The 115343-nt window shown below is 58.7% G+C and carries 105 protein-coding genes and 2 pseudogenes (2 of these 107 running past the window's edge); 43 read left to right on the plus strand and 64 right to left on the minus strand.

The features are described 5' to 3' along the window. The 7 genes from ASTEX_RS06975 to ASTEX_RS07005 all read right to left on the minus strand — a co-directional run. Window positions 1-146, minus strand: partial view of a polyprenyl synthetase family protein gene (locus ASTEX_RS06975; protein WP_041658576.1) — the 5' portion only. 763 nt of this gene lie to the left of the window's left edge; the window shows 146 of its 909 coding nt (coding positions 1-146); the start codon lies at window positions 144-146; its stop codon lies beyond the left edge, outside the window. Window positions 147-150: 4 nt separating this feature from the next. After that, the gene (locus ASTEX_RS06980; RefSeq protein WP_013478903.1) at window positions 151-390 is read right to left on the minus strand and encodes an exodeoxyribonuclease VII small subunit; all 240 of its coding nucleotides are present in this window, start codon (window positions 388-390) and stop codon (window positions 151-153) included. Window positions 391-449: 59 nt separating this feature from the next. Next, window positions 450-1052, minus strand: coding sequence for a histidine phosphatase family protein (locus ASTEX_RS06985; RefSeq protein WP_013478904.1), 603 nt, complete (start codon window positions 1050-1052; stop codon window positions 450-452). Between the two features lie 149 nt (window positions 1053-1201). Further along, window positions 1202-2434 carry an SAM-dependent methyltransferase gene (locus ASTEX_RS06990; RefSeq protein WP_013478905.1) on the minus strand — a complete coding sequence of 411 codons (1233 nt, stop codon included), beginning with the start codon at window positions 2432-2434 and terminating at the stop codon, window positions 1202-1204. Between the two features lie 55 nt (window positions 2435-2489). Further along, complete coding sequence (locus ASTEX_RS06995; RefSeq protein ID WP_041658580.1) at window positions 2490-2915, minus strand: DUF2177 family protein; 426 nt, start codon at window positions 2913-2915, stop codon at window positions 2490-2492. A 27-nt stretch (window positions 2916-2942) separates the two neighbouring features. Further along, window positions 2943-3596, minus strand: a complete 654-nt coding sequence (locus ASTEX_RS07000) for a ChrR family anti-sigma-E factor (RefSeq protein ID WP_013478907.1) — start codon at window positions 3594-3596, stop codon at window positions 2943-2945. Next, window positions 3593-4231, minus strand: coding sequence for a sigma-70 family RNA polymerase sigma factor (locus tag ASTEX_RS07005; protein ID WP_013478908.1), 639 nt, complete (start codon window positions 4229-4231; stop codon window positions 3593-3595). The genes ASTEX_RS07000 and ASTEX_RS07005 overlap by 4 nt, the downstream gene beginning before the upstream one ends. A 167-nt stretch (window positions 4232-4398) precedes the next feature. On the opposite strand from ASTEX_RS07005, the gene ASTEX_RS07010 reads away from it, so the two are divergent. Both ASTEX_RS07010 and ASTEX_RS07015 read left to right on the plus strand, forming a co-directional pair. Next, a complete protein-coding gene (locus tag ASTEX_RS07010) occupies window positions 4399-5778 on the plus strand; it encodes an NAD(P)/FAD-dependent oxidoreductase (protein ID WP_013478909.1) in 1380 nt (459 codons plus the stop codon). Next, window positions 5775-6617: a DUF1365 domain-containing protein gene (locus ASTEX_RS07015; RefSeq protein ID WP_013478910.1), complete on the plus strand. Its 843-nt coding sequence runs from the start codon at window positions 5775-5777 to the stop codon at window positions 6615-6617. Before ASTEX_RS07010 ends, ASTEX_RS07015 begins: the two co-directional genes overlap by 4 nt. Window positions 6618-6741: 124 nt before the next feature. Here the strand turns inward: ASTEX_RS07015 and ASTEX_RS07020 are convergent, their stop codons facing one another. After that, window positions 6742-9615 carry a glycoside hydrolase family 31 protein gene (locus ASTEX_RS07020; protein ID WP_013478911.1) on the minus strand — a complete coding sequence of 958 codons (2874 nt, stop codon included), beginning with the start codon at window positions 9613-9615 and terminating at the stop codon, window positions 6742-6744. A gap of 137 nt (window positions 9616-9752) precedes the next feature. Further along, complete coding sequence (locus ASTEX_RS07025) at window positions 9753-11414, minus strand: GH35 family beta-galactosidase (RefSeq protein ID WP_013478912.1); 1662 nt, start codon at window positions 11412-11414, stop codon at window positions 9753-9755. Between the two features lie 375 nt (window positions 11415-11789). On the opposite strand from ASTEX_RS07025, the gene ASTEX_RS07030 reads away from it, so the two are divergent. Both ASTEX_RS07030 and ASTEX_RS07035 read left to right on the plus strand, forming a co-directional pair. Further along, window positions 11790-12497, plus strand: coding sequence for a FadR/GntR family transcriptional regulator (locus tag ASTEX_RS07030; protein WP_013478913.1), 708 nt, complete (start codon window positions 11790-11792; stop codon window positions 12495-12497). Window positions 12498-12577: 80 nt separating this feature from the next. Further along, window positions 12578-13075: pseudogene (locus ASTEX_RS07035) on the plus strand (DUF6968 family protein); the annotation flags it as partial. Here ASTEX_RS07035 and cckA read toward each other — a convergent pair. From cckA to flgB, 7 genes are all read right to left on the minus strand, one after another. Next, window positions 13053-15206 carry a cell cycle histidine kinase CckA gene (gene cckA / locus ASTEX_RS07040; RefSeq protein ID WP_013478915.1) on the minus strand — a complete coding sequence of 718 codons (2154 nt, stop codon included), beginning with the start codon at window positions 15204-15206 and terminating at the stop codon, window positions 13053-13055. The pseudogene ASTEX_RS07035 and the gene cckA sit on opposite strands and share 23 nt — an antisense overlap. A gap of 167 nt (window positions 15207-15373) precedes the next feature. After that, entirely contained in the window at window positions 15374-16441 is a 1068-nt protein-coding gene (flhB, locus tag ASTEX_RS07045) for a flagellar biosynthesis protein FlhB (RefSeq protein WP_013478916.1), read from the minus strand. Next, complete coding sequence (gene fliR / locus ASTEX_RS07050; RefSeq protein ID WP_013478917.1) at window positions 16442-17248, minus strand: flagellar biosynthetic protein FliR; 807 nt, start codon at window positions 17246-17248, stop codon at window positions 16442-16444. A gap of 42 nt (window positions 17249-17290) precedes the next feature. Next, a complete protein-coding gene (gene fliQ / locus ASTEX_RS07055; RefSeq protein ID WP_013478918.1) occupies window positions 17291-17554 on the minus strand; it encodes a flagellar biosynthesis protein FliQ in 264 nt (87 codons plus the stop codon). 103 nt (window positions 17555-17657) lie between these two features. Continuing rightward, complete coding sequence (gene fliE, locus ASTEX_RS07060; RefSeq protein WP_013478919.1) at window positions 17658-17966, minus strand: flagellar hook-basal body complex protein FliE; 309 nt, start codon at window positions 17964-17966, stop codon at window positions 17658-17660. Between the two features lie 11 nt (window positions 17967-17977). Then, window positions 17978-18400: a flagellar basal body rod protein FlgC gene (gene flgC / locus ASTEX_RS07065; RefSeq protein WP_013478920.1), complete on the minus strand. Its 423-nt coding sequence runs from the start codon at window positions 18398-18400 to the stop codon at window positions 17978-17980. Window positions 18401-18413: 13 nt separating this feature from the next. Then, on the minus strand, window positions 18414-18827 hold the full coding sequence (flgB, locus tag ASTEX_RS07070; RefSeq protein WP_013478921.1) for a flagellar basal body rod protein FlgB: 414 nt from the start codon (window positions 18825-18827) through the stop codon (window positions 18414-18416). Between the two features lie 137 nt (window positions 18828-18964). Between flgB and ASTEX_RS07075 the strand changes: the two genes are divergently transcribed. The 4 genes from ASTEX_RS07075 (at window position 18965) to ASTEX_RS07090 (ending at window position 21887) form a co-directional block, all read left to right on the plus strand. Further along, window positions 18965-19285, plus strand: coding sequence for a flagellar biosynthetic protein FliO (locus ASTEX_RS07075; protein ID WP_013478922.1), 321 nt, complete (start codon window positions 18965-18967; stop codon window positions 19283-19285). Beyond that, entirely contained in the window at window positions 19285-20091 is an 807-nt protein-coding gene (fliP, locus tag ASTEX_RS07080; protein ID WP_013478923.1) for a flagellar type III secretion system pore protein FliP, read from the plus strand. Before ASTEX_RS07075 ends, fliP begins: the two co-directional genes overlap by 1 nt. Before the next feature lie 161 nt (window positions 20092-20252). Then, window positions 20253-20654, plus strand: a complete 402-nt coding sequence (locus ASTEX_RS07085; protein WP_013478924.1) for a hypothetical protein — start codon at window positions 20253-20255, stop codon at window positions 20652-20654. A gap of 207 nt (window positions 20655-20861) precedes the next feature. Then, window positions 20862-21887 (plus strand): IS110 family RNA-guided transposase, encoded by a 1026-nt coding sequence (locus tag ASTEX_RS07090; protein WP_013478925.1) that lies wholly within the window; start codon window positions 20862-20864, stop codon window positions 21885-21887. Window positions 21888-22135: 248 nt separating this feature from the next. Here ASTEX_RS07090 and ASTEX_RS07095 read toward each other — a convergent pair whose 3' ends face one another. From ASTEX_RS07095 to ASTEX_RS07110, 4 genes are all read right to left on the minus strand, one after another. Next, window positions 22136-22375 (minus strand): type II toxin-antitoxin system ParD family antitoxin, encoded by a 240-nt coding sequence (locus ASTEX_RS07095; RefSeq protein WP_013478926.1) that lies wholly within the window; start codon window positions 22373-22375, stop codon window positions 22136-22138. Between the two features lie 51 nt (window positions 22376-22426). Beyond that, window positions 22427-23410, minus strand: coding sequence for a nucleoside hydrolase (locus ASTEX_RS07100; RefSeq protein WP_013478927.1), 984 nt, complete (start codon window positions 23408-23410; stop codon window positions 22427-22429). 50 nt (window positions 23411-23460) lie between these two features. Next, entirely contained in the window at window positions 23461-24378 is a 918-nt protein-coding gene (locus ASTEX_RS07105) for a hypothetical protein (protein WP_013478928.1), read from the minus strand. Window positions 24379-24456: 78 nt separating this feature from the next. Further along, window positions 24457-25338 carry an SPFH domain-containing protein gene (locus tag ASTEX_RS07110; protein ID WP_013478929.1) on the minus strand — a complete coding sequence of 294 codons (882 nt, stop codon included), beginning with the start codon at window positions 25336-25338 and terminating at the stop codon, window positions 24457-24459. Window positions 25339-25894: 556 nt separating this feature from the next. Between ASTEX_RS07110 and ASTEX_RS07115 the strand changes: the two genes are divergently transcribed. Next, on the plus strand, window positions 25895-26533 hold the full coding sequence (locus ASTEX_RS07115) for a DsbA family protein (protein ID WP_013478930.1): 639 nt from the start codon (window positions 25895-25897) through the stop codon (window positions 26531-26533). Here ASTEX_RS07115 and ASTEX_RS07120 read toward each other — a convergent pair whose 3' ends face one another. Together ASTEX_RS07120 and ASTEX_RS07125 are read right to left on the minus strand one after the other, a co-directional pair. After that, window positions 26534-27022: a riboflavin biosynthesis intermediates N-glycosidase gene (locus ASTEX_RS07120; protein WP_218918596.1), complete on the minus strand. Its 489-nt coding sequence runs from the start codon at window positions 27020-27022 to the stop codon at window positions 26534-26536. Then, complete coding sequence (locus ASTEX_RS07125) at window positions 26961-29990, minus strand: tetratricopeptide repeat protein (RefSeq protein WP_013478931.1); 3030 nt, start codon at window positions 29988-29990, stop codon at window positions 26961-26963. Before ASTEX_RS07125 ends, ASTEX_RS07120 begins: the two co-directional genes overlap by 62 nt. A 322-nt stretch (window positions 29991-30312) precedes the next feature. Between ASTEX_RS07125 and ASTEX_RS07130 the strand changes: the two genes are divergently transcribed. Continuing rightward, complete coding sequence (locus ASTEX_RS07130; RefSeq protein WP_013478932.1) at window positions 30313-31512, plus strand: IS256 family transposase; 1200 nt, start codon at window positions 30313-30315, stop codon at window positions 31510-31512. Window positions 31513-31776: 264 nt separating this feature from the next. Here the strand turns inward: ASTEX_RS07130 and ASTEX_RS07135 are convergent, their stop codons facing one another. The 11 genes from ASTEX_RS07135 to ASTEX_RS07190 all read right to left on the minus strand — a co-directional run bounded on the left by ASTEX_RS07135 (window position 31777) and on the right by ASTEX_RS07190 (window position 43018). Then, entirely contained in the window at window positions 31777-32604 is an 828-nt protein-coding gene (locus ASTEX_RS07135; protein WP_013478933.1) for a MotE family protein, read from the minus strand. 16 nt (window positions 32605-32620) lie between these two features. Then, window positions 32621-33535 carry a DUF6468 domain-containing protein gene (locus tag ASTEX_RS19275; RefSeq protein WP_013478934.1) on the minus strand — a complete coding sequence of 305 codons (915 nt, stop codon included), beginning with the start codon at window positions 33533-33535 and terminating at the stop codon, window positions 32621-32623. A 9-nt stretch (window positions 33536-33544) separates the two neighbouring features. Then, on the minus strand, window positions 33545-34708 hold the full coding sequence (fliM, locus tag ASTEX_RS07145) for a flagellar motor switch protein FliM (protein ID WP_013478935.1): 1164 nt from the start codon (window positions 34706-34708) through the stop codon (window positions 33545-33547). 47 nt (window positions 34709-34755) lie between these two features. Then, on the minus strand, window positions 34756-35412 hold the full coding sequence (locus ASTEX_RS07150) for a flagellar basal body-associated FliL family protein (protein WP_013478936.1): 657 nt from the start codon (window positions 35410-35412) through the stop codon (window positions 34756-34758). Between the two features lie 468 nt (window positions 35413-35880). Beyond that, window positions 35881-36510: a CDP-diacylglycerol--glycerol-3-phosphate 3-phosphatidyltransferase gene (gene pgsA / locus ASTEX_RS07160; protein ID WP_013478937.1), complete on the minus strand. Its 630-nt coding sequence runs from the start codon at window positions 36508-36510 to the stop codon at window positions 35881-35883. 194 nt (window positions 36511-36704) lie between these two features. Beyond that, window positions 36705-37304, minus strand: a complete 600-nt coding sequence (locus ASTEX_RS07165; protein ID WP_013478938.1) for an outer membrane protein — start codon at window positions 37302-37304, stop codon at window positions 36705-36707. 123 nt (window positions 37305-37427) lie between these two features. Continuing rightward, entirely contained in the window at window positions 37428-39041 is a 1614-nt protein-coding gene (locus tag ASTEX_RS19280; protein ID WP_013478939.1) for a methyl-accepting chemotaxis protein, read from the minus strand. Between the two features lie 94 nt (window positions 39042-39135). After that, complete coding sequence (locus tag ASTEX_RS07175) at window positions 39136-40266, minus strand: ABC transporter permease (protein WP_013478940.1); 1131 nt, start codon at window positions 40264-40266, stop codon at window positions 39136-39138. 91 nt (window positions 40267-40357) lie between these two features. Further along, window positions 40358-41275 carry an ABC transporter ATP-binding protein gene (locus tag ASTEX_RS07180; protein WP_013478942.1) on the minus strand — a complete coding sequence of 306 codons (918 nt, stop codon included), beginning with the start codon at window positions 41273-41275 and terminating at the stop codon, window positions 40358-40360. A 181-nt stretch (window positions 41276-41456) separates the two neighbouring features. Then, window positions 41457-42392, minus strand: a complete 936-nt coding sequence (locus ASTEX_RS07185) for an HlyD family secretion protein (RefSeq protein ID WP_013478943.1) — start codon at window positions 42390-42392, stop codon at window positions 41457-41459. Further along, on the minus strand, window positions 42389-43018 hold the full coding sequence (locus tag ASTEX_RS07190) for a TetR/AcrR family transcriptional regulator (RefSeq protein WP_013478944.1): 630 nt from the start codon (window positions 43016-43018) through the stop codon (window positions 42389-42391). The genes ASTEX_RS07185 and ASTEX_RS07190 overlap by 4 nt, the downstream gene beginning before the upstream one ends. A gap of 214 nt (window positions 43019-43232) precedes the next feature. Between ASTEX_RS07190 and ASTEX_RS07195 the strand changes: the two genes are divergently transcribed. The 7 genes from ASTEX_RS07195 to hemN all read left to right on the plus strand — a co-directional run bounded on the left by ASTEX_RS07195 (window position 43233) and on the right by hemN (window position 49120). Beyond that, window positions 43233-43622: a hypothetical protein gene (locus tag ASTEX_RS07195; protein ID WP_013478945.1), complete on the plus strand. Its 390-nt coding sequence runs from the start codon at window positions 43233-43235 to the stop codon at window positions 43620-43622. Then, entirely contained in the window at window positions 43619-43831 is a 213-nt protein-coding gene (locus ASTEX_RS07200; RefSeq protein ID WP_013478946.1) for a helix-turn-helix transcriptional regulator, read from the plus strand. The genes ASTEX_RS07195 and ASTEX_RS07200 overlap by 4 nt, the downstream gene beginning before the upstream one ends. Before the next feature lie 25 nt (window positions 43832-43856). Next, on the plus strand, window positions 43857-44795 hold the full coding sequence (locus ASTEX_RS07205) for an alpha/beta fold hydrolase (protein WP_013478947.1): 939 nt from the start codon (window positions 43857-43859) through the stop codon (window positions 44793-44795). A 156-nt stretch (window positions 44796-44951) separates the two neighbouring features. Next, window positions 44952-45680 carry a hypothetical protein gene (locus tag ASTEX_RS07210; protein ID WP_013478948.1) on the plus strand — a complete coding sequence of 243 codons (729 nt, stop codon included), beginning with the start codon at window positions 44952-44954 and terminating at the stop codon, window positions 45678-45680. Next, complete coding sequence (locus ASTEX_RS19285; protein ID WP_013478949.1) at window positions 45680-46987, plus strand: M48 family metallopeptidase; 1308 nt, start codon at window positions 45680-45682, stop codon at window positions 46985-46987. Before ASTEX_RS07210 ends, ASTEX_RS19285 begins: the two co-directional genes overlap by 1 nt. 17 nt (window positions 46988-47004) lie before the next feature. Next, window positions 47005-47613 carry a hypothetical protein gene (locus ASTEX_RS07220; RefSeq protein WP_013478950.1) on the plus strand — a complete coding sequence of 203 codons (609 nt, stop codon included), beginning with the start codon at window positions 47005-47007 and terminating at the stop codon, window positions 47611-47613. A gap of 106 nt (window positions 47614-47719) precedes the next feature. Then, on the plus strand, window positions 47720-49120 hold the full coding sequence (hemN, locus tag ASTEX_RS07225) for an oxygen-independent coproporphyrinogen III oxidase (RefSeq protein ID WP_013478951.1): 1401 nt from the start codon (window positions 47720-47722) through the stop codon (window positions 49118-49120). 134 nt (window positions 49121-49254) lie between these two features. Here the strand turns inward: hemN and ASTEX_RS07230 are convergent, their stop codons facing one another. Beyond that, the gene (locus ASTEX_RS07230; RefSeq protein WP_013478952.1) at window positions 49255-50148 is read right to left on the minus strand and encodes a DMT family transporter; all 894 of its coding nucleotides are present in this window, start codon (window positions 50146-50148) and stop codon (window positions 49255-49257) included. 274 nt (window positions 50149-50422) lie between these two features. Here ASTEX_RS07230 and ASTEX_RS07235 point away from each other — a divergent pair, with 274 nt between their 5' ends. Beyond that, window positions 50423-51889 carry a catalase gene (locus ASTEX_RS07235; RefSeq protein ID WP_013478953.1) on the plus strand — a complete coding sequence of 489 codons (1467 nt, stop codon included), beginning with the start codon at window positions 50423-50425 and terminating at the stop codon, window positions 51887-51889. A gap of 573 nt (window positions 51890-52462) precedes the next feature. Here ASTEX_RS07235 and ASTEX_RS07240 read toward each other — a convergent pair. The 5 genes from ASTEX_RS07240 to ASTEX_RS07260 form a co-directional block, all read right to left on the minus strand. Beyond that, the gene (locus tag ASTEX_RS07240) at window positions 52463-53242 is read right to left on the minus strand and encodes a hypothetical protein (protein WP_013478954.1); all 780 of its coding nucleotides are present in this window, start codon (window positions 53240-53242) and stop codon (window positions 52463-52465) included. 81 nt (window positions 53243-53323) lie between these two features. Next, a complete protein-coding gene (locus ASTEX_RS07245; protein ID WP_013478955.1) occupies window positions 53324-53554 on the minus strand; it encodes an alkylphosphonate utilization protein in 231 nt (76 codons plus the stop codon). Window positions 53555-53629: 75 nt separating this feature from the next. Then, window positions 53630-54034, minus strand: a complete 405-nt coding sequence (locus ASTEX_RS07250; RefSeq protein ID WP_013478956.1) for a hypothetical protein — start codon at window positions 54032-54034, stop codon at window positions 53630-53632. A gap of 127 nt (window positions 54035-54161) precedes the next feature. Next, complete coding sequence (locus ASTEX_RS07255; protein ID WP_013478957.1) at window positions 54162-55448, minus strand: NupC/NupG family nucleoside CNT transporter; 1287 nt, start codon at window positions 55446-55448, stop codon at window positions 54162-54164. A 70-nt stretch (window positions 55449-55518) separates the two neighbouring features. Beyond that, window positions 55519-56823: a DcaP family trimeric outer membrane transporter gene (locus ASTEX_RS07260; RefSeq protein WP_013478958.1), complete on the minus strand. Its 1305-nt coding sequence runs from the start codon at window positions 56821-56823 to the stop codon at window positions 55519-55521. 268 nt (window positions 56824-57091) lie between these two features. Here ASTEX_RS07260 and ASTEX_RS07265 point away from each other — a divergent pair, with 268 nt between their 5' ends. Further along, window positions 57092-57733: a response regulator transcription factor gene (locus ASTEX_RS07265; RefSeq protein ID WP_041659072.1), complete on the plus strand. Its 642-nt coding sequence runs from the start codon at window positions 57092-57094 to the stop codon at window positions 57731-57733. Here ASTEX_RS07265 and ASTEX_RS07270 read toward each other — a convergent pair. Beyond that, window positions 57730-60825 carry a hybrid sensor histidine kinase/response regulator gene (locus ASTEX_RS07270; RefSeq protein WP_218918597.1) on the minus strand — a complete coding sequence of 1032 codons (3096 nt, stop codon included), beginning with the start codon at window positions 60823-60825 and terminating at the stop codon, window positions 57730-57732. The genes ASTEX_RS07265 and ASTEX_RS07270 overlap by 4 nt on opposite strands. A gap of 677 nt (window positions 60826-61502) precedes the next feature. Here ASTEX_RS07270 and ASTEX_RS07275 point away from each other — a divergent pair. Next, on the plus strand, window positions 61503-64841 hold the full coding sequence (locus ASTEX_RS07275) for a TonB-dependent receptor domain-containing protein (protein ID WP_013478961.1): 3339 nt from the start codon (window positions 61503-61505) through the stop codon (window positions 64839-64841). Between the two features lie 252 nt (window positions 64842-65093). Here the strand turns inward: ASTEX_RS07275 and ASTEX_RS07280 are convergent, their stop codons facing one another. The 3 genes from ASTEX_RS07280 to ASTEX_RS07290 form a co-directional block, all read right to left on the minus strand. Beyond that, the gene (locus tag ASTEX_RS07280; protein WP_013478962.1) at window positions 65094-66668 is read right to left on the minus strand and encodes a DHA2 family efflux MFS transporter permease subunit; all 1575 of its coding nucleotides are present in this window, start codon (window positions 66666-66668) and stop codon (window positions 65094-65096) included. Window positions 66669-66750: 82 nt separating this feature from the next. Next, window positions 66751-67896, minus strand: a complete 1146-nt coding sequence (locus ASTEX_RS07285) for an HlyD family secretion protein (protein WP_013478963.1) — start codon at window positions 67894-67896, stop codon at window positions 66751-66753. Between the two features lie 29 nt (window positions 67897-67925). Beyond that, window positions 67926-69281, minus strand: a complete 1356-nt coding sequence (locus tag ASTEX_RS07290; RefSeq protein ID WP_013478964.1) for an efflux transporter outer membrane subunit — start codon at window positions 69279-69281, stop codon at window positions 67926-67928. A gap of 180 nt (window positions 69282-69461) precedes the next feature. On the opposite strand from ASTEX_RS07290, the gene ASTEX_RS07295 reads away from it, so the two are divergent. Both ASTEX_RS07295 and ASTEX_RS07300 read left to right on the plus strand, forming a co-directional pair. After that, window positions 69462-70112: a TetR/AcrR family transcriptional regulator gene (locus ASTEX_RS07295; RefSeq protein ID WP_245532485.1), complete on the plus strand. Its 651-nt coding sequence runs from the start codon at window positions 69462-69464 to the stop codon at window positions 70110-70112. 308 nt (window positions 70113-70420) lie between these two features. Continuing rightward, complete coding sequence (locus tag ASTEX_RS07300; protein ID WP_013478966.1) at window positions 70421-70807, plus strand: phasin family protein; 387 nt, start codon at window positions 70421-70423, stop codon at window positions 70805-70807. 874 nt (window positions 70808-71681) lie between these two features. Here the strand turns inward: ASTEX_RS07300 and ASTEX_RS19290 are convergent. The 4 genes from ASTEX_RS19290 to traA form a co-directional block, all read right to left on the minus strand. Next, on the minus strand, window positions 71682-72566 hold the full coding sequence (locus ASTEX_RS19290) for a hypothetical protein (RefSeq protein WP_013478967.1): 885 nt from the start codon (window positions 72564-72566) through the stop codon (window positions 71682-71684). 154 nt (window positions 72567-72720) lie between these two features. Then, window positions 72721-73383, minus strand: coding sequence for a hypothetical protein (locus ASTEX_RS07310; RefSeq protein WP_013478968.1), 663 nt, complete (start codon window positions 73381-73383; stop codon window positions 72721-72723). 236 nt (window positions 73384-73619) lie between these two features. Beyond that, on the minus strand, window positions 73620-74345 hold the full coding sequence (locus ASTEX_RS07315; RefSeq protein WP_013478969.1) for a DUF6118 family protein: 726 nt from the start codon (window positions 74343-74345) through the stop codon (window positions 73620-73622). A gap of 17 nt (window positions 74346-74362) precedes the next feature. Then, window positions 74363-77587, minus strand: coding sequence for a Ti-type conjugative transfer relaxase TraA (gene traA, locus ASTEX_RS07320; RefSeq protein ID WP_013478970.1), 3225 nt, complete (start codon window positions 77585-77587; stop codon window positions 74363-74365). Window positions 77588-78066: 479 nt separating this feature from the next. Here traA and ASTEX_RS07325 point away from each other — a divergent pair, with 479 nt between their 5' ends. The 7 genes and pseudogenes from ASTEX_RS07325 to ASTEX_RS07345 all read left to right on the plus strand — a co-directional run bounded on the left by ASTEX_RS07325 (window position 78067) and on the right by ASTEX_RS07345 (window position 84397). Beyond that, entirely contained in the window at window positions 78067-78336 is a 270-nt protein-coding gene (locus tag ASTEX_RS07325) for a hypothetical protein (protein WP_013478971.1), read from the plus strand. Window positions 78337-78358: 22 nt separating this feature from the next. Then, a complete protein-coding gene (locus ASTEX_RS07330) occupies window positions 78359-80035 on the plus strand; it encodes a type IV secretory system conjugative DNA transfer family protein (protein WP_013478972.1) in 1677 nt (558 codons plus the stop codon). Continuing rightward, on the plus strand, window positions 80025-80921 hold the full coding sequence (locus tag ASTEX_RS07335) for a HEPN domain-containing protein (protein WP_041658589.1): 897 nt from the start codon (window positions 80025-80027) through the stop codon (window positions 80919-80921). The genes ASTEX_RS07330 and ASTEX_RS07335 overlap by 11 nt, the downstream gene beginning before the upstream one ends. Window positions 80922-81134: 213 nt before the next feature. Next, window positions 81135-81377: pseudogene (locus tag ASTEX_RS21075) on the plus strand (Arm DNA-binding domain-containing protein); the annotation flags it as partial. A gap of 38 nt (window positions 81378-81415) precedes the next feature. After that, entirely contained in the window at window positions 81416-81706 is a 291-nt protein-coding gene (locus tag ASTEX_RS21080) for a phage integrase central domain-containing protein (RefSeq protein WP_425358999.1), read from the plus strand. 387 nt (window positions 81707-82093) lie between these two features. Continuing rightward, window positions 82094-83269 (plus strand): XRE family transcriptional regulator, encoded by a 1176-nt coding sequence (locus ASTEX_RS07340; protein ID WP_013478975.1) that lies wholly within the window; start codon window positions 82094-82096, stop codon window positions 83267-83269. A gap of 12 nt (window positions 83270-83281) precedes the next feature. After that, window positions 83282-84397 carry a beta family protein gene (locus tag ASTEX_RS07345; protein ID WP_013478976.1) on the plus strand — a complete coding sequence of 372 codons (1116 nt, stop codon included), beginning with the start codon at window positions 83282-83284 and terminating at the stop codon, window positions 84395-84397. Window positions 84398-84617: 220 nt separating this feature from the next. Here ASTEX_RS07345 and ASTEX_RS20820 read toward each other — a convergent pair whose 3' ends face one another. The 5 genes from ASTEX_RS20820 to ASTEX_RS07370 all read right to left on the minus strand — a co-directional run bounded on the left by ASTEX_RS20820 (window position 84618) and on the right by ASTEX_RS07370 (window position 88509). Then, complete coding sequence (locus ASTEX_RS20820; protein WP_013478977.1) at window positions 84618-84926, minus strand: MerR family transcriptional regulator; 309 nt, start codon at window positions 84924-84926, stop codon at window positions 84618-84620. A gap of 193 nt (window positions 84927-85119) precedes the next feature. Next, window positions 85120-86445 carry an MvaI/BcnI family restriction endonuclease gene (locus ASTEX_RS07355; protein ID WP_013478978.1) on the minus strand — a complete coding sequence of 442 codons (1326 nt, stop codon included), beginning with the start codon at window positions 86443-86445 and terminating at the stop codon, window positions 85120-85122. Window position 86446: 1 nt separating this feature from the next. After that, window positions 86447-86899 (minus strand): very short patch repair endonuclease, encoded by a 453-nt coding sequence (locus tag ASTEX_RS07360; RefSeq protein ID WP_013478979.1) that lies wholly within the window; start codon window positions 86897-86899, stop codon window positions 86447-86449. Further along, window positions 86900-88132: a DNA (cytosine-5-)-methyltransferase gene (gene dcm / locus ASTEX_RS07365; RefSeq protein ID WP_013478980.1), complete on the minus strand. Its 1233-nt coding sequence runs from the start codon at window positions 88130-88132 to the stop codon at window positions 86900-86902. A gap of 119 nt (window positions 88133-88251) precedes the next feature. Next, window positions 88252-88509, minus strand: a complete 258-nt coding sequence (locus ASTEX_RS07370) for a hypothetical protein (RefSeq protein ID WP_013478981.1) — start codon at window positions 88507-88509, stop codon at window positions 88252-88254. Between the two features lie 206 nt (window positions 88510-88715). Between ASTEX_RS07370 and ASTEX_RS07375 the strand changes: the two genes are divergently transcribed. The 4 genes from ASTEX_RS07375 to ASTEX_RS21085 all read left to right on the plus strand — a co-directional run bounded on the left by ASTEX_RS07375 (window position 88716) and on the right by ASTEX_RS21085 (window position 93670). Beyond that, a complete protein-coding gene (locus ASTEX_RS07375; protein WP_013478982.1) occupies window positions 88716-91316 on the plus strand; it encodes a hypothetical protein in 2601 nt (866 codons plus the stop codon). Between the two features lie 336 nt (window positions 91317-91652). Next, window positions 91653-92699 (plus strand): GNAT family N-acetyltransferase, encoded by a 1047-nt coding sequence (locus ASTEX_RS07385; protein WP_013478983.1) that lies wholly within the window; start codon window positions 91653-91655, stop codon window positions 92697-92699. Beyond that, window positions 92677-93096, plus strand: a complete 420-nt coding sequence (locus ASTEX_RS07390) for an ASCH domain-containing protein (RefSeq protein ID WP_013478984.1) — start codon at window positions 92677-92679, stop codon at window positions 93094-93096. The genes ASTEX_RS07385 and ASTEX_RS07390 overlap by 23 nt, the downstream gene beginning before the upstream one ends. A 1-nt stretch (window position 93097) precedes the next feature. Continuing rightward, complete coding sequence (locus ASTEX_RS21085) at window positions 93098-93670, plus strand: ATP-binding protein (protein ID WP_013478985.1); 573 nt, start codon at window positions 93098-93100, stop codon at window positions 93668-93670. Here the strand turns inward: ASTEX_RS21085 and ASTEX_RS19865 are convergent. The 6 genes from ASTEX_RS19865 to ASTEX_RS07415 form a co-directional block, all read right to left on the minus strand. Next, window positions 93607-94176 (minus strand): GNAT family N-acetyltransferase, encoded by a 570-nt coding sequence (locus tag ASTEX_RS19865; RefSeq protein WP_013478986.1) that lies wholly within the window; start codon window positions 94174-94176, stop codon window positions 93607-93609. The genes ASTEX_RS21085 and ASTEX_RS19865 overlap by 64 nt on opposite strands. After that, window positions 94173-95357: a hypothetical protein gene (locus tag ASTEX_RS07400; protein ID WP_013478987.1), complete on the minus strand. Its 1185-nt coding sequence runs from the start codon at window positions 95355-95357 to the stop codon at window positions 94173-94175. The genes ASTEX_RS19865 and ASTEX_RS07400 overlap by 4 nt, the downstream gene beginning before the upstream one ends. A 513-nt stretch (window positions 95358-95870) precedes the next feature. Continuing rightward, on the minus strand, window positions 95871-96917 hold the full coding sequence (locus tag ASTEX_RS19870; protein ID WP_013478988.1) for a S1 family peptidase: 1047 nt from the start codon (window positions 96915-96917) through the stop codon (window positions 95871-95873). Between the two features lie 572 nt (window positions 96918-97489). Then, window positions 97490-98767, minus strand: a complete 1278-nt coding sequence (locus ASTEX_RS07405; protein WP_013478989.1) for a tyrosine-type recombinase/integrase — start codon at window positions 98765-98767, stop codon at window positions 97490-97492. Between the two features lie 333 nt (window positions 98768-99100). Further along, window positions 99101-100555 (minus strand): M20/M25/M40 family metallo-hydrolase, encoded by a 1455-nt coding sequence (locus tag ASTEX_RS07410; protein ID WP_013478990.1) that lies wholly within the window; start codon window positions 100553-100555, stop codon window positions 99101-99103. Window positions 100556-100557: 2 nt separating this feature from the next. Beyond that, complete coding sequence (locus ASTEX_RS07415; RefSeq protein ID WP_013478991.1) at window positions 100558-101361, minus strand: competence/damage-inducible protein A; 804 nt, start codon at window positions 101359-101361, stop codon at window positions 100558-100560. Window positions 101362-101410: 49 nt separating this feature from the next. Between ASTEX_RS07415 and sfsA the strand changes: the two genes are divergently transcribed. Further along, window positions 101411-102115: a DNA/RNA nuclease SfsA gene (sfsA, locus tag ASTEX_RS07420; protein WP_013478992.1), complete on the plus strand. Its 705-nt coding sequence runs from the start codon at window positions 101411-101413 to the stop codon at window positions 102113-102115. Here sfsA and ASTEX_RS07425 read toward each other — a convergent pair. Both ASTEX_RS07425 and ASTEX_RS07430 read right to left on the minus strand, forming a co-directional pair. Continuing rightward, complete coding sequence (locus ASTEX_RS07425) at window positions 102112-103746, minus strand: phosphatidylglycerol lysyltransferase domain-containing protein (protein WP_013478993.1); 1635 nt, start codon at window positions 103744-103746, stop codon at window positions 102112-102114. The genes sfsA and ASTEX_RS07425 overlap by 4 nt on opposite strands. A 61-nt stretch (window positions 103747-103807) precedes the next feature. Continuing rightward, on the minus strand, window positions 103808-104548 hold the full coding sequence (locus ASTEX_RS07430; RefSeq protein WP_013478994.1) for an SPOR domain-containing protein: 741 nt from the start codon (window positions 104546-104548) through the stop codon (window positions 103808-103810). Between the two features lie 57 nt (window positions 104549-104605). On the opposite strand from ASTEX_RS07430, the gene panC reads away from it, so the two are divergent. Beyond that, window positions 104606-105466 (plus strand): pantoate--beta-alanine ligase, encoded by an 861-nt coding sequence (panC, locus tag ASTEX_RS07435; RefSeq protein ID WP_013478995.1) that lies wholly within the window; start codon window positions 104606-104608, stop codon window positions 105464-105466. A gap of 4 nt (window positions 105467-105470) precedes the next feature. Here the strand turns inward: panC and ASTEX_RS07440 are convergent, their stop codons facing one another. Both ASTEX_RS07440 and ASTEX_RS07445 read right to left on the minus strand, forming a co-directional pair. Then, a complete protein-coding gene (locus ASTEX_RS07440; protein WP_013478996.1) occupies window positions 105471-106619 on the minus strand; it encodes an FkbM family methyltransferase in 1149 nt (382 codons plus the stop codon). A 74-nt stretch (window positions 106620-106693) separates the two neighbouring features. Beyond that, on the minus strand, window positions 106694-107092 hold the full coding sequence (locus ASTEX_RS07445) for a DUF1489 domain-containing protein (protein WP_013478997.1): 399 nt from the start codon (window positions 107090-107092) through the stop codon (window positions 106694-106696). Window positions 107093-107176: 84 nt separating this feature from the next. Between ASTEX_RS07445 and ASTEX_RS07450 the strand changes: the two genes are divergently transcribed. From ASTEX_RS07450 to ASTEX_RS07475, 6 genes are all read left to right on the plus strand, one after another. Next, entirely contained in the window at window positions 107177-109114 is a 1938-nt protein-coding gene (locus ASTEX_RS07450) for a patatin-like phospholipase family protein (protein WP_013478998.1), read from the plus strand. Between the two features lie 53 nt (window positions 109115-109167). Next, window positions 109168-109959 (plus strand): exodeoxyribonuclease III, encoded by a 792-nt coding sequence (gene xth / locus ASTEX_RS07455; protein WP_013478999.1) that lies wholly within the window; start codon window positions 109168-109170, stop codon window positions 109957-109959. A gap of 74 nt (window positions 109960-110033) precedes the next feature. Next, window positions 110034-110624 (plus strand): hypothetical protein, encoded by a 591-nt coding sequence (locus ASTEX_RS07460; RefSeq protein ID WP_013479000.1) that lies wholly within the window; start codon window positions 110034-110036, stop codon window positions 110622-110624. A gap of 94 nt (window positions 110625-110718) precedes the next feature. Next, the gene (locus ASTEX_RS07465; RefSeq protein ID WP_013479001.1) at window positions 110719-111432 is read left to right on the plus strand and encodes a hypothetical protein; all 714 of its coding nucleotides are present in this window, start codon (window positions 110719-110721) and stop codon (window positions 111430-111432) included. A gap of 12 nt (window positions 111433-111444) precedes the next feature. Further along, window positions 111445-112131, plus strand: a complete 687-nt coding sequence (locus ASTEX_RS07470; protein ID WP_013479002.1) for an NnrU family protein — start codon at window positions 111445-111447, stop codon at window positions 112129-112131. Between the two features lie 168 nt (window positions 112132-112299). Continuing rightward, entirely contained in the window at window positions 112300-112485 is a 186-nt protein-coding gene (locus tag ASTEX_RS07475) for a hypothetical protein (protein WP_013479003.1), read from the plus strand. Between the two features lie 177 nt (window positions 112486-112662). Here ASTEX_RS07475 and ASTEX_RS07480 read toward each other — a convergent pair whose 3' ends face one another. Beyond that, a complete protein-coding gene (locus ASTEX_RS07480) occupies window positions 112663-113619 on the minus strand; it encodes a Gfo/Idh/MocA family protein (protein WP_041658595.1) in 957 nt (318 codons plus the stop codon). Window positions 113620-113803: 184 nt separating this feature from the next. Between ASTEX_RS07480 and ASTEX_RS07485 the strand changes: the two genes are divergently transcribed. Together ASTEX_RS07485 and ASTEX_RS07490 are read left to right on the plus strand one after the other, a co-directional pair. Then, entirely contained in the window at window positions 113804-114703 is a 900-nt protein-coding gene (locus tag ASTEX_RS07485; protein ID WP_013479005.1) for a hypothetical protein, read from the plus strand. A 17-nt stretch (window positions 114704-114720) separates the two neighbouring features. Next, on the plus strand, window positions 114721-115044 hold the full coding sequence (locus ASTEX_RS07490) for a YnfA family protein (RefSeq protein ID WP_013479006.1): 324 nt from the start codon (window positions 114721-114723) through the stop codon (window positions 115042-115044). On the opposite strand, the gene ASTEX_RS07495 is transcribed toward ASTEX_RS07490, so the two are convergent. Continuing rightward, window positions 115019-115343, minus strand: partial view of an MATE family efflux transporter gene (locus ASTEX_RS07495; protein ID WP_013479007.1) — the end only. 1046 nt of this gene lie beyond the right edge of the window; 325 of the gene's 1371 nt are visible here — the last part of the coding sequence; the start codon falls outside the window, past its right edge; the stop codon is at window positions 115019-115021. The two genes, ASTEX_RS07490 and ASTEX_RS07495, sit on opposite strands and share 26 nt — an antisense overlap.

The following is a 115343-nucleotide window of genomic DNA, read 5'->3' on the forward strand; positions in this document are numbered from 1 at the left end:
GCCGCATAGCGCATAGCCTCGGTCAGCCGCGACTCAAACCCCTCGGCGCGCGGCAAAAGCTCATCGAGCGCCATGGTCACCAGATCGGCGGTCTCCTGCATCCGTTCATGCAGCGGCGGCAGGTCGGAATTGGCGGCGACCGGCATCACCTCAGTTGAACTCCGCCGGAGCCGTGCCTTCGACCTGACCGGTCTTGGACAAGGTGATCTTTTCGACCTGAAGGCGGGCGGCCTCAAGGCGCTCCTCGCACAAGGCCTTCAGCGCAGCACCGCGTTTATAAAGTTCCAGAGACTTTTCCAGCGGGGCCTGACCAGACTCAAGCTCCGCCACGATGCGCTCAAGCTGGGCCAGCGCGTCCTCAAAAGACAAAGTTTCGGCGGGTACGGTCATCATTGGCCTTTCGTTACGCAATTAGGGTAAGGAGGAGGGTGGCGTTCAGCCAGGGCCACTCAGGCGCGTCGCTCATAGCGACGGCAGCCCCAGTACTTAAACCCCTGCTCGCACGTTTGGCTATAGCCTAATTTTCCCAATTCGAGCGAAATCATCCAGTTGAAATAGCCGTGGGCCAGAAGCAAGACGTCGTCACCCGTCTGCGCCTTGTCGTGCAGCAGGCGCGCGGCCGCCGCGGCGCGGGCCTCGGCCTGTTTGCGCGTTTCCTCGCCCGCATGGTGATTGAAGGCCCACCACCAGAAACGGGAAATCCCGCCCCAGTATTTAGGCGAAAAAGTCAGGAAGTTCGGAAAATTCGGCGGCGGCAAGGGCGCTTCGATAAATAGATCAAGCGACTCAAAAGGCTTGTCCTTGCAAACCGCGCGAGCCGTTTCAATGGAGCGTTGCAGGGTCGAGGAGTAGACATAGCCTGCCTCTTGTGCCCATTTGACCAGTTGTGGCGGCGGAATTTGCCCTTCCAGAAGCCCGGCCAGCGTATATCGCCCCCACCAGTCGCGATAACCGGCCGCCGTCAGCTTGACGCGCCGCGAAAGGGCCGGTTCGCCGTGCCGCACGAGGGTAATCGCCCCGTCTTGCTTCTGCGCTGTGCCGCTCTTGGCCAAACCGCTGCCTCTCTGACAGGAATCGAAAACGATTCCCGCTCCGTTTTAGTGAGAGGTTTGGTAGCCCGCCCAATGGGGGGAGACAAGTGCTTAAATGCGTCCTGCACAGGCGGTATGGGACGCGCCGGACCGGCAAGATGCCGGGTAGTTCAAGCTTTCTGAAGCGCGAAATGCACCACGTCGGTACGCTCAGTGCGGAAGCCCGCTTCGCAATAGGCGAGATAAAACAGCCACATTTGGCGGAATGCTTCATCAAAACCGATGATGCGCCCCTCGCCCCAGGCCGCATCGAAGCGCCGCGCCCACATATTCAGCGTGCGGGCATAGTCGTGGCCGAACGACTGCTCCGACAGAACCGACAGACCGGCCCTGGAACTATGGCTTCGCAGCTTGCACGGCGACGGAAGCATACCGCCAGGGAAGATATAGCGCTGAATGAAATCCGGGCGCTGACGGTAATCTTCGAACAGCTCGTCACGGATGGTGATGATTTGCAGCGCCGCTTTACCGCCCGGCTTCAGGCAGTCTGACACCTTGCGGAAATAGGTGTCCCAGTACTCCATCCCGACCGCCTCAAACATTTCGATAGAGACAATGGCGTCGTATTCGCCCGTCACATCGCGGTAGTCGAGCAGCTTGATTTCGACCTGATCGGACAGCCCCAGCCGCTGCATGCGCGCGACCGCATAGTCGTGCTGAGATGGCGAAATGGTCAGGCAGGTAGCCCTGGCGCCCATCCGGGCGGCGTATTCGGCAAAGCCTCCCCAGCCGCAGCCGATCTCGAGCACGTTCTGCCCCGGCTTAAGATCAACCAGTCGCGCGAGCGCCGCGTACTTAGCCGTTTGCGCCCGCTCAAGGTCGTCAGTGCCTTTGAACAGGGCTGACGAATAGGTCATGGTGGCGTCCAGCCACTCGCCATAGAAAGCGTTGCCCAGATCGTAATGGGCAAAGATATTGCGCCGCGCCCCTTCCTTGGTGTTGCGGTTGAAGCTGTGCAGAAGGCGACTCATCATCTGCATAAAGGGGTTACCGATAAAAAAGCGCGTCAGCCGGTCGATGTTCAGCGTGAACACTTCGAGCAGGTCCGGCAGGTCGGGCGTGTCCCACTCACCAGCTACGTAACCGTCGGCAAAACCGACATCACCCGCCGACAGCACGCGACGCAGGAAGCGGAAATCATTGACCTTTAGCACGCCGTGCGGGCCGGGCTCACGCCCGCGGATTTCAAATGGCGTGCCATTGGGCAGAATGATGTCGAGATTGCCGCGATGCCAGTTATGTCGCAGCGTCTTCAACGGCCGCCGCAGCGGCTTCGGTACCACATGCAGATCAGCGTTCGTTGTGGCAAAATGGGGTCCGAGGGTTGTCGAGGTGCTGGACATAGGGCCGCCTCCGTCTGAGTTTTTTATTATAAAGAAAACGCGCGCTGCAAAAAATCTATATCTTGACGAGCCGCCCGGTGAACACGACCAGATGCGATGCGGCCGTGGTCAGCGCGGCGCCCCAGATCATGTCGATCACCACCAGCTTGAAGGACCAGTCGCGGATCACCGCCATCGCTGTGAGATTATAGGTGCCATAGGCCATCAGCCCCAACAGTGCCGCACTGACAGTCAGTGACCATCCAGCGGCCAAACCATGAACCGGCAACTGTCCGGACAAGGCCGGATAGGTCAGGAACCACGTCACACCAAGACCATATAGCAAGTAAAACGCTACGGCAGCCGGTATGTTGATACGCGTAGCCATCAGACCGCCCATCAATGGCTTATACAGAGGACCGGCGGTGAGAGTCAGCCATACGGTGTCAATGACCGCAAACGCGATCAGGGTCAGGACGAGCGCGCTCAGAAACATCTTCATGCCTCACCTTTGGAAATGTGGGTCGGATCAGATACGCGCGAAAGGCTGCAACAGTTTACCCAAAAGCGTCTTCGGCGCGATGGGCGCGTTCGCCGCGATCAGGCACAGGCAATCGTCCGACGCGATCAGGGGCGAATGGTGATCGCCTTCGTCACACGACACGCAATCGCCTGGATGATAAGCCCCGCGATCGTCGCTGAAACAGCCGCTTAGAACCAAAGTCATCTCCAGCCCCTGATGGTCGTGAACCGGCATTTGCATGCCGCCCTTGACGTACATCAGATAGGTCAGGCCGCGCCCATCTTTTGGGGCGTCAAGATGCGCCATCCAAACGCCGGGCGCGCCCCAGTAGCGGGGCTTAAAGGCCGCTGCTCGCACAGACTCAGGCAACTCAATTCCCTTAAGATAGGCGGGCAGTTCGGGCGCAACGCGCGGCTCAGGCGCTTCTTCGGGGCGCTCGATACGCGCCAACGCGAGCTCAAGCGCGTCATCCGACATATCGACGGGCAAAACCTCGTCCAGCATAGACGCGCCGATGGCGTCAAACAGGCGCAGCGACATGCGGCAATGTGGGCACATTTCCAGATGCGTTTCGACCAGAAGGGTTTGACCAGCATTCAGACGACCGCGGTGGTAGTCGAGCAGGATAACCTCATCGAGGTGATGGCTGATGGACGTCATACGCTTTTACTTTCAGTTCGCGTTTCAAAAGCCGCCCGCAGCCGCAACAACGCTAGCCGAAGGCGTGATTTCACAGTCCCCAGAGGGATAGAAAGAGCCTGAGCGATGTCTCCATGCGACAGGTCCTCAAAAAACGACAAACGCACCACTTCACGCTGTTCCGGCGACAGGGTCTGCATCAGGACACCGATGGTTTTGGCGTCCTGCACCCCGATCAGGTGCGTATCCGGAGCCTGTTCCGGCTCCGGGGCCCACAGGTCTTCCGGCAGGGTCTGCGCCCGCTTTTGCTTGCGCACGCCGTCGATATGCAGGTTCCGCGCGATAGAATAGATCCACGTCGTCGCTGATGCCTTGGAAGGGTCAAAGTAGGACGCCTTGCGCCACACATTCAGCAGGGCATCCTGCGCCAAATCTTCGGCTTCGATGGCGGTCAGACCGCGCCCCATCATGAAGGCCTTGAGTTTGGGTGCATACTGACTGAACAATTGCGCATAGGCCGCGCGGTCACGCCCTTCGGCGATGCGTAAAATCAGGGCTTCGGGCACACCCACGGGACGCCCTCCCCGGCTCAGGCCAGTCTCTGCGACGATCATACGCGCAGAAGACCCGATTAAATCGTCGCGGTCAAAGGACATTTGAGGCCGCCCGTAAAGAGTCGATGTGGACTTGGCTGTTGTCATGAGGCTTTTACGCCGCGGCCACAGGTTTGGATGAATCAGAATAGTATTTCCGGAAAATCAGATAGGATGATCCAGCGCTCGACTCCCGGCGTAAGCGTTGCAGCATATATAAGGACACAAGAATGTACGACGCCAGCCGCGCCACCCCGGACATTTCCCGCCGCCCCCGTATCGCCATTGTGGGCACAGGGATTTCCGGCTTATCAGCCGCCTGGCACCTCCACCCACACAATGACATCACGGTGTTTGAAAAAGAAGACCGACCCGGCGGCCACAGCCACAGCGTCAATATCGGCAGCGCCGAAGCCCCTCTGTGGGTCGATATGGGCTTTATCGTCTTTAATACGCCCTGCTACCCCAATCTGACGGCCCTGCTCGACTATATCGGCGCGCCGCATCAGTCTTCTGACATGTCGTTCGGCGTCTCCATCGACAAGGGGCGTCTGGAATACGCTTCTGTGTCCTTAGCCGGGCTTCTGGCGCAGTGGGGCAATGTGGCGCGCCCGCGTTTCCTGCGCCTGATGTGGGATCTGGTCCGCTTCTACAAGACCGCCCCCCTCGATTACAAGGCGCGTCAGGATGAGACCCTGACTTTGGGCGCGTATCTGATCAGCCGGCGTTATTCGCGGGCCTTTATCGAGGACCATCTGGTGCCGCAGGCCGCCGCCATCTGGTCCACATCGGCCGCCGAGGTGATGGACTATCCCTTCCGCGCCTTTATGAACTTCTTTGAAAATCATGGTCTGCTAAAGCTCAATCTGGCCGAACGCATCCAGTGGCGCACGGTCACCGGCGGCTCTCAGGCCTATGTAAAGCGCCTGATTGAACCGTTCAGACACCGCATCCGCACCAGTTGCGCCATATTGCGGGCCGAACGCCAAGCCGAAGGTGTGACCCTGACCGATACGCAAGGCGAGAGGCATCACTTCGACGAGGTGGTGTTCGCCACCCACGCCCACGACACCCTGCGTATATTGGGTGACAATGCCACGCCGCAGGAACGTGAGGTGCTGTCGGCCTTCCGCTACACCGACAACGAAGTGGTGATGCACATCGACGCCAGCCTGATGCCGCGCCGCCGCCACGCCTGGGCAAGCTGGAACTATATCGGCCGCAAGGACGAGATGACGGCGGGGCGTATGCTGTGCGTGACCTACTGGATGAACCTGTTGCAAAACCTGCCCGGTCAGGACGTGTTTGTGACGCTCAACCCCGTCACGCCGATTGCCGAAAACAAGGTGATCAAGCGAATGATGTTCGACCACCCCCTTTTCGATCAGGCCGCCATCGCCGCCCAGACGCAGTTGGGAGCCTTACAGGGTGTCAACCGCACGTGGTTCTGCGGGGCCTATTTTGGTGCGGGCTTCCACGAGGACGGCCTCCAATCGGGTCTCGCCGTTGCTGAGGCTATCAGTGGCGTTTCGCGCCCATGGGCCTTTGACTGGAGCCGCTCACGCATCTTCTGGCAACCGAGCCGCACCCTACTGGAGGCGGCGGAATGATGCGCCCGGCCCTCTATGCCGGCCCCGTCATGCACCACCGCTTTGCGCCCAAGGTGCACCATCTGGAATATTCAGTGTTTCAGATCCTGTTCGATCTCGACCACCTCGACCAAAGCCTCAAACCCTTAAAGACGCTGGGACTCAACCGTTTCAACCTGCTGGGCTTTTATGAGCGCGACCACGGGCCGATCAGGGGCGACACCGCCACGCCACTGCGGGAGCGGATCATTGCCTTTCTGACGCCACAGGGGCTTTATGAGCCGGGCGATAGGCTGTTCCTCTTGGCCATGCCGCGCGTTATGGGTTTCGTTTTCAACCCGATCAGCCTCTATTTCGTTGAAAAGCCCGACGGCGACCTGCGCGCAGTGGTCTATCAGGTGAACAATACCTTCGGCGACCGTCATTGCTACGTCCTGCCGGTAAAGGACAAGGGGCGGCTTCATCAGGCGGCTGACAAACGGCTGCACGTATCGCCGTTCATGGATATGGACATGGCCTACAGCTTTGACCTGACGCCACCGGAGGCGCGCTTCGGCCTGCGCATCCTGCTGGAGCAAGTGCGCCCAGAAGGCCGCGAAAAAATGCTGGTTGCTAGCTTCACTGCCCAACGCGAGGCGCTGAGCGACCGCGTGTTGATGAGATACTTCCTTACCATGCCGCTCATGACTCTCAAGGTCGTATGGGGCATACACTGGGAAGCCTTGAAACTCTGGCTGAAGGGGGTCAAATACCGCCCCGGCCCCAAACAGGCCCCGGATGTCTTCAGTGTGGGACAGCCTCTCCCCCCGTCCTACGACCCCGGTTTGTCGGGAGAGATGGTACCGCGCGAAGCGCGGTAAAGGAAGGCCGCATTGCGAGAGTTTCAACAAATTCTCTGATCGTTGAAACCAGCGAAACCAACATCTGCGCTTCGCTTATTAATCCCCTCCCCACCAGAAGCAGGGAGGGGTAAGACACGCGCACTTACGGCCGCTTCACCTTCACCGCATTGCCGGAATAGGCGACGTTGATGGCCGGGGCGTCGAAGTCGGTCGTCTTGTCGCCCGCCTTCAAGAAACGCACCTTAAAGGTGCGCACCGCGACCATCTTATCGTACTGGCCGGTGCGGGCCCCGATGGTCAGTTCACCGGTTTTGTCACTATAGCTGAACGGGATGCGGGTGAACTTGCCCTTCTCATAGCCATTCGACACACCATCGTCCTCATAGAGGCTGTAGCGGCCATCGGCACCCGTATAGACATTAATGGTCAGCGCGGCATCAGGCTTTTCATCGACATACTGCATGACCGGGCCCATGGGCAAGATTGACCCTGCCTTGACGAAAAGCGGCAACTGATCTAGCGGGGCCGCAACGGTCTGCGTCTGACCGCCCTTTACTGTCTCCCCTGTATAAGCGTTGTACCAATTTGCACCCGCCGGGAAATAGACGCTGCGTGAGGTCGCCTGATACTTCGTAACCGGCGCGACCAGGATCGACTTACCAAACATATAGGCGTCCTTGACGTCCTTACCCCTGGCATCCGTCGGGAAGTCCAGCGCAAAGCCGCGCATGATCGGCGCCGACTCGTAATGGGCGTCCGCCGCCGCCGAATAGATGTACGGCATCAGCCGGTAACGCAGCTCAAGGAACCACACCATATTGGCACGCATGGGCGAACCCGGCGGCGAGATTTCGTGGATTTCGCGCTTCACGCCTTCGCCGTGCGAGCGGAAGAGCGGCGAAAAGGCCCCAAATTGCCACCAGCGCTGGTTCAGCTCACGCCATTCCTTCAGGTCCTCAGCCGTACCCGTACCGCCGGCGGCGCGATTTTCCTGCAGCGCGCCGACATCCTTGCCCTGAAAGCGCGTTTCCTGTGCATAGCCGCCAATATCGTGCGTCCAGTTAGGCACGCCGGAGAAGCCGGTCTGCACGCCTGCCGAAATCTGATCGTACAGATTGTCCCAAGTGCCGACGACATCACCCGACCAAAGGGCGGCGGCATTGCGTTGCACTCCCGCAAAGCCCGAACGGGTCAGGATGAATTGACGCTTGTCCGGCTGATCGGCCTTAAGCCCCTCATAGACGGCCTGAGAGCTCATGGTCGAATAGGCGTTGTGAACCAGTGCGCCCGGCCCCATCTGGGTCGGGGTGATCAACTCGGCAAACTCCTCTGGGCTGGTGTTCGAACGTACGTCCGGCTCGGTATTGTCCATCCACCAGGCGTCGAAGCCGTACTTGGCCAGACCTTCCTTCATCTGGCGGTAGTAGATGTCGCGCGCTTCCTGATTGTAGGGCGAATAGTGGCTGTTGAGATAGCCCGGCCCCACCCAGTCCTTGGCACCCAGTTCGACATTGCGGCGCCACATATAGCCTTTGGCGTCCAGCTCCTTATAGTTGTCGGTATTGGGATAGAACTTGCCCCAGATCGAGATCATGATGCGGGCGTTCTGCTTGTGCACCTCATCGACCAGCTTTTGCGGATCTGGGAAGCGAACGGGGTCGAACTTGTGGCTGCCCCACTGGTCTTCGGGCCAGTAGAACCAGTCCTGAACGATATTGTCGATCGGCCACTTATTGTCGCGATAGGTCTTGAGCACCCCCAGAAGCTGGTCCTGCGTCTCATAACGCTGGCGTGACTGCCAGAAGCCATAGGCCCACTTTGGCATCATCGGCGGCTTACCCGTCACGGTGTGATAGCCGGAAATGACGCCGTCGAGGCTGTCGGCGGAGATGAAATAATAGGTCAGGCCTGTGCCTGCCTCAGAGGTGAAGCGCAGCGAGTGCTTGTCGGCTGCCGGTTCCGGATTGGAATGGTGCAAAGAGATGAGACCGCCCGACGGCAGCCACTCGACTTGGAACTTGACTGGCTTGTTTTTGACGAAGGTCTGCTCGAAATTGTTGTACCAGGCGTTCCAGCCCATACGCCAAATACCGTGGTCGAAGATCGTCTTGCCATCGACCTTCATCGTCACATAGTCAGAGGCAAACAGGCGCATCTTGTGCACGCCCGGCGTGTCTGAGGTGGCCGAGCCTTCCCAGACGACCTTGACTTTTTTGCCCGTCGTCGCGGCCTTGCTCAGCGCCGGATCGGTCGGCCAGTACTTATCGACATCGCTCAGGAACTGATATCGGATGTCGGGCTCAACACGCGTCAGAATCAGCTTGTCATCGACATAGTATTTGGCAGTCAGGCCTTTTGAGCCATCCAGCGCCGTCAGTTTCAGATCGCGGCTGGCCAGACCGAAGCGAACCGGATTTCCAAAGCGCGTGACCGAATTGTTGTCCCACAGCACGCCGTAATTCTTGTCCGACACAACGAAGGGGATGCCGATATCCATATTGTGCTGGCGCAGCTCAATGTCTTCGCCGTTGAGGTTCATCTGGGCGTTCTGGTGCTGCCCCAGACCGTAAAAGGCCTCGGTCGTGCCGGGGTTGAACTGAGCCGTGGTGGCCACATAGGATTTACCCTCGACGGTCACGGGCGTGATGGCGCTCTTGACCTCTTTCAGGACCGGCTGACCCTTGGCGTTGAAGAAGGTGATGCGTCCGGTGCTGAGATCGACCTGTGCCGAGGCGGCAGCGGCTTTAACGGTCACGCTACCCTTGCCTTCGGCCACCGTGAACTTGCCTTCCGGCTTGGCGACAGCCATCAGTGACGGAAGTTGCGCGCGCGCCGGGTCATCGACGCCGACCACCTGAATGATCGAGTCCGTGATGACATTGAGGCGGATTTCTTTCGCCGTGCCGGTGTCCGGCTTGACCACAATGCCGGTATCGGTGCGGCTGTAGGTCCCGGCCAGCGCCGTGGAGGCCATCAGGGCGACGGCCAGCGTCGAGGCGTAGATATAGGGTTTCATCTGTCTTCTCCCGAATATCTCTTCTCCCTTGAGGGAGAAGGTGGCGCATAAGCGCCGGATGAGGGGGGCACGCAGGACAAACTAAGCGTCCCCTCACCCCGGCCCTCTCTCTGCGCGAACAGAAAGAGGGTTGATTATCAATAGGTTGCCAGCTTGACCTTAAGAACAGCCGGCTGGCCGGTCAGGTTCAGGCCGTAGTCTGTCTGGTCGCCATTCCACACGAAATCGACCACCCACTGGCCGTTTTCAAAGTGCCCCTGTTCGACCGAACGGAAGATCAGGTTCTTGCCTTTGTTTTTGGGGCCCAGCCCGAAATTCAGCCGGGCGTGGACTCCGGTGATCAGAAACTCATCTTCCGACAACTGTGCCACGACCACGCCACCATTGGGCTTTTCACGCCCCGGCACCGGGTCGATCTTGCCCAACCACGTCCATTCGGTCAGGCCGAACTGCCACTCACCATAGAGCACGTCGAGCTTCCACTTGCCGCCAAGGTCGATGGATTGCGGTTTGCGGTCATCGGCCTCAGCGACGCCCCAGACGGGGTTTTCATAGGCGATCTTCGCCCAGTCGCGCATCATGGGCGCAAACAGGACGTATTTTTCGCGAAACGGTTTCAGGCCTTCCGGTGAGATGTCCTTCCCGCCCAGCGGGTAGTTGGTATAGCCCGTATAGTCGATACCGAAGGGCGAGAAGCCAATGCCCCCACGGCCGAAAACGCTGAAGATATAGCGGGCAAATTCGGTATCCGAACCGGTTTCCGGCACAAACAGCGGGTTCTCGAACTTCGAATAAAGGCTCAGCACCGCCTCGTAATTGGCCGAGTCACGCTTGTAGATATCGGGCGCTATGATATCGATGGCCGGGGCCGCCGCCTGATAGATGTCGATGACATTGTGGGTCGGCCCGCCGGACGAATAGGTCTCTGGCCCCACCTCGATCAGCGGCTCACGCAGGGCCGCATTGACGTACATGGGCAGGTCATAGACGGCGCGACCGGCGGCCGCGATCTCATTGATATAGCTGGCGATATGCCAGGCGTGGAAATATTCGTCGGCATTCTTGCCGAACACCTCGCTCCAGGTCCCGCCCTTGCTGATCCCCTTCTTTTTGAGCAACGCCTGTGGCACCGGCCCTTTGAAGACCTTTTCGGCCTTAGGCGAATAGTCGCGCACGCTGCCATAGGTGCCGGACTCGTTCTGCGGCTGGATCATGATGACCGTATGCTGGTCGCCATCGATCTTCTTCAGATGCGTCATCAGGGCGACAAAGGCCTTCTTGTCGGCCTCCAGCGTCGTGCGCTCCATCGGCGACAGGCAATAGGACATCGTCCCGTCTTTTTTGGTAATGCGCGGGAAGCGTTTGTTATCTAGCTTCACCCAGTCCGGCGTATAATTGGGCGAGGTATTTTTCCACGTCCCGAACCATAACAGCACCAAACGTATATTGTTCTGGCGGGCCTGCTTTACCAACTCATCGACGTATGAGAAGTCGAACTGGCCTTCCTTCGGCTCAATCTGCTCCCAGGCCACCGGGATTTCCAGTGTATTGGCCTGAATATCCTTCAGGGCCGGCCACACCTTGGGAAGTTGCGCCACATAATTGGAGGAATTATTAGCCTGCGCCCCCAGAATGAGGTACGGCGCGCCGTCGACCATCAGCGCCGCCTTGCCGTTCTTTTTGACCACCTGCGGCAGCGGCTTGTTTTGCGCCAGCGCCTGCGTGAGGGGCACAAGGCACATAGCGGCACCGAACATGGTGACAGACATCAACAAACGGCGCGATACTCTTAGACCCATGCACGGCTCTCCTGACTAACCGATGCGACGCACCGGCGCTTATGACGGACACACGGTCCGCGTCTGAACTTCGCTTGAGGGATAAACAGTCGCCCGCCTTTTATAGACGGTGCGCCTGCACCGCACTGTTCCCTCGCAACCGACACCACTTCTGAAAAGGCGCCATTTTTTATTATACAATTGTCTTAATCATCCTCGCTTTAGGGCGCAAGGTCAAAAATGATAACGCTATCATTTTCAATCGTTTTCACATCAACTTGTCGTCTGGATGATCGTCCATGGGGCCTTGTTTGTCATTAAAGCTGGACAAGCGACGGAAATATCGGTGATTACTCATCTTATAACAAGACTCAGACATGCCCACAGGCCCCTTTTATGCGTACGCAGCACGGCGTTAGCCTCACCTACGGACTTTTGGAAACCCTCGGCCAATCGATTGTTTCCGGCCATTATGACGGCAACGGTTTTCCGACCGAGGCTGAACTGTGCCAACAGTTTTCGGCCAGCCGCACCGTCGCGCGTGAGGCGGTGAAGATGCTGACGGCCAAGGGCCTGTTGAGCGCCCGCCCACGTCAGGGCACCAAGGTCGAACCGGTCAGCCGCTGGAACCTTCTCGATCCGGATGTCACCCGCTGGCTGATGGAACGCCCCTTCTCCAACACCATCTACCGCGAATTTACCGAGGTGCGTCTGGCTATTGAACCCGTGGCCGCTGCCTTGGCCGCACAGAATGCCGACCGTAAGGACATTAAGGCCATCCGTGACGGCCTGAACGGGATGCGCGACAATACGGCCGACCACGATCAGGCGCTACAGGCCGATATCGAGTTTCACGTCGCCATCCTGCGCGCGTCGGGCAACCCGTTTTTCTGGCAATTGCGTGAGCTGATCAATACGGCCCTGCGCCTGTCGATCAGCGTCACCAACAAGATTTCCGGCCACACCGCCTCGATCCCAGCGCACGAAGCCGTGTTGATTGCCATTGAAAAAGGCGATGCCGACGGCGCGCTGCACGCTATGCGCGCCATCTTGCTGGAATCGCTTGAACTGATCAAAACCTACGATCCGGCGGTGGGCGAATAGCCTCCATCCGCGGGGAGACCATGGACCATCGCAAAGAAGACGCCATCCTGCATCGCTAGTTTGAACTCGACGATGACGGGACTGTTGATCTCTATGTCTGGCGGCCTTTTGCGGAGACGGACGTCAGGTGGGCCTGCCCCTATCTCATCGAAGGCTTAGGAGCAGATAAGCCAAAAAAGGCCTACGGCATTGACGCAGTTCAAGAGTTGTACCTTTGCCAGAACATGGCCGCCACTGTCTTGTATCTCTGCGAACCTTATAAGGCCGGCCGCCTGACGTGGCTGGGCAGCCGTGATCTCGGTTTACCCATGTTTGCCAGTCTGGACCCCGCAACCGGAGATCTGGGGCAGGCCCAACTTCTGACAACGGCTGGACAATCCGCTGTACTAGCCATCCCCGGCTGCCCCCTGCCCTATATCGCCATCCCCGGCGAAAGGCTGGCGCGACTGACCCATCAGTTGCGCACAATTAGCCTTTCGCATCCAGACGTCGAGCTGGCCCGCATTGTTGAGGGTCTTGAAAGCGAACTGGCGTGGTATGAGGCGAACGCAAAACTCAAGCCGCCAGTTGCGCCTTGACCCGTTCGGCCAGAGTCTTGATGTCCAGCGGTTTGGGCAGGAAGGACACGCCCACCTCGTCTTCCAGAAGGTCCGAGAACTCGGCCTCGGCATAGCCCGAAATGAACATCACCGGCACATTACCAAGGAAGGGCCGGGCCTTTTTGAGCATGGACGGTCCGTCCAGACCTGGCATGATGACGTCAGAAATCAGCAGGTCAAACTTGTCACCGCTCTGGATGATGTCGAGTGCCTCTTCACCGTCCGACGCTTCGGTGACCTCATAGCCGCGCTGACGCAGCAGACGGGCGGCAATGCCGCGCACGATCTCTTCGTCCTCAACAAACAGGATGCGCCCGGCACCCGACATGTCCTTCGGCGTCACCTTGGGCGGCGTTACCGGCACCGCTTCGACCTTCGGCGCGTCGGGCTTTGCCACGTGCACCTTGATCGGCAGGAAGATTTTGAAGGTCGCGCCGTGACCGTCTGCGGGGGCCACGACCGAGGTGATGGCGATATGGCCATCGGCCTGATTGACGATGCCATAGACCGTGGCCAGCCCAAGTCCCGTCCCCTCACCCAGCGGCTTGGTGGTGAAAAACGGCTCGAACACCTTGGTCATGATCTCCGGCGGGATGCCGGGGCCATTATCCGACACCTCAATCAACGCCGCGCCCTGCGCCGGGGCGTCGGCCCAGCCCTGCGCCACGGCTTCGGCCTGAGTCAGCGCCGCCGAACGGATTTTGACGCGCCCGCCGCCGGACGCGTGCACCGCATCGCGCGCATTGACGACAAGGTTCATCACCGCCATCTCCATCTGGCCCTTGTCGGCGTGGATGTCGGGCAGGTCGCGGCCATATTCGGTTTCGAGCTTCACGTCCTCGCGCATCAGACGACGCAGAAGCACCTCGGATTCGGAGATCAACTCACCAAGATTGAGCGTGACGCGCTTTACCGTCTGCTTGCGCGAAAAGGCCAGCAGCTTGCGCACCAGATCCTCGGCGCGCGTCGAAATCTGCCGGATTTCGTTCAGCCCACCATAGGACGGGTCACCCAGCGGGTGATTGTGCAAAAGGTCTTCGACGCGCAGCTTGAGTCCGGTCAGGAGATTGTTCAGATCATGCGCCACGCCGCCGGCAAACTGCCCGATGGCCTGCATCTTCTGCACCTGCGCCAGAGACTGCTCGAGTTGTTTCTGCTCGCTGATGTCGAACAGGTAAAGCATGTAGCCGCCCGGCGTATGTGCCAGACGCACCTGTAGCGGCAGGTCTTTGTTCGACAGTAGCTTGACCTCAAAGGCGGTCTTTTTGGCATCGAGCTTCGCCTGCGCCTCTTCGCGCGATGCGGCGTCGATTAGGTCACCCCATACCCTGCCCGTCAAATCCGCCGCTGAGCCACCCATCAGGCGCGTAAACACCGGATTGACGCGGGTAATTTTCGCCGCCAGCAGCGTGTCGCCTTCCAGCAGCGCCTGACCAAAGGGCGCATCCGACCCGTCAAAGGCCGGAGCGACAGAGGGTTGCGCCACAACGGCTTCCGCCTCTTCTGGTGTGTCTATGCCCTCGGCAACCGGCAATTCATGATTGAGCAGAAGACCGGTGCCCAGCACGCCCTGCGAGGCGGCACGCACCAGCACGCGCTCATCGCCCAGACGCGACAACAGCATTTCAAAATCAAAGCTGCCCAGCCGCACCAGAGCGCGACTATGGCCCTGCGCGCGGGCTTCGCGCATGGCGACGAAAAGGGCAGCGCTGCCCTCTCCGGCCGGCAGACGCTTTTCATTGCCGCCCGCATCGCGCCAGGCGGGGTTGGTAGCGCTCAGGCGGCCGTCAAAACTGGCGATCGCCGCTGGCTCGGCCAGCGCCTCAACCAGAGCGGTGACGCCCGGCCCTTGTGCCCCGGTGTCATCGTCTTGGCCAAAGGCAAACAGCGCCACCGACACGACCGCGCCCATCACGATTACAAGGATGGTCAGGACCACGCCCACCGGCAGTTCCCCCGCGATGAACCAGAAGGCGGCGCACGCGCAAACCACGATGATCCCCACGACCGTCAGGGCCATAGGCGATGCAAAATCGCGCAACCGCTCCGGCAGGTTTTTGGGCGCAGCAGTTGGCTTATGAGCCGATGTTTGGGCGGGCGACGAAGACAAGGCGAAAACCTCTCACCAAAACGAATCGCCAGAGTTTAACCTAATTTGCCAATCCTGCCCGGATTTCACTCAGTGCATTCGTCGGCTGAGTTGAGCCGCCTCATCGCTCTGTACATTTTTATGCGCTTATCTGTCCGAAAAGTGTGTCACACTTTTCGGCGAGCGCTCTAAAATCCTCGCCGCTTGCGCACCATGACGAAGGAGATGATCTTAGCCACGGCCTGAAAATGCGTTTCTGGGATAATTTCATCTACGTCGATCGCTGCATAGAGCGCTCGGGCGAGCGGCGGGTCTTCGACAATGGCGATGTCGTGGTCACCGGCCACTTCGCGGATTTTGAGCGCCAACGTGTCCACCCCCTTGGCCACGCACAGCGGTGCGGGCGTTTCCTCATCATAGCGCAAGGCCACGGCGTAGTGGGTCGGATTGGTGATTACCACCGTTGCCTTGGGCACATTGGCCATCATGCGCTGACGCGACTTTTCCATGCGGATCTGCTTCAGGCGGCCCTTTACGTGCGGATCGCCTTCAGTCTGCTTGTATTCGTCCTTGACCTCGGTCTTGGTCATCTTCATGCGTTGCGAAAATCGTAACTTCTGAATGAAGTAGTCCGCCCCGCCTTCAAGCAGCATGAACAAGCACACCGCCACCGCCAGTGAGAAGAACACCTCCTTGGCATAGGGCAGCACCATAAGCGGCGACGCGCCGGCCAGACCCGCCACATCGCCCGCCCGTCCCTTGAGGATCATCCAGGTAATCACGCCCACGGCGATCAGTTTGATCACCGTCTTGGCGAACTGTATCAGGGCATCGACACCGAACAGGCGCTTGAAACCCGCCATCGGGTTGAGCTTGGAAAAGTCGGGCTTGAGCTTTTCGGTACTGAACATCAGGCCGGTCTGGGCCAGACTACCGATGGCGCCGGCGGCACCGGCCACCAGTAGGATCAGGGCAATGATGGGCAGGACCTGCCCCATCAGGTGGTGGGCTATGGTCAGACCGCCATCTCCCATCAACGAGTCGCGCAACAGGTGCGGCGCGGCCACAAACACCCGCAGCGTCTCGGTCAGCGACAGGGCGATTTTGTCACCATAGAGCATGACCAGTGCGCAGGCCGCGATCAGAGAAAGAGCCTGAGGGACGTCGGCGGATTTGGCAACGTCGCCCTTTTTACGCGCCTCTTCAAGTTTTCGGGCCGAGGCCTCTTCTGTCTTGTCTTCGCCTTCGTCGGCCACCTAAGCACCTCTTACAAAGAGGCGCAGGAATTCCTCATAGTGCTGAAGGAAAACCAGACCGGTGCCGCCCAGACTGAGGGCGAAGATGGCCAGCCCCAGCAGAACGCTGACCGGGGTGACCGCGAAGAAGATGGGAAAAGCCGGCATGATGCGGCCGATAAAACCGGCCGCGACATTGATAATCAGGCCGAAGACCAAAATGGGCGTCGTCATCTGGATAGCCAGCATGAAGGTATCGCCAACCGTGCGGATCATCAGTTGCGTCGCGTCGCCGACCATGACCGGGCGCATCGGCGGAAATACCCAGTAGGAGTCGCGCATCCCCGCAATAAATAGGTGGTGCAGATTGGTAGCATAGATCAGCACCAGCCCCAGCATGGCCAGAAAGGTGCCGATCGAAGTTGAGGGCTGAGCCTGCGCTGGATTAGCGGTCTGAGCAAAGGACAGGGTGGTTTGCAGCGACACCACCTCCCCCGCAATAGCCAGTGCCCCCAGAAAGGTGCGCATCAGCATCCCCAGCATCAGGCCAATCACCGCCTCATGGATGATAAGCCCGGCCATGGCCCCCAACTTGGGCGGTAAGGCGGGCATTTGCGACTGCACCACCGGCACCAGCATCAGCGTAAAGACAAAAGCAAAGGACAGGCGCATGCGCGGCGGCACGGCCTGATCCCCCAGCCCCGGAATGAGGATGGCTACCGAGCCCACGCGCACAAAGATCATCATGGCGGTGAACACCACCTGCGACGTACCGAAGAATGACGTGACTTCGGTCGGAAAATCCGGAGCGGGCGTAACGGGGATCATAACCGCCACCTATGACGCGATTCTTGCCGCTCAGACAGCGCGTCAGATGCCCGCGATCTTGGTGGCTATTTCCTTCATGAAGCCGGACAAAAGCGCCCCCATCAGCGGCAGGACCAGCAGTAGGGTCACGAAGACGGCGATGATCTTGGGGGCATAGATAAGAGTCTGTTCCTGAATCTGGGTCAGGGCTTGAAACAAGCCGATCACCACACCGACAACCAGACCGACGATCAGGACCGGAGCACAGAGCTGAATGGTCAGCCAGATGGCATCGCGGCCGACGCTGAGAACTTCTGTACCGGTCATGGAAAATCGCCCTACACTTAAGCCACGGACCCCACCGATCCGCTAGGCAGATTTTGCCGGCGACATGGTTAATTTGCCGTTAACGTCGGACGGATCAATATTTTCAGATCGGCATTCTCAGGATTTCCTGATAGGCGCTGATGACCTGATCACGGATGGCGATGACGCTTTCCAGAGACGCCTCAGCCGAAGCCACGGCGGTCACGGCGTCAATCAGTTCGGCCTTACCCTGCGAATGCGCGATCATTTGCGACTCGGCATTCTGGGTCGATTTCATCGTCTGTTCCATGGCCCCGTTCAAGACCTTGGAAAAGGCGGCGCCCACATCCTGCGTACGAGAGCCCTCTTCATGCAGGCCGGAGACCTGTTTCTGAACGGCCCCGTAGGCCTTGGCGACGAGCATGGGGTTCATTTAACGAGCCTCTAACGCTTAAGCAGATCGAGCGTCTTCTGTTCCATAGAGCGAGTCGTCTCGATGACATTGAGATTCGCCTCATAGGCCCGCTGCGCATCGCGCATGTCCATGCTTTGGATCAGACTCTTGACGTTCGAACGTTTAACATAGCCGTTGGCATCGGCTGCCGGGTGGCTGGGATCATAGTCCATTTCGAAAGCCGCCTCATCGGGCCGCACAGCCGCCAGTTTGACGCCCATCGCTCCGTCAATCTTAGCCGCCTCAAACACCGGAATCTGACCGCGATACGGGTCAGCGCCCGGCGTCTGACCGGTCGAGTCAGCATTGGCGATGTTTTCCGCGATGATGCGCATCCGCGCCTGCTGCGCCCTAAGCGCGCTGGCGGCGACCGAAAGGGTGGGATGGGTATCGGTGGTCTTGTTAATCGGCATCTGAACCTACCCCTTACTTGCCTGGTGCCTTAGTGGCCATGCGGATCAGGCCCAGCGACTTCTGATAGAAACCGAGCGCCGCCTCATACTGCATACGGCTTTCGGCCATTTTGAGCATCTGTTCTTCCAGCACGACCGAATTGCCGTCCATGGTGGTTTCGGAATCGGGCGAAACCACCGCTTTAGGTGCAAAATTGTTGCCGCCTTCGACATTCATATGCCCGGCATTGGTGACGCTGAGGCCAAGTTCGGTCTGTTCCTGCTGCCCTTTGAGGACGGAGGCAAAATCAAGCGCCTTAAGGTCGCGCGGCTTGAAACCCGGCGTCGAGGCATTGGCCACGTTTTGCGCCACCAGTTTCTGGCGCTGACCCAGCCAGGTCATCTTCTCTTTCAGCGCCCCAAGGAGGCCGATATTTTCCGTACTCATGCGCGATGCCTTACCTGTCCGCTCCGACTCAGCCTATGCAAAGCGGCAGGCAAAATATGCCCTCTTGTTGGTTAATGAGGCTTTAAGACCTTGTGCCTTAAATCGGGGCGGTGGTCGCGTATGGAGGGGTTGGCCCGATGGATGTCTTTTTAAGTCTGTTGCGGGCGGCCTTTGCGCTGGCCATCGTTCTGGGGCTGGTGCTAGGTTTGGCTTATGCCCTGCGCCGTTATGCGCCGCAACTGCTTGCGCGTTTTCAGGGGGAGCGCGGGGAACGCCGCCTGAGTGTCGTTGAAACCCTTGTCCTCGATCCGGCGCGGCGTCTGGTGATCGTGCGCGTCGATGATGAGGAGCGCCTGTTGCTGCTGGGCGAAGGTCAGGAACTGATCGAGCCGCGGCAACTGCCGGCGCCCAAGCCAAAACCTGCCCCTGTGCCCACCGTCAATCGACCGGTGCTGTGATGCGGATGCCCGACCTTTTTCGTCAGTTCGGCAAACCGATGCGCAAACGCGACTATGCCGTGACCCTGCTGGGGGGCATTCTCGGTTTTGCCCTGATGATCTTCCCCGGCGACGTGCTGGCGCAGTCGGTCAATCTCGACCTCGGGCAAGGCGGCACGCTAACGGCGCGCGTCGTGCAGATGCTGGGGCTTTTGACCGTCCTGTCGCTGGCGCCGTCCATCGTCATTATGACCACCTCCTTCATCCGCATCGTGGTGGTGCTATCCCTGCTCAGAACCGCGCTCGGCCTGCAACAAAGCCCCCCCAATGCGGTTCTGATCTCGCTGGCCATGTTCCTGTCGGCGGTGGTAATGGCCCCCACCTATCAGGCGGCCTATGACGCCGGCATCCGGCCGCTGATGGATCAGGAGATGGAGATGCCGCAGGCCTTTGATGCGGCCTCCGAACCGGTCAAGACCTTCATGCTGTCTCAGGTTGATGCCGGGGATCTCAACCTGTTTATACGCTTGTCTAAGGTTGAAAAGCCCAAGGACAATATGGACCTGCCGATCACGGTCATCACTCCGGCCTTTATGATCTCGGAGCTAAAGACGGCGTTCCTGATCGGGTTTCTCCTGTTTATCCCGTTTCTGGTGATCGATCTGGTGGTCGCCTCAGTGCTAATGAGTATGGGGATGATGATGCTGCCGCCAGTGGTGGTGTCGCTGCCGTTCAAGCTGATCTTCTTCGTTCTGGTCGATGGCTGGCGGCTGGTGTGCGGCTCATTGGTCGAAAGTTTCACCAAGGCAGGCGGCGCGGGGGGATAGGCAACGGTACCTCCCCGAGCCCTGAGACGAACAAATTGCGATATCTACGTTATGTTCACGGCGTTAAAAGCCGTTATAAATGGGATCAACCGGCTCGCGGTGATTGAACCTTGCGAGACCTCTTCTTTGCGTTTCGGCAAAACTTTTTTGGGAAAATTTCAATGTTCTCAAATATTCAAACGCGCCGTCAAAGCGATATTTGGCTGATGGCCGCGCTTTCGGCTCTCGTTGTCTATATGCTTGCCACAACCGTGGCTCTGGCTCAGGGCAAGCAAAATTTCACGCTCATCAATCACACCGGCTACACGATCTCCGAAGTCTATGTGTCGCCCAGCAAGTCGGACAGCTGGGACGATGATGTGATGGAAGAGGATGTGCTGCCCAACAACGCTCAGGTGGACATCGCCTTCAGCCGTAAGGAAAAGGCCTGCCTGTGGGACCTCAGGGTTGTCTACGATGACGGCGAGTCGGCGGAATGGGAAAACTTCAACCTGTGCGAAGTCTCCAGCATCGCCATCAGCTATAGCCGCAAGACCGGCGAAACCTGGGCCACCTACGAATAAGACCGTCCCATGGGTGTCTGTTGAGCAGGCGTCGGTCTCATACAGATATCGTCTTAACCGACGTGCCGTGCGGCGCGGGTTATCTGCTGTTATATAGATGGTGTAACGGCCCGGTTGCTGCGGCCCCTGTGAAGGGTGGTGGCCTCCCGGTATGATGGTTGAACGGCGTCAGTGATTGGACTGCGCCAAGCATCATAGGAGACCACCATGTTGTACTATACGGGTATCGACGTTTCTTTGGAAGCCTCGCATCTGTGCGTGGTTGACGAAGCAGGGACTGTCATAAAGGAGGCCAGAGTTGCGAGCGAGCCGGAAGCGCTGGTGGCATGGTTTTCGGCTCTGGGCTTTGCGGTGAAGCGGATTGGGCTTGAAGCTGGCCCCTTATCGCAATGGCTTTACGCGGGATTGAAGGCGGCGGGACTGGAGGTGTCTCTTCTTGAGACCCGGCATGTTCGTGACGCGTTTCGGGCGATGCCGGTGAAGACGGATCGCAAGGATGCCCGTGGGATAGCGCAGTTGATGCGCCTGGGCTGGTACCGGCAGGTACACTGCAAGTCGGTCAATGCGCAGGATAACCGCACGCTTCTCGCCGCCCGGAAGGTCCTGCAGTGCAAGTACCATGATCTTGAGATGAGCCTGCGCGGTCTCCTGCGCGGCTATGGCCTGAAGGTAGGAGAGACCACCCGTAAGACTTTCGAGCCGAGGGTGCGCGAACTGGCGGCAGATGTCCCAGGCCTGGCAGAAGTCGCTGAGGCCCTCCTCAAAGCGCGGGCGGTTCTGTTCGAGCAGTTCCGCGTCCTTGACGCGCGGATGATTGCGCACGCACGCAAGGACGAACGTGCGGGCTTGTTGATGACGGTTCCCGGCGTGGGTGCGCTGATTTCGCTCACCTTTGTGTCCGCAATCGATGATCCGGGGCGCTTCCGATCTTCGCGAACCGTCGGTGCGCACTTCGGCCTGACGCAACGCAAGTATCAGTCGGGCGAGACCGACATCACCGGTCGCATCTCTAAATGCGGAGATCAGGAGGTTCGAACCGCCCTTTACGAGGCGGCGAACATTATCCTGACCAGGCCAGTGAAGGGCTCTCAGCTTAAGAGCTGGGCGGCGAAGGTTGCGCAGAGGTCTGGGATGAAAAAGGCCAAGGTCGCCCTAGCTCGCAAGCTTTGCGTCGTAATGCACAGGATGCTGGTTGACGGCACATGTTTTGATCCTGCCCTTGCAGCGGCATAAGGGGCGCTAAAGACGAGAGATTCAGGCGGATAGACCATCACGCCTGATGGCAAGGTCCCGTCGCCGGGACGCACGGATCAGGTCAGGCCGGTGATGCGGGAGCAGCCCTTTGGGTGACTGCGCGTTCCTAGATTGGTCGGCCGGGTTCGTTAGGACAACCATCTTGTAGCGCCCTGGCGGCGACTACGTACAGAAGCATGAAGCCGGCGACGAAGACTGAGCCTTATCGGGAGTTGACATATGGTCCGTTACAGAAGCCCGCAATATCCTCTCAGACCGCTCAGAGCGCGGGGTGAGAGAATAACCTTCCTCCCCTTGGCGATCTCAGCGCGCACGGCTTCGCGTTGCCGACGTTTCTCCAGCCCGCAGTCTTCCTGCAGACGCAGGCCTTCGCGGATCACCTCGCTGACATTGTTGCAGCGGCCAATGGAGATCTGCGAATTGATGAAGGCCTCGAAATGCGGGTTGAGGGCGACCGAGGTCGCCATGCCAAGCTCCCATCTATCACTAAACGTTAGTAAAACCGCCCGCCGCCGCCCTCAAGCGCCGCGCGTCAGGCCCTCGACCAGTTGTCGCTTGAAGCCGGCCAGGTCTGTCCACTGCGTGGCCACGCGGACCGGCCGGCCCTTGGCTGGGTCGATCAGGGTCATACCCTCGTCCGACACGCTGAGCGGCAGGGTTTCAATCACGAGTTTCGACTCGTCAAAGGCCATCTCGACCGCCACAGCGTCAAACTGCACCGAGCTTTTCTGGCTCAAGTCGAAATCCTTCGCCATCCACGGCGCGTTGGGTAACCACACCTTGCTGTTTTCGATGCAGGCCACGGCGAAAGGATCATGGCTGCGCCACAGCTTTTGCCAGTCGGCCCCGTCCAGCGTCACAAGACCACAGGTATCGAGCGGCGTAATTGAGCAACTGAGCCAGTCGGCTGCGAAGATCGTGCGCAACGCCGCCGGATCGACCTTGACGTTGTATTCGGCATCGGAAGGCGCAACGCCCTTATAGCCGATACGCACGGAGCCAAACATGCCGATAAAGCGCGCCTTTTGCGCCAGTTTCGGCTCGCGTCGCAAGGCTTCGGCCAGTTCGGTGGCCGGACCGACGCTGATGATCGTCACCGTATCTGATGAGGCCATCACCGTGTCAATTATGGCCTGAGCGGCGTCCTTGCGCACCAGGCCGCGATAGGAGGCAAGCTTGTAATCACCCAGCCATTCGGCCTGCGCGCCCGTCTCCTCGCCCTTCGCACGCCCCATGGCAATGGCCACGTCGCTGCGCCTGGCCAGAGTGAGCAGTTTGGCCGTCAGGCGGGCCTTGTACTGGGGACTACCCGCATCGGTAGCCACCAGCCTGAGCGCCAGCTCCGGCCGCCGCAAAAGGTAAAGGAGCGCGAAGGTATCATCCACATCGCCGCCGATGTCGGTATGAAAAATGACCGGCACGGGCCTGCGCGGTTTAGCGGCCACAGACCCCGCCACCGACAGGGCCAGAGACGATAACAGCACAGTGCGACGGTCGAACATGAAGGACTCCTTTGGGGTGAGCCTATCGTCCGACCATCTTCACATCAAGGTCAGAACACATCGACCGAGCGCATCCCCCTATCGCTTAAGGCGCTGTACGCCGCTGCCGAAGCCCCGTAGATCAGAGCATAGAAGCCGCCCATCATCAGACTGCTGACCACGGTCTGTACAAAAAAGATCGGCGTCAACAGGGCCGTGACCGAGCTCATGTCCGGACGGCTCAGCTGCGTAATCGCCTGCACCCACCCTCCGCTTGTGCCGACCACCAGCGCAAAGACCAGGCTATAGACAATAATCATAATCAGGATCATCACCAGACCCAGCAGCAGATAACCACCCAACAGCTTCCAGCCCTGTCCTTCGGTCAGCTTGAAGCTGCCGAAAATATTGATCTTCTTCTCCGCAAAAGACTGGACCGATGCCAGCGACCATCGACTGACGACATACAGAAAAGCGACAATGCCGCCAACGAACAGAAGGAAGATCAGTATCCCGGCCAGTATCTCGCTGACCTGTCCAACCAGCGAGACCAAGCCAATAGATATGACCAACGCAATCCCGAAAAGGACGTAAAAGAGCGCCAGCGCCAGCGCCCACAATATCCCGACGAGTATCTGCCGGAACTCATCGCCCCCCAGTTTCAAAGAGGCAAAGCCACCGGCCATCGGCTGCAACTGGCTACGGAAGACGGCGCACTGGATGATCGCAGAAGAGATCACCCCCAGAACACCGGCAACTAGATAGACCGGCATAAGCGCCCCGAGATGACCGAACACCTGCATCGGGTCGGCATCGGGCGCGGTCTGATAGTTCTGCAGCGCCGTCAGCGCCGGACCCGCCACAGCCACTATAAGCAGTGACGACACCACACTGACCACCAGATAGACCAGACCCCAGACCAGCACAGCCAACGGGTTCTTCTTGATGATTTCGATGCCCGCAAAGGCAAAATCAATCGATAGCTTCATAATCCCCCCTCCCTTTCAGAGGTTTTAAACCGAGCAAAACTGGAGAGGGACGCAAAGCCCCTCTCCGGAGCGTTCATTTTAATCCGCCTTTTTCAGGTCGATGAACGGCGTGGCCGAGCCCGTGACCTGAGGCAGTTTGCCGTCCCACTTTTCGATGGCGCGAAGCTGCACCACGCCAGGGCTGGCGGCGATTGACTGGGCGATCAGGCGGTTCGCCTCGGCCTGACCGCGGGCCTCTTCGATCTTGGCATCGGCCTGCGCCTTGGCTACGGCGACCTGCGCCTGAGCCGCAGCGGCGTCGGCATCGGCCTTGGTCTTGGCCTGGATCGAATCGAGGATCACTTGCGGGTAGCGGATGGTGCCGATCCAGTCGAGCTGACTGATGTTGACGCCCTGCGGCTCCCACTTGCGATTGACGCGGGCCAGCGCCTTCTGGATCACTTGCTGGCGCCCGCCGCGATAAAGGAACTCGACACTAACCAACTCCGTTTCCGCCGCGATGGCCGAACGCACGTCGTTGCGGATCGGGCCTTCGAACATCTGATCGAAGGTCAAGCGGTATCGCTTGTAAAGCTCAGGCGCCTTACCCGCATCGATGCGCATAACAAGCTGCACGTCCGCCGTCATAGGCAGGGCATTGTTGTCAGAGAAGTTGATCTCTTCGTTTTCTGGGCCGCGCTCATCCTTTTCGCGCGTGTAAGTATAAGTGCGCTGGATGGCCGGGAATTCGACAATCCGCTCGCCGATCAGGTTGAGGTGCCAGCCCGACGGCAGGGCGGTCTTGTCCACGCCGGCATTGGGGCCCAGTGTGCGGATCTTCACGCCGACATTGCCGGGCTGGATCGTCTGCCCGCACGAGGCCAGACCAAACAGCGCCAGAAGCGCCACGGCACCCAGCGGCGCATAGACCTTCCAGCGACCAGAAAGCTTGGGAGCGGTATTAAGACTGTTGAGATTCATGGGCGTCTTCGGCCCGCCGTCATACGGCGCGGTCCGTCCTTTCTAAAAGTGAGAGTGGGTTTCGAGACAAAAAGATACGCGCCCTGAAAAGGGGTAGCATCGTCTGGGCTTCGGGGGCTTGATCGCAAGTAAAGCAAATATGGGCTGGGCCGAGATTTCGACTAGCGGATGGTGGCCTAAGATTAGTGAAATCGAGCCATTCCATCTTCATTCAGGGGCCGCGCATCTTTTCAGAGCGGCTATGCTTTTTCGTTTGGCGATCGGTAACCTTTGCGTTCGTTAAACTCCGTTACACCGGAGAATGTAGATATATTACATGGCCACAGCTTCGCCACAAAGCGAATCTGAACGACGATAACGCGGATGTGATCGGAGCCGGCCTGCGTCACACTTTCGCCGCCATTGTCATCATGGATAACCGGCCAAAGCGCATTTCGTTTACATTGAACCGAAATGGCGCTCTGAATTTCTGATCTAACGCGCTTATTTATCCGAAAAGTGCGTCACACTTTTCGGATGCGCTCTAAACGCACTAATGGCACCTTTGGGGACCTTCATGACCAAACCTTTTTCCACCCTGCGCCTGACGGTTGCAGCACTCTTAACGCTGGGGCTGGTAGCCTGCGGGCAATCCGGCTCAAAAGGCGCCATCAAGGTGGATGAACTGAGCGAAGGCAAGGCAGACGCGCCCGTCACCGTGGTCGAATACGCCTCCGTCGCGTGCCCCATCTGCGCGCAGGTCAACGAAAAGATGATGCCTGTCTTCAAAAGCAAATATGTCGAAACGGGCAAGGTGCGTTACGTATATCGTCCGATGATGACGGGCAATGCGGCGGTCGCGGCGGCAGGGCACATGCTGGCTAACTGTGTGTCGCGCGATAAGGCCCTGACGGTCATCGACTCGATTATGCGCGCTCAGCCGGAAATGGATCGGGGTGGCGCACCCGAACAATACGCCAATGCCCGCCCGGTCCTGCTGCGCGTCGCGCAATCGGCAGGTCTGCGCGAGGCCGACTTCAACCGCTGCGTCACCGATCCGGCAGGCTTGAATGCGCTCAATGAGCTGAACCAGCAGGCACTGAAAGACGGCGTCACCGGTACACCGACCTTCCTGATCAACGGGAAGACGGTGCAGCTCAGCCGCTATGAGATCGAGGAACTTTCGGCGCACATCGACCCGCTGCTGAAAAAGTAGCTACAATAACTCTGCCCGGACCTGCATCAGCAATTGGCCCAGACGGTTCTGACCGCTGCCGTCTCCGCCGATGCCCCAATAGAAATCATGGGGAGACGCCTCTGCCAGTTCCTCGTCTCCCGTGGACACGAGCAGGGCCCTGAGCGCGTGATGCGTTGAAAACTTTTGCCTCAGTGCGCCGAGCATCACAACATCACGCCGCTCATCCCAGTCCGCCCACAGTTGGACAGCCCGCGACTGCCCCATTGATTTGGCCATCTTGGGCGTCGAGGCCTTGGCAATGCGCGCACGATAATTGGGATCAACAAACTTCTGAGCCTGAAAATAGTGCTCGACTGTCGGCCACCACACACCCGCCATCTGGATGCCGTGCGGCGAGAAGTTGGAAAATTCGCCATAGGGATCAGTTTCCCGTAAAACCAGATCGTCATGCGGTCTTCGGGGCGGACGCGGCCGGAGCTGCAGGGGATGGTTGCGTGGGCTGTGCACGGAATTTTTGCTTCATGGCGGCGACCCAGGCGGTGAAGCTGTCGGTCTGAGCGGCCGCGGTGGCAAAGTCCGACGCACGAAGTGGCCCGTTATCCAGCCCCGCCAGCGCGACGCGCACCGCGTCACCATTCTGAGCCGTATCGGCGTACTTGCCAAACCGCTGGGACAGACGGTCCAGCGATTTCTGATCACTGGCCAGGCTATAGGCCACTCCGGCGCGGATCAGATTGGCCTCTTCGCCGATGGCCAGCGCCCCGTCCTTCTTCCAGCGATCCCCCAGACGCCGCTCCAAGAGCGCCCCGGCCTTGGCCCAGTCCTTTTGCCGCCACAGTATGTCAGCGCGCACGTCCAACGCTTCGGGCGACATATCGTTGCCCAGGACTTCCAGCGCGTGATCAGGGCGGTTCAGCTCATTCAGCGCCCGCGCCTCCAACACCCGACGCTCGGTCAGGACGGGCTTCGGCAGCAGGGTGTTGCGCGTCTTCCACAGGGCCTGAAGCGCCTTTTCCGGCTGACGATTCATCAGGTGAATGGCCGCAAGGTCCGCCGCCATCTGAGAACGCGCAACGCCTTGGAGACGATTATCTATCTGATACTGCAGCAGATCAGCGGCCTGAGACAGAAGATCGACCTCCACCAGACGCTTAACCATTCGGCGCACCATGGCGTCGCCATCACCACCGACCGGCGTCAGGTCCCTGAAATCGAAATAGAGCCCCAGCGCCTCAATGGGTTGCAGCCCATCAGCCATGCCGTCGAGGAAGAGGCTGCGGAAGGCGGTGCTGAGTTTCTCATTGATTTCAACCGCATCGGGCCGGTTGAAGAATGACGCCCCGGCCCCGCGCAGCACCTCCAATGCCTGACGATAGCGCCCTTGCGTGAGGTAGATGTCGGCCATGGTACGGATGGTTTCCAGTTCCGTCTCATCGCCGCGCCAGCGGAAACGCAGGGAACTGAGCAGTTGCAGCGTTTCCTCCGGCTTGCCCTCACCCAGTTCCAGTTTAAGCCGTGCGGCGCGCAACTGCGCCGGAGCATTGATACGGTCCGAAGTGGATTTGGCGATGGCCGCATAGACGCGGTAGGCGCGCGCCTTATCACCCTGCGCTTCGATGATTTCTGCCTGCACCAGTTGGGCCTCAAGGCGATCGAGTGGCGGCACGTCTTGCCCAGCAGCAAAGACGATCAACTCCCACGCCGCCTTAGTGTCTTTAAGCGCCAGAGCGGCGCGGGCATTGGCAGTGGCAAAGCGCGTGCGCCATTCCGGGGGAAAGCCTTCCATGGCGGACACGCCCTCGGCAAAGGCCTTGCGCGCGTCTTCGTAATGGCGGCCGCGTTCAGCGATGTAGCCACGCCACAAATTGGCCGCCGGGTCGTTTTGGAGGGCCGTTGAGTCGAGATCGACCTGCGCATCGGACAGGCGACCCACCATGACCTTGGCCACCACCTTGAGGCCGCGCACTTGCGGATCACCAAGACTGCGTGGATTGTTTTTGGTCAGGAGGTCGAGCACGCCCTGCGCTTCGAAATTCATACCCTGCCCAATCAGAAAACGCGCCAGATCAAGGCGTGCCGCGTAGGGCCCTTCGGCCCCGGCCCCCTGCTCCTCAGCGGCGGCCTCCTGCAGACGGTTATAGGTCTTGAGGAAGCCCTCTTCCGGGATCTGGCTCCACGACGGGTCCGGCAGGGTTGGGAACAAAGCCGGCTTAAAACCTGCGCGATCGGGCTTTTGCACGCCTTCGCCATTGGACGACAGCAACAGGCCGCCGGGACGCGTTACGGCAACGCGGTCGCCTTCGACTGTGACCATGATGTCGGGCGTCATGCGCTCGACCATCACACCTTGCGCCGTAGCGGCAATCGAAGCCTGAAGCGTCGAACGATCGTCGCGGACGGCCTTGGCCGGGCCAGGAGCCGGAATGACCGCCATGCGGTCGCCCACCATCGGATCGCGAATCCACGCCACGCGCTTGGCCCCGGACAGATTGAGGGTCAGGGTCGGCGAGCCCGTTGTGTCGTCGCGCTTGACCGCCACCTCGCTCGCTGCCGCGCTCAAGGCCCGGCCACCGACGCGCACACGCCAGGTTGCGCCCTCCGTATCGACCGACAGGCCCGTCGCCGACGGGGCGACCAGTCTCAGGGCGGTAAAGCCGTCATTCTTGACCCAGTTGGCCTCAGTGACGACATTGCCATCCTTCAGACCTGCGGGCAGACGGAAATCGACCTCTCGATCAAAGACCATCCACACAGCCTCACCACGACGGAAAACGGCGGCGCCAGTCACTTCCGGGAAAGGAAAATCGAGCTGGACACCGTCCTGCACGCGCACCTGCTTGAGCGCGACGACGGGGACGACCGCCTTGGCCCTAGCCTCGGCCATCGGAGCGGGCGGCAGTTCACCCGCCTTGCGGTCTTCGGTTGCGACGGTCTTCAGGACCTCGGCTGCTTCGCCGTGATCGTCCTTGCTGTCGATCTGCACAAAGACCGCCCCGTCTGAGCGCCCGAATCGGGCCTTGGCTCCCTCATCAAGGGTAAGCACGATTTCGCTGGCGCGCGCATCGCGGCGCACGTCCACGGCCTTGACGCCGGTGGGCGGATTGACGCGGAAGTCACCGATGTCGGGCGTTTTGGCGCCCGGCAGACGGATGACCACCTGCCCCTTGTCGCTACGCACAGAGGCGCGCGATCCGACAGAGCCATAGAGTTCAACGCGACTGACGCCCCCATTGCGCCCGACGCGCAGGTCGATTTCACTTTTGGAGGCCAATGCGGCGGCGACTTGGTCGGCCAGCGGCGCCGAGACGGCTAGACCAGCAGCTCCGAAGCCGGTCAGAGCCACAGCCGCGGCGGCAAAACGAATATTGCGCACCGTAAATCCGGCAGACGCGACCTCCCGCGACGTGTAACGCATCTGCGTTTCCGCGTTCAGCGCGGCTTTTAGCCGTGACAGGTCGTGAGGTGGGCGCGTCATGACGCTCGAATCCTTGCCCTGATTGGGCTTAAGGCAGGGTTAACGCCGAGGTAACGAAGGTTGATTTTTGGAGTAAAGAACGCCCTATGAGGCCAAGCCAGTGCCGCTGGATCATTAGGCTTTTGATAGAAGCCTAATGATCTAGATTATTTTTTCCTTCGGGTCGTGTCCCACCGGGTGGTGTAATTGGGTAAGAGCGAAGCGCTAGGCTCGCGGCCCCATTCAAGGGCCAGGCGAGCCTGAAGCGTCGCGGGTTGGTCATCAGTGATTTTCGGATATGGTTTGGGTTCCTACACTCATTCCAGAGACGAAAGAACCACCGATGACCAAAGAGATGATGGCCCTGAAAGGGCTTGTTGAAAAGACCTCCGACAGCGATTTGTTGCGTGAGATGATAGGTTTTGCCGCCGAGCGCCTGATGGCAATGGAGGTCGGCACTGTGACCGGCGCGGCTTACCACGAGAAGAGCGGCGAACGTATGGTCCAGCGCAACGGCTATCGCGATCGGGATTGGGAAACACGCGCCGGCACGGTCGAACTGCGTATTCCGAAACTTCGCAAAGGCAGTTATTTCCCGAGCTTTCTGGAGCCACGGCGCATGGCCGAGAAGGCACTGACTGCCGTTATCCAGGAAGCTTACGTTCAGGGCATCTCGACGCGGTCTATCGACGACCTGGTCAAGGCCATGGGCATGAGCGGCATCTCGAAAAGCCAGGTCAGCCGCCTTTGTGAGGAAATCGATGAGCGCGTGAAGGCGTTTCTCGATCGTCCGATCGAGGGGGAATGGCCTTATATCTGGATCGATGCCACCTACCTGAAAGTTCGCCGTGGGGCCCGGACTGTCTCCGTCGCCGTCATCATCGCTGTGGGCGTCAATACCGACGGCCGCCGGGAGGTTCTTGGCATGGAGGTCGGCACGTCAGAAGCTGAACCGATCTGGGCAGAGTTCTTACGCAACCTGACCCGTCGTGGTCTGCGCGGCGTCAAGCTGGTCGTCTCCGATGCACATATCGGGATCAAAGGCGCGGTATCGAAGGTTTTGAACGCCACCTGGCAGCGGTGCCGCGTACACTTCATGCGCAATGTCTGCGCCCATGCAGGCAAGAGTGGCCGCCGGGTCGTCTCGGCCTTCATCGGTACCGCCTTCGCTCAGGAAACGCCTGAAGCCGCCAGCGCACAATGGCGAAACGTCGCCGATCAGCTCAGGCCCAAAATGCCAAAGCTGGCAACGATCATGGACGAGGCTGAGCATGACGTCCTGGCCTACATGACCTTCCCAAAGGAGCACCGCATCAAGCTTCACAGCACAAACCCGATTGAGCGTCTCAATGGCGAAATCAAGCGCCGTTGCGATGTCGTGGGCATCTTCCCGAACGACGATGCCATTATCCGCCTCGTGGGCGCCATCTTGCTGGAGCAGAACGACGAGTGGACGGTTCAACGCGGCCGCTACATCACCCTTGAAACCATCGCACAACTCAGCGATGATCCCGTTCTCAGCATGCCAGCCGTGGCAAGCTGACGAAAATCCGGACCCGTCCGGAAACCACTGATGCCTAGCGCTCAGTTACACCACGTCACGGGACACGATCTTCCTTCGCCGGGCGGTGGCTGCGCCATCTTGCCCCCAACGGCGGCTAGAGCGGAGGAATTCCATGGGAAATCCTTCCCTTCTAAAGGACATGGCGCGCGCCCCCCCTCCGGGACGACGGGGTAGAATGAAAAGCCGAGCGGTATTAACAGAGTGCTGGGCCTGCACCCCCTGCCGGAGGCAAGAGGCAGCGTACTACTTCTTCGCGGGGGCTTGCGGGGCCGGCGTGGCACCGGCGGCATTGACCTTATCCAGACGATTTTGCAGGTCATCCGCCTTTTTCATGCGCTGAGCCAGCTTTTCAGTCAGGTCGCGCGCCTTGTCGGGCTGCATCTGAGCCAGCATGGCGGCAAGGTTGCGCTCCTTCATCTTGGACGCGATGGGCAGGCGCACATCGTCCTTCAGTGTTTCCATGACCTTTGCGGCGTCCTTCGGCTTCATGGATTCATAGACCTTGACCATGCGGGCCACGTCATCGTCGCCGGTCTTGTTGGCCTGATCCAGCAGCGCCTGCACCTGTGTCTTGAGGTCACCCAGTTGCTTGATTCGGCCATCGAGCTTGCTCTCGGCGGCGGCGATCAGCTGCTCTTGCGTCGCCATCTGTTTTTCGCGGGCGTCCAGCTCAGCGCGACGCTGCGCCAGCGCCTGAATGACCTTCAACTCCGACGGTGACATGCCCGCCTGCTTGGCGAGGTCATCGACCGAAGTGGCACAAACAGGGGCCGCCTTGGCCGCGGCGGGCTGGGCCGCATCGAGCACCGAAAGGGCCTTGTTATCGCCAGAGACCGAACCGGCCGCAGATTCGGCCGCATCGGTGGCGGTGTCATCCGCCGAAGGGGCCTTTTCCGACTTGGGCTTGCTCTCACCTTTCTTGGTCGCGCCATCGGCCTTCGGGGCCTCGGCCCAGGCGGTGGCGCTTTTGAGGAAGGCGGGCATGGCCTCGATGGAACCGACCGCACGGACGGCGAAAACGCCGCCCACGGCAACGGCGATCAGCGGCAGGAGGCGGAGATGATTGGCCATAAATTATGTACTCGGTTCAACGCAACCGCCGGAACACGGGGCGCGCAGGTTTGGGGGCCGCAACTGTGGCCTCGGGAGCGGGCCTGTCCGGCGAAGCCGTCTGACCCGCGTCAAATAGTTCGTCATCGAGCGCCGGCAGCCGCGAACGCGACAGCCGCAAAGAATCTGAACGAACATCCGGAGCCATAGAACGGTCGGGCACCGCACTTCTGCGGCCTTCGGTACTCAGCGACGGCGTCTCCGCTGACGCGCGACGGGCCATACGCTGGGATTCCACGTCCTCAGGATCGGCGAACGCTCTCAACATTTCGTTAATTGCCTCCAGCCCGATGGCGCTGACGGCGGCCTGTTCATCGAGCTGCGCCCGCGGCGCGGTCGGCGTTTCGGAACGCTGAACTCGCGAAAGGCGATCATTCATGTCGCGCAGACGCCCCGAGAGAGGCAGGCCGAGGTCTTCGTCGGCATTCTCGTCTTCAAAAGCAGGTCGTCCACGCCCGGCATAGGTCTGGCGCCCTTCGGCTCCACGCGCAGCGGCCCAACTGTCGCGCTGATTGCTTCGCGCCACTGACAGAGGCGATTCCGGCTCAGGCTCTAAGATGCGTGTCACCTTAGTGACATTTACCTCTTCGAGATCACGGCGGGCGCGTTCGGCTCTGTTGATCTGGCTTTCCAGCTTCGACAACAGGTCCCGGGCCGCCAGAATGCGCCCGTGGAGCAGTTCCTGTGACTCGTCGGCATTGGTGTGCAATTCGCGCAAGGAGGTGTGCGCCTTGATGGCCGCCTGATCCAGTTCAGCCACCGCCTTGATGAAGCTCTCCTGCCCGCTGCGCAACGCCTTCAGGCGCGCATTGAGGCGCGTGCCGTACCAAAGGGCCACCAGCAGCAGGCCCATAAGGACCATATCCATGATCAGTCCGGCTGCGGCAGGCATGGGGGCGGATTACTTCTTCCTGATCTGCGTCAATCGGCGCTTGGTTGAAGCCGCCAGCGGGTGATCGACGCGGACAGCGATGTTGTGGCCTTTGCGTCCCATCTTGCCATTGGTCAGCGGAATCGTGCCGCACCGCAGTTCAATGGGAGAATCAGCCGTTGCATTGAGTACGATGGTCTCACCGACCTTCAAGTTCAAGACCTCAGACAGCGGCATCTGCTGTTCGTCGAGTACGGCGCGCACTTCCATCTGAGTCGTCCACAGTTCCGTGGCCAGATGGCTCTCCCAGATGTTATCGCGACCGAACTTTTCGCCCATGAACTGCTGAAGCAGCATTTTGCGGATGGGTTCCAGCGTCGCATAGGGCAGCAGCAGCTCGACCCGACCGCCGCGGTCTTCCATATCGATGCGCAGCTTGACCAGAATGGCGGCATTGGCCGGGCGCGCAATTGCGGCAAAGCGCGGATTAGTTTCCAAACGGTCCAGATTGAAATTGACCGGCGTCAACGGCTCAAACGCCATCTTGGCATCGTGCAGGATGACTTCAACCATACGCTGCACCAGCACGCGCTCGATCGTGGTGTATGGACGACCTTCGATGCGCAGCGCTGCCGTGCCACGCCGTCCGCCAAGAAGCACGTCCACGATGGAATAGATCAGATTGGAATCGACAGTCAGAAGACCGTAATTGTCCAGTTCCTCGGCACGAAACACTGCCAGAATAGCTGGCAGCGGGATGGAGTTGAGATAATCGCCGAAGCGGATCGACGAGATATTATCGAGTGACACTTCGACGTTGTCGGACGTAAAGTTTCTTAAACTCGTCGTCATCAGGCGCACCAGGCGGTCGAAGACGATTTCCAGCATCGGCAGGCGTTCATAGGACACCATGGCCGAATTGATGATAGCCCGGATGCCGGACCGCTCATTATAATCGTCGTCGCTGAGGTCGAAGCCCAGCAGGCTGTCAATTTCGTCCTGATTGAGGATGCGTTCGGCCCCGGTGGGAGAGGCCATGCGCGCATCGCCTCCACCTCCGCCGACCATGGCTTCCCATTCGGCCGCCAGATCGCCCGCACCCCCGTCGCCCCCGCCGCCGGTCGCCGCTTCGGCCTCAGCGGCCAATTCGGCCTCCCATTGGGCCATTAAGGCTTCCTGATCGACTTCCGCCATGTACGCCTGCTTCCCGACTCTTACCCGAAACCTGCTGCTACCCTGATTCAGGTAATCAGCATCTCTTCAATCAGCACCGCATTCACCTTATGTGGGGCCAGCACCAGATTGACACGACGCAGGATCTCCAGACGCAACTGATAACTCCCCTGAGAGCCGGTCACGTCCTCCGGGCGCAGCTCGCGCAGGAAGCCCTGCAACACGTCGTCAATACGCGGCAGGCTTTGATTGAGAAGTTCTACCGTCTCATGATCCGCCACTTCGAAGGTCAATTTCAGCTTGAGATAGGTCGCCTTGCCATTGGTCGTCTGGATATTAGCCAGCGTGTCCGGCAGGGTGAAATAGGTGATGCCGTCCGGCCCTTCGGCGATCACAGGCTGGGTCTTGGGATCGACCTTTTCGCCGCCACCACCGTGACCGCCCTTCTCTTCCTTTTTCTTGCCGTGGCCGTCGTCTTTTTTCTTTTCTTCGCCGTGGCCACCCTTGGCTTCTTCGCCGTGCGCACCGGCTTCGGCGGCTGGCTTGGGCTTGAGGAACAGGAAATAGGCGGCAGCCCCGCCCCCACCGAGCAGCACCACCGCGCCCCCAGCGATAGCGATCAGCATGATCGGCAAGCCTTTTTTCTTTGGGGCTTCGCCGTCTTCGCCTTCGGCACCGTCAACCGGCGGCGCCTCTTCCTTCTTGGGTTTCTCTTTCTTAGCCATTACCCGCCCGACACCATGAGTCCATACATGACGTCAGCCTCTCAAAACATGGTTAACGAAGCGTTTGGAAAGACGGTTAGCGCGTTAACTTTTTCGCAGAAACCCGATAGCTGACTATGTGGTGCGTTCGACCTTGTGCCGGATAAAGGCAAAGATCGGAAATATATCGATGAATTGACCTCTGCCAGTGTCAATGAAAAGCTGTACGTCGTCCCCGTCACCCATAACGAGAGTCACGACTTCGTTGGAAACACCTACTTTTGACCTTTGGCTACACAGTACAGATAAGATTTCCGAAAAAGAAATCGACCTGTCGGTTGCATGAACCCTGATGCCCAGTTGATCTATAATAAATTGGGCCTCACCCAATTTATTCCGATAAATCGCCGAAGGCGCTTCTTTATCAGCGCCTTCCACCAAGGCCAAACCTTCAACAGCCCGGGTCAGCCTTCTAATTCCGGGCATTCCTTAGAGTTGGCGGCGCGTTTGAATGAAGTACGTGACGCCCGTCCAGATCGAGGCCAAGGCGGCGAACCACAGGGCCAGATAGGCGATGGTGAAGAAGGGGTCGTACCAAAGGGGCAGCAGCTTTTCCAAACCAAAGGCGGCCCAGCTTTCGGTGATCAGTAACGCGCCCAGTGAGGTCATCTGAATGGCCGTCTTCCACTTCGACAGCACGGTCACCGGCAGGGAAAGGCTGCGCCCGGCGGTGGCTTCGCGCAAGGATGAGACGGCAAATTCGCGAAACAGGATGATCGCGCCAGGCAATACGAAAATCGGGTCGCCCGTGTGCATAGCAAAGAGGCCCAGAAGCGTGCCGCAGACCAGAATCTTGTCCGCTATGGGATCAAGAATCGAGCCCCAGACCGAAACGGCGTTGAGCCTACGCGCCAGATAACCATCAAGGTAGTCGGTCACCGCAGCCACGACAAACAGGTAGAAGGCCCAGCGTTGCAACCCGAAGATCATGTCTGGCATCACTGACACCATCGGAATGGCATCCGCCGACACCGCCATCAGCACAAACATGGCGATCCCAAGCACCAGTCGGGTGGCCGTCAGTATGTTTGGGATGGGGTTGACCTGTTCGTTCGTCATCACACGCACCTTCGTTTTTGCCGGCCTTAGGTTTTTACCGACCTCAGGTTTTACCGGCGCACTGTTTGGCACTTCTGACGGCAAATCTCAAAGGAAAAAGCCCGTGACACGAAAAAGGGCGGGCGTCCGCAGACGCCCGCCCTTTTATAAGTTTTGGGAGCCCGTACCCGCAGAGGGGCCAAACAAAATCCAGGTCAGAACTTCATGCCCAGACCCAGCCACACCGACTGCTGCATCAGTTCAGCCTTCACACCGTCGTCCTCGACATCGCCAAAGTCGGTGTAGCGGTATTCGATGCGGCCAAACACGCGGTCGCTGAAGGCGTGATCAGCCCCGATGCCCGCCGTCCAGCCGGCGACGGTTTCGGTCTCCTTCTCGCCGTCATATTCGACATAGGCGCGCGTCCCGGCGACTCCGGCCGCGCCGTAAAACAGGGTGTTGCCTGACACAAAACCCAGACGTGCACGCACCGCGCCGGAATAGTCGATGCCGGTCTCGACCTCTTCGCCAAGCACCCTGTAACGGTCTTTGGCATTATTCCAGTTCAGATCGGTCTCGACGCCGAAAACTGCACCATTGCTTTGTGCATTGAAGCCCAGAATGACCCCCGCCGCTCCATTGCCGGTATCATCGGAGGCGCTTTCCGTGGTGGTGCCGGCACTATACGTCACCTCCAGCTTGGTCTTGGCATAGCCGCCCTGCCCCGCAATATAGGGGCCGGAGAAGTCTGCTGGAGACTGCGCCATGGCGGGCGCGGCGAAGGCGAGTGCGCCACTCAAAAACAGCGTTTTCATCGGAGATCCTTCAGGTAATTGGTCAAGACAGCCGGATAAGGCGATCGCCATAAGGATTCGATGAGTGCCCCCGGCCTGAACCTCAAGGACTAAGTCTGAATGCCTGACTGTGTCGAAAATGTCCTAAGCCCGGATCTGGCGAACGAAGCCGTCAACCTTGTCACTCAGTTCGCGGGCGCGGCCTTGCAAGGTTTCGCTGGCCCCGGCGACCTTTTGTGCCGTCAGGCCGGTGTTTTCCGCAGAATCGGTGACGTTTTGCATATTGTCGGCGATTTCGCGCGCCCCGGCCGCCGTGGCGTGGATGGTATGCGAGATTTCCGCCGTCACCTGCGACTGCTGACCGACGGCCTCAGCGATGACGCCGGTGCCCGCCTCAATCTCGGCAATAGTGCGCAGAATGTCATTCATCGCCTCAACCGACAACTGGGTCTCGGACTGAATGGCCCCCACTAGCGCCGAAATATCGCCCAACGCCTTCGACACCTGATTGGACAGGGCCTTGACCTCAGAGGCCACAACCGCAAAGCCCCTGCCCGCCTCCCCGGCGCGCGCCGCCTCAATGGTGGCATTGAGCGACAGGAGATTGATCTGCCCGGCAATGGTGTTAATCAAGCCGACGACATCGCCGATACGTCCCGAAGAATCGCTCAACCGTTGAATCACCGACTTGGCCGCATCGCCTTTGACCGAGGCCACGCGCACCACGGCGGCGGCGTGTTCGGCCTGTTCGCGGATAGCGGCGATGGAGGCGGTCAGTTCTTCGGCCGCGGCGGCCACCTGAGCGGAGTTGGAGGCAGCGTTCTGCGAAATGCCGCAGACGCGATGGGTGCGCGTCTTGGTGTCCTGCGCGATATGGGTGACGTTATCGGCTTCGCCTTTCAGCAGGGCCGTGGCTGAAACCACCTCGCTGACCACTGTCGTCACAGAGGCTTCCAGTTCGTCAGCCAGGGCATTCAGCGTGCAGCGACGCAGTTGTGCGGCGCGTTCAGCCTCATGCGCTTCGGTTTCCTGACGCTGGCGTTCCATATCGCTGATGCGCTGCGCCTGTTCGGCGGCGGCCTGCCGCGCGCGGGCTATGACCTGACGCGCCCGATAGACGCCGAGGCCGACACCCACCGCGCAAAGGGCCGCCAGCCCCAGACCGATTAGCAGGGCCAGACGGATACGGTTCAAGCTAGCCTGATATTCTTTCAGCGTGATGTCCACCCCAACCAGACCGGCAAACTGTCCCGAGGCGTCGGTAAAGGGCGCATAGCCGGACAGGAAGGTGCCCCATTTGTCGGTGACCGGTTCGCTTTCGGTTGCGCCTTTGCGGTCGCGAAAAGACTGAATCAGAAGCGGCGAGGCGTCTTTATACTCTTCCATTACCGACGAGGGCTCGCCAATGCTGCCGGTCGGCTGCACGTCGATAACAAAATAGACTTTACCCTCGCGCTCGACCATGGCGTAGATGAACGCCAGACGCTTGTCAGCATCGATCAGCTTCTGAAACGGCGCGGCGACGGCCTGATAATCGCTGCCCGCCTTGTCCGTGTCGGAGGTGAAGGTCGAAAGAGTTCCCGTATCCAGCAGGGCGGCGGCTTGATGCGACAGACCGTTCAGATTGTCACGAATCTCGGTCTTCATACCGTGCTGCGCCGTCATATAGACTGCCAGCGACGCCACCAGCGCCACACCGAACACCAAAGCCCCCGCCAGCAAGCCGTCGCGCAGGGGCTTGATACCCTGAACCGTCATCTTCCGCCTCGTTTTCATAAAACGCTGGATTCGGTTTTACGGCCGCAATGGTTAATTTGAGTTAATTTTGCGCCGCACGTAAAAAGATTCACGTTTAGTCCAAGGTCAGTCGATAACGCTTAAGCGCGATAAAACTGGCCACAGTGATGAAGATCAACAGCGGCCAGATATTGTGCCACACAGCACTGGCGTCGGCGCCCTTGAGCATGATGCCCCGCACGGCACGCAAAAAATGTGTCAGCGGGAAAACCGAACCGACCCACTGCGCCCATTCAGGCATACCTCGAAACGGAAACATAAAGCCTGACAACAGAATAGACGGCAGAAAGAAGAAGAAGGTCATCTGCATGGCCTGCATCTGGGTGCGGGCAATGGTTGAGAAAGTGAACCCGACGGCCAGATTAGCAATGATAAACAGACCGACACAGGCCAGAAGCAGCCACGGCGAGCCTAGAAACGGCACGCCGAACACGAAGGTCGAGGCCAGCAACACGATACCCGTCTGGATCAGCCCCACCCCGACATAGGGGGTGATCTTGCCCACCATCACCTCCCACGGGCGCGCCGGCATAGCCAGCAGGTTTTCCAGCGTGCCGCGCTCGCGCTCACGCGTCATGGCCATCGAGGTAATCATGATCATAGTCATGGTCAGGATAACGCCGAGCAGACCCGGCACGATATTATACTGGGTGATGCCTTCGGGATTGTAGCGGCGATGCACCACCACATCGACCAGAGGCTTTTGCCCTTGCAAGGTGGACCAGCTACGCCCTAATCCATCGTTGATTGCCCTTCGCACGATCTCGTTCATCTGTCCGACCGCCCCGGACGCCGCCGACGGGTCAGAAGCGTCCGCCGACAGCAGCAGTTGCGGCCGGTCTCCGCGCAGCAGGCCGCGCGTAAAGCCCGATGGCACCTCGACGACAAAGGCCACCTCGCCATTTTGCAGCAGGCGATCGGCCTGCGCCGGGTCGAACACCTGCTGTTTGATGTCGAAATAGGTCGATTGGCGCATGGCGGCAACGATCGACCGCACGGCAGGGCTGGTTTCTTCCAGATATACGGCGGTCGGCAGGTGGCGTGGATCGGAATTGATAGCGAAACCGAACAGGGTCAACTGGAGGATCGGCACCATGATCATCATGCCAAAGGTCATGCGGTCGCGCCGCATCTGGATAAATTCCTTGGCCAGTATGGCGAGGATGCGCTTCAGCGGGGCGATCATGATTTGTCCTCCGCCGCGTCCGCTTTTTCCGAGAGGAAGAACGGACCAAACCTGAAAGGCAAGGGCAGAGCGGCAAACACAGAGTCTTCTTTCATGACTTGTCCTGCGCCTGACTCATTAAATCGATGAAGACGTCTTCGAGGCTGGGGCGTTCGCGTCGCCACTGCGTGCCCGCTCCGCCTTCGCTGGCGATCAGGGCGTCGAGCTTAGCGGCATTGCTGTCGGAAACGTGCAGGGCCGAGCCGAAATAGGCTACGTGCTCAGCGCCATCACGGCCGCGCAAACGGTCGGCCAGTGCCCGCACACCGGGCCCTTCGGCAACCCAGGTGTGCAAGCCGCTCTCGTCGATAATGCGGCTAACCGGCCCCTGCGTCATCAACTGACCATAGGCGATATAGACGATCTCATCGCAGCGCTCGGCCTCATCCATATAGTGGGTCGAAACCAGCACGGTCAGGCCTTCAGCGGCCAGCCGGTGAATCTGGTCCCAGAAGTCGCGGCGCGCCTGCGGATCGACCCCCGCCGTTGGTTCATCGAGCAGTAGCATGGCGGGGTTGTGCAGGGTACAAGCGGCCAGTGCCAGCCTCTGTTTCCAGCCGCCCGAAAGCGTACCAGCCAGTTGTTTCTGGCGGCTGCTCAGGCCAAGTGTTTCCAGAGTCTGATCAATAACTTGTTTTATATTCCTAAGCTCATAAAGCCGCGCCACAAACTCCAGATTTTCGCGGATCGACAGGTCCTCCCAGAAGGAGAATTTCTGAGTCATATACCCTACCTGCCGCTTGATCTGACCGCTGTCGGCTATGAGGTCGTAGCCAAGGCAGGTGCCCTGTCCTGCATCTGGTTTAAGAAGTCCGCATAACATGCGAATAGTTGTCGTTTTTCCGGAACCGTTGGGCCCTAGAAAGCCCCAGACCTGACCTCTAGGCATACGAATGGCTACGTTATCCACGGCCACGCGATCACCGAAGCGCTTGGTCAGGCCGTACACATCAATAGCACGGTCAGTCATGGCCGCCTCCCCCTGTTTACGGAGGACGTGTCGGGGCGCAATCGCCGACAGGGGGGGCCATATCGGCGCGGTCTGCCCCTCCCACCGCTTCGCGGTCTCCCCTCCCCGCCAAGCAGAGAGGGAGAAAGGCCCACATCTTTTATACCTCCCCCGCTTACTGAAGCGTGGGAATTGCCCGTCTTCATAGTGCCACATCCACAGGCTGACCGGCCTTAAGAACGTCGGGCCTTTGCGGCGTCGCCTCGATCAGAAAGACCAGTTTCTTGCGTTCGCGCACCGAATAGATGACCGGCGGCGTAAACTCGGCCTCCGGCGACACATAGCGCACCTTCGCCGTCTGCGCCTGACATCCGTCACAGGATAGGCGGATCGTCTGCCCGATCCTGATCTTCGCCAGATCACCCTGCGGCACGTAAAAGCGCACAAATTCGCGCCCCCCGGGATAGACACTGAGCACCGGCGTACCTGCGGCGACAAACTCCCCGGCCTCGCGCAGACGCCGCTCGACCTGCCCATTCAAGCGCGCCTTCACCGCCCGCTCGTCCAGCATCCATTGGGCCTGAGATGCCTCGGCCCCGGCGGCCTGCGCCTGAGCCTGCGCGGCGGCCAGTTGATCCGTCCGCGCCGCCTGACGACGCGCTACTATACTACGTTCAATGGCGGCGACATTGGCTTCGGCCGCCTGCCGTGTGGCCCTGAGCTGATCGAGTTTGGCCTGAGACACATAGCCCTGCGGTGCCAGTTTGGCGTAGCGCGCCTCTTCGGAACGGGCGAGATCGAGCGAAGCGCGCGCCTGATCGCGCTCTTTCAGCAGGGGCGCAATATCCGCCTCGCGCGCGCCCTTGCTGAGGTCGGTCGCCGTCGCTTCGGCGGCGCGCCTCTGGCTCTCTGCGCCGCTTAAAGCCTGCTGCTGCTGTGTCGCGTCGAGCGTAAACAAGGGCTCACCTGCGCTGACCGTCGCCCCGTCATCGACATAGACCTGCGTCAGCCAGCCGGATTGCGGCGCGGCCACCGCCACCGACTGCGCCTCGACATAACCCGTATAGTGCCCGGCCTCTTCGCGCGCGCAGGCGCTTAAGCATAACGGCAAACACAGAAGCGCGTAGCGACGACTCATGGCCTCACTCCTCTCAGGAACGTCTCGACATGGGCTTTCAGATAGGGCCGCGCCTTGACCGCCGGGGCGCTGATCTCACCAAAGGTGAAGTACCACAGCGCCGCCTTGACCACCGGCGCGATGAACAGATGCGCGTACATCTTCGGTTCACCGGCGATCAGTTCCCCACGCGCTATGGCCCGCCGGAACAGGCCTTCCACCGCCTCCAGTACCGGCGTGATGACCTCATCATGATAAAAGCGCGCCAGTTCGGGAAAGCGCGAGGCTTCGCGCACCAGCAGCTTGGGATAAAGCGGCACGGTGCCCGCGTCGATTTTGCCACCGATAAAGTGCGTCACGCGCTTCAAAAGCCAGCCCACCGGGCCGTTATAATGGTTGAGCACAAACAGGATGCGCCCGACGCGTGGCAAGACGTCCCGCCGCAGCAAGGCCGCAAACAGCGCCTCCTTGGTCGGGAAATAGAGATAGACCGTGCCCTTGGACACGCCCGCCGCCGCCGCCACATCGTCCATGCGCGTATCGGCAAAGCCGTGGCGACTGAACAGGTCATAGGCCGCCCGCAACAGGGCATCGCGGCGGACATCGGGAGACAGGCGCAGACGTTTTTGAGGCAGGAGAGTAGACATTTTCACTTACTGACTGACTGGTCAGTAAGTAATATCACAGCGCTACACAGACGACAAGCGGGCCCCGGAGCGTTCGGCTATCTGCAACGTCTGACGCCATGTAACACAAACCTGACATTTTTTTCTCATGTCAGGTTGACATTACATTTTTGCGATGTAAGCTTAACCTTACATCCGGCCCGATGTCCTTTCACCTTTGCCAAGGACGACACCCATGAACCTGAAAACACCCGCCGCCGAATACGCGATTCAAATGACCCTCTGGATGGCGCTCTATGCTGGCCTGCTGATCGGCGCGATCCTGTATATCAAGGCCAATCACCCGACGGGTCCGCTGCTGTACGCACTGGCCGTCCTGCCCGCCCTGCCCATTGGCGGCACCATTGTCACCTTCCTGCGCTTTATCGAGCGGTCGGATGAATTTATCCGCGCCATGATGGTCCGCCGCGTCCTGATCGCCATGGGCCTCACCCTGTTCCTTAGCACCGTCATCGGCTTTATCGAGAACTTCACCGAAACCCAGTTGATCGAGCGCTATCTGGTCTATCCCATGTTCTGGGCCTGCTTCGGTCTGGCCTCGCCCTTCATCCGGGGCAGCAAATGAAGAACCGCCTGAAAGACCTGCGCACTGAGGCCGGTCTGACCCAGGCCGATCTGGCCGCCCGCCTCAACGTCTCGCGGCAGGCCGTTATCGCCATCGAGTCCGACAAACATGATCCGTCGCTCGATCTGGCCTATCGTATCGCCGCCATTTTCGACCTTGCCGTCGAAGCGATTTTTGAAAATCCGCATCGCCTGAACTCAGGCGAATAAGAAACTGATCTGAAAAGGAAATCCTATGTTCAAGCGCTTTATTGCAAAGCCTTCGCGCTACCACTTTGCCATTTGGGTCGTGGTCGCCCTGGGCATCCTCGCCGCCAACCTGTCGGCCGCCAAATCCGCCACCCTTTACCCCGATGCCCCCACGGCGCGCTTTTCGGTTGAGGTGGTGGGCACAGGCCCCGACCTGATCCTTATTCCCGGCCTCAACTGCTCGCGCGAAGTGTGGGAGGCCACGGCCGAACGCCTCAAAGGTCGCTATCGCCTGCACCTGCTGCACATCGCCGGTTTTGCCGGTGAGCCCGCCGGCGGCAATGCCGAAGGCCCGGTCATCACCCCGTCCGTTGAGGCGCTGAACGCTTATATCGCGCAAAACAAGCTGAAAGACCCAATCGTGGTGGGTCATTCGCTGGGCGGGCTGATGGGACTCAAGCTGGCCACCCGCCACCCGCAGGCTCTGTCCAAGCTGATCGTCGTCGATGCCCTGCCCTTTATCGGCGTGCTGTTCAACCCGGTCGCCACGGTCGATACCATCGCCCCGCAGGCCGCTCAGTTGCGCGACGCCCAGCTTAAGGTCGATGACACCACCTATAAGGCACAGCAGGACGCCGCCCGTGCCGCTCTGGCGGCAGCCACCACGGATGCCGAACGCAACCAACGCCGCATCGCCCTGTGGACGGCGCTGAGCGACCGCCGCGCCTCGGCTCAGGCCTTCTATGACGACATGACCATGGACCTGCGCCCTGAGCTTTCGAAGATCACCGCCGCGGTGACCGTCCTCGTCCCGCACCACGCCTCCATGCCCTTTACGGCGGAACAGACCTTTGGCTTCTATACGCAACAATATAGCGGCACGGCCAAACTCAATATTGTCGGCATCAAGGATAGCCGCCACTTCATCATGTACGATCAGCCACAGGCCTTCGCCGAGGCGCTGGATGCCGCATTGCAAAAATAACGCCTTGTAGTTGAGAGTTTTTATCACGACGGATGACCTCTTGCGGGGTCATCCGTTTTCGATTAGCGTTCATCTTTGCAATCCTGAGGATCAGGTTTGTTTCGCCGCGGAAACCTGTACGGGCGGGCTTTATTTGCCTTCGGGGGAGGGAATGAGATGAAAAAAGTGCTTTTCGCAGCGGCGGTGTCCGCCGTTACGACCACCTGCGCGCTCTCATGCGTTGTCGCCCCCGTCGCGGCGCAGGCTCAGACGATCAAGTCCTTCGTCAAGATCGACAAGCCCGCCGAAGGCGCGCCGCTTCTGATCGTAACCCCCGAAGTCAGCCTGTCCCTGCTGACCGCCGGCGGCGTGCAGGAGCCGCGCTCGGACTGGTCAAAGGCGTCGCAGGGGCACCTGTCGGCGGCCCTGACCACCGCCCTCAAGGCCAAAAAATACGCCGTCAGCGAAGTGGCGCTCGACACCTACGAAGACCCGCGCGCCCTTCAGATACTGAAACTGAACGATGAGGTGGTGTCGGCCATCGCCTGGCAGCAGGTGCCTATGCTGCGTCTGCCGACGAAGACCTCCTTCGACTGGACGCTGGGCAGTGGCGCACGCACGCTGGTGCCCGCCGCAATGACGGACAAGGCGCCGCGCTATGCTCTGTTTCTCACCTGCAAGGGCAGCTACCAAAGCTCGGCCAAGGCGGCACTGAACGTCGGCATGGCGCTACTGGGCGGGCCGATGCAGTTCGGCGGTCAGGGCCTGCAATCCACATTGGTCGATCTCGATACGGGTCAGGTCGTGTGGTATCAGTTTAACACGGTGGCCTCAGGCACCGACATCCGGGAAGCCGAAGGGGCGACCGCGGCGGTCGAAAAACTGTTCAAGGACCTGCCGCTCTGATGCGCCGCGCGCTTACCGCCCTCACCTGCGCGCTGCTGATGACGGCAACGCAACCGGCTGTGGCCCTCGACAAATATCCGGAGCGTCAGCCGGGCCAGACGCCTATGGCCGGAACGCTGGAATTTTCCATCTGGGAAGAGACGAAAAAGGCCGAGCGCGACGCCCGCACGTCGGGGGAGCGCAACCATGACGAAGCGCTCAATGCCTATGTCCGCAGCGTGCTGGATCGGGTGGCCGGAGATTACAAAGGCGACCTGCGCCTCTATGTGATGGATCGGCCCTTCTTCAACGCCTCCATGGCCCCCAACGGCTATACCGAAGTATGGACCGGCCTGCTGCTCCGAGCCCAAACCGAAGACGAACTGGCCTTCGTTCTGGGGCACGAATTTGCCCACTATCGCCACAATCACTCGACCGAAGCGTTCGAGACGGTCAAGTCGAACCAGAACGCCGCCGCCGCCGCGGGCATGGTCATCGCCATCATCGGCGCGGGGGCAGCCGCTAATGCAGGCAGCTATTCCGCGGCGCGCGACATATCGAACCTGACCGGCGGGCTGATCGACGCGGTGTATCTGGGGGCCATCGCTTCCTACTTTGCCTATTCGCGCGACAATGAGAGCGAGGCGGACCGCTTCGGTAATAGCTACGCGCTGAAGGCCGGTTACGACCCCTATGCGTCGGTGCGCATTTGGTCCTATCTGATCGACGAGACTCAGGCATCCGACTATGAACGCACGCGCAAGCGTGGCGGCCGCATCAATATCTTCGGCTCACACCCGCTGGAAAGCGAGCGCGTCGATGCGCTCAGCCGGCAGGCCGAAGGATTGAAGGTCAAAAGCGACTCCGACGAGGTGCAAAAAGAGAAGCGCGCCGCCTATCGCGCCCAAATCCGCCCCTATCTCGCGCGCTGGCTGAAGGACGATCTGCGCCGTCAGGACTATGGTCAGACCCTATTCCTAATCGCTGAACTACAGCAGGACGGCCTCGATCGCGGCCTGCTCACCTTCTATGCCGGTGAGGCCTATCGTCTGAGGGCAAAGGACAACATCGGTTCTCAGGACCTGCTGGCCGCCGCCAATGCCTATAGCGAAGCCGCCGCCCTGCCCGACGCGCCGCCGGAAACCCGTCGGCAACTGGGTGAGGTCTATCGCCGCATGGGCCGCACGCAGGACGCCGTCGCCGCTTACGAAACCTATCTCAAGACCTATCCGCAGGCGCAAGACGCCTGGATGGTCGAAGACCTGCTCACCGGCCTGAAGACGGCACCTGCTCCCGCAGCGCCGTCGCCCGCGCCTGCCAAGAACTGATTTATCGGGGGACAATCATGCGTAAAATCACCGCTCTGAAAACCATCGCTGCCGCCACACTTGCCGCCGCGCTTCTGGCCGGTTGTGGCGGCGCGACGTTGGCCCCGAAGGGGGCTCTGGCCGTCGGCACGGGATACAGCGTCAGCCTCAGCCGAGACTGGTCCGACATCTCGCCGCTCTATTACAGCCGCGCCAAGAAGGTCAAAATCCTGTCGATCGACGGGCCCGGCCTTAACCGCTTGTTTGTTTCCGAAGGGCTGAGTGCTGCCGACCCGCTGATGGTCCACCCGGTCAAGGGCGATAACAAAAACGCCCCGGCCCCGCGTGGCAAGGCCAACATGTCCTATCCGGAACAGATCGAGTTTGTCACCAACTCGCTGGCAGCGCTCGATTATCAGAAGGTCGAGGCTTCGGCCCCCAAACCGGTCGATCTGAACGGTCAGCGCGCCGTGCGTTTCGACATTACGGCCAAGACGGCCGAGGGGCTGAACGTGCGGGGCGTGGCGCAGGCCGCTTCCAAGGGCGGGCTGGGCTATTACATCGTCTATATCGCCCCGGCTGAACACTATTACGATGCCAGCCTGAAAGACGTACTGGCGACCATGGCCAGCGCCAAACTGCCGTAAATCGGCCCGTTAGGCTGGAGGAATGGCGGATGTGCGACGAAAGACCACATAAAGCCTAAGGACAAACCGGCGTAAGAGCAGAACGTACCGCCTCAGGACGCCGCTCATGCCCGACACTTCTTTTCCCACTCAGTCGTTTGCTCAAAAATCGTGGCAAGAGCACGATGTGATGCGCTTTATGGGGCGGGAAGCCCCGCGCTACACCTCCTATCCGTCGGCGCATCATTTCGGCGCCTTGACGCCGAAGACCTATAAGGGTTGGCTGTCCTCCCTGCGTCCGGATCAGCCGATTGCCCTCTATCTGCACATCCCCTTCTGCGAGCAGATGTGCCATTTCTGCGGCTGCAATACGCGGGCAACGTTGAAATATGCGCCGGTCGAGGCCTATGTCGGGGCGCTGGTCGCCGAAATTCAGGCCGTCGGCGCGCATCTGGGCTTCCGTCCGGCGGTGCACAGCGTCCACTTCGGCGGTGGCTCGCCCTCCATGCTCAAGCCGGCCGATATGGGCCGCCTTTTTGAGGCCCTGCATGAGGCCTTCGACCTTTTGCCCGACGCCGAAATCGCCATCGAACTGGACCCGCGCCGCGTCACGCTGAGCAAAATCAAGGCCTATGCGGCCTTTGGTTTCAACCGCGTCTCTCTGGGCATTCAGGACACCTATCCCGCCGTGCAGGCCGCCATTAACCGCATCCAGCCGCTGGAGCAGGTCAAGACAGTGATGGGCCACCTGCGCGACAATGGCCTAAACCGCATCGGCATTGATCTGGTCTATGGCTTGCCGGGCCAGACCCTGAAGAGCCTCGACACCACCCTCGCCCACGTGTCCGAACTGGACCCCGACCGCATTTCGGCCTTTTCCTACGCCCATGTGCCATGGGTAAAAAGGCACCAGACCCTGATCGACGAAGCCCGCCTGCCGGGCACGGAAGACAAGGTGGCCATGTTCCTGCGCTTGTCGGACTATCTGACCTCACACGGCTATCGCGCCATCGGCATCGACCATTTCGCCAAGCCCGACGATGAGATGTCACGCGCGTTTGAGGCGCGGACGCTGCGCCGCAACTTCATGGGCTATTCGACCCTGCCCAATGACTATCTGCTGGGGCTGGGGGCCTCGTCCATCGGTGAGCTGGACGGCGGCATCATGCAGAATATCCCACAATCGACCACCTATCAGAACCGCCTTGTGGCTGGCGACTGGGCGACGGTGCGCGGCTGGGCCTATCAGGGCGATGACACGCTGCGCAAGGCGGTGATCAGCGACCTGATGTGCTATTTCGAAGCCGATATTCCGGCCATACTGGAACGCTATGGTTATGCGGCGGATTATCTCGATGCCGACATTGCCGGGCTGGCCGACTTTATGGCGGCGGGCCTGGTGAGCGTCGAAAACCGCCGTGTGCGCTTCCATTCGCCGCTGAAGATGCTGGCGCGCAATGTCGCCTGCGCCTTTGACACCTATGCGCGGCAATCCGAAGCGCCGAACCGCTATTCCAAAGTCGCCTGACGTTTCCCAGATCATTATGATTTCTGCTAGAAACATAATGATCTGGATTTTGTTTAGCCCCTCGCCGGGCGGTGGCTTGCGCCACCTTGGCCGCCGCCTCAATGGCGGCTTGAGCGGAATGATTTCAGTAGAAATCACTCCGCTCTAAACAGAGCGCGCGGGTCGAACCCGACCACCAGCGCTGTGCCCCACAGGACCAGCGCCCCGCCGATCAGGGTGCTCAGTCCCACGGTTTCGTGCAGGAACAGCCAGCCCCACAGCGTACCGAAGACCGGGATCAGGAAGGTGACGGTCAAGGCGGGGGCCGCCCCTATGTCATTGATCAGGCGGAAATAGATCATATAGGCAATGCCGCTGCACACGACGCCCAGCGCCACCACACCGGCGGCGGCCACAGGCGTCAGCGTCATCAGTTGCGTGGTCGTGGGCGCAAGGACCGGCACGAAGGGCGCGATCAGCACCACCGAGGCCCACATGCCGCCGTGGGCATTGGACAACGGATCGGGCGTGCGCGGTGCGTGACGGGCATAGACCGAGGCAATGGCGTAGCACAGCGCCGCGACCAGCCCCGCCAGCAACGCCACGGCTTCCCGTAGGGTGAGGTGTGTGGCATCAAGCCCGACCAGCACCCCGACCCCGGCCACGCCCAGCAACAGGCCGAAGACCGTTTTTATATCCGGCATCCGGCGCGACCACACCGCCATGATGATAACGGCAAACAACGGCGACATGGCGTTGAGGATCGACAGCAGAGAGGCCGTCAAACTTTCGGCAGCAAAGGCAAACAGCACAAAGGGCACCACCGAATTGAACAGGCCCAGGATCAGGAAGTACTTATAAAACCCTTTGATCTGTAGCGTTTTGCGCGTTGCTACGCCCACACCGGTCAGAAACACCGCCGCCAGCAGCACCCGAATGGCAATCAGCCATACCGGCCCCAGCGCCCCGACACTCAGGCGCATGAACAGGAACGACCCGCCCCAGATGGCGGCCAGAGACAACAGACGGATCAGGCTGGCAACAGACATAAAAAACCTCAACTCCCTCCCCCGCTTCGCAAGGCAGGATGTATGCAACGCATTGAACAAGCGTCCCGTCTCTTGCGGTGGAAACGATCGCACGTCCAGTGGCGAGGTTGCCATTCACCGCATCTATCCTGCCAGTTCCCGTCAGTAGGGCGTTCCCTGCGGCAAAGTTTTCCTTATTCAAAATTCAAAGACTATCTATTTCATTTATTCCCGTAGCTTCGCCATAGTTGCCCTACGTCCCACAGAGGACAAAAGGCTAAGGAAAGACAAGACGATGAGCGAGAGCAAGTGCCCCGTTATGCACGGCAAAATCATGACCACGACGGCCGGTGCGCCGGTGGCGGACAATCAGAACAGCCTGAGCGCGGGGCCGCGCGGGCCGCTACTGATGCAGGACTATCAGCTCATTGAAAAGCTGGCGCATCAAAACCGTGAGCGCATCCCTGAGCGCGTCGTGCACGCCAAGGGCTGGGGCGCGTTCGGGACCTTCACCGTCACGCACGACATCTCAAAATACACACGCGCCCGCGTCTTTGAACTAGGGGCCACCACGCCGTTGCTGGCGCGCTTTTCGACCGTGGCCGGCGAACTGGGCGCCGCAGATGCCGAGCGCGATGTGCGCGGCTTTGCGCTCAAATTCTACACCTCAGAAGGTAACTGGGACCTCGTCGGCAACAATACGCCGGTCTTCTTCATCCGCGACCCGCTCAAATTCCCGGACTTCATCCATACGCAGAAGCGCCACCCGCGCACCAACCTGCGCTCCTCAACCGCCGCCTGGGACTTCTGGTCCCTGTCGCCCGAAGCTCTGCATCAGGTGACCATACTGATGTCCGATCGCGGCATCCCAACCGATCCGATGCATATGGACGGCTTCGGTTCGCACACCTACAGCTTCCTCAATGCCGATAATGAGCGCTTCTGGGTCAAGTTCCACTTCAAGACGCGTCAGGGCCACGCCCACTATACCAATGCCCAGGCTGCCAATGTGATCGGGCAGTCGCGCGAAACCTATCAGGAGGCTTTGTTCGGGGCCATCGAGGCGCATCAGTACCCGAAGTGGGACGTCAAGGTGCAGATCATGCCGGAACTGGAGGCCGACACCACGCCCTACAACCCGTTCGACCTGACCAAGGTGTGGCCGCACAGCGATTATCCGCTGATCGACGTAGGCGTTATCGAGCTGAACCGTAATGCGTCCAACTACTTCGCCGAGATCGAGCAGGCGGCCTTCTCGCCATCCAACATCGTGCCCGGCATCGGTTTCTCGCCCGACAAGGTGTTGCAGGCGCGGCTGTTTGCCTATGCCGACGCCCACCGCTACCGTCTGGGGACGCACTATGAGGCCCTGCCAGTCAATGCGCCGAAATGCCCGGTGAACCATTATCACCGCGACGGCTCCATGCGCTTTTTCGATAACTTCCAGTCGAACCCGAACGCCTATTACGAGCCCAACAGCTTCGACGGCCCCAGGGAAGCCCCGCAATATCGCGAACCGCCGCTGCGGATCACGGGCGACGCCGACCGCTACGACCACCGCAACGGCAATGACGATTACAGCCAGCCGCGCGCCCTCTTCAACTTATTCGATGACGACCAAAAGGCGCGACTGTTTGCGAATATCGCCGCCTCCATGGCCGGGGTGCCCGACGTCATCATCGAACGGGCCCTCACCCACTTCGAACGCATCCACCCGGACTACGCTGAGGGTATCAGCGCGGCGCTGAAAAGCAACAGATAGACAGCGCAAACAGCCCTGCCAGTTCACCTGACAGGGCTGATTTATTTACAGTGCCCCCCTTATAGCGGCGGTTGCCGACGGCTTCGATTCACAGAGCTCCGCCGGATCGACAAACACCATGCGCCCCCTGTCGCGCATTTCCGGCTAGCACCGGGCGCACGGGGCGACTTGGGCCTGTCGGTTGAGCCTGTCATTTACTGTGCGTAGCCGTTCTCACATTTGCTGTCTTCATGCCGATGAGCTTTTGGTTAAACCGCGAACTGCCCGCATGGGCTATATTCGTGCTACGCGGGGCGCGTGAGACACAGATGTGGTTTGCCATTCTGGCTCTGCTCGGCTCCGCCCGTCAGCGCCTTCCCCCGCCAACGATCCTCCGAGGCGCTCCCTGACCGAAGCCGTCTTTCTTCTATATTGTGCATCAGAGCCTGATCATCGTGGCGCCCTATCAACTGGCCAAGGTCAACCTGCTCATTGTGTTGGACTTCGCAGTCCTAACTCAGATGGCGGTCGTGGGCCGCGTCCTAACCTATCTTATCGTTCGCGCCGTGCCCCTGTTGCGCTCCCTGTTCGGCCTCAGGCGATCCGGCGCCTCACGGTCAGGGCCAGAGCCAGCAACAGGCCGATGCCGATGACCGCCGTAAACGCCATCAGCGGCACGTCCTGACGCTGCACATTAGCTGCGGCGACCCAGCCCAACGCCCAGACCAGCGGCACGGCGTAAAGCCGCGAACGCGTCAGGCGCAGCATGATGCCCGCAAAGGCGATCAGCCCCAGCAGAAAGCCTAGCGACACCATGACCTGACGTGGGTCGGGCTGAAGCCCCGCTGCCACCAGTGCGGAGGTGAAGTTGACCACCGTCGCTGCCGAGATCCATCCGGTCACCAGTGCCAGAGGCGCGACGACGAAGCCCGTTTCGCTCTTGCTGAGGCTCAACCGTTTCAGGCGCATCAGTCCCGTCAGGCCTGCCGTCAGCGAGACGGTAATGATACCAAAGCTGACCCAGTCGATGCCATGGATAGGCACCCAAATCGACCATGCCGAATTGAGCGCCCAGATCACTGCTGTATGCGGCCAGGCGACTTTCAGCGCCGCATTGTCTGGGTGACGAATGCCCCACACGGCGCCGACGAGCGCCCACAGATAGATGACGCCCCAGATGGCAAAGGCCGGCCCCAGCGGCACCAGCGGGTGTGAGGTCAGCGCCGACTGTTCGGCGACACTGCGGCCAATGCCCAGCCACTCCGGCACCTGACCGCTGAAGATTTGCGCCAGACCAAGCATCAAGAGGAGCCACCCGGCGACGGTGACACGACCGGTGCTCACGGAATCCTTAGGGGTGATTGTGCGGGCCATGTGACTCTCCCTTTCTTGAAACGCTGTTTATACGCTCGCCAAGGGGATAATGTTCACGCCCGCCGCCTCACGAACGAGAGATCAGGCTTTTTTGACGAACTCGGTGCGCAGGACGAGACCGCGTACCTTCTCGTGGTTGCACTCGATTTCGTCTTCGTCGTAGGTCAGACGGATGTTTTTGATCAGCGTCCCGCGCTTCAGCGTCACGCCGCCCGATCCCTTGACCTTTAGGTCCTTGATCAGGGTGACGTTGTCGCCATCCGCCAGACGCGCGCCATTGGCGTCTTTTACGATCAATTCTTCATCGGACATGGCGAGGCTCCTTTTTAGCTTAAGTCGAGCCTTGCCTAACCGATCGGCCCCATTTCCACAACAGATGTGAGGAAATTAATCCCTGCAAAAACCTTCACCGTTCGAGACGGACACGCAATCCAGCTTGTCCGCCAGATCTTTGACGCCGGTTTTGGCTCCCGTGGCATGGCGGATGAGCTGGGTCTCGCCGTTGCGCTCGATCTGCATGGCATGGCCATTGACCGTACCCGTAAAGACGCCCGGCGTTATCGTACCGCTGAGTGTCACTTCATAATCGTGCTGACGGGCTACGACCTCCAGCGAGGTGCCTTCCGGCCCAGTCCAGCGCCCGACATAACCGGCGGCGACATCAGCGGCTTTCGACGCGCTGGTCGAGGCGGCGCTTGAGGCCGAAGCCTCCGCTTCTGTAGGAGTAGAGGCGTCGGGCTTGGGTGAGCAGGCCACAAGCAGAAAAGGAAGGAGACAGAGGGCAAAACGCATCGCAACAATCCGGCGGGTATCAAGGTGTCTGAACCACCGCCAGATTAGCGCGAATAAAAACCGAGTGAGATAACAGCCTTATCGGCCATTTATAAATTACGCATAATGCCTTTGTCGCGGATTAGGATTAATGAAACAGCAAAAGTCCTGCAATCGCCGCGTTCATCAGATTGGCCAGAGTAGCGGCCAGAAGCGCCCTTGGCCCCAGCTTGACAATCATATCGCGCTGATTGGGGGCCAGACCGCCGATCACCGCCAGTTGGATCGCGATGGACGACAGGTTGGCGAAGCCACACAGGGCAAAACTCATAATGGCTGTCGAACGCGCCGACAACTGCCCGCCCTCGTCCATCAGGTGCAGATAGGCGACAAATTCGTTCATGATCAGCTTTTCACCGAACAGACCGCCCGCCGTCACCGCCTCATGCCACGGGATATTGATCAGGAACATTACCGGCGCAAAGACAAAGCCCAACATCCCCTGAAGCGTCAGGTCGGGATAGCCAAACAGGCCGCCTATGCCGCCCAGAATGCCGTTAACCAGCGCGATCAGAGCCACAAAAGCCAGCACCATGCCGCCCACCGAAATGGCGATTTTCAGGCCATCCTGCACGCCGTCGGAAATGGCCGCCAGAAGGCTTTTGGGGTGGTGGTCGGCGTCTTCCATGATAGGTTCCGGAGAGTGGATCACCGCGCGTCTGGGGTCCGGAATGATAATCTTGGCCATCAGCAGCCCGCCGGGGGCCGACATGAAGCTGGCGGCCAACAGGTAGTCAATCTTGATGCCGATCTGCGCGTAGGCGGCCAGAATGGTGCCAGCCACGCCGGCCATGCCCGACGCCATGATGGCAAACAGTTGCGCCTTGGTCAGGCCCGCCAGGTAGGGCCGCACCACCAAAGGCGACTCACTTTGCCCGACCAGCACATTGGCGGCTGCCGCCAGCGCCTCGACGCGGCTGATGCCGATGATAAAGCCCAGGCCCCCGCCGATCACCTTGATGATCAACTGCATGATTTTTAGATAGTAGAGCACCGAAGCCAGCGCGGCAAAAAAGACGATGACCGGCAAGACATTGATAGCAAAGCCCGCCCCACCTGGCACATTGACCAACCCGCCGAACAGCATGTCAATGGCGCCCTTAGAATAGCCCATAAGGGCTTCGACGCCTTGCGCAATCGCCTGAACCCCCGCCTTACCCCAACTGGTGTGCAGGACCAGCACGCCGATCAGCACCTGAAGAGCAAAAGCACAGGCCACCATCCGCAGCCGGATAGCCTTGCGATCGGCCGACACCAGAACGGCAATCAGCAGCAGGGTGAGAATACCGCCTATGCCGATCAGCCAGTGGTTACTGGTCAAACCGGACGACAGACCAGTGACAGACGGAACGGAGGCGGAGGCAGAAGCGGCCATGCGGGTACTCAGGCAAAAACGAAGGGGTGAGCCTAAGCACCGCCGCGGGCCGGGGTCAATGCGCCCGCACTCAATAGGCGTATTTCGCCGCCAGTTCGAGGCGGTCCAGCCGCCCGCTTTGGCCATTGACCAATTCACGCTTGCCGGTGCGCAGCTCGATACCGAGATCGAGCCCCCTGACCGGCGTGAAAAACAGGTTAGCGGCCAGACTCTGCGCCGATTTCGACGCCAGAGCGGGGCTGCCCACCGGATAGTCAGCACTCAGGAAGGAAGCCGCAAAGGTCGAACGCAGGCGCGGCGTCCAGCCCAGCTTGACCGACGCAAAGCCGGAGGTGACGCCGACCGTCTCCATCTTCGCACCCGGCGTCCCGGCATAGACGACATCGGGGGCGAAGTTGAGCCCGACATAGCGCCCGATGCCCTCCCCGCCGGTCAGCATAAAGCGCAGATCATGGCGCGCCTTTGTCCCGAAGGGCACCTTTCCCGACAGGCTGAGTCCGTAACCCGACGCCGTGGCCCCGACCGCGCCATTATCAACGGCCAGTTGCCGCGCCAGAACCGCCACCGCGAAATCGCCATAGGGCTTTTTAAGACTGAGGCGCGCCGTCACGTCGGGCTGGCGGTCGTCGTCGTTTTCGATCAGGGTCGCCACCGTGGCTGTAATCGATGCTGTTTCGGGGTTTTCGAGCGCCACGGCCAGAGTGTAGCCCGCACCCAGCGGCAGGGTGTAGCGTACCTGCGGCTGACGCACAAAGACCGTGCCTTCGGTGGGCCCGACAAAGTCCGTGCTTTCCGGCAGGACGGCGACATTCTGGAACGTCGTCCAGTCCTGCCCGAACAGCCAGCGGCCATAGGTGATATAGGCGCGGCGCAGCGCCAGATTATAGCCGTTGGTGGTACGCTCGCTGCCGCCGCCGGGCGTGGTCTGGAAATCAGCCTCGACATACCCCCCTAAACCCGATCCGCTGTCCATCGACACGGTCAGGCGCGTCTGTTTGGCGATAAAATCGGCGTCGCTGTGTTCGCGCGTTCCGCCAACCGGGATGTACGCCGGCAGGTAGAAGTCGCGCCCCAGCGATCCGGTGGCCAGATCGCCGGAATCGTAGCGGCTGAACAGGGCATTGGTCTTGAGAAAACCGCCGAAACGCAAGGCGGGCCCAGTGCTCTGGACGGGTTGGGACGGGGCGGGCGGCGTTGCCTTTTCAGCCTTCAGCCCGGCCAGTTCCGCGCGCAGGCGGCTCATTTCGCCCTCCATCGCCGCCAGTCTTTGTTCCAGCGCCGCCGTCTCAGACGGCGCGGTCTGTTGCGCGCTGACCGGGCCAGCCGCCAGCGCCAGCCCGACCGCAGAGGTCAGGCCGATCAGGGTATATCGCATGTGAACCTCCCCGCTTTTTTTTTGCCCTTCTTCGTATTCCGGGTGGGCAGCGGTGAGACAGAGGATCAGGCCGAAGACGTTGTAAATGAAGGGCGACCTTGGTCGAGACGGCCCCCGACCTTGGTCGTTCAGACCTTGGTCGGATAACGTAACGTAATCCAGCCCATGGCCGCACTTGGGTCTGGACATGTCCGCGCCCAGGGTACAGATTGGGCCCGCCAGCATTTTCAACAATAAAAAGAATGCGGCCGGAGGTTTCGTCTTGAGTATGCCCCTTCCCGTTTCGGCACCCTCCATTCTGGTCGCCGATGATCACCCGCTCTTTCGTCAGGCCCTGATACTGGCGGCGCGCAAGGTCCGTCCGGACGCCCATATCCTCGAAGCCGGTACGCTGGACGCCGCCCTTGAGGCCGTGCGTCAGGCCACTAACCTCAAACTGGTCCTGCTCGATCTCCGCATGCCCGGTGCCGAAGGCTTTTCGGGTGTCGCCCTGCTGCACGCTGAAGTGCCGCACGTGCCTGTACTGGTCGTCTCCGCCGCCGAAGCCGAAAAGGCGGCGCGCGAGGCCCGGCGCTTCGGGGCCGTGGGCTTTATCGGCAAGGATCAACCACTGCCCCGGATGCAGGAGGCCATCAGCGATGCTCTGGAAGGCCGCATCAGCGACACGCCGCCCGCCGACCCGGAGGTCGATACGGTCGCCGCCAAGGTCGCCGACCTGACTCCGACGCAGTTGCGCGTCCTGCTGGGCGTGCTGGCCGGGCGGCTTAACAAGCAGATCGCCTACGACCTCAGCATTTCAGAGGCCACGGTAAAGGCCCATATGACCGCCATCATGCGCAAGCTGGATGTGCAAAACCGCACTCAGGCCGTGCTGGCCGCCCGCGCTCTGGGCATCGGGATCGACGGTTAAACCCCCAGCCACTGCCGCAGGGTTTTGGGCTCAGCGGGTTTGGCGAAGACCGGCACGCCCACCGCCTCAGCGGCCGCCTCGGTCGCCGGGTCCCGGTCCGCGGTGATCAGGGCGACGCGCAGGTCTGGATTACGCCCGCGCAAGCGCCGGATCAGCGACAGGCCGTCCTGACCCTCACTCAAATTATAGTCGATCAGGGCGCAGTCGACAGTTTCAGCCTGACTGAGGGCCGCCTCCGTGTCATCCACCGCCTGCACCTCGCACCCCCACAGCGTCAAAAGCGCCGACATGGCCTCACGCACCGCCGGCTCATCATCGACGATCAGCACACGTCTTGCCGGGGCGTTAATGGGCACCGGTCCCGCCGTCACGACCTCCACCGCCGCAACACGCGGCAGGGTCACGGCAAAGCGACTGCCGCGCCCCAGGCGCGACCGTAGCTCAACGCGCAGCCCCAAAAGCCGCGCCGTGCGCTCGACTATGGCCAGCCCCAGCCCAACCCCAGCCTCACCCGATACCCCCAGCCGCTCAAATTCGCGGAAAATACGGTCCTGATCGGCCTCGGCAATGCCGACGCCGGTATCGTAGACCTCTATGCGCACACGGTCGGTGCGCGGCCGCAACACCATTAACACGCCACCGGTTTTTGTGTAGCGCACGGCATTAGACAGGAAGTTTTGCAGTATCGAACGCAGCAGGTTGCGGTCGGTCTCCACCCACACGGAAGGCGCAATCAGCCTCAGACTCAGCCCCTTTTCCGCCGCCAAGGGCGTAAAGATCAGGCTCAGATCCCGCGCCAGAACCGACAGATCGAAGCGCACCGGGCGCGGCGTGACGCCTCCGGCATCGAGCTTGGAGATATCGAGGAGGGATTTGAGGAGGGCATCCGCCGCCTCGATCGAGCGCTCGACATTATCAACGAGGTCCCGCGCCTCGCCCTGCACCTCTTCGGCCAAAGCCGCGGTAAACAGGCGCGCGGCGTGCAAAGGTTGGAGGAGATCGTGGCTGGCCGCCGCCAGAAAGCGTGTCTTCTCCTCGGTCGCTCGCTCCAGAGCCGAATTGACAAGACGCAGTTCAGCGGTCCTACGTTCTACGCGGCTCTCCAGCTCGGCCCGCGCCGTTTCCAGCGCCGACAGGGCGTCGGCCTCACCCGTCACATCAGTAAAGCACATGACATAACCGCCGCCGGGCATGGGGCCGCCGACCGTGCGGATCACCCGCCCGTCATTGCGCCGCCGCTGAAAGGCGTGGTGGGTGCCGCGCCGCATATGCTCCAGCCGGCGCTCGACGTGGCTTTCGACCTCTCCCGGACCACATTCGCCGCGTTCAGCATTGAAGCGGATCAGCTCGGCCACCGGCGTGCCGACGCGCACAAGTTCCGGCGGATACTGGAACAGCTCCAGATAGCGCGTGTTCCACGCCACTAGCCGCAGGTTCTGATCAATTACGCTGACGCCGGGGTCGATGTTTTCCAGCGTCGCCGCCAGAAGGCCGCGCGAAAACTGCAGGCTCTGGCCCGAACGGTCGAGTAGGCGCGCGACCTCATCGACGCTGATCGCCGTGCCGGAGAGGGCCGACCACACGATGGCGTGGGCCGAAGGTGCGCCGACCACGCCGGCAATCAGCCGCTCGGCCCGGCGCACGTCGGCGCGGTCGATGGGGGCTTGGTCCTGTATGCGGCCAAAGGCTTCCGCCACCGCTTCGGGCCCGGCAAAGCGCGCTGTCAGCGCGGTAAGTTGCCCGAGACTGTGAACCGCACCTTGCCGCACCGCCGGCGTCAGGCGCAGGCCAAACCCCGGACGTGTGCGCCCGAAGGCCGAGACCAGACCCCAGGCGGCAGCATTGGCACCCAGCGAGGCCGCCACTCCGTGCACCAACGGATTTAGTTCAGGCCAAAAGACCTTTATTCCGAACAGGCCCTGCGGATCGAACGGCGTCATAGCCACGCCCTCAAGCCATTGCAGCGAGGCTATGGTTGGCCAGAACAGGGTGTAGGTCCACACGATCAGCCCGGCCAGAAGCCCGGCCTGAATAGCGGCGGCATCGCGCGGCTTACCATTGACGGCCAGGAGAAGAGCCGGTGTAAACTGCGCGATGGCGGCAAAGGCAATCTGCCCAATGACCGCCAGTTGCTGCCCCGGCGGCACCCACAGGGCATAGGTCAGGGCGGCCCCCATCACCGCTGCAATTGAGGCGCGGCGGACCCAAAGCATCAGCTTGCCGAAATCCACTGCGGATGAGGCGCTGCGGTGACGCAGCAAGAAGGGCGCGATCAGATCGTTCGAGATCATGGTCGATAGGGCAATAGTTTCCACCAGCACCATGCCGGTCGCCGCCGCGAAGCCGCCGATAAAGGCCAGAAGGGTCAGACCGTTAAGCCCTGCCGCATAGGGCAGGTTGAGGACGAACAGATCATGCGGCACATCCGGGCTCAGAAGCGTCAGCCCGGCCAACGTAATGGGCGGCACTACGACGAGCGTCGCCAGCAGATAACCCACAAATGGCCAGCGCGCCTTTTGTGCGTCCTCCGACCGGTCAGCCCCGATGACCGCCGTGTAGAATTGACGCGGCAGGCACACGACGGCGGCCATCGACAGAAGCGTCATGACGCCAAAATCGAGATTTAGCTGCGTCGGGGCAAAGCGGGCTGAAAAGTGGGCCCAGCCGACGCTGCGCAAATCGGGCGGCGCGCTCATAAATGCCACAACGGCGAACCCGGCAACGGCAACCAACGCCACCAACTTGACCAGAGATTCGGTGGCGATGATGTAGAATATGCCCTCATTACGGCTGGAGGCCACATAGTGCCGTGTCCCGAACAGCATGGCAAACAACGCTAGGGCCAGCGTCGTCAGGGTCATGGGCCATAGGCGTTCACCGCCCGCCACCGCCGCAAAGCTGGTCCCCACCGAGCGCAATTGCAACGCCACGTAAGGAATTGTGCCAAACAAAGCCAGCAGCGTCACCAGCGCCGCCACACCGCGACTTTTGCCGAACCGCGCGCCGATAAAGTCGGAAATCGATGTCGCTCCTTCGGCACGCACAGCGGCAATGAGTCGCGTCAGAAAACGCGACGCAAACAACCATAGCAAGATGGGCCCAATATATATGGGAACAAAACTCCATCCCTCCCCGGCTGCAGAACCGACCGCGCCGAAAAAGGTCCAGCTTGTACAGTAGACGCCAAGTGAGAGCGCATAGGCTGGCAAACGAAGAGGTGATCGGCGGTTCTCACGACGTGCCCAGCTTTCGGCCCAAGCCCCAATAGCAAACAGGCCTGCCACGTAGGCCGCCGCTGCAGTGAGTAGAATGTAGCCGTTCATGCGCACCCGCCAGCAAGACTACTGGCCAAGCTAGACCAGCGTGCGGTTCAGAGCAAACCCGTCGGAAGCCAAAAAAATGATGCGCCGCAATGTGTGCGAGCGCGAATAGCTACGACTAAGTCATAGGGAAGGACGCTTTTTCACCGTTATCTCGACACATTTCGAAGGACCCAAGAGCGGGTGATCGGCATGGTTTCTTTTTTGCTCTCCGCCTTGAACGCTTTCAAACAAGGGAAAAACACGCACTTTTTCCAGGTCATTTCCCCAAGGTGACGAGCGTTTTCTAGTTGCCAGTGTGACCTTATTGAAACAGGTTTCATTCGTAATGGACAAATTTGTGGCGAGACATTGACGAGTCCGTGACGACGAGGCGTTATGTGTTTCCAAAAAAAAAAATGGCCGCAGCTTTTCGGCTACAAAAGTGTCCATAATCCCGGAGATAGAGTGTGAAAAAAGAATCGAGACGATTTGGTCTTCTGGCCACAACCTCGTTTTGCAGTGCGGTGGTTGCGGGTGTAATGACGACGGTATCCGGCGGTGCTGCGCAGGCCCAAGACGCAGCCCCAAAAACGGACGAGGCTAAGCCGGCCGAAGCTGTACAGGAAGTGGTTGTTACGGGCTCGCGTATCCGCCGCAGCGTAGCCAATGCCCCGGCCCCAACGATCAGCGTCACCCAGGACGATCTCCTACAATCGGGCGTGCCCAATATCATCGACCAACTGGCCGATATCCCCGCCCTGTCCGGTTCGACCGTTCCGGAAGACACCACGGGTTCCAACCTAAACGACGGCGGGCTTTCGCTGCTGAACCTGCGCTTCCTCGGTTCGCAGCGCACACTGGTTCTGGTGGACGGCAAGCGTCACGTTGGTGCACCGCAAGGGTCTCTCTCGGTGGATGTGGACTCCATCCCGCGCCTGTTGATCAATCGCATTGACATCATCACGGGCGGTCAATCGGCTATGTACGGTGCCGATGCCGTTTCGGGCGTCGTAAACTATGTGCTCAAGCGCGATTTCGAAGGCGTCGAAGTCGATGGGGCCTATTCGCAAATCAACCAGGACGGCACAGCGCAAAAGCGTCTGTCCATGCTGTTCGGCAAAAACTTCTTCGATGACAAGCTGAACGCATACCTATCGCTGGAACACGAAGAAAACGATCAGGTCAAAGACTCCGACGTGGATTGGCGCCGCCGCGCCTGCGGCCTATACGCGATGGATGCCGATCAGGCCTCGCCGAACAATAATGACGGCGTCCTTGATAACCAACTGCTCTGCGGCGTTCGCAACTTCTCGCGCCCATATACAGGCCTATTGGTTCTCTCGTCGGCGATCACGGCCAGCCCGACAACCGACCCAGATATTCCGGCGTCCTCCGCCGGTTGTAGTGCCCCGACCTTGGCGGCCACCGCAACTGCTGCTCAAAAGCTTGCTTACAATGCCTTCCCTGCAGCTACCGGCACCAACACAAACTGCTTCTTTGCCAACGCCGGTAGTGCATTCGTCTTCGCCAATGATGGTACACCGCGCGGGCTCAATGTGGGTTCACGAGTTACGGTTGGCGGGGCACGCACCAACAACGTTGGCGGCGACGGCCTGAATATTGGTACTGAATTCTCGCAAGGCAGCCGGATCCCGGAATCGAACGCCAGCCGCGTTCAGGGTGGTCTGAACTTCAAATTGACCGAGAACGTCCTGCTTTATGCAGAAGCCAAGTACATCAAAGAAACGACCTACGACGAAGGACAGGGGTCGTTCTTCAACATCGGTATTTATGACTTCACGCGGGCCCCTGTATCGAATGGGACGACAACGCCCACCCTCGCGGTTATGCCGCAATGGACTCCAGCCACCAGTTCGTTCAACATTGGCCTTGATAACGCCTATCTCTCTTCCGATCTGCGGACGGCTATTCTCACGAATACGCGCAAAACCTACGATGCCAACGGGAATGTGGTTTCGACGGGCGCCCTCGACCCGCGCGCCATGTTCACAAACTTTGGCCCGCTGCGCAATCAGCTAAACTACCGCAAAGTGCAGCGTTACGTAATCGGTGCGAAAGGCGAAGCTGATCAGTTCCTGTTCGCCAAGAACATTTCTTGGGAAGCAAGCTACGTTTATGGCGAGCTTACGAATGAGAACCATGAACGCGCCGTTGATGTTGAACGTTACCGCTACGGCGCGGATGCGGTGGTCGATACGGCGGGTAAGGTCAGCGGTAAGCCGGGGCAAATCGTTTGCCGCGTGCAACTGTTAGCTGCCAACGGCATTTCCATCCCCGATCCCTACCGTGTTGGGACCATGAGCCCGACCGATCCGAAGGTCACAGGCTGCGTGCCGTTTAGCATCTTCGGCAACGGGCAAAACGATCCGGCGGCGCGCAACTATTTTGACGCTGAGATACAGGTCTCCCACACCAACAAGCAACAGCATTTCCTTGCCTACGGATCGGGTGAATTCTGGGACTTCTGGGGTGCTGGCCCAATCGGTGCAGCCGTCGGCGTCGAGTGGCGTAAAGAAGAAGCTGAAGGCAAGGGCCGTACGGCTTCCACAGGTGATCGCCTTCTGTTCTTGAACACCGGAGCTGACTTCCCGTACTCGCAGTACGAAGCCAAAGAAATCTTCACTGAACTGCGCGTCCCGCTTCTAAAAGACCTGCCGTTTGTTAACCGCCTCGAATTCTCAGGCGCGGCCCGCCGCTCGGACTACACGACGGTTGGCAAGGTGGATACCTACTCAGCTCAGTTCCTATGGGAAATTAATGAGCAAGTGAAGATCCGCGGGACCCGAGGCAAGGCTGTGCGCATCCCGTCGCTTTCGGAGAACTTCTCACTGCAAAGCCAGACCTTTGCTAACGGCTTCGTTGATCCGTGCGATGTTACCAACATCAACAACACAGCCAATACGCAAATTCGTCAGTACCGCACTGCCAACTGTCTTGCCCTAGGCATTCCGACAGGGACCGCTATCAGCTATCCGACTTCGCCCGCGGGTTTCAACGGGGGCAACCCGAACTTGAAGCCTGAAGAGTCGATTTCGAAGACCCTCAGCCTGATCCTGACGCCGAAAATTCTCCCGCGCACTACGCTCGTGTTTGACTGGTACAATATTGAAATCAACAGCGTTATCGCTTCAATCACGGCTCAGACCCTGGCGAACCAATGCGTGGGTGGACCGGTGCTCAATTCTCAGGCCTGCGGTCTGATTACCCGCGGCGGTGCCGATGTCAGCTATCGGATGACGTCGTTCCTGCAAGGCTCGTTCAACTACGCCAAGTACGAAAACCAGGGGATGGACTTCACCTTCCTGTATCGTCAACCGCTGAACAATGTCTTCGGCAAGAACCTTGGCAATCTGGGCGTTCAGGTGCGCGGCACCTACCTGCAATTCGACCGTTCGTACACAAATATCGATGCGCCTCTGGTGCACACCGATTTCGCACAAGCCGTCGAGGAGCCGCAACTGCGCTTTAACACCAGCTTCTCCTGGAACTACAAGCCGGACCTCAGCTTCTTCTGGAATATCGACTTCCAGTCGAGCCAGGAAATTGCCGATATAGACTTCCTGCGTAGTGATCCGGATAACCGTGAGTACAAGTTCCTCACGACCGGCGACTATGTCACACACGACTTCTCGTTCCGTTGGCGTGTGAAGGATGGTGTGATCTTGCGTGGTGGCGTGGTCAACGCCTTCGACGCTGATCCAGTTGACTGGCTGGGTCAAACTTCGGCTGATAACTTCGACCTGTTCGGCCGTCGTTTCTACATCGGCTTTAACTTCAAGCGCTAAGCCCTCGGGCCCATTCTTGGAAGCGGCGGCAGGGAAACTTGCCGCCGCTTTTGCTTGGGCGCAATGTACTGTTTAGCCAACATCTCGTCAGTAATCGGAAAAACGGAAACCCGACCTAGCTTGTCTAACATAGCACTCGCTCATGATAAGGCTGGGGTCTTTGATCTAGCGGCCTAGATCTGCCTCAGCCTCCGCACAAAAAATGCTGCCGGAGACGTCCGGCAGCATTTGTCATCTAAGTATGTCCTAAGATCAATCCGCGGCGTGGACCTGCCCGTTAGCCATGGCCTTGCGGCTCAGCCAGATCAAAGGGATAAGGCACACAATGATGATTGACGAGATGCGGAAGATATCCACAGTGGCCAATAGATATGCCTGCTGACTAACCTGCCGCGTAATGGCAGCTACGGCTTGCGCGTGGGACATCCCCATCTGCATCAACTGATAAACGACCTGATCGACGCCACCGCTCCCACCAGAATTTCCGCCGCCTCCACCGCCTGCCATCGCACCTGAGATATTGTTCAGGGCGTGGGTTTCGTAATTGTCCCACAAGGTAGTGGTCAGCGAAGCCGCGAACGAGCCCGCCGTGATGCGGGCGAAGTTCGACAGGCCCGACGCCGCCGGCATCTGATGCGGGGCAACATCACGGAACGACACGGTGATCATCGAGGTGAAGAAGGCGCTCATCGCCGCCCCCATAATGAACATGGGCAAGATGAGATGGCCGAAGTCGATATCCGGCGAATAGAGCGAGCGCATATAAAACGACAGGGCAAACAGCAGCAACGAGATCGTCGCCATGATACGCGCGTCGATGCGGTTGGAAATCTTTGCCACAAAGGGCGTTAGGAAGACGGCGACTACCCCCGAAGGCGCCGCCGCCAGACCGGCCCAGGTCGCTACATAGCCCATATTGGTCTGCAGCCACAGTGGCATCAGCAGATTGTTGCCGAAGAAAACCGCATAGGCGGCGCAGAGCGCGATAACGCCGAACGCGAAGTTGCGGCTTTTGAACAATGTCAGATCGACCACCGGGTTGTTTTCGTGAAGTTCCCAGATCAGCCAGGCCACAAACCCGATTAGGGCTAGCAGCGACAAGATGACGATATGCGCTGAATTGAACCAGTCGGCGTCCTTACCGGTATCGAGCACCAGTTGCAGCGTCCCGACCCAGAAGACAAGCAGCGAGAAGGACACCAAGTTTAGCTTGCGCGCCACAGTCGCGGTTTCGCGGTTGTGCATGAAGCGCCAGCAGATCCACGTACAGGCAATTCCCACCGGCACATTGATCAGGAATATCCATTCCCAGGCAAAATTATCCGAAATCCAGCCGCCTAGAATGGGCCCAAGCACCGGGGCGACCAGGGTGGTCATCGACCACACACCTAGCGCCGTTGAGCGTTTATCAGGCGGAAAGATCATGATCAGCAGGGCCTGAGAACCCGGAATCATCGGGCCTGACACCGCCCCTTGGAGGATGCGGAAAAGGATAAGCGACGGCAGGTTCCACGCGATGCCGCACAGGAACGAAGCCAGCGTGAAAAGGGCAACCGAGACGACAAAGGTACGCACTACGCCAAAGCGCATCATCAGCCAGCCGGTCAGCGGCACCGAGATGCCGTTGGCGACGGCGAAGGAGGTGATGACCCATGTACCCTGATCAGACGCGACGCCAAGATTACCGGCGATGGTTGGCAAGGCCACATTGGCGATGGTCGAGTCGAGCACCTGCATGAAGGTGCCGAGCGCCAAGGCTACCGCGGCCAGAGCCAGTGACACGCCGGTCAGCGGCGCGGGTCCGCCATTGGAAGAAGATGAGGCCATAAGGCGCTCCATTCAGTTCAGCTTTCCCCCTGATATCAAGGGGGATACCGGCCTAGCCGGAAAGGGGGTATGCGTGGCGGGGTTACTTCGACACGTCTATCTTGGCCTTCATCGACAGGCCGACGCGCAATGGGTGCATTTTAAGATCTTTTTCGTCGATCTGGATACGCACCGGCAGACGCTGCACAACCTTGATCCAGTTGCCCGAAGCGTTTTGCGCCGGGATCAGTGAAAAGGCCGAGCCCGTACCGCCGGACACGCCGACGACCTTGCCCTTATACTTGACGCCTTCACCATAGAGGTCGGAGGTCAGTTCGACCTCCTGACCCGGCTGCACTTTTTTAAGCTGCACTTCCTTGAAGTTAGCATCGACATAGGCCTGTGAAATCGGCACCACCGACATAAGCGGCGTACCGGTTTGCACCTGCTGACCCACCTGCACGGACTTGCGGGTAACAACGCCGGCTACGGGCGCGCGCACGACTGTGCGCTCCAGCTCCAGTTCCGCCGAAGCAAGACGCGCACGCGCCGCCATGATTTCCGGGTTTTCCCCTGGCTTAACGCCGGCGATCAGCGTGGCATTACTCTGACGGTTGCCTTCGGCCGACGCGAGGGCGGCTTGCGCCTGAATGCGAGCCGCACGGGCGGCATTGAGGTTGGCGATGGCGGCGGCATAGGCGCTTTCGGTCGCCACGACCTCTTCCTGAGACACCGCTCCGCTGGTGGCAAGGTTCTTGCGACGCTCGAATTCGAATTTGGTACGGTTCACCTCGGCCTCAGCGGCCTTGATCCCGGCGTCGGCGCGCACGATGTCAGCTTCGCGGGCCCCCATCTGACCGCCTAACGCCTTGTCGTTGGCGTAGTAGCCCATCACGCGGCGTTCGGCAGTAGCCAGCGCGGCCCGTGCTGACTGTACGGCGATGTTGGCATCGGCGTCATCGATGACTAGTAACACGTCGCCGGCCTTCACCGTCTGAGTTTCTTTGACGAGGATGCGGGCGACCGGCCCGCCGACTAGCGCATTGACCTGCGCCGTTTCGGCCCCAACATAGGCGTTGTCAGTCGAAACATAGTGCGAGGCGACCAGCATGTAATAGGCGCCGTAGCCCAGTACACCCACGGCCACCACAGCAGCCAGACCGGTTAGGAGCTGACGGCGGCGATCATTGGATTTGGCGGGAGATGGTTGTGAAGGTGTAACGGGCGGGGTGTTTTCAGTATCGGACATGGTGCGTCACTTTTTCTTCAGCGTGGAATTCAGTAGGAACCGCCAAGCGCCTTGACCATGGCGACTTCCAGGGTCAGGGCTCGGCTTTGCAGGGCCGTATTGGCGGTCCGCTGCGACAAGAGATTTTGTTCGATAACCAGCAGGCTGGCATAGTCGCTTAGGCCTGCCTCGTAGCGCAGACGGGCCATGCGATAGGCCTCTTCGCTTGAAGCGAGGGCTTCGTTGGACAGGCTCAGCCGCTCGCTCAGCGCCGTCTGGCTGGCACCGGTATCGGCGACCTCCTGCATGGCGTTGATGACGGACTGATGATAGCTGGCCAGAGCGACCGACTGATCCGCTTCTGCGCCGCGCAGATTGGCGCGCAGCCTCCCCCCCTCAAACAGGGGCAGACTGATCACCGGGCCAGCATTGATGGCGTCAATTCCCGACCCTGAGAGGTCGTTGAGGAACACCTTGCCTGCAAAGGCCATCAGGTTCACATTGGGATAGAAAGACGCCTTGGCGCGTTCGGTGCCGTGCACGGCCTGTTCGGCCCGCGCCCGCGCGGCGGCCACGTCCGGACGACGGGCAACCAACTCCAGATCGATGCGTGTTGGTGCCTTAAAATCCTGCGTGTCGGGCAGGACGGGTCTCGGCAGCGCTTCGCCGAATGCCGGGGCCTGACCGGCCAGCGCCGCGATCAGGTGACGCTGGATCAGGATGCGCTCGTTCAGAGCTGCCACTTCGCCCTTGCTGTTGGCAACATTGGCGCGGGCCTGTTCCAGTTCGGCGCGCGGGCGCAGACCGCCCTCGACCCTTTGCGCAACCAGAGACTGTGTGTCTGTGCGGATGGCCAAATTGCGCTCGGCAACATCAAGGTCTTTATACATATGACCCAGCTCGAACCAGGCATTGACTAATGAGGTCGAAAGGACCAGCACAGCCTGTTGTCCGTCGGCGCGCGCGGCCTCGGCGGCGGTGACTGTAGCCTTCAGCCCAGCGCGGTTCTTACCCCAGAAATCCAGCTCCCAGCCGAAATTGATGCCTCCGAGCGTCACGGCATCAATAGCGGGATCCTTACCTCCCATCTGCAGGGACGCACCCAGAGCCGTCGCCGTAGGATAGAGCGTCGCCTTTTGCGTGTCCTCCAGCGCGCGCGCTTTCAGAAGACGCCCGGCGGCAGCGGTCAGATTGGGAGAGTCGCGCAGAGCCGTTTGTACCAGATCGGTAAGTTGCGCGTCCTTATAGCCATCCCACCAGCGGCCGATCAGCATGTCCTGAGGCACAGGACTGGCGGAAGGGACTGGGGATACGGGCTCTGTGTTAGGTAGCGCAGCGCAGCCGGTAAGCACCAAAGCCGAAACGCCCATGAGTAAACCAGTTGCGGGTCGTTTAAATACAAACATCAGGTAAGCCCTCAGTTTATAGAACCGTACGGTACGGTCATTTATCTGTTGCGCGTATACGCCGCGAACGCTATATTGTCAATTGAACCGTACGGTACGGTCAGTATTTTTTTGCGCACTGCAAAAGGCTGATGCACCGGCGACACATATTCAAAACGTGGTTCGTTGCAACGTCTGCAAATGATTGCACGTCACACCGAGGCTATGATGCAAGAGTTAAAATCTCGTCCTGACAAGGACGCCCGTCGTGAAGCTATACTGGACGTGGCCAGCCGGATTTTCCTTGAAGAAGGGTTTGACGCCACGTCGATGTCGGCCATCGCTGCGAAGTTGGGTGGGTCGAAGGGCACGCTTTATAACTACTTCAAAAGCAAGGAAGAGCTGTTCGAAGCCTTTGTTGATCGACATTGCGCCATCCATGCGCGGCTGATTGACTCGTTCGAAGTCGAGGGCGGCGGATATCGCGAAGCCCTGCGCCGCTGGGCCCGTCAGTATCTGCGCATCGTGACGTCCGACTCAACCATGCGCAATTACCGCGTCATCATGGCGGTATCCGAACGCTGGCCTGACATAGGCCGGGCCTTTTATGAAAACGGCCCGCTGCGTGGCGCGCGCAATGTCGCCAACTTCCTGGCCGAGGCGGCCCACGCCGGCGAATTCGTCATCGACGATACCTTACGCGCGGCTCACCAGTTCATCGCCCTGTGCCAGAGCCGTTATCAAAAGGCCCGTTTTCTCAACTACCTCCCCGAACCGGACGAGGCCGAAATCGCCGCCGAGGTCGAGGCCGCCGTTGACACCTTTTACTCCGCTTATGGACGGCGCAGTTAAACCTTAGGCAATCCTTACCCCTCGTCGCGGGAAGCACCGCAACATCCTTACGGAGAACGGGTTATACCAAGGTCGCCTCCCCGGCTTTACCCCCGCCCTTCTTCCCTCCCCTCCCGGGTCACGCGCTTGCCCGTGCCCCCCGTAAGGATGCGACTAAGGATCCGCTGAAGACCCCGCAAAACCAATCCGAAAACACGCCCCCCAAGACCGCCGACACGCTGAGCGGCGCGGCGCAATCCGCCACCTCCGCCGCGTCCGAGGTCCTACATCGAACACGGGATGCCGTGGAGGAGTCCACTGAGCGCGGCATGGCCTTCGGTCAAGACGCGCTGAACCGCACCCACGCTGAAACCCAACGCCTTGGCCAACGCGGCGTCGAAATGGGGAGCGAAGCGCTCAAGGTCTGCGTCACCGCCGGCCATCAAACGGCTGACCTTATGTCAGAACTCAATCAGGCCATGACCGAATTGGGCAATCAGTCGATCTCGCACTATGACCGCCTATCGCGTCAGGCCATAGGGGTGCGTACCGTGCAGGACTTGGTGAATCTTCAGAGCGCCACGGTTGAGACGCTCCAAGAGCATATGGGGGGCTTTGCCCGCCTCTATGGCCTCTATGTTGATGGTCTGGGACGCATAATGCAGCCCATCGCCGAGCAGGCGGTGAAGCCGCATCGCAGTATGATGAACACCTGATACTGCACTAAAGGCATCACTACCGAAGGACCTGACGGTGGCCCGGCGATCGTTCACCGCCCCCCCCCCAAAGGAGCGACGAGCCGATGGCACACAAGCAGCTCTGCGTGGGCGGCGAGCGCAAGTGTGACCGGAATACATGGTACGGGCAGCCGGACTCGAACCGGCATGGATTGCTCCGACGGATTTTAAGTGGAAGTCAACCAGCAAAATAATCAATAAATTCAATGGTTTACAAACGCTGAAAATGTGCTATGTGTAAGGAATGTGAAAATTTCACGTTCCAAACTGCCCAGAAATCCGAACGGATTCAGACCAATAAGGGGGCGAACGCCCCCGCACCGGCCGAACGGCCACACTTTTGAGGCGAACGCTTCCCCCCAGGTCGGGAAATTTGGAGAGATGAGTTAAAAGCGTTATGGCAGGCGTGGCTCCTGCACATGGCTATTACCAGTTTCAGGAAAACGGTATAAAGGCGGTGCGGAGAATAGCCCGGTTAATCTCCACATAATTTGCGGAGCGTATTTCGTGCACATGCGCGGCTGCGTTGTGGTTATGATCTCCCGTGTATCCTCGTCAGCTCCCTCCTAGCTGTAGAGGTACCGCGTCGCCCCCCGACAACGATTAGCTCTTCTTAGATACCTTGCGAAGTTGATGTTAGTGGACCATTTACAGTCTTAGCGATACAAAACCTCAAACTGAATTGAATCTAGATGTAGGGTTTGTATCGTGCCTCCCCTCGTCCTACAGAACATGATCGTCTGCGCGCTATCATTAAAGCCAGTACGTTACTCTGGAACTGGCGAGCCGACGGGTCAACCTTCTGAGCGCTTTAACATGGGGCAGAGTATAAAAAGCCACGCGGTCAAACTCGCTAAAAGGCAAAGTTTTTGGGTCTTCTGGTTCCGGTGCCTGAAAAATCAGAGTGGTACCAATCACTCGGCTGCCACTGCGGTAGCGACGTAAATTTCACCGGCTTCCAAGGCCGTTCTTCGAAATCAACGTCTTGGCCAAGATGGGCACCAAACTGACCTGCAAGAAGAACGATGACGGCTGATACGGCGTCAATCACATGCTCCATCTTGGCCTGGTCGAAGGCTACCTCCCTATTGTGTTTTACAGCGTTATAGGCCTTGTACCAAGGCAGAGGCGCAGAGGCGCTTGCCCAAGCGGCAAAAGGCTGCCTGTTGGGGATCGTATGATACTGTACGAATTTCAGCTCGAACTCTGAAAGTCGCATGGCAGGGCCTACCTTGCAATAATCATTCATTGTGAACCTCGAGCCTGACGGTGTGTAATTGTTGGCAGTCATAATGCCCTTTAGGTGCATCTCGACCTCGGTACAGGCAATCAGCAGGAGATTGCGGAATGCGTGGCCGTAAGTTGAGAAGTTGGCCTCTGTCGGCTCTACGGTCAGAAACAAATCGTCTAAGGTGGACAAGATAAAGTGCAATTGGCGCAAAGCGTCGGCCCGATAAACCTTTTCATCGCTGAGAGGGGTAATTGAACTGGGAAAGTCCAAACGCGGATAGCTTGGCCTTGCAATACGCGGATAATACTGACCAGGTGTGATATTTAGCTTGTGAATCACGTGCGGGCTCATATCGTCAGCGACAAGCGTCACAACGTCCTCTCCAGGGCCTTCCGTCAGAGTTGAAGTCAATGTACTAGGCTGCATCATATTGCGCGCGTTCGGTTTATCCACCTCCCATATGGTCTGCCCGAACCCTAGGCTATTCACTGCGACATAATAATCCATGGCAGCTCCCTCTGGCTGCGCTTGTGGACTGGCTGTATCCATCCTGGTGCGCGCCAATAATTATACCACACGGAGAATTCGGTTGCCCGTTGCGTCCACACGACAGTGCCCGCCTTTGGGTATTGTGACGTGCTCCCTATTTCCTGTCAGCCCCCTACTCCGACAACAGGGGTTTAAGCTTCTGCCAAGCTTCGGGCTCTCGAAACTCGGCATACTGGCGGTCCAACTCCGTCATGGCTTCTTCAGGCTGACCGTTACGTTTCAAGAGGAAGGCCACGGTGAGAAAATGCTGGGTATAGTTATAAAAGGCAAGACCCTTCCCCTCGCTATAGTATGCTCTCAGCCACTTGATAGCGTCAGGAAGCGCGTCGATTTTGTGGCACATTTGCCAAAACTTGGTCGCTTCCTCGACCGCTTGGCCGACGACGTATTTGCGCCGCTGAAGGATTGGTGTTGGCCCTTCGATGTAAGACATCTGAAGTGCGCTTCCCTGAGGATGGAAGCACAAGTCCAACTTTGCGGACTTGTTCGAGCGATGCCATGCCACCTTCTTACCTGAGAGGTGTGGTACAAAGTCGAGTGACACGCCCCACATGGGCACAAATATGCCGCCTTTTAACTTTGAAAATTTGAACACTTGGCGGATAGGTGCATCGTCGCCTCGAACCCATATTAAGTCATTGACCGCTTCAAACCCCTTATTTGCCAAGAGGCGCTCCACTTCGCCGTGGAGCATCGCATGCAGGCGCGAATTGGTCACCTCTTCGAACACCTTCGGGCGAAAGAGATTGAGTAATTCGGAAAACACGCGTTTCAATCTTTCCCATTCATCATCTCTTGGCGGCTGTCAGATTGAGGTCCCATCCGTGAATCGTCAACGGCCGAATTGCAACTCGTGCTCATCACCTGAAACAGCTGCTTCCCTATGCAGATCTGTATTTATCGGGGATGCGAACTCACGAGCAGGCGGGGACATGGCCAAACCAAGTCGAGATCAAGTCTAGTGAGCAGTGTCGCTGCCACGTTTGGCTTAAACCCGAGCCAACTCGACATTTAACGAGGGATGTCAGGTTCAACGACAATGTTGCACTTCTGAGCCACACCCCTTTTCCTCGCCAACTCGCGGCACCGGCCCAAAGCCTTCCTGTTCTGCTCTCTCAATTTCTCGCCTTGGACAATTTCAGCCCAAGCCTCTGGTCTTTCCGCCTGCATCAGGACCGCACCTGCCTCCCACCGACCGGTCCCCACCAGTGCGGCCGCTACATTGGTTCTGACTTCCAGCGGCAGAAGTCCCAGTATGAACAGCACTAGGAGGACGCCGGCCACCAACCCGAGGCCACCGGCGATAAACAAATACCTCCACCATTCCTGCCGATCCTGCACATGGCTGGCGATCCGTTGGAGTGTGACGGCCGCACTATCAAACCGCTGCGCCTTTTGCTCAAGCGCTGTAACTGAAGATCGAAGGAGATCCGACCCTGCCCGCTCAAAGTCCTGAACGCCTCCTTTGAGCGCCGGCATTGCCTCAATGGTTTCCAGCCGATCAGCGATGTCTACGCAAACCTCTTTGATTTCCGCCAAATCCTGCGCATAGTCAGGTTTTGCCTGAATCACTTCGACCTGATCGAAAAGGGCCTCGACGCCCTGTCGGATAAGCTTGAGCTCCGCCGCTGTCGCCGCCCCGCGCTTGTCGACCGCATTGCGCAGCCCATCAAACGCTTTCGTGGCGGCCTCGGCCTCATCTCTGTCGGCGCCCTTGGGCCTTGTCTCGTCAACCATAGTCGCCCCCTCCCCCTCTACCGCTCAATCCCCCGGTCCCGCTCCAGACCGCGTTGAAACTTGCGCTCAAGCTCCCGGCTGAGACTCTCCTGGCTCTGGTCTCGGCTCTGTTCACGGCCAAGCCCAAACTCTTTGCGCCGATAACGCAGATGGGATTCCATCAGCGGGTCACGGGCGATCTCCCTCGCCGTCTCCTGCATCCTCTGTTCAAGAGCGTGTCGCGCGTCCGCATGCTGCCAGCCCCTGAGACGGTCATGCTGTTCAGTCAGCGTCTTCCAGCGCCCGACCATCCGGTCGGCCCTGACAGCCGGGTCAGCGAGGGCCTGACGCTCCTGCGACAGGCCCTTGATCAGGGCCTGCGTCCTTGCCTCACCTGTCAGTTCCTTTATGGCCCGCCGCATACCGGGTGCGTGTTCCAGCCCAGAAGCCATGACACTGGCCGCACCCGGTTGCGCCTTTTCGAGCGCTTCTTCCGCATGCCGCAAGGCCTGCTTCTGCCCTTCGAGGACAGGCAATCCTTTTTTCTCCATCGTCTGGATGTCGCCATAAGCCCGGGCATAACGATCCGCGGCCTTCTCCAGAGGTGAGCGGCTGCCTCCAAACGGCAAATCTCTTTCAGGCTTTTGTGTCCGCCAAACCTTATGCGGTATGCGTTCGCTGTCGATGCCGATGTCTTTGTTGATGTCGGTCACTGGCAGTTTCAAGCCAGCAAACATGTCGCGTTTTATCTGGGCTGCTGACGCTGCATCGACGCTTCGGTCACGCTCCTGCCTGACCTCTGATTGTGACCCGTCCACTGCCTCTGGCACTGATTCCGGGGCTGCCCCTTGCCGCGCGGGATAGATGATGTCGCTGTTCATACCGCGCCGCTGTGCGAAGCCTGTGGTGGCTACGGTGCTTATGACCGGCTGTCCGGTGTCGTGGCGTCGGCCGCTTGAATCCACATAGTCCAGAACCGTCTCCTTTGAGCCGGAACGGCTTAAGCTCCGGGTCAGGTCCCGATGACCATCGAACTGATCCTGACCAGCATAGAGGGTGGCATCGTCCCTGTGCCGGGTCATGGACACATAAGTCATGTGCCGGTCCATGGTGTCTGACGCCAGCACATAGGCACGGTCCACGGTGGCCCCCTGCGTCTTATGGATGGTGGTCGCATAGCCATGGTCGAAGGCCTTGTACTCGGACGCGTTGATTTGAACGTCGGTCTGGCTGCCATCAGGCCTAACGATCAGCTTGTTGTTTTCGATGCCCTCGACGGTTCCCAGCGTGCCGTTCTTTACGCCCATCTCCCGGTCATTTTGCAGGAAGACCAGACGGTCGCCTTCGGTGAAGTTCCGCTGGCCATCGTCCGTGTTGAAGGGGACGTCTTCGCCCTTCAGATGCCCCCTTGCCTTCAGCTCCTCACGGATGCCGTTGTTGAGCTCACGCACATCCACACGCCGATGCGCCATGGCGGCGCGTGACCCGTCGGGCCGGGCTTCGACGTCCTTTACATAGTCCCGGACAAGTGCGGTTGTTGCTTCGCTCTGATCGGCTTTGAGGTGCACGTGGCCGTGCTCTATGTAGGCTGCCAGTCCTTGAGCTGTACGCTGGGTCGCAAAGGCTTTCGATGCGTCTCGTTGCCAGTCGCTGCGCTGGCGACGGATGTCTTCGACGGAGGCATGGCCCACCCGTTCGGCAATGGCCCGGAAGGGCGCGCCGGCACCGATGGCCTGAAGCTGCTCGTGGTCACCCACCAGCACCAGCTTGGCACCCGTGCGCTCAGCTTCCGATACAAACCGGTCCATCTGGCGGGAGCCGATCATACCGGCTTCGTCGATGACCAGAACATCGCCTGGGCCAAGCTCAGACGTGCCCATCTTCCAGCGCGTATCCCATGAGGCCAGGGTACGTCCTTCGATGCCCGCACTCTCCTCCAGACCACCCACCGCCTTGCCGGCCAGGGCCGCTCCATGCACGGTGTAGCCTTGCGCTTCCCACGCCTCTTTGGCGGCCGACAAAAGCGTGCTTTTGCCGGCGCCGGCAAAGCCCACAACGACGGCAATCTGCGCATCGCCGGTGATGTGACGGACTGCGTCTTTCTGCTCATCGCTCATGCCGACATCTTTGAGGCTGCGTTCACGTTCGGCGGCGGATACATCCTCTGGCAAACTCGATGAAACGCTGCGCCGTATCGCCTCATCCTGACGGGCTATGGCACGCTCTATGTAACGGTCTGCGACGGTGTGATCTGAACGCTGCGCCATAGCCTCGACATGGCTTGCCGTGCGCGTTTCCACTTCGACGAGTTCGCGCGTGGAATAGCGTGTACCGTCAGGACCTACGGCCAGTCGCACCAGTTCATCTGACGCCATGACCGTTGTGAAGAGGGACTGATATTCTGAGGCGTCCTCATTGATGTAGCGATGAAGTGTTCGGGCGATATCTGTGCGGTCGAAGACGCTCTTCTCTCCGGTGATCAGGGTAAGGACCTGATTGGGGTTCTGACGGATCAGATCGGCATTGCGTACCCTCGCCTCCTCGGCCAGACGTTCGCGTTCTACAGATTGACCGCGTCTGTCCATCTGTGTGGCGTGCACCCCCACATGCTGGGTGGGTTCAATCTCGAGGCCGCGTTCCTGATGTGAGCGGTGATCAATGCGCACATCGTGTCCGGCCAGAGCCAGCGCCTGATTGGTGCGTTCTTCCCACTCCAGTCGCAAGGCCTTCAGCTGCGCATCGGTTGTCGGCTTGTCGTGCGCCTTCAGCCATTTGTTCTCGCGTTCGAGGTCGCTCTTCTCGCCGAGGCCGTTCGCTGTCACCTCGCGGGTCGTGATCAGGATATGCGCATGGTGATTGCGCTCATCCATAGCCTCATCGGGGGCATGGATGGCGAAGTCCACGGCCACACCATACGTGTCGGCCACAGACTGGGAGAACTCTCTCACCAGTTCTAAGCGCTGGTCGGCATTGAGTTCATGCGGCAGGGCGACTTCGAATTCACGGGCGACGCGGGCGTCGTTTCGCTTTTCGGCCATCTCCGCCGCATTCCACAGTTGCTCACGGTCGCGTGCCCATTCGGCATCCACACCCTCCGGCAGGACGATCTCTGTCTCCTCCACCCCGCTTTTGCGGGTGTAGTCATGCGTGAGGCCATCGCGTTCGTTGGTGAGTTTGGTGCCTGAGCGATAGGCGGCCGCGGCCACGGCGGAGCGACCCGACCCGCGGGAAATGGGCTTCATGCTCAGGTGGTAGATGGCCATGATCCGCTCTCAGGCAAAATCCAGACGACACGCCAGAACACTCGGAGACAAACGCAGACGCTACAGGACGATACGGAACGCGGCACAACGCCAGGCCGGACCCTGCACTGCGAGGACAGGCTTCGCCGACACCAGGGTACGCCACATACGGGGTGCGGGGGCGGTGCCCCAGCGACTTGCCTTTTCCTCGCATCGCGTTTGGCGATGCGGCGCCTGAGTTGCGAAGCAACTCGTAAGTGCGCCCTTCAAACCCCTTGCTTCGCCGGGTTTCTCAGGTGTGCTGCGCGGTTTGTGCGCGTCCGGACAGGCCGGATTATCGGAACGATACCACAATAGAGATTGCGCGCAATGGTGGTATTTGCTATCGTCTCACGTGCCGCGTTGGTAGCGGGCTGGTCTGTAGACGTTTCGTCTGATTTGACCACCGGTCAGCTGGCGACGCGTGTGTGTGGCGGTTGGTGTCTCGCAAAGGGGGTTCCATGTCGCGTAAATCCATTGAAGAACGGCTGGCGCAGCTTGAGGCGCAGCGGAAGTCACTGCAGGCACGGTTGTCGAAGGACGAGCGTGCCCGGGATACGCGCCGCAAGGTGCTGCTGGGGGCTCTGGTTCTGCATCGTCTTGAAGAGGGCCGCGAGAGTGGCGCGGACTATCTGCGCGACTTTATCCAGCGCGAGTTACCGGGCTTTCTGACGCGCGACATCGACAGGCGTCTGTTCGAGGATCTGATCGGTCCGGGCAAGACCGGTTAGAGAGTCTCACGGGGGCAAGGGGATGAGCAGTTCTGTTCTTCGGGTGTTACGCGCACTTCGCAAGGGTCTGGTGCGCGCGGTGCGTGACCCCTTGGGGGCTTTCCTGTGGCTTATCAGCACGCCGGTTCGGGTGTGGAAGCCCGTCCTGTACGCCCTTGTGGTGTCCGTTGTGATTTTGATTTTGCTGGCGCTTCTGTCTGAGTGGATTGAGGGCCAGTTTTATCTGATCGGCATCGGCGGAAAGCCCCTGAAGAGGGTACTTGATCTGATCGTGGTCGGCATCGTACTTGCGGTGCTGTGGCGTCTTCTGGTCAAGCCGCTTCTTGATCATCTGGGTGATGGGGATGGATCAGATACCCATGGCTCAGCGCGCTTTGCTGAGAAGCGGGAGATTGCTGCGGTTACGCGCGGGCATGAGGGGCTTCTGATCGGCCGGGATAGGAGTACAAGCAAGCTCATCCGTTATTCAGGCCCGGCGCATCTTCTGACCCTGGCACCGACACGATCGGGCAAGGGCGTGGGGACGGTTATTCCAAACCTCCTCGTGCAGTACCGTTCGGTCGTTTGTGTGGATCCCAAGGGCGAGAACGCCCGCATTACCGCGCGCGCCCGATCGGCATTTGGGCCGGTCTATATTCTGGATCCCTTCGGCGTGACGGGAAAGCCTTCGGCTTCGTTCAATCCGCTGGCGGCTCTGGATCCCGACAGTCCGGATATTGCTGAGGACGCGGCGTTGCTGGCCGATGCGCTCGTGTGCGATGCCCCAGGCACGGCCGGGGAAGCGCACTGGAATGAAGAAGCCAAGGCTCTGATCACGGGGATTATTCTCTATATCGCCACTGAAGAGTTTGGATACCGACGCAGTCTGGCGACCTTGCGGGAATATCTGACGCTGGACGTTCCGGAGTTTGCTGATTTACTGGACCGCATGCAGGAAACGGACGCCTGCCATGGTCTGATCAGGCGGGCGGCCAACCGGCACCGGTCCAAGGCCGATCGGGAGGCCGCCGGTGTCTTATCGTCAGCGCAGCGGCACACGCATTTCCTCGACAGTCCGCGCATGACCGAGGTGATGAGCGGGTCGGATTTTGCTTTTGGTGATCTGAAGCAATCCGTGGCCACCGTGTATCTGGTTCTGCCGCCCGATCGCCTTGACACCTATGCGCGCTGGCTCAGACTGCTGGTGACGCAAAGTCTCACAGAACTGGTGCGGGCAAAGCGCCCTCTCCCCTCGCCGGTTTTGTATCTGCTGGATGAGTTTGCAAGCCTCGGCTATCTGTCCTTCGTTGAGCGCGCCATGAGTCTGATGGCGGGCTATGGCGTACAGCTCTGGCCTATCCTTCAGGACATCCATCAGTTACGCGCCCTCTATGGGCAGCGAGCGGGCACGTTTCTATCCAATGCCGGTGTCCTTCAGGTCTTCGGCGTCAACGACTATGAGACCTCACGGCTGGTGTCGGATCTGCTGGGTCAGGAGACGGTCGTATTCCAGTCCACGGGCCGCAATATGGACTCCAACAAGAGCGGCCTTTCCTACAGTGAGCATCACACCGGGCGGCCGCTTCTGACGCCCGATGAGGTGCGTCAGATGCCTTCGGATACACAACTCCTGTTCCTCAATGGTCAACGCCCCATTGTGGCAACACGGCTCCGGTACTATGCTGATCCCGAACTGCGGGGCCTTTTTGATGCTGGCTGATAAGCTCGAACACCTACCGGATGTGAAACGGCGCGAACTGACCCGCGTCGTGCAGATCCTGTTTGACGAGTTCGAGGATGCGACAAAGACCGCGCTCTCCGATAAGCGTAAAGCGGGGCGGATTCTCAAGATCATCCTGTTCGGCTCCTATGCCCGCGGCGACTGGGTCGAGGACCGCTCTTCCGGCTATCGCTCGGACTATGATCTCCTGATCGTCGTCAACGGTCAGGCCTTCACCGATCTGCAGGACTACTGGGCCAAAGCCGACGAGCATCTGATCCGGGAACACACCGTCACGGAGCATATCCGCACCCCGGTCAACTTCATCGTGCACAGTCTCGATGAGGTGAACGACAACCTCGCCCGAGGTCGGCCCTTCTTCGTTGATATCGCCCGCGATGGCATCATGCTTTACGAGGCCCCGGGGCATCCGCTGGTCGCGCCAAAGCCGTTGACGGAGGAAGAGCGTTTGGCAGAGGCCAGGGGGCACTATGAGCAGTGGAGCGCCCAAAGTGCTTCTGCCATCAAGGGGGCTAAATTCTACCTCGGCGAAAAGGACGCTAAGTACGCCGCGTTCTTGCTGCATCAAGCTACAGAAGCCCTTTACCACTGCCTGCTGCTGACTTTGTCTCTGTACAGTCCAAAAAGCCACCGCATCACCATGCTAAGCTCACAAGCGGAAGCGCTGGATGACCGGTTGAAGAACATCTGGCCGAACGATACCAAGCTACATCGGCAAGCCTTTGACAGGCTCAGGCGCGCGTATGTCGAGGCCCGATACTCAGCGAGCTATAGCATCGGGGAGGACGAATTGGCGTGGCTCAGCGAACGGGTCGGATTGTTGCAAGAGGCCGTCGAAACATTATGCCGGGAACGGATTTCCTAATCGTCGCCCGTCGAACGGTCAGGCGTTCGAGTCACTTAAGCGGCACCATCACCTTGTTCTCTGAAATCCGCCCAAGGTTGAAAAATCCAGGAAAAACTGATACTTTAGACGCTAGTTGGCCGCTAGCGTCCGCCTTCATCCAACTACATCCGAGCGGTTTTGGGGGCCTGCGTGGGGACCTTTTGCGAATAGCGAAAATGAAAGGCCCCCAAAATGGCTCTGACGGATATCGCATTGCGTAATGCCAAACCTGAGGACAAGCCGTACAAGCTCACAGACGAGAAAGGGCTATATCTCCTTGTCACGCCTTCGGGCGGACGTTTGTGGAAACTCAAATTCAGAAACAAAGCCGGGGTTGAGAAAAAACTCTCCATCGGTGCCTACCCTAACGTAAGACTTAAACAAGCCCGCGAACGAAGAGATGAGGCCCGTCGCCAGCTATCAGACGGTATCGATCCGGCGGAGCAAAACGTATCGACAAGCACACGGCTAAAATCAGCGCGGCGAATACATTCGATGCCGTCTCCAAAGCCTACATCGCCAAAAACAAGCGGGAAGGGCTCGCAGAGGCGACGGTACAGAAGCGTGAGTGGTTCACTCGCCTTGTCGAGCGAAGCCTTGGCCACAGGCCGATCGCGGAGATACAGCCGTTTGAGGTCCTGAATGCGGTACGTCCTTTCGAAGCCTCGAAGAACGATGAGAAGGCCGATCGGACGCTACAGTTAATTGGTCAGGTTTTTAGATATGCCGTCGCAAACCAGCTCGCGCCTTCAGACCCTAGTTGAACCTTTACCGACGGGAATATTACAGATCTATGTAGTTAACGGCTAACGCAGAGAGTGTTCCCGATTTTCTAACGCAATGAAAGGGGGATTTGTGAACGCATCGCGGAACGACATTTAGCAGTTCATGTCGTCGAAACGGCTCGGAGACGATCTTGCGGGCTGATGTAGAATGGAGCGTTTTCTAGGATTTGCGCACAAGTGGGCTGCTCTTATCGTTCATAAAAGGGGCCGCTCCCGGATTGAATTATTGACGCAACAATTATGTTGTGTTTATTGTTGGCTATGTTCAGAAGTGGTGTGATTCTTAACGAACGCGAGCTACGCGAAGCCAGATCCAAAATTTCGGCTCTCGAGGACGCCTTATCCTCAAATCGAGCGTTAGAGCCAATGATCGTCGGATTACCGCCCGAAGTGGTCGTACCGGTGGTACGTGCAATGAAAGCCGAAAGGCAGGAGCTGACAGCGGCTGTCAATGCGTATGAGACTGCAAAAGATTCAGGCAATCATCATGAACTGCATTCGCGAGCTGGCACTGATCCAGGCTTAACGCTCATAGTGGCGCGCATAGCGAAAGGCCTATCTCAACGCGATTTAGCATGGCGTCTCGGATTGAAGGAACAGCAAGTCCAGCGCTACGAGAGCGACCGTTACACCACAATCAGTCTCAAAAACTACAGCAAGATCGCTGCGTTGTTAGGCGTCCAGCTTAAGGCTACGATCACTGAATTAAAAGACCTCCGTGGCCTTGGCAGAATGATTGAGGACGTCTCGAAGGCGGACATCAAGAAAATCCTTAAGCATGGCCGCGAGAACGGCTGGTTTTCTGAAGATGCTGATGAAGAAGATTTACGTCGGTTCATTGCGGAAAATCGAATTACGTTTGGTAGCCCATCGCTTCTGCGAACCGGCTTGAACGTGAAGGATCATAGCGAAGACATTCTTCTGCACGCCTGGCGGGCACGGGTCGCCTCCAGAGCGCAGGGCGTTATTGAAACCTCAAAGCCCCGTTTTAGTCCCCTGGACCTCTCTTGGCTCTCAAGTCTAGTTAAACTGAGTGCTTCGCCGGACGGTCCGCTTCGCGCGCGTGAATTTTTGCTCCAGCACGGGATTGTTCTAATCATTGAACCTCAGATTCCGGGACTGGCTATCGACGGTGCGGCTTTCTTAGAAGGTGATATTCCCGTCATTGGAATGACAATTCGCAAAGACACCATCGATAATTTTTGGTTCACGCTCTTGCACGAAACCGCCCATGCCGTACTTCACTATCGTACCGGCCTTGCATTAGGTTTCTACGATCAGTCCGAAGCCCCCTCTCTTGATGAGCAAGAGGCGGAAGCGGACGCCTTTGCAGCGAATATGCTTATTCCCGATGAGGTATGGCGAAAATCGACTGCTAGAATTTCTCGATCTCCTGACGTTCCGGAAAAGTTCGCCAACAGTCTGGGCATCCATCCGGCCATCGTTTTTGGGAGGATTAGAAAAGAAAGAAACGATTATACCATTTTCACACAAAAGATCGGTGCAAACACAGTTCGCAAACAATTCCTAAGCGAGGCTTAGAAAGGACGCCAAATGTTGCCTTACTATCCGTGTCTACGTTTTAAGCAGGGTGAATATATTGCTATGGCGAAGTTGCCTAACGATGTTGCACCACATGTTGAACCTCGCTTTGTGGTGCCACCTCCAAAGGATCGTGATCCGGAACTTGGGCGCATCCCGACTATTGATGAAATTGCCCATATCACCGGTGACCGCATTGCCAAGCACTGGCCTCTACGTAGAGCATTTCTAGACACCAGATTTGTCCATGACGCCCTTGGAAATGACGGACTTAGGACTCTGTATAGGCTTGCGCAGGGACGGAACCCCAAAATTGTTCCGGTCGTCTCAGCAGAAGGTCTCTCCAACCCCTTTTTTAAAGAGGTTTTGTGCACGACCGGTGCCATCAAGCTGGCTATTCTAATTGATTATGATCAAGTGGACCCAGAGGAAATTTCTCAGGGGCTGAACGCCATTGGCCTTTCTGCAAATGAATGCGTACTTTTTGTTGACTTTACAGGAGCCCCCTTAAAGCCGGAAATTGCATCAGGTTCAATTAGTGGCCTATTCGAAGTGCTAAATGAGATTGGGCACTGGCACCGCATTGTATACCAAGCATCGAATTTCCCCCAAACCAACCCGCCTGAGTATGGCAAAAACAAATTCGTACCTAGGGATGAATGGACTGCGTTTCATGAAGCTATGAAAGATTGTGACGTGCCGCCGGAACGTATAGGGTACGGCGATTTTGGTGCGGACACAGGCAAAATGGTTTTCCCTAAGGGACTGCGCGGCGGCAAAGCTACGCGCCACCTTCGCTATACCGGTAAGACACATACGCTGATAGTCTTCGCAGACAAGGACGGCAAAGACGCTGAACAAATGCGGAAAGTTTGCCAACGCCTGATGGAACATGAATCCATGACATACGCTGGTCAGGCTTTCTCGGAAGCCGACGATCGAATTTTTCGTGTTGCACAGGGCTTAGACGGCCCGGGCAATGCGTCTATGTGGCGAGAATGGAATACCCTGCATCACATCATGCAAGTGGTTCGCGACCTAGGGGCTATGGCGGGTATCACGTTTGGGACCCATCGAGTTAGCACGGTGGTACATGAGCGAGGACTGTTTGACCTCGAATTAGACTAGCGAAAAGCTGCAAGTTAGTTTGCTAGGTTTTGCGTGACATTGTTTTTGGCCCTTGGGCTTGCCAGATGTCGCAACATTGCGGCTCATGCCGGAATTCGGGCGCCCAAAATAGGCAACCGGGAAGATCGTGTCCATGGCTCAGTCCGAGTCAGGCAAACCGCTGGAGAAAATCCAGCAAACCTCTTGCAAAACCTTTGATGCGTTTCGGTGGGTGGCTGAGTCACTGGCGTAGGGGCAACTCCAACTGACCTGTTGGTTTAACCGGCCCCGGACCCCGTGGTTTGCGCCCTGGTTCGGACGAAACGGCAGCTTCAGAACCTTCCGTCAGTGGAACATCATCAGGCTCTCCGGAGAGGAAACGCAGCAGTTCGTCGCGCATTATCAGACGGCACTTACCGATCTTGACCGACTTGAGCGAACCGTCGGCGAGGCGCTCATATAGAACTGACCGCCGCAGACCGCTGGCCTTCACCGCCTCATCTATCCGGTAGGCCAGCTTCCGCGTGTCGATCGTCGATTGCGTGGCCATGCTTTGTCCCCTCGCATCCGTCTGGATGCAAATGAATAGGCAGGTGTGTCGCTGGCAGGCGTGCCAAGCCTCACTCTGCTCCTGTTGAGAGTTAGCCGTATGATGCCATTGCTGTAAGCCGGGGCCTACGCACCCCCTGCCCTCCGGAGATACCGTTTCGCCGTCATACTCGCCCAGACTGAGGCCTTTGACATCAGGGGAGAAGATCAACCACCTCCGAGTGGTGGTACATTTTTTTCAGGTCACCGTGTCGCACACGGAACTGACTGCGCCGCTTCAAGACAGGCTTGGCCTCAGAGGCCCGCTCCAGCTTCACCGCCGGATCGTAATAGACCGCACCGGATGCAAAGCCTTTCAGGAACAGGATAAAATCGGTCTGCTCACACAGGAGTATGCGAGAACCAAAGCTGTATTCAGGCGGAGGTGTGCGGAATAGGGTCGGCACGTAAGCAGCCTGGGCGTGTTTCCGATTCCAGTGCTCCATCATGCCGGTGAACGACCAGCTCGCCGCGACCTCGCCTGCACCATCGACCAGCCGGATGCCTCCACTGAGGTCCGTTATGATACCCTTGTCGGCGTCGAAACCGGCAATCGTCATGCGCAGGCCGGTATCAGGATGAAGCCCCTTCTGGCAGGTGTAGATGCCCCCGAAGTTCAACCTGTCAGGCTTTCCGTTTTTATCCGCATATCCATAGCGACGCAGGAACGGTGCAACGCCGTCATCTTTGTAGATGCCGCCGTTGGGTTCGGGCGTCATCAGAGTGACGGGGGTCTTTGCACGGTAGCTGATGAAGTCACCGACGCCGTACTGCTTCACCTCCCACCCCATGAAATCAGGCTCTGCAATCCCGTTCGGGATGATTCCCAGCTCCGCTTCAAGGGTGTATCCACCTGCGTTCGGGGCGGTGTATTGCATTTTCTGGCCGTCTCTGGCGAGACGCTGAGAGGCTATCCAATGCTGTTCGTAAACCCGCCGGAGTTCACTTAGCAAAATAGCTTTTGGACTGACTTTCTGGTCGGGGTCTAATGGTAGTTCTAAAAACACGCCAACGGACTGCCACTCGCGCGCGTTCACCTCGTCGGCTATCGGATTATCAGCGAACGTCGCATATCCGAGAACGTCGCCTGTTGCCGTCATCCCCATGAACAAAACGCGGCCCGGATCGCGGACAGTCATGATCGCTGAAGGTGCGGCTTTACAGCCTTTCAGGAAGCCCGACATCCGGACTTCGGGGTAGTCCGGATAAAGGATAAGCTGAGCGTCGGGCGTGGGTTGGCGACCGTCCTCGTCAAGCCAAAAGAATTTCACCTTTGCCTTCGGCCGGTCCTGTTTGCTTCCGGCCACTTCACGAGTGTCTATGACGATTTCACCATGAGGAATGATGTTCAGCGCCCCGAAACCACCACCCAGATAGACCTGATTTTTGGAATTGTCGTTGGGGGCCAGTTTCTTGGCATAGATGCGCTCCGCGCCGTGGTGGCGCATCAGACTGAGCAAACCCGACAATGACGCAACCAACTCAGTTTCCCCGGATAGTGAGTCTCTTTTCCGCCGAGCTTAGCCACTCAGCCAGAAGCTGTACAGGCTGATTGTCCGGTAGCCTTGTGCGTCCCTTCAACGCGCATTCCCAGACTATGGCGATACGCCAGCCAAGTGCTTCCAGTGCTTTGATGTTGCGCTCATCACTGGCGACGTTTTTGCCGATCTTCTCTTGCCAGAAATCGACGCGGGTGCCCGGCCATCTGAACAGATGACAGTCATGCTGATGCCAGAAACACCCATTGATAAACACAACAGCTCCGTACCTCGGAAACACCAGATCGGGCTTGCCAGGAAGGTCTCTCGCGTGAAGACGGTAACGAAAGCCAAGTGAATGGAGCGCACGACGAATACGCAATTCTGGCTTTGTATCCTTACCCCGGATTGCCGCCATATTGCGGCTACGGGTTGCGGTGTCGTGGACGTCGGCCAATCAGACAGCCACTTTCAGTTCGGGCTCATCAGTGATCAGCGCCTGAATGTGGGGCTGCATAATCCGTGCGACCTCCCGGAACACTGGAACCGCCACAGAGTTGCCGAATTGCTTATAGGCTTGCGTATCTGATACCGGGATGCGGAAGCTGTCATCATAGCCCATCAGGCGCGCGCACTCTCGCGGGGTAAGTCGTCGGGGATTGTTCCCCTTCCCCCGGCTCACAAGGATCTCTGAGCCATCCTTGTAGTAGCGCGCCGACAAGGTACGCGATACGTCGCCCGGCCCCACAAGCCCGAAACCAAAGCCATTGCCTGCCGCTTTGTGCTTGTCAGCATAGTTTTGCAGGTAAGCCCACAGCTTGTCAGTCAGCGTGTACTTCGACGCCACCTCAGCCCGGATACCGGTTGTATAGGGCGGCTCGGCCTCTTCGATCGCGTTCTCAGGGTGGAGAATGGATGAGAGCTTCACTGACCCCTTGGGAGGCAGATTGAGGTCATCCCATGAGAACGGCACGTCTTCCCGGAAACCGACAATGACAATACGCTCGCGGTGCTGGGGCACAAAGTGCTGAGCGTCGATGACCTTCGGCCACACCTTGTATCTAAGTTCGCCCTCTAGGGTCTTCATGATGACCTCAAATGTCCGGCCCTTGTCGTGACTTTTGAGGTTCTTGACGTTTTCCAGCATGAAAGCCGCAGGCCGTTTGTCGGCGATGATGCGGGCAACGTCAAAAAACAGCGTCCCCTGAGCCTCGTCAAGAAAGCCATGGCTGCGCCCAAGTGAGTTCTTCTTGGAAACACCCGCAATCGAAAACGGCTGACACGGGAACCCGGCAAGCAGCACGTCGTGGTCGGGAATGTCAGCAGTTTCGATCTGCGTGATGTCGCCGTGGATCGGATGGTTATCGCGGAAATTGGCGGCGTAGGTTTGCTGCGCGTATTTATTCCATTCGGACGTAAAAACGCAGTGGCCACCGATTTCGTCAAAGCCGCGACGCAGTCCGCCGATGCCGGCGAACAGATCAATAAAGGTGAAGCGCGGCGGCGATGCGGTCACATCGGTTGCGCCTCCGACCAGAGTTTCCAGAAACCGGATAGCCGCCCGCCGGGGAGCCAGTTCACCCGTTTCCCAGCGGCGAACCTGACGGGGACTGTAACCGAGCTTATCAGCCAGTTCCTCCAACGAAATGCCAGCTTTCAGACGTAATGAGTGAAAATCCTGATTTCGCATTAGAGACGCCCCTGGGAATAATCCGGACACGCTGTCCTGATTTGCCCCCTAACTCAAGTGATGCGTCAGCGCAAATGTTTTTATTTTGTTCCCAGAGCAGGAGAGACGAGCCCGACGGCTCAGGCGTCCTCAGTCATCAGGCTCAGCGGATAGGGAATTTCGTCACGTGCACGGCCCGCGCCGCCGTTGGCATCAACCGCTTCGAAAATGCGCCGCTCAAGCTCATCACGTTGTGAGCTTGAGTCACGTTCCCAAATGGCGAGGACTTCGGCGTCGCTTAGCCCTTGATCAGCCTGAAACGCCGCAATAGCCTCAGCCGCCTTCTCTTCGTCAGTGTAGTCATAAAGGCGGTTCGCTATATCCACGATAATGGTCATGGCTGTTTCTCCTCTATACCCATGAGACAGTATCAGAAACCCCATGTGTTGACCAGGCCCTGCGTGAGAAGCCTCGCATCGGATGTGTCAATTACAGCGCAGGCACACTCAATTAAAGGGCGAGATGCGCTCGTGATTTGACACTTCCAGAAATCGCTAACTATCTTTTTGGTGGAATTTGGGCTTGGGGTAGCCGGGGGATTGCCATGTTTGATAGCCAGCCAGTGGCGGCATTAGAGACGACCGCAGCATCGGACGAGGCAGCGAATGTAAAAAGCTGGACCCCGTGGCAGGCAGTGGGCGCACTCGTTGCTATTGCAGTGATGGCCGTCATGCTGTGGTTCGTCGGCTTCCATGGAATGATAAGAGTTGTAAGCGCTGACGCCCCTCACCACGTAGAAGAAACGACCTCGGCCGGTCAGACGACGAAGACCTTCAAGACAGGGAAACCTGTTTCCGTTCAGCACCTCCACGACTACTCGAACAACCCTACTCAGGACCTGAACGCCTATCCCTTTAAGAGCCATACCGCTGCGAAGGATTATTACGACTGGTATCTTAAATGGTACCACGTGGTCATCATTTCGTTTCTGATGGCGATGGTTGCCTATATGGGCGGCGAGGCGCTCAACAGAGCCTTTATCCCCCCATCCAGCCGCTCTGAAGAAAGAGGGGATGAGGGCTATGGAAAGGTACGAAATTTCGTTGCATTGGTGACCATATCAATGGGTGCTGTTGCTGCACTGGGGATTTTCGTTGTCACGGAGCACTACAAGCTCATCGACAAGCCGCACGCCGGCAGCCAGTTTAATCTTCTCCCCACGCGGCCGATTGATGACGACAGGTGGACTGCAGGCAGTAACGCACTACGCGACATCTACGGCGCCTTACCGTTCGATCACCACCATCACGGCTACTTCGCGTTTCTAGTCGTGCTGGTCTCTGTGGCGAGCTTCATCCCAGTGCTCCTGACAAAGAAAGCGATCGACAATATTCGCGTTGTGAAGGCACTGGGACAGGCAGATTCGTCGGATGAACTAAAAGAGCTTGAAAAAGAACTACATAGTATCGAATCCAAAAAGGCCACCTTACCCAACGATCACGCGCGCGTTCAATCCGAGATAGACAGCTTAGAAAAAGCTATTCAGCCCCTCATGGAGGAACTGGAGGCGTGGGAGGCCTACCACCTCCAACAGGCGGACACCGCGAACGCCGATCGCGCGCGGAAAGACAAACGCCATCACCTGGAGCTCTATCTCAGGGTGCTCGATGAATACCTGGCGGATTTGCGACGCAAACATGCCCACGTTGCTGACAAGCGAGCTGATGAAGTGCTAAGTCAAGCCTTTGGTTCCGCAGTTACGGACGCGCTTGAGCCGGCACTCAATGGTCTCGCTCAAGGCATCAGAGACCTTGAACTGGCCCGAGGCACGACCCAATCGACCCTTGATGCCTTGATACAGGAGAGTAAAGACGCGGGACAGGCGGCAACACCCCCTAAACGCAGCGATGACATTGTTCGTGCCGAATTACAAAGGTTGAACGCAAAAATCGCAGACGCCCGCACACGCCAGGGGCGTATCGACGGTTTACTGGACGCTCTACTCGACGGCGGCACTAAGATCCGGGAAAAAATTTCGAAAATCATCAGCCGCGCTCTGCCCCCAGGCAAGATTCGTTTGAAAACCTGGGTTGGCGAAAAAGAGGTGTCTATCGAGGAGGCCAAGACAAAAAAGAAGGCAACAGAGAGGAGCTATTTATTTCTGCTACTCCCTACCTCACTGCTGTTTGTACTCGGTAACATTGTGTCTGCGCCGGATCTGCCAGAAGTCCAAGACATTGATCGGTTTATTTCCGCGACTGGACATCTTAAATTCGCGACGGCACCCTTCCTGTTCGTGAACCTTTTGATTGCCGTTCTTTTTGCAACAATAGGGTTTGGGCTCACTGAGGTCAGCGCCAAATTCGTTGATGCCAGCTTCAAGAACATGATTGGCCGGACGGGAGCCCTGGTCGCTCCAGTTGGAGTTGCAACGATACTGTGCCTCGCGACAGGGCTTCTTCCGACACGCTGGCACGTGAAGATCCCAGCTCTCCCCGATAATCTGGGATATGCGACCCTCGAGTGTCACACTGCGACCTCATCGACCGATGCGATTGCAATGAGTGGTGGCAGCTTCTGGTTCGATCGCGACCGTTACATTTTGCTGGACTCCTCTACGCAATGTAAAATCCCGGACGAGGATAAGAGTCAGACAAACTACTATGTAGTGCTGGGCACGGCCTCGGTCGAAGGTTCGTCAACTCACAATACGCAGCTTGGAAACGACCGCGCGGACGCAATGATGGATGTCGTTTCGCGGTCACCGGCTACGGCTATGAACGGGTCCAGAGAAGCTCCAGCCATGGCCGCTTTCGGTATCAACCTGGGTAAGTACAAAGCTTCTAACGACGCTCCTGAAGATCGGCCGGTAAGGGAAGCCTGGGAGGCCGCCAATTCAGCTAAAGATCCCGCTGAACAGGTACGTTTGATCAATGACGCGATGATTAAATCTGCCTATCAGCGCAGGGTCGTCGTTCTCAAGGGATATAGTTCCGAGGTTGGGAAGGGAAAAGACAATCCCGGGGTAGAGAAAGCTATCCGCGATAAGGTCTGTCGAGGTGAAAAAGTTGATCCGAAGGCCTTCGAAGCCCTTTTCCACGTTGACCCCACAAAGTACGAAAAAGGTGAAGGAATTTGCAGCAAACAGCCGATGATTTATGAAAAATCCCCGCCCTTGTGCACGACCTCTCTGTGCAAGTTATGACCACTCAGCGCCTAGGTGACTGCATAGCCTGACCAAGTTCTGTCGAAGGAATACCTCTTCAACAAGGGGGGCGTTCTATCCGACCCGTAGCGGGACCGGCTTGGTATCGTCCTCCAGATGGCGTCGCTGACCCCTCTGCGCCCAATGCAGACATTCCATCATCGATCGCGCGACGCGCTCGAAACCAGACATTGATTGCGCGACGAGCACCACCAAGCGAGCAGGTTTGCTTGGCCCGAGTTTCGCTTGACGCATATACTGTAGGTGGATAGCCATAAGTAATCGCTTCGCGGCCGATTCTTTTTGTAGAAGGTCGCCTTCTGGGGAGGGAATGAGATGGCGAGACGGTTACGCCTAACTCATTTTCGCGATCTTTCGATCGACAATCCGTTCTTTGACAGCTTAAAGGCTGGCTACAATGGATTTGACAGATGGTTCGAGAGTAAACGCGACGAAGAGCTTTATGTTGTTGATGATGAAGCCGAACTCAGCGGGATGATCTATCTGAAGACAGAGGAAGGCCCGGTGACTGATGTCACACCTCCGCTCTCTGCCGGCGTTTGGCTAAAAGTAGGCACCCTTAAAATCGTGGGAAGGGGTACACGCCTCGGCGAACGTGTCATTAAGAAGATATTCGATACGGCGCTAGCTCGAGGCGCTGCAGGTGTTTACGTCACTGTCTTTGAAGTACACGAAGACCTTATTGCTCTCTTCGAACGCTATGGATTTGTCAGGCACGGCATCAAACGAACGGGTGACGGAGAAGAGCTGGTCCTAGCTCGTTCGCTGGTGGATTTTACGGGCGACCGGCTACTGGATTACCCCTTCGTACATACTGCCGGGAGACGATCTTGGCTGCTGGCAATATATCCGGAATACCACACTGAATTGCTTCCTGACTCCATTTTGAACAACGAGCCAGAGGCGCTGGTACGCGACGTATCACATACAAACACCATCCATAAGGTCTATATATCCGGTCTTGCCCTTCAGCGAATGTCGCCAGGTGATGTGGTCGTCTTCTATCGAACGACCGATGGAAAAGGACCAGCTTATTTTCGCTCTGTCGTAACGTCCATTTGTGTCGTAGAGGAAGTTCGAAGAAAGAACGATTTTCCGAATGTCGACGCGTTTTTGGCCTACACGACGCCCCGCAGTGTGTTCTCAGAAGAAAGACTCAGGAATTTGTACGAAAGGCCGCGACTCAGCGTAGCTAAAATGACCTATAATGTTGCTCTCGGTCGACGGACAACGAGGGGGCAGTTGATTGACGCCGGGGTCGTTTCCGTACAACCACGATGGGATATGCGCGAGCTAAGCCTGCACCAATTGAACCAAATTGTCGCCATGGGTGAAGTAAATGCGCGTGTTATTGTCGATTAAACCAGAACACGTAGCGAATATTATCGCCGGTCGTAAAATTTTTGAGTTCCGGCGACGGCTCTTTGCTCGCCGTGACATTAAGACGGTTCTGATTTACGCGACTATGCCTGTCGGGCGGTTCGTTGGAGAATTTGACATCGAAACCATACTTGAAGAGGATCCAGAGGCGCTGTGGAGCAAGACCAAATTTGGCTCCGGAATTTCCAAGGATTTTTATGATTCCTATTTCGCGGGCCGAACCACTGCCTATGCGTTGAAAATATGCAACCTTCGCATTTTTCACGAGCCTGTTCGCCCACTCGATGTGATTGACGACTTCACACCGCCTCAATCATACATGTATGTGGCCGGGCAAGGCGTCGATATCAGACGCGGCGCGCAGTTATCACTCCTCTGACATGAACAACCCGTGCATTTTGGTCTTTGGCATTTCCGGTGTTGGAAAATCGACCGCTTGTAAGGTTTTCACTAATACTCACCCGGAGTTTAAGTACGTAAGCGCTAGCGAAATAATCAGTTCAGCGACGAGTCACTCACCTGAAAAACTGCGTAAAAGCAGCGAAGCCGAAATTGAAAAGAACCAAACTGCATTAATCTCTGCCTTGAATGACTTATTTATACAGTCACCACAAAGTCCAATTATACTTGATGCTCATGCAGTGATCGACAACGATGAAGATCTTATTGAAATTCCGACCGCGACAATCCAAGCAATAAGACCTTTGGGGTTAATTTTACTCGAGGCCCCGCCCTTGGATGTAATTCGGCGACGCCAAATTGGCCCAAGACGACGACCTCTTCGGGACGTCGCGCGAATTGAACTTGAGACGGCAAAAGAACGAAAAATAGTGCAGCATTACGCCGAGGCGTTAGACATTCCTCTCGAAATCGACGAAGTCCTTGACGGCTATGAGCTCGAGTCTGCGATAGATCGCCTGACACGAGGGACCACCTTCAATGCCCTACTCTGAGGCATTATCGGAACGGCACCAGGATCATTATACCCCACTTCAATCGAACCAGGGACATAGAGGCCAGTTCTGGTTGAGGTTTTTCCAAACCCATAGTAGTCAAAAATTCTTTGAAACAACGGTAACTTTCCCTCATTCACCGTGAGGTGCGGCATGTCGTCGTCCAACCAATGCAAAAGCGTGTCGAATATGCGCGGTCCGACTCCCCGACCTGAATGCTCAGGTGCTACCCGAACGGTGCAAATTTTGCGCTCACCCTCTTCGTTCTTAGCAATGCCCAACCCCACCAAATCTCCTTGACGTTCTATTTTAACGAGTCGCCTCGTTCCGTTCCTGACACCAGGAATGACTTTGGTCCGATACCACTGTTCGATGCCGGGATAATCCTGGGAAAGAGGCAAAAGAAAGCGCAGTGCCGCGGCCTCATCAGGCAGCAAATCTCCCGAGTTCAATTCCGAACGGGAGTATGGCAAAATGACTCGGGCGGAAGTGTCGCTGATATTCATTCACCACTCTTTATCATATTTTTGGCGGTCGGGACAGTTCCGGGAGCAGACGTATTTGCGTCTGCCTCCGCGCTCGCTCTGCTTCCGTCATTTACAGAAGGCATCGTTTGCACAGATCGGGATATATCGCGGTTCGCAATTATGTTTTGGATATAGCCGGCGAGCAGATTGCCCAATAGGCCTATCAAAAATGTTACAATTAAATATGCCAACCAAATTTTTTTACTGGCACGCTTCGTACTTAACTTAACAAATGCCGTAAAATCGGTGACTTCCTGCGCCACGGAAGCGCTTCCAGCATGAGTCCTTTGCGCCTCCCGTTTCCAATGGTAAACCATCATACCTATTGGAATTTCACCACGTACATAGTTTTTCCACAGCTTATGTTCAAGGAGCCGCATTTTATGCGATTGCGAGCTTTGGGTAGTCAGATCAGACTTAACCGGTACTGCGGTTAGAAATGCTATCAGTTTCACCTTTACTTCACCGATCCGTCGATCGATGCGCATTGCCTGTTCGATAGTATCAGGCAACGTTCTTGCCTCATTCACCCGGAAATCCAGATATTCGATTTCATCATAACTGCTCTGCAAAAGTTTATCTGGAGTTGAAATTGTTCGAATAAATGGATTGCTTTGCCCATTGCGGAAATAAGCTCGAAGCCGGAAATATGATCGGCCAGAAGATGTCGCCGCGTCCCGTGCTTCTTTAAGTGCAACCTCGCTAATCGTGATTATTGTACCGTCACCCTTATCTTCCAAGAGCACTTCTTGTCGGCACAAGGATTTTCCATCCAACGCAAACTCATGAACACGCGCAAATGTATGGCCGCCGCCTCGGGAGAGCTCTATGAATTTCGGGCCAATAGCCTTTGGACCCGCTGTCGCGAGTACCTCGTTAAATATACCTTGAGCAATGCTAACTTCTTGAAAATATGTCGAACAATCTTCGATGCTGGATCGATCAACCTTTATCGGTAGGTATATTTTTATCGCCTCCACGGTCCACGGATCATCGAGTAGAACGCCGATTTCAATAAAATCTACGGCTTTAGATCCATCGGTGGGCTTAAACTGTGCATCCCCAGTCATATGCCAATAGTTAAAGTGCGCCTCTATCTCGCTTTGCGCACCATTCGCTGGTTTGCACCATACGGCTATACTCCCGCTAATTTCGCTCATTTATTCCCCCAATTCGACTCATGGTTCGAAATTTCGTTTGCCGTCACAACCTTTAGCTACATTCTCACAACATTTGAAGAATATTCATAGCGAGGATTGCACCTTGCCCGTCCAGACGGTCCGCCGCGTCCAGCTGCACGTCAATAAGCCGCCGGAATACTAGTCAGTGGTTCGTGGCGATGACCGGGGCACGATCACGGCCTTCGTGGTTAGAGCTTGACGCCTTATGCCGCCTCGTGCGTCATCGGCAAATGATCGAGCACCGCTACTCATTTTTCTGGGCTGAGGACGAGACGGCGGTCGGGGAGCTTTACGGCCTCATGCTGGCCGTGTGTCCGCATGTCGGAGATGAGTTTCGCGCAGTTGCGGATGAAAGCGAAATTCTTTAAGCGATCACCATCAGGGCGATTTGCACAGATTGGAAGCCAGTGATCGCTTCGTCGGGAGCAATTGAAAAATATCAGAAAACCCGACGATCAACGGTAACAATGACGTTCTAGGCATCAGTAAATTTTACTCTTCAAAATCTCGGAACTTTATATTGGCGAAAGCTACCGGAGTGGCGGCACCTTCTGATATTGATTGAATAAGAAACGAAATAGCACTTACAGGGACCGCGACGCCATAACCAAGCTCGTCATATTTTACTATTGTGTCCGAACTAGCGTCACTTGTCGGCTCTCGAGAAATAAAACCGGCCGCCTGGCCATATGAGTCCAAAAGTGGACCGCCGGAAAATCCTCCTCTCACGCGAGCGGTTATCAGAAACAGCTCGGTCTTAGCGAATATCTCTGTCGGACTGCTCGCAATCTTTCCTTTCGCCACAGTTAAACGACCCGAAACATGGGCCGCCTCAGCAGCTAATGCCGGAACAAATCCTGGTATATTCGGATATCCTAACGCCATTACTTCGTCCAAAACATTTGCAGGTTCGTCAGGCAATGATATATGCGGAATTTCGCCGAAAATCGGTTCAGGGAACTTGATCACGGCCAGATCAAGTTGCTCGTTCTCATGTACATACAGTGATGCCTTCGAAAAAATCTCCGGCGAGACTCCTCTAATTGCCAATGCTTCCGAAGGATGAACACAGTGTAACGCAGTTACAATGGCGTCAGAAGCTACGACAAAACACGTTCCGATTTGTGCATCAGACTTCGAATTCCAATTTATTAGCGGAATAACGGCGGAATTGTAGAGGTCATAGACCGCAGGTAGACCATAAACAGCACAATTCAGCAATCGAATTACCGACGATGTTTGAATGCGGTCTAAATCTGCCCGACAGAAGTAACTGTTGTCAGTGCCCATCATGCCACCAACGGCCACCTGAGACAGCCATCCGTTCCGCACCAGCCTACGGCATATTTCTACGACTGTTTCCGGATGGGGCTTTTGCCCTGAAGCATTCGGGACGAACTGAGCGAGGTATTCCGCAACTGTACGGCTTACTATACCTGTATTTGTCTTCTTGGCGTTTTCCAGTCTGAAAAAGGCAAGCAAATGGACTGGGAGACCGGGGAATTGAACTCTGCTCGCGTCAAATGGGGTGCCTGTCATTTAGCTTGCCCTCCGGGATTCAACTAGATTTTATCGGAGCCCAAATTTAGGACATCCTGCTTCACCCTAGAAGACGAAACGTTGCTGGTTCGCCTCGTCGAGGTACGAATTGGATTTTGCAATGAATGGTCAAAATGTCGACTTTTTTAGCCAAAAGCGGTAGGCGTGACACTAACTCGCCGTGCTGTTGGTCCCCTAAGCGCTGGCACGTTGTAAGGATGTTTGTGGTGCGGGCAGCCGGACTCGAACCGGCATGGCCTTTCGGCCGACGGATTTTCTTACCACTTCGGCTTTCGCCGCCGCCCTTGCGCGTTCGTGGTCTGGACTATCCCTTCACCATGCCCTGAGCGGGGTTAGGTGCTGCCCGTCTAGTCTCTACACCTTCCGATCTTTCGACCGGCTTGGCTCGGGATTACCAGCGAAGGCTTCCCCGAATTTGAGCAGTTCTACTCTCCGGGTTTCCCCGAAGGCACTCAATCCTTTGGTTTAAGTCCGTTGCGTCTACCGATTCCGCCATGCCCGCTTAAACCGAGGGATCTTATAAAGAGGCAGAACAGCCACGTCGAGTATGATTATGGGGCTATCCCCTTATTCCGCGCACCCTCCTCGTTATTGGTGCGACCACGGACGGGCTTCTTCTCCTTTCGGACATTGATCGCCCGCGTATCGATGCGATCCTTGATGTGAGCCGCATAAAACTTCTCGATCATATCGACGCTGGTGCGGCAGTTTTTGGCGATCTGATAAATGTCCGCCCCCTCCATGAGACGTAGGCAAATGTAGGTGTGGCGCAGGCTGTAGGCGGTCCGAACCTGACCCTCACGGTCGTGCTTCAGGTTCAGTTGCCGCAGAATGATGTTGAGAAGATTGTTTAGTGAGAACGGGAAGAGCCGTTCGGCCCCGTTCTCAAGGGCAATGGCTTTAGCCGGGTTCCCAGCCGCCATTGCCTCTGCGCGAAGCGTACGCTCGCGCCTTTCTTTTATGCGCTTGAAGGGCAAAACGGCGCCGGGCATGCTTTTACAGAAACCCACGCCGCGCTTACCCTTGTGGATTTCGATCTCGAGAATTTGTTCCTCGGTGGCCGCATCTTCAACAATGGCCACGTCCCTAAACTCCAGACGCAGGGCCTCATCCGGCCTCAGCCCGGTATTCACCATGAACAGAACAAAGTCGTGGAGCAGTTCCCAGTGCGGGCGATAACGCTCACGCCCGGGATTTGCGGCCCGGTCGCGGGTCGCATCCCGCAGCCGCTTATACTCGGCCGGTGTAAACCATGCCCGACGCGTGACCTTGCCCGACGCCTTATAGCGCGGCGTCACCGTCGGCACAGCCTTAATCCAGCCATGGGCCTCAGCGACGGTAAGGATCTGACGCAGACAAACAATCTCCTGATGCAGCGTCGAGCGCGCAAGAGGCTTCGGTTTGTTCGTTTTGAATTCAGTATTGGTTCGGATGCGGTGAACCCGATACTCCTGTACCAGGCCTGACGTGATCTCGGTAACGAAGAGGTCCCCGAAAAACGGATTGAGGTGGTTCTTTATCCGCGCCCGATGGTTGCTCACATAGCGGGGATTGCGCTCGCCAGCCGTGATGACCTCGAACTCTTCGATGAATTTGGCGGCAACCTCTTTGAACTTCTTGCCGCTGTGCAGCCCCTCCCCGTTTGCCGCCTTGCCGCGTAAGCCGACATACCATTCCTCGGCAACATAGGCGGCCCTCTCCCGATCGGTCTGTCCGGTGCTTCTGCGTCGGTTTTTTCCGGCGAGATAAGCCGAACACTGCCACAGGCGGCTCCCGGGCCGCTTATAGACATGCAACTTGCCGTGCATGAGTTCGAAGGCTTCGTCCATCTCCTCACTCCCCGATCACTCACTCCACTCAGGATAAGGCAAATGGGGAGTTTTTGCAATTTTACGGAGAGCTTCCGAAGAATTCTCACAGCCGTTGCGAGCTGAAAATCCGCCCGAAACCGGCGAGGAGGGAGTGTGTAAGGATTGTGTAAGAGTTGCGCCGCGCACCGACATCTCACAAGTAGCTGAATTTATTGCGATAATTACCTCGCAAAAGTCAGTCTATGAGGATTTTAAGTCCGTTGCGTCTACCGATTCCGCCATGCCCGCAAACCGGTCGGCCCTTATATCAAGAGGCGGAAAACTGTAAACGGTTTTCCGCCTGCTTTTACGTTACTTGCCGTTGGTCGGCTGAAAGGTGACGCTGGTATTTGCAATCATCCACACCGTTGCGACCCAGGCGGCGACGTTTTGGCTCATCTTCTTGGGGTCGATGCGGTCCAGTGTATCGTCCGCCGTGTGGTGGACATCGAAATAATCCGTGCCGTTTTGTTGCAGATCGAAGATCGGCACACCCTTCGCGTTGAGTGGGCTGGTGTCCGGGCCACCGCCCGTTGCCGGATCACGCTCTATGAAGATGCTCAGCGGATACAGCACCTTACCCAGAGTCTTGTTGAAATCAGGGGTGTCGGTTTTGGGCAGGGCCAGTGAATAGATCACGTCCGCACCGAAATCAGATTCAGCGGCGACGATATGCTTATCCTTGTCGGACGATTTGGCGTAGGCCATCGCTCCCGACAGACCCAGATCGCCTGGCTGGGACACTTCTTCGGAGCCCCAGAAGACCACACGCACCGTGCGTTCTGGACGCAACTTGTGATCGATTATCAGCTTGGCCGCAGCCATCGTGATCGCCACACCAGCGCCGTCATCGATTGCTCCGGTACCGAGATCCCAACTGTCAAGGTGGCCGCCTATTGCGATGATCTCTTCCGGACGCTTAGAACCCTTGATCTCAGCGATTACGTTTTGTGACTGCCCGCCGGTACGAACCGTGGGTGTTGAAAGCATTTTAAGTCGCAGCGGACCGGCTTCACCCGCGCGTTGTAACTTCAGCAGACGCTCGAACTGTTCGGCATCCGGCGGCGACATGGCCAGAGCCGGTAGACCGTCTACGCCGGTGAAGCGCGTGGCACCGGTGTGGGCAAAGCGATGATCCTCGGTGCCCAGCGAACGCATGACATATCCGACGGCACCGCGCTTCTTGGCCTCTTCAGGTCCGCTGCGACGCACCGAGCCGGAATTGACGCCGTAGCCCTGCCCCGTCTGTGTGCGCACAGTGGGTTGCAGGATGACGACGATCTTCCCGGCCAGGTCCGTCTTGGAATCGATAAACTCAGCGTAGGTTTCAAATAAGACCGCCTCGCCCTCAATCCCCTCGGCTGGCGTTGCGCCTGAGCCGCCAAGCGCGGTCACCACCATTTTCTGCGCGAAGGGACCGGTGATTTCGAGGCTTTCGGCCCCGCGTTGCCAGATGACCAGCGGGAAGGTATCGATGCGTACATTCTCAAAGCCCATTTTTCTGAGCTCAGCTGCCGACCATTCGGCTGCCTTGCGTTCGGACTCCGAGCCTGCCGGACGCGCACCGAAGCGCGTCGTTAGCTGCGCGACGAAGTCATAAGCCCCGTTCGATTGTAGGGCCTCGTCACGCAAGCGCGCGGCGGTGACTTCGGGCGCTTCAGCAACGGCCGCAACCGGGGCCACGGGCTTGGCCTTCGGCTTGGCTAGGCCCGGGGTGGTCACGCAACCCAACGCCGCGGTGACAAAAAGAAAAGCCTTGAGTTTCATGATCAATCCTGGGTAACGAGTTCTTCAAAACGGGCTTCGGGAAAGCGTTCGCGAGCCTTTTCGACCACGGCGGGCAGGCCGTCGAGCAAGGCCTTAAAGGCCTCATCGAGGGCTTCTCGATTTCGCCCCCGGATGACGAGTTGCGTACCGAACTCATCGGGGAAGATGCCGAAGGGGTAGGAACCCAGCGACAGGTCGGGATAGTGTTTGTCGAGCGCGCTCAGAATGTCCGCGGCAAGGCTTTCGGGCACGTAGGTCGCCTTTACGGTGCGCGCCTGCACCTGTTCGCCTTGGCGCAGACGCGGGGCCACATCATTGAGCATCCCGGCCATGATGCGCGGCACCCCTGCCATGACGAAGACGTTTTCGATCTGGAAGCCCGGCGCACCGGACACCGGATTGAGGATCAGCGACGCCCCTTCCGGTATCCTGGCCATTCGGCGGCTGTTGGCATTTAGCAAACGCGCATCGCCGCCATAACGATCGAGTAGTATCTTTAACGCGTCCTCACGCTCGGCAATCGACAAGCCAAAGGCTTGCGCCACACAGTCGGCGGTGATGTCGTCGTGCGTCGGCCCGATGCCGCCGGTGGTAAAGACGTAATCCGCAGCGCTACGCAATTCGTTGAGAGTACGAACAATCTGCGGCGCATCGTCGTGGATCATGCGCACTTCGATCAGGTCGATGCCCAATGCGCCTAGGAATTTGGCCAGCGTATTGACATTGGTATCCTGCGTGCGGCCCGACAGGATTTCATCGCCGATAATTATAACGGCGGCGGTGGGATTTTCTGTATTGACCGTCATTAGGCAGGCTCCTTATCACGACCCTGAACATAAGCACCGAGAACCGCTAATGCTATTCGCGCACAGACTTACCCAAGGCCGTCTGGTGACGAGATACAAACGATTCTTCGCCGATGTCGAACTGGATACGGGTGCAACCGTCGTAAGCCATTGTCCCAATCCCGGCAAGATGCTGGGGCTCGTGAGACCTGGCACGCCTGCGCTTTTGACCAAAATAAGTGACCCGACGAAAAAGCTGCGCTGGCGGCTGGAGGCCCTGCGCGAAGGAGATACCTGGGTCGGGGTGAATACGCAGTGGCCCAACCAGCTGATCGGCGACCTTATCCGGGATCAACAGGTGCCCGAACTGCGCGGCTACGCCAGTCAGCGTCCAGAGGTCCGATACGGGCACAATTCGCGCATTGACTGGCTATTGCAGGAGCACGCGCTTCAAGCGGAGGCTTGGGTCGAGATCAAAAACGTCCACTACAGCCGCGTCCCCGGACTCGCCGAATTTCCCGACAGCGTAACCGAACGCGGCGCCAAGCATCTCATGGAGCTGATCGGCCGAGTTGAGGCAGGCGCGCGCGCCGTGGTGGTCTTTTGCGTACAGCGTGACGATGTGTTTCGTTTTGACGTAGCGCGTGACCTCGATCTGGTATTCGGCCAAGCCTATTCAGCGGCGCGTGAGGCTGGCGTCGAATTTTTGGCCCACGCCTTTCGCGTCACGCCCGATGGCATTACCCACAGCCACAAGCTCGAGATAAAGGGCTAGACCTCTTTGGCTTTATCAACGCGCCCACCCAGTTGCACCACCGCCAGAAGCGCCGGCATCAGTGCCGCTTCGTTACCGGATACCGCGAAGTAGATCGGCTTCCAGACCGGTTTGAACTTTTCCTTATAGGCGCGAAGACCGTCGAAGTTGTACATTTCACCGCCATAGGCGTAGATCAGGGCAGCGATCTTGTTCCACATGGGGCTTAAGGGGCGCGCCTCAAGCCCGCCCAGCGGGGCCATGCCGAGGCTGAACCACTGATAACCTTCATCGCGGGCGTGGAAAATTAGGCGCAGAAACAGATACTCCATGATATTGGGCGGGGCCTCCGGCGCATAGCGCATTAGGTCAAGGCTGAGCGAGGTCCGGCCTTCGGCGGCCCACAGATTGGCAAAAGCCATGATCTCATCGCCGATGCGGATGACGGCAATTGGCGTCAGGCGGATATAGTCCGGATCAAAATAGCCAAGAGAATAGCCCTTCTCCTTGCCTTTCTTTTCTTCCAGCCAGGCGTCGGAAATGGCTTTGAGACGCGGCAGATGGGTTTCCACCGCTTCGGGATGCAGCACTTCGAACTCTGCCTCGGCCTGTTCGAACTTACGCCACACCTGTCGGAAGCCGTAGCCTTTTTTTCCGGCCAGGTCGAAGCTCTGCACAGGCACCAGCGCCTCTTCACCGATCTTGAACGGCCTCAGCCCCAGATCAATGGCCAGAGGCAGGAACTCCGTCGTTACGCGGTAGATGGACAGCTTGGCATTGGCCAATGCCGCCATTTCCTTCAACCGCCAGCCCAGCTTTTCAACCTCTTCCGGCGGGCCGACCGGGGCCGATAGGACCACCCAGTTGCGACCTGCAACACCATACATGGCAAAGGCCGTGCGCGCCTCATTCCACAGGATATGCTTGTCACCGGTAAGCGCCAGCCAGGCCTGCGGGTCCTGAGCCAGCGAAACCACGCCGCGCAGATCCTCCATATCCTCATCATCGGGAAGGTCCGGCGCGGCGCGCGCCAGCCCGAACAGGCGATAAAGGGCAAACAGGGCCACTGTGATAGCGATGACGACCAGACCGCGCAGGAAGCGCGAGACGCTAGCCTCATAGGCAAAACGCTGCCACAGTTCATGGGCATAGGGCGTACGCTCATAGAAGTAAAAGCCCGCCGTGGCCACAAGAATCAGCACAGTCGCCGTCACCAGCAGCCAGATCGGCTTAAGCGTCAGGGTCATCAGGCGGGAGCGGCGGTTAAAGGCGCGCTTGCACGGCAAGAGCAGTAGAGCGCAGACCACCATCACTTCGGCTACGCCGAAGGCCAGTTCGCGCGTCATCGACAGGATGGCCCCGGCCACCAGCAGGCCCAGCGCCATGTACCAGGCCGAATCCAGACGTTCCCACAGGCCGCGCGCTGCAAACAAAAGCAACACCCCGGTCGCCACACCCGCAACGTGCGACAGCTCAACCACCTCAAGCGGCAGCCACTGACGCACAAAGGGCATGGCTTCGGGATCTATAGGCGACAGCACCGAAGCCAGTAGGAAGGTGCCGGCCAGCATCATCAATACCGCCATGATCTTGGGCACGGCGATGATGGCCATGTCCAGCACAAGGGCTCTGATGTCTTTATGATGCTTCATACCCCTCACCTTACACGGCACGGGGATTCGCTAAAATCGTTTTCGCGGCGTAGTAGGACCGTCACCCCGCCTTACGGCACCAAGCGTCCTGAATAGACAACTGGTTGCACAGGCGTTCAGCCTGTTCGGGCGAATGTACGGGCCCGATGCGTAAGCGCACCAGCGCCTGACCATTGGCGGCGGTGACCGGCTGTAGGATCGGCTTGAAATTATCAAGGCCCGGATGTTTGGCCCGCAGGTCGTGCCACGCCGCTTCGGCCACCGCGCGCGAACTGAATGAGCCCACCTGAACGCTGCGGACCATTTGCTCTATACCGCTATCGGCGGGTTTGGCCGCGGGTTTGAGTACCGGGGCTTTCGTAACTTTTTCAGGCCCGGCCTTCATTAGCAGCTCTGTCGGGGTCCTTGTCTGAGCTGGCCTCGTCGCCGCAGAGGCAGACACGCCCGTCTCCAGCGGCGTATCGGCGTCCGGCCGCTCCATATCGAGCGGATTGACCACGCGGATCAGGCTGCCGGTCTCCTTCTTGGGCATGGCGGCCAGCAGGCCATCTTTACCCGTCGTCAGTTCCTTCGCCGTTTCAAAAGCGAGTTGAATCGGTTCGTCACGCGTGGCGGAGGATGAAGTCTCCGAAGCGGATGCCCCTTGGTCACCCTTTCCTTCGATATCGATTTCCGCTAAACGCGCGGCCATCCGCTGGAAATCCTTGCCGTCGCCTTTGGGCATTTCGCACCCCGACAGCCCGGCCGCCACGCAGGCGACGGTCAGCAGAGCCAGTCTTGAAACCGAAAAGTGAGAGCGCATAGCTTCATCCTCTCACAAGCCGTTTAAATCGTCGTTAGTAATTTTGGTTAATGCTCCATGCCCGCTTCCGCTGCTTCTCCCCTGCCCCGCGTCCGCGATCTGAGCGCCCTGCGCGCTGCGGTTTCAGGCTTTCGCCACAAGGGACTGCGTATTGGCTTTGTGCCGACCATGGGCGCGTTGCACGAAGGGCATCTGGCGCTGGTGCGACACGCAAAAACCTTAAGCGACGTGGTGGTGGTTTCAGTCTTCGTAAACCCCAAGCAGTTTGCGCCGCATGAAGATTTCGACCGCTATCCGCGCACGGAGGACAAGGACGCGCAGCTTCTGGAAAGCGTCGGAGCGAACCTGCTCTATCTGCCGCGCGTCGATCTGATGTATCCCTCCGTCTTCGCTTCCAGCGTGCACGTCGAAGGCCCGGCGCGCGAACTTGAAGGCACGTTCCGCCCGCAGTTTTTTGATGGCGTGGCCACCGTAGTGATGAAGCTGTTCAATCAGGTTCAGCCCGACGTTGCCATATTTGGCGAAAAGGATTACCAGCAGCTCCAGGTCGTAAAGACGTTTGTGCGCGATCTCGACCTGCCGGTGCAGGTGGTAGGGATGCCGACCGTGCGCGAAGCTGACGGCCTGGCCCTGTCGTCGCGCAATGCCTATCTCAGTGCCGATGAGCGCCAGAAGGCGGCGCGCCTGATCGTCGAACTGAACACCGTGGCGAAGGCCGTGCGGTCGGGGGGCCAGCGTGAAAAGGCGCTCAGCGCGGCGAAGGCCAATCTTCTGGCCGCCGGTTTTGGTCCGGTGGACTATGTGGAACTGCGCGACGCCGATACGCTGGCGATGGCGGACGCGCAGACACAAAACCTACGCCTTCTGGCCGCGGCATGGCTGGGCAAGACGCGCCTGATCGATAACATTGCGGTTTAAGGGATTAGCCCGCGAACAGCAGCGTGTCCCAGATCATGCCGGAATAGTGTCTAAGTTCAAAGCGATAATCGGACCGCATGTCCCGAATCAGAGCGCTCAGGCGCAGGAGATCGTCGGATTTGTGATAGGCGCTGATGGCCAGTTTCGGACGATAGGTCTCAATCGTCCGGCGCATCCCTTCGAGGGCCGGCCCCTCGGCGCCTTCGATATCCAGCTTGACGAAGGTGACCTCCCCCAGATCCAGCGCGTCAAGGGCGACCACCGGCACCTGAATGCTACCGTCGGCGTCGATGCGGCTCCCCATCGCACCGGTGGCTGAAAACCGCACCGTATCGGCGTGGCTCCACAGGCCCGCCGCGTGGCAGGTCACATGCGGCGTCGCAGCAAAAGCCGCGCTCAGGGCCGTGAAATTCTCTGGATCAAGTTCAAAAGCGTGCACCTGCCGGCATGGCCCGCCCAGATGCCCGAAGAAGGCGCGCACCGTGTCGCCATCATAGGCTCCGCCATCGACCAGCACATCGTTACGCGACGGCGGGCAAAGCGCATTATCGAGATAGATCTGATCATGCGGCCGCGTAATGCCGTCCAGCGCCGCCGCATCCCAGGTCAGACGATAGGCCAGAAGCGCCGACAGGGTGCGAAGGCTTTCGGCGTCCGTGAACAGCTCTTGCCCCAGACGATGGATGGCGGCCACCTCATCGCGGTCCGAAAAGGCCTGAAGCGCCGTAAACATGGCATTGCCGCTGAAGGTTTGCCCCAGCTTCGGCATGACCTCGAAATAGAACAGCAAAGGCCCCGGATGCGCGCCCCAGATAGCCTGAAAATGCTTGGCGGGTTTTTCCGAGCCGGCACAAATGACGCCGACCGCGTTGGGTGTCTTTGCCAAAAGCTGATCCAACGCCGCGTCACCAATCACCGGTAAGCCGTAAAGGCTCTGCCCATCGCGCAGATTATCGACCACAGCGATAACATTCAGCCGCTCGCAGGCATAGCGAACAAAGCTCTGGGCCATTACTGAGCCCGCCCCCAGAAGTACCAGCGGCACGCGATCATAATCGAAATCGGACCGTGCCCGGCTTAAGGCGTCAAGCCGCGCCAGAAACCCGGCATCACCATAATCCACAGGCCCGTCCAACAATTCGCGATAACGCATCGACGTCCCTCCGCCCGTGACTTTCTCCGGGCGTCAATCCCCGGCGATTCGTCACCAGCTTAGCACAGTGATGGTCACCACGCCCCGGCATCGCGCAGGGCCGCGATCAGGTCCGCCGGTAGAGCCTCGCCTCCCGCCCCCTGCGGCAGGTCACGCGGCGAATCCTTGACCTCCAGATAGCGCCAGCCCTGAAAGGGACGACGTGGCTGCGGCTCGGTCAGGATATGTTCGGTCGAAACCGTGATCAGGCATTGCGGCAGGTCGCCTTCTACTGTGTCGATGGCCACGATCGGCCGACGCACCAGAATGACGCCCTTGATCACCCAGTAGAGCGAGCCACCATCCAGCAGTTCCTCGGCACGTTTGGGCGTCTGGCGCGTATGGATGGTGCGGGTTTTGTGCCCCTGCTCCCAGCGGAGCAGATCATCGACCGTATCGGCCCCTACGCACAGCTTGACCAGATTAAGGCTCATCAGATTGGTCTCTTCAACCACATTGGCAACAGCGCCCGCCGGGGCTATCTATGGGTAAGAGACTCATAATTCAAGGCCACCCGCATGGCGGAAGATACCTCTCTCGAAGCCGCCCTCGCCCGACTGTTCAACACGCCGTCGGGGCTTAAGGCCGCCAGTTGGATCACTCTGACCGGCGGCACGCGGCTGTTCAGCGCCGGCGATGAGTCCGACCATCTCTATTTGCTGCGCAGCGGGCGCATGGGCGTGTTTCGCCACGACGACGACCATCAGGGCCTACACCTGATCGGGGTGATCAAACCGGGGGAGCCGGTGGGTGAAATGTCGCTGATCGCGGACACGCCGCACACCTCGACCGTCATTGCCTTGCGCGACTGCGAGCTGATGGTTCTGCCCAAGGCCGACTTCCTTAAGGCCATCGAAGCCGCGCCGGACGTGTTGCTGGCGCTTTCGAAACAGATGATCGAGCGCGCCCGCTCCGGCACGCCGCGCGAAGGCCGACGCCACAACACCCCCAATGTCTTCGCCTTTTTCGCTCTGAACGACATCATCGTACGCCCGCTGGTCGAACGCATTGCCGAACAGGTACGCGCACTGGGCTACCGCGTTGCCTTGCTCGATAAGGATCACCACGGCACGGGTGCTGATGTTTTTGCCGAGGCCGAGGCGAACAACGACTATGTGCTGCATGTCGCTGAAAAGCCAGAAAGCCACTGGCGGCTGCTGAGTTCGCGTCAGGTCGATCACACCTTCTGGATCGCCGACGCCCGCCACCATTCGCAGCGCCCCCACAGCGACCCGGCGCGCCTGCCGGCCAGCACGCTTAACCTCGAAGACTCGCAGCTGCTCGACCCACTGGGCCTGCAACGCGCGCCCGATCTGATCCTCATCCAGGCGCAGGAGGCCGATGGGCGTAAAGTAATCGCCCATACGCGTGACTGGCTCGATGCTTTCAAACCGGCGCGCTGGTTCCACGTCGGTGAGCACTCGTTGCCCGACGCGGCGCGCCTCGCCCGCATCGTCACCGGCCATTCCATCGGCGTCGTGTTTTCCGGCGGCGGGGCGCGCGCCTTTTCGCACATCGGCGCGGTTCAGGCTCTGCGCGAAGCCCATGTCCCCATCGACTTCATCTGCGGCTCGTCCATGGGGGCGATCGTCGGCGGCTGCGTGGCGCTCGACTGGTCGGACGCTGAAATCGACACCCATATCCGCGAAGCCTTTGTCATGTCCTCGCCGCTGGATGATGTCACCTTCCCGTTTGTAGCCCTGACCGGTGGGCGCAAGGTCGATCAGCGGTTAGAAGCGCATTTTGGCGACGTGCTGATCGAAGACCTGCCGCTGCCCTTCTTCTGCCTGTCGTCCAACCTAACCTCCGGCACCATCAAGGTGCACAAGTCGGGCCGCCTGCGTCAGGCCCTGCGCGCCTCCATCTCCCTGCCGGGCGTCATGCCGCCGGTGGTCGAAGACGATCAGGTGCTGGTCGATGGGGCCGTGATGCGCTCCTTCCCGGCCCTGATGATGCGCAATTCGCACCTGGGCACGGTCATCGGCGTCGATGTCACACGTGCCAAGGGGATCGACCCCAAGAGCGTGCACGTTCCCAAAAGCCTGCCAACCTGGTTCCTCAAAGGCGACTGGCGTAAGGGACCGCCGATTGTCTCGATCCTGATGCGTTCGGCCACCATAACCACCGCGGCCGATCTGGAACAGAGCCGTCTGGCCTGCGACCTGCTGATCATTCCCGAACCCGAAGGCGTCGAAATCCGCGAATGGCACGCCTATGATCTGGCGGTGGAATCCGGCTATCAGACCAGCGTGCAAAGTCTGGCCCAGCTTGAGCACCCCGTGACGCAGTTGCGCAAACTGGGCATAAGCCTGCACCCCAATATCCCGGCCTTTACTCCGGACGACAGCTTCCTGACCCCGCCACGCCCTGAAAAGCTGAAATACACGCTGAAACCGCAGGGCGTGACCTTGCCGCGTTTCCTCAAGGGGCCGAAAAAACCGCAACCCAAGCTGTAGCGGCGCGCGGCAAAGCGGGGTAGGAAGCGTTCAACAACTCAGCAGGGTCCGGCATGAAAATCTTCACTTACAACGTCAATTCGGTGAATGCGCGCCTGCCCCTAATCCTGGAGTGGTTCGAAGAGACGCAGCCCGATGTCTGCGCCCTTCAGGAACTGAAATGCCTGGACGAAAAGTTCCCGTATGAGCCCTTTGAACGTCTGGGTTACAACGCCGCTGTGCACGGGCAAAAGACGTGGAACGGCGTGGCTCTGCTGTCGAAGCAACCGTTGATTGACGTGGTGCGCGGCCTGCCGGGCGAGCCGGAAGATGAGCAGTCGCGCTATATCGAAGCCGTGGTCGATGGCTCGGTGCCGGTGCGCGTTACCTCTATCTATCTGCCCAATGGCAACCCGATCGGCACCGACAAATACCCCTATAAACACCGCTGGTACAAGCGCTTGCAGGCGCGCGCCAAGGAGATACTAGCCTTTGAAGAGATCAGCGTTTTATCAGGTGATTTCAATACCATACCGACCAAGTCTGACCTTTACCGGGAGTCAGCATGGCTGGATGACGCGCTTTATCAGCCCGAAACACGCGCAGCCTATCAATCATTGAAAAACCTCGGCTACAGCGACGCTTGCGACCTGATGCCGCCCGAAGGCAACCGCTACACCTTCTGGGACTATCAGGCGGGGGCGTGGCAAAAGAACGAAGGCATCCGCATCGACCACCATTTGCTGTCGCCGCAGGCCGCCGACCGCCTGAAAAGCTTCGAAATCCACAAAGACGCCCGCGGTCGCACTCACGATGATGCCAAACCGTCGGACCACGTCCCGGTGGGCGTGGAACTGGATGTTTAGCAGTCACTATACCTATTCTTAACCCGATACCGGTAAGGACTGATTAAACATTTGATCGGTCATGTAACTGTGTAATGGAAGAAGCCTTCCGCGTCATCTTGTGGTTTGCCTTTGCGGCCCTGCTCCTGACCCTGGTCGCGTCAGGTGCCCTGTGGTGGCATGAGAGCACTCGCCGTCTGGCGCGCGGCCTGACCGCCGCCATAGGTAAGTCCCCGGACGCTATCATCTTCGATACCGGCATGAAAAAGGCCGCTGGCCTCGACTTCACGCACGGTGATCTGGCCGTCCTGTGGGATCTGGGGCGGCACGGACTGGTCTTTAGTTTTGATGAGATCGAAGGGGCCGAACTGATTGTTGATGAGCGCGTCGTGGCACGCACTCAGAAGGGTGAACCGCGCCGTGTCCTCGAAGAAACCTATCCGGGGGCATCGCGCGTCGTGTTACGGCTTATCTTCAATGATCTGGAGACGCCGGAGTTTGAGGTCACCTTGTTCGGCGACCTGACGACTCATGCGGCCTACCCCAAAACGGCCAGCGAGGCGGTACAACTGGGTCGTAAATGGCTATCACACATCGACGCCGTGATCAAACGCACACCACCAAAGGCGCAACCGGTTCGCCCTGCGACGCCTGAACCCCAAATCGAAGGCCCGGAGCACGATTAAATCCACACCTGTGGCGTGCGGGCTCTTAACGGCTGCGCCAATTCGTGGTTAATATGACGCCATTGTTCGTATTTGGGGGTTGAACGCAAGAGCCGTGAACCAGTACCTGCCGACCATTATCATCCTCACGGCAGCCGCCCTGGCCATCCTGTTAATCCTTTACCGGATATGGGATTCGCGCGTCGAAGCGCCCAAAAAGCTCGAGGACGAAGTCGCCGAAGCTCTAAATGGCGCAAAGGCCGATGTGGCCTCCATAGAACCAGCGCGCAAAGCAGCCGCCGCCCTCTCCTATCTCGGCAATCGCTGCGTGATCGTGCGTGAGTTTGGGAAACTTCCGACGCGCCTCTACACCATGGCCGAACTTATCGGCATCGAGGTCTTCGTCAATAATAAGGTCGCAGCCCGCATCATTCGTGGCGGCCCACACAAGATGTTCGACGACATTGCACCGCAGGTTGATCGCGTCACCATCCGACTGATGTTCAATGACCCGTCAAAGCCCGATTTCGAGTTGATCTTGTGGGACCCCAACGACGCCCTTACGGCGCGCGCCGAAGGGCCACGCGCCGCGATGGAAACGGCGCGACGCTGGTTCTATCACGTCGAAGCGATCATTCGTAAGCCATTGGCGGATATCGAAAAAGAGCTTACGCCGCCCGCGCCGCCGCCGCCAGAGCCCGCCCCAAAGCCGCCGGTTCACGATCATCGCAATGATGACTCTGACAATGACGACGCCCCACCGCCGGCGCCCAAACCGGGCCACAAAGACGGCGACGTGCTCAATTCCCCCTTGATACAGTATCTGTAAGGCGATCTATCCATGTGGACCCTGGCTTTGGCCTGCGCCTTCTTCATCCTGATTCATATTCTGGTGTCCGGCTCAGATCTGCGGCAGCAGATGATCGGCGCCATCGGCACGCGCACCTACTTCATCCTGTTCAGCCTGTTGTCGTTCATGGGGTTTATCTGGATGATCGCCGCCTATTACGACTCGCGTGGAGACCCGGCCAATCTGCACCTGTGGTCGGCGCCCTTCCTCCTAAAAATTCTGGCCTTCGCGGTCAATTTCGTCAGCCTGACGCTTATTATCGTCGGGGCCCTTAGCCCCAGCCCGACGGCCTTGAGCTCACTGCGCAAACTACCAGATCGTCCGGTTAGCGGCATCATCCGCATCAGCCGTCACCCGGTGCTGGCAGGTATCGGCTTGTTGTCGGCCACGCACTTGATCACCACAGGCACGCTGGCGGCATGGGTGTTTTTCGGGACGTTGCTTTCGCTAAGCCTGTTGGGGGCCAACAGCATCGACCGTAAGCGCGAAGAAAAGTACGGTGAAGCCTATCACGCGATTATGCGCGCGACCTCCATCTTGCCGTTCCTCGCCATTGCACAGAAGCGGGTACGCTTTGAGGCGTCAGAGCTGGGTGTGTTACGCGTCATGGTTGCCACATCCGTCTTTACCTGTCTGGTGGTTTTGCATGAACTACTGTTCCTACGGCCGGCGCTCTAGTTCCCGTCCAAACCCAGCCTTTTTCGCCCTTTACGCGAACGCAGACGCGCGACTTCCCGACTTCGGTGCAACGCCGCAAAAAAATCCTTAACGCCCCATTGATCTCATCACAAATGTTTGAATAACTGCGGATAGGATGCGGAACCGGGGTAAACGCGCGGGTATTTCATGAAACTGACGGCAACGACAATCTTGCTGTTCCTGATCTCGGTGAGCCTCGTGTTCGCCAGTCTGATCGGCTATTTCCGTCCTTTCGAGGGCGAAGGCGTCGACTTCATGACCCAGTACAAGTACGTGCTGCTGGGCGCCGGTTATGCCGTCCTGGCCTTTGCCGTGATTTTCAAAAGCCGGTGAGAATTAGCGACAACGGCACGAAAAGCACCAACGCCGAGCTACAATTCTGTTCGCCCTGAATGGTCAATGATGTGCGGGTGGCATATGCGACATCAGGCGCTTCATGCAACGCATCCACGTAACCATGTTCGCGCAACGCATCCACGTAACCATGCTCGCGTTTTTCGGAGTTTAATCCTAAACCGCGTCCTTACCCGACACGGCGTCATCAATCGCCAGCGCCAGACACAGGGCTTTCAGCGCCTCTGCGCCAGTCGCCAGAGGCTTATCGCGCTGCCCAGCGACCATATCCAGAAAACGGAACACGCTGGTCCCAAGCGGGTCACGCGCAATGTCGGCCTGAGCAAAGTCGGGATTGAGGTCGAACGGCGTGCCGTTTTCAAACTTACGGTTAAGCAGGTCGATAAACACCTCACCCGACGGATAGACGAGCCGCATGGTGCGTTCGCGCGCCTCAGCCATACGCGATGCCGCAAAGGTCGCCACGAACCCATCGTCGAACTTGACCTCGGCAGAGACTTCATCGGCTCCCACGGCCGTATATCCGGCCTCTTGGCGAAAGCGTGCCGACACCTCGATGCCGCCAGCCTCACCGGCGGCCAGAGTCAGCCCCAGATCGAGGTCGTGGATCATCAGATCCAGCACCACCGACACATCCAGATTGCGCGTCGAAATCGTACCATTGCGCACGGCCTCCATACGCAACGGGCGTTCCGGCACCGCATAAAGCCCCATAGCTTCAAACACGGCGCGCTCCTGATGGCCACAGGCCAGCACCACACCTTTTTCGGCGGCCAGAGCGACCATGGCGTCACCATCCTCGACCGTGATAGCCAGCGGCTTTTCGACATAGGTGTGCACCCCTGCCGCCAACGCCTTCAGAGCAACCTGTGCATGAGCAAAGGCCGGGACAGCTACCGTAATCACATCCAGTTCGGCCAGAAACGCCTCGAACTCATCGCCGCCAAAGGCCTTGACGCCCAGCTTTTCAGCCGCGACTTCGGCACGGGATTTTTCGAGATCATAGATACCCACAAAACGTACAAGACCGGCCGCTTCGGCCTCCTTGTACTTGTTGGCGTGATAAACCCCGAAAACGCCGGCACCGGCGACCCCTGCGCGTAGGACGGTCATAAGCCTCACACCCTTGTAAGCCATTGAACGGCGCCCGTTGTACACAGGATTTCCCCCCTTGTGTAACCATAAAAGCGGTATTCGCGCGGACAATGCACAGTTTAGGGTTTGGCCACGTCGTAACCTTGGGCTAAAAGCGCCCGAATGCTTTCCCCCGTATTTGTCCCCATATCGGAGTAGCCCTATGGCGCGTCTTTTCGGAGCCTATGTGATCGTTGACTGGAGCGCCGCCGAGGGCAAGAAAACCGGCGAGTCTTCGGTATGGATCGGCGTGATGAAGCGCGACGTGCGTTTTCGCCTGTCCTACGAAAGACATAATCCGGCGACACGCGCCGAAGCCGTGGCGCTTCTGAAAACCCTCCTCGCCGATCTGCACAAGCGCGGCGACCGGGTTTTCGTCGGCTTCGACTTCAATTTTGGCTTCCCGCGCGGCACAGCGGCGAAGCTCGGCCTCGAAGGCTGGGCCCAGATGTGGGACTTCGTTGTCAAAAACGTCGTTGATAAGCCCGATAACACCAATAACCGCTTTGCCGTCGCCGCAAAGATGAACCGGCTGATGACCGATGAGGCCTATCCCTTCTGGGGTTGTCCCAAGAGCGCGGCGCAGAAGTGGCTTTCGACGCTGAAACCCGCCTCTTACGGCGACTTCCCGGAGTTTCGCCTGACCGAAGAGGCGGCGCGCAAACTCGGCAAATCGTCCCAGGCCAAGAGCGTGTGGCAGATGCACGGCGCGGGCGTGGTGGGCGGTCAGACCCTGCTGGGCATTACAGCAGTGCGCGCGGTGAAGACGGCCCTTGACGGTAAGGCGGTCATCTGGCCGTTTGACACGGGCTTTGGGGCGCTAAACGAAGAAACGCTGGACGGCGTGAACACCGTGCTGGCTGAAATCTATCCGTCCCTTTATCCCGGCGTCGCGGAACCCGGCGAAGTCAAGGACGCCACCCAGGTGCGCCTTACGGCCGCGGCTCTGGCTGAGATGGACGACAAGGACGCGCTGGCGGCCAAATTCGCCGCTCCGGCCCACCTCAGCGCCGAAGACGCCGCCATCGCGCTCGGCGAAGAAGGGTGGATTTTGGGGGTCTGATCGGGCAGGCTCAGGGTATGAAAACCCTCCTCATCTATGCCGTCGCCGCCCTGTTCGAAATCGGCGGTTGCTTCGGCCTCTATGCCGTGCTGCGTCTGCATAAGTCGCCTCTGTGGCTAGTGCCAGGCCTGATGTGCCTGATGGCCTTCGCGTGGCTCCTGACCCTGCCCGATAACGGGGCCGCTGGCCGCACCTACGCCGCCTATGGGGCCATCTATATCGCTGCCTCGTTCGGGTGGATGTGGCTGATAGAAAAGCAAAAACCCGACCTGTGGGACGGGGCGGGTTTGCTGATTTGCCTGATCGGGGCCGGACTTATTCTGTGGGGGCCGCGCGCATAGCGGTCAGCGCCTTTTTGTCCAGCCACATAAAGCGCGCCTGAAGCAGGATGGCCGACACCCAACTGGCCAAAGCCGCCGCATATATCAGACCCGGCACTCCCTGCCCGACGTGCAGGGCCAGCCAATAGCCCACCGGCAGCATAACAAACCCATAGGCGATATAGTGCAGCACAGGCGCGACCACGACGTCCTGACGCGCGCGCAGGGCCTGCGCCGTCACCACCTGCACGCCATCGGGCACGAAGAACAGGCAGGAGAGCAAAAGCGCCGCCTGCACCCCGCTGCGCAGGGCGTCGTCC

This window comes from Asticcacaulis excentricus CB 48 (assembly GCF_000175215.2).
In the GTDB taxonomy this organism is placed as follows: domain Bacteria; phylum Pseudomonadota; class Alphaproteobacteria; order Caulobacterales; family Caulobacteraceae; genus Asticcacaulis; species Asticcacaulis excentricus.

Excerpts from the sequence above, each read along its gene's own strand:
- ASTEX_RS07075 (WP_013478922.1), top strand. The coding sequence starts at position 18,965 with ATGGATGTCTTTTTAAGTCTGTTGCGGGCGGCCTTTGCGCTGGCCATC.
- ASTEX_RS07460 (WP_013479000.1), top strand. The coding sequence starts at position 110,034 with ATGGAAGAAGCCTTCCGCGTCATCTTGTGGTTTGCCTTTGCGGCCCTG.
- ASTEX_RS07175 (WP_013478940.1), bottom strand. The coding sequence starts at position 40,266 with ATGATCGCCCCGCTGAAGCGCATCCTCGCCATACTGGCCAAGGAATTT.
- ASTEX_RS07480 (WP_041658595.1), bottom strand. The coding sequence starts at position 113,619 with ATGACCGTCCTACGCGCAGGGGTCGCCGGTGCCGGCGTTTTCGGGGTT.
- ASTEX_RS07165 (WP_013478938.1), bottom strand. The coding sequence starts at position 37,304 with ATGAAAACGCTGTTTTTGAGTGGCGCACTCGCCTTCGCCGCGCCCGCC.
- ASTEX_RS07030 (WP_013478913.1), top strand. The coding sequence starts at position 11,790 with ATGCGTACGCAGCACGGCGTTAGCCTCACCTACGGACTTTTGGAAACC.
- ASTEX_RS07245 (WP_013478955.1), bottom strand. The coding sequence starts at position 53,554 with ATGTCCGATGAAGAATTGATCGTAAAAGACGCCAATGGCGCGCGTCTG.
- ASTEX_RS07440 (WP_013478996.1), bottom strand. The coding sequence starts at position 106,619 with ATGCGTTATCGCGAATTGTTGGACGGGCCTGTGGATTATGGTGATGCC.
- ASTEX_RS07405 (WP_013478989.1), bottom strand. The coding sequence starts at position 98,767 with ATGGACGAAGCCTTCGAACTCATGCACGGCAAGTTGCATGTCTATAAG.
- ASTEX_RS07375 (WP_013478982.1), top strand. The coding sequence starts at position 88,716 with ATGTTTGATAGCCAGCCAGTGGCGGCATTAGAGACGACCGCAGCATCG.
- pgsA (WP_013478937.1), bottom strand. The coding sequence starts at position 36,510 with ATGACGAACGAACAGGTCAACCCCATCCCAAACATACTGACGGCCACC.
- ASTEX_RS07450 (WP_013478998.1), top strand. The coding sequence starts at position 107,177 with ATGGCGGAAGATACCTCTCTCGAAGCCGCCCTCGCCCGACTGTTCAAC.
- ASTEX_RS19290 (WP_013478967.1), bottom strand. The coding sequence starts at position 72,566 with ATGGATTATTATGTCGCAGTGAATAGCCTAGGGTTCGGGCAGACCATA.
- ASTEX_RS07280 (WP_013478962.1), bottom strand. The coding sequence starts at position 66,668 with ATGGCCTCATCTTCTTCCAATGGCGGACCCGCGCCGCTGACCGGCGTG.
- ASTEX_RS07295 (WP_245532485.1), top strand. The coding sequence starts at position 69,462 with ATGATTGCACGTCACACCGAGGCTATGATGCAAGAGTTAAAATCTCGT.
- ASTEX_RS07345 (WP_013478976.1), top strand. The coding sequence starts at position 83,282 with ATGTTGCCTTACTATCCGTGTCTACGTTTTAAGCAGGGTGAATATATT.
- ASTEX_RS19865 (WP_013478986.1), bottom strand. The coding sequence starts at position 94,176 with ATGAATATCAGCGACACTTCCGCCCGAGTCATTTTGCCATACTCCCGT.
- ASTEX_RS07475 (WP_013479003.1), top strand. The coding sequence starts at position 112,300 with ATGAAACTGACGGCAACGACAATCTTGCTGTTCCTGATCTCGGTGAGC.
- ASTEX_RS07000 (WP_013478907.1), bottom strand. The coding sequence starts at position 3,596 with ATGACGTCCATCAGCCATCACCTCGATGAGGTTATCCTGCTCGACTAC.
- ASTEX_RS07185 (WP_013478943.1), bottom strand. The coding sequence starts at position 42,392 with ATGAGTCGTCGCTACGCGCTTCTGTGTTTGCCGTTATGCTTAAGCGCC.
- fliQ (WP_013478918.1), bottom strand. The coding sequence starts at position 17,554 with ATGACCGGTACAGAAGTTCTCAGCGTCGGCCGCGATGCCATCTGGCTG.
- ASTEX_RS19870 (WP_013478988.1), bottom strand. The coding sequence starts at position 96,917 with ATGACAGGCACCCCATTTGACGCGAGCAGAGTTCAATTCCCCGGTCTC.
- ASTEX_RS07205 (WP_013478947.1), top strand. The coding sequence starts at position 43,857 with ATGTTCAAGCGCTTTATTGCAAAGCCTTCGCGCTACCACTTTGCCATT.
- fliE (WP_013478919.1), bottom strand. The coding sequence starts at position 17,966 with ATGAACCCCATGCTCGTCGCCAAGGCCTACGGGGCCGTTCAGAAACAG.
- ASTEX_RS07430 (WP_013478994.1), bottom strand. The coding sequence starts at position 104,548 with ATGCGCTCTCACTTTTCGGTTTCAAGACTGGCTCTGCTGACCGTCGCC.
- ASTEX_RS07115 (WP_013478930.1), top strand. The coding sequence starts at position 25,895 with ATGACCAAACCTTTTTCCACCCTGCGCCTGACGGTTGCAGCACTCTTA.
- ASTEX_RS07100 (WP_013478927.1), bottom strand. The coding sequence starts at position 23,410 with ATGTTCGACCGTCGCACTGTGCTGTTATCGTCTCTGGCCCTGTCGGTG.
- ASTEX_RS07025 (WP_013478912.1), bottom strand. The coding sequence starts at position 11,414 with ATGGGTCTAAGAGTATCGCGCCGTTTGTTGATGTCTGTCACCATGTTC.
- ASTEX_RS07470 (WP_013479002.1), top strand. The coding sequence starts at position 111,445 with ATGTGGACCCTGGCTTTGGCCTGCGCCTTCTTCATCCTGATTCATATT.
- ASTEX_RS07135 (WP_013478933.1), bottom strand. The coding sequence starts at position 32,604 with ATGGCCAATCATCTCCGCCTCCTGCCGCTGATCGCCGTTGCCGTGGGC.
- traA (WP_013478970.1), bottom strand. The coding sequence starts at position 77,587 with ATGGCCATCTACCACCTGAGCATGAAGCCCATTTCCCGCGGGTCGGGT.
- fliM (WP_013478935.1), bottom strand. The coding sequence starts at position 34,708 with ATGGCGGAAGTCGATCAGGAAGCCTTAATGGCCCAATGGGAGGCCGAA.
- ASTEX_RS07015 (WP_013478910.1), top strand. The coding sequence starts at position 5,775 with ATGATGCGCCCGGCCCTCTATGCCGGCCCCGTCATGCACCACCGCTTT.
- ASTEX_RS07125 (WP_013478931.1), bottom strand. The coding sequence starts at position 29,990 with ATGACGCGCCCACCTCACGACCTGTCACGGCTAAAAGCCGCGCTGAAC.
- ASTEX_RS07130 (WP_013478932.1), top strand. The coding sequence starts at position 30,313 with ATGACCAAAGAGATGATGGCCCTGAAAGGGCTTGTTGAAAAGACCTCC.
- ASTEX_RS07300 (WP_013478966.1), top strand. The coding sequence starts at position 70,421 with ATGGCCTTCGGTCAAGACGCGCTGAACCGCACCCACGCTGAAACCCAA.
- ASTEX_RS07385 (WP_013478983.1), top strand. The coding sequence starts at position 91,653 with ATGGCGAGACGGTTACGCCTAACTCATTTTCGCGATCTTTCGATCGAC.
- ASTEX_RS07255 (WP_013478957.1), bottom strand. The coding sequence starts at position 55,448 with ATGGCCGCTTCTGCCTCCGCCTCCGTTCCGTCTGTCACTGGTCTGTCG.
- ASTEX_RS07150 (WP_013478936.1), bottom strand. The coding sequence starts at position 35,412 with ATGGCTAAGAAAGAGAAACCCAAGAAGGAAGAGGCGCCGCCGGTTGAC.
- ASTEX_RS07425 (WP_013478993.1), bottom strand. The coding sequence starts at position 103,746 with ATGAAGCATCATAAAGACATCAGAGCCCTTGTGCTGGACATGGCCATC.
- ASTEX_RS07445 (WP_013478997.1), bottom strand. The coding sequence starts at position 107,092 with ATGAGCCTTAATCTGGTCAAGCTGTGCGTAGGGGCCGATACGGTCGAT.
- ASTEX_RS19280 (WP_013478939.1), bottom strand. The coding sequence starts at position 39,041 with ATGACGGTTCAGGGTATCAAGCCCCTGCGCGACGGCTTGCTGGCGGGG.
- ASTEX_RS07090 (WP_013478925.1), top strand. The coding sequence starts at position 20,862 with ATGTTGTACTATACGGGTATCGACGTTTCTTTGGAAGCCTCGCATCTG.
- ASTEX_RS07240 (WP_013478954.1), bottom strand. The coding sequence starts at position 53,242 with ATGGCCCGCACAATCACCCCTAAGGATTCCGTGAGCACCGGTCGTGTC.
- ASTEX_RS07200 (WP_013478946.1), top strand. The coding sequence starts at position 43,619 with ATGAAGAACCGCCTGAAAGACCTGCGCACTGAGGCCGGTCTGACCCAG.
- ASTEX_RS06995 (WP_041658580.1), bottom strand. The coding sequence starts at position 2,915 with ATGAAGATGTTTCTGAGCGCGCTCGTCCTGACCCTGATCGCGTTTGCG.
- fliR (WP_013478917.1), bottom strand. The coding sequence starts at position 17,248 with ATGATCCCCGTTACGCCCGCTCCGGATTTTCCGACCGAAGTCACGTCA.
- ASTEX_RS07235 (WP_013478953.1), top strand. The coding sequence starts at position 50,423 with ATGAGCGAGAGCAAGTGCCCCGTTATGCACGGCAAAATCATGACCACG.
- ASTEX_RS07335 (WP_041658589.1), top strand. The coding sequence starts at position 80,025 with ATGCTGGCTGATAAGCTCGAACACCTACCGGATGTGAAACGGCGCGAA.
- ASTEX_RS07195 (WP_013478945.1), top strand. The coding sequence starts at position 43,233 with ATGAACCTGAAAACACCCGCCGCCGAATACGCGATTCAAATGACCCTC.
- ASTEX_RS07485 (WP_013479005.1), top strand. The coding sequence starts at position 113,804 with ATGGCGCGTCTTTTCGGAGCCTATGTGATCGTTGACTGGAGCGCCGCC.
- ASTEX_RS06980 (WP_013478903.1), bottom strand. The coding sequence starts at position 390 with ATGACCGTACCCGCCGAAACTTTGTCTTTTGAGGACGCGCTGGCCCAG.
- ASTEX_RS19285 (WP_013478949.1), top strand. The coding sequence starts at position 45,680 with ATGCGCCGCGCGCTTACCGCCCTCACCTGCGCGCTGCTGATGACGGCA.
- ASTEX_RS07210 (WP_013478948.1), top strand. The coding sequence starts at position 44,952 with ATGAAAAAAGTGCTTTTCGCAGCGGCGGTGTCCGCCGTTACGACCACC.
- panC (WP_013478995.1), top strand. The coding sequence starts at position 104,606 with ATGCCCGCTTCCGCTGCTTCTCCCCTGCCCCGCGTCCGCGATCTGAGC.
- ASTEX_RS20820 (WP_013478977.1), bottom strand. The coding sequence starts at position 84,926 with ATGGCCACGCAATCGACGATCGACACGCGGAAGCTGGCCTACCGGATA.
- dcm (WP_013478980.1), bottom strand. The coding sequence starts at position 88,132 with ATGCGAAATCAGGATTTTCACTCATTACGTCTGAAAGCTGGCATTTCG.
- flgB (WP_013478921.1), bottom strand. The coding sequence starts at position 18,827 with ATGAGTACGGAAAATATCGGCCTCCTTGGGGCGCTGAAAGAGAAGATG.
- ASTEX_RS07390 (WP_013478984.1), top strand. The coding sequence starts at position 92,677 with ATGCGCGTGTTATTGTCGATTAAACCAGAACACGTAGCGAATATTATC.
- ASTEX_RS07330 (WP_013478972.1), top strand. The coding sequence starts at position 78,359 with ATGAGCAGTTCTGTTCTTCGGGTGTTACGCGCACTTCGCAAGGGTCTG.
- fliP (WP_013478923.1), top strand. The coding sequence starts at position 19,285 with ATGCGGATGCCCGACCTTTTTCGTCAGTTCGGCAAACCGATGCGCAAA.
- ASTEX_RS21085 (WP_013478985.1), top strand. The coding sequence starts at position 93,098 with ATGAACAACCCGTGCATTTTGGTCTTTGGCATTTCCGGTGTTGGAAAA.
- ASTEX_RS07340 (WP_013478975.1), top strand. The coding sequence starts at position 82,094 with ATGATCGTCGGATTACCGCCCGAAGTGGTCGTACCGGTGGTACGTGCA.
- xth (WP_013478999.1), top strand. The coding sequence starts at position 109,168 with ATGAAAATCTTCACTTACAACGTCAATTCGGTGAATGCGCGCCTGCCC.
- sfsA (WP_013478992.1), top strand. The coding sequence starts at position 101,411 with ATGCTATTCGCGCACAGACTTACCCAAGGCCGTCTGGTGACGAGATAC.
- ASTEX_RS07010 (WP_013478909.1), top strand. The coding sequence starts at position 4,399 with ATGTACGACGCCAGCCGCGCCACCCCGGACATTTCCCGCCGCCCCCGT.
- ASTEX_RS07400 (WP_013478987.1), bottom strand. The coding sequence starts at position 95,357 with ATGAGCGAAATTAGCGGGAGTATAGCCGTATGGTGCAAACCAGCGAAT.
- ASTEX_RS07005 (WP_013478908.1), bottom strand. The coding sequence starts at position 4,231 with ATGTCCTTTGACCGCGACGATTTAATCGGGTCTTCTGCGCGTATGATC.
- ASTEX_RS07290 (WP_013478964.1), bottom strand. The coding sequence starts at position 69,281 with ATGTTTGTATTTAAACGACCCGCAACTGGTTTACTCATGGGCGTTTCG.
- ASTEX_RS07250 (WP_013478956.1), bottom strand. The coding sequence starts at position 54,034 with ATGCGTTTTGCCCTCTGTCTCCTTCCTTTTCTGCTTGTGGCCTGCTCA.
- ASTEX_RS07325 (WP_013478971.1), top strand. The coding sequence starts at position 78,067 with ATGTCGCGTAAATCCATTGAAGAACGGCTGGCGCAGCTTGAGGCGCAG.
- ASTEX_RS07105 (WP_013478928.1), bottom strand. The coding sequence starts at position 24,378 with ATGAAGCTATCGATTGATTTTGCCTTTGCGGGCATCGAAATCATCAAG.
- hemN (WP_013478951.1), top strand. The coding sequence starts at position 47,720 with ATGCCCGACACTTCTTTTCCCACTCAGTCGTTTGCTCAAAAATCGTGG.
- ASTEX_RS07085 (WP_013478924.1), top strand. The coding sequence starts at position 20,253 with ATGTTCTCAAATATTCAAACGCGCCGTCAAAGCGATATTTGGCTGATG.
- ASTEX_RS19275 (WP_013478934.1), bottom strand. The coding sequence starts at position 33,535 with ATGCCTGCCGCAGCCGGACTGATCATGGATATGGTCCTTATGGGCCTG.
- ASTEX_RS07110 (WP_013478929.1), bottom strand. The coding sequence starts at position 25,338 with ATGAATCTCAACAGTCTTAATACCGCTCCCAAGCTTTCTGGTCGCTGG.
- ASTEX_RS07020 (WP_013478911.1), bottom strand. The coding sequence starts at position 9,615 with ATGAAACCCTATATCTACGCCTCGACGCTGGCCGTCGCCCTGATGGCC.
- flgC (WP_013478920.1), bottom strand. The coding sequence starts at position 18,400 with ATGCCGATTAACAAGACCACCGATACCCATCCCACCCTTTCGGTCGCC.
- ASTEX_RS07315 (WP_013478969.1), bottom strand. The coding sequence starts at position 74,345 with ATGGTTGACGAGACAAGGCCCAAGGGCGCCGACAGAGATGAGGCCGAG.
- ASTEX_RS07490 (WP_013479006.1), top strand. The coding sequence starts at position 114,721 with ATGAAAACCCTCCTCATCTATGCCGTCGCCGCCCTGTTCGAAATCGGC.
- ASTEX_RS07095 (WP_013478926.1), bottom strand. The coding sequence starts at position 22,375 with ATGGCGACCTCGGTCGCCCTCAACCCGCATTTCGAGGCCTTCATCAAT.
- ASTEX_RS07220 (WP_013478950.1), top strand. The coding sequence starts at position 47,005 with ATGCGTAAAATCACCGCTCTGAAAACCATCGCTGCCGCCACACTTGCC.
- ASTEX_RS07230 (WP_013478952.1), bottom strand. The coding sequence starts at position 50,148 with ATGTCTGTTGCCAGCCTGATCCGTCTGTTGTCTCTGGCCGCCATCTGG.
- ASTEX_RS07410 (WP_013478990.1), bottom strand. The coding sequence starts at position 100,555 with ATGAAACTCAAGGCTTTTCTTTTTGTCACCGCGGCGTTGGGTTGCGTG.
- ASTEX_RS07180 (WP_013478942.1), bottom strand. The coding sequence starts at position 41,275 with ATGACTGACCGTGCTATTGATGTGTACGGCCTGACCAAGCGCTTCGGT.
- ASTEX_RS06990 (WP_013478905.1), bottom strand. The coding sequence starts at position 2,434 with ATGTCCAGCACCTCGACAACCCTCGGACCCCATTTTGCCACAACGAAC.
- ASTEX_RS07370 (WP_013478981.1), bottom strand. The coding sequence starts at position 88,509 with ATGACCATTATCGTGGATATAGCGAACCGCCTTTATGACTACACTGAC.
- ASTEX_RS07190 (WP_013478944.1), bottom strand. The coding sequence starts at position 43,018 with ATGTCTACTCTCCTGCCTCAAAAACGTCTGCGCCTGTCTCCCGATGTC.
- ASTEX_RS07285 (WP_013478963.1), bottom strand. The coding sequence starts at position 67,896 with ATGTCCGATACTGAAAACACCCCGCCCGTTACACCTTCACAACCATCT.
- ASTEX_RS07265 (WP_041659072.1), top strand. The coding sequence starts at position 57,092 with ATGCCCCTTCCCGTTTCGGCACCCTCCATTCTGGTCGCCGATGATCAC.
- ASTEX_RS07260 (WP_013478958.1), bottom strand. The coding sequence starts at position 56,823 with ATGCGATATACCCTGATCGGCCTGACCTCTGCGGTCGGGCTGGCGCTG.
- ASTEX_RS07415 (WP_013478991.1), bottom strand. The coding sequence starts at position 101,361 with ATGACGGTCAATACAGAAAATCCCACCGCCGCCGTTATAATTATCGGC.